Genomic DNA, 115343 nt, shown 5'->3' on the forward strand with positions numbered 1-115343 from the left:
GAGCAGCTGCTTTCTCAAGCATCAGATGTGGAAGGCGATGACTTGACGGCCAGCAGCCTAACGGTCGACGGTGATGCGACGGTTGTAGCTAATGATGACGGCAGCTTCACCATCACGCCAGATGAGAACTTCAATGGTGACATCGATATCAGCTTCGATATCTCTGATGGCACCAATACGGTTCAAGCTTCTGCAGACCTAACCGTTAACCCAGTAAATGATTTGCCAGTACCTCAAGACCAACAGTTCAGTATTGCAGAAGACGGTACTTTACAGTTCACAGACGCGGATCTGCTTACAGGCGCGACAGACGTTGAAGGTGATAACCTGACGGTTGAGGGCATCACTTATGAAGGCACTGATGGCGTACTGACTGACTTGGGTGAGGGATCATATAGCTTTGCTCCAAACGAAAACTTCAATGGTGATGTGAGCTTTAGCTTCGATGTGTCAGACGGTACCGATACCGTGTCTGCAAACATTGATGTTAGCGTGACTCCTGAGAACGATCCGCCTGTTGCGGGCTCAACGTCCTACACGGTGAATGAAGATAATTCGATTACCATTTCTGATGCACAACTATTGGCAACATCTTCAGATATTGAAGGTGATGTATCGATAGACAGCGTGACTTACTCTGGTAGCGACGGTGTCCTCGAAATCAATGGTAACGGCACTTACACCTTCTCGCCAAATGAGAACTTCAGCGGTGAAATTGCACTGGATGTGGTTGTTGCTGATGAAGATGGTGCGACCGACTCAACGACCGCGGGCATCAATGTTCTTGAAGTGAACGATCCGCCGGTTGCAGGCCCTACGTCTTACACCATTGATGAAGACTCAGTACTTACCTTCAGTGAGTCTCAAGTGTTGCTTAACGCCTCAGATGTAGAAGGGGATGTTGAGCTTGTTGGTATTAGCTACGATGGCCCTGAGGGTATCTTCTCAGTAAATGGTGACGGCACTTGCAGCTTCGCTCCAAATGAGAACTTTAATGGCCAAGTTCAGCTTGATGTCACCATTCGTGATGAAGATGGTGCAGAAGTGGAAACCGTCATCAATGTTGACGTATTACCAATCAATGATGCGCCAGTGTCTGGTGATTTGGCTTACAACGTTAACGAAGATGGTTCAATCACACTGAGCCAAGATCAGCTGTTGTCTCAAGCGTCCGATGTAGAAGGCGAAGATCTAACCGCAAGTGACTTAACAGTTGGTGGTGATGCGACGGTTGTAGCTAACGATGACGGCAGTTTCACCATCACACCAGATGCGAACTTCAATGGTGACATTGATATTCAATTCAACATCACTGACGGTACTGACACGGTTCAAGCAACCGCCGATCTTACTGTTAACCCAGTTAATGACTTGCCGGTTCCTCAAGACCAACAATTCAGTATCGCAGAAGACGGTACGCTTCAATTTACAGACGCCGACTTACTTACCGGTGCCACCGATATTGATGGCGACGACTTAACCGTTGAAGGTATTAGCTATACAGGTGGTGATGGCGTACTGACCGACCACGGTGATGGTACTTATACCTTTGCGCCAAACGAGAACTTCAATGGCGATGTGAACTTCAGTTTCGATGTGTCTGATGGCACAGAAACAGTCAGCGCTAACATTGATGTGAGTGTGACTCCTGAGAACGATCCGCCAGTTGCGGGTTCAACCTCATACATGGTCAATGAAGACAATGCCATCACAATTTCTGATGAACAGTTGCTAGCTAACTCTTCGGATATTGAAGGTGCGGTGTCGGTTGATACTGTGACTTACAGTGGCACTGATGGTGTGTTCCAAGATAACGGCGATGGCAGCTATACCTTCCTTCCTAATGAAAACTTCAGCGGTGATATCAGCCTTGATGTGATTGTTGCAGATGAAGAAGGTGCAATTGATGAAACCACAGCAGGTATTACCGTTCTTGAAGTGAACGATCCACCAGTTGCGGGTCCAACGTCATACACCATTGACGAAGATTCGGTTCTGACGTTCAGTGAATCTCAGATTCTTGTGAATGCTTCGGATATCGAAGGCGATGTAGAACTTGTTGGCATTAACTACGATGGCTCTGACGGTATCTTCACTGTAAATGGTGATGGTACATGCAGCTTTGCACCCAACGAAAACTTCAATGGTCAGGTTCAACTGGGTGTGACCATTCAAGATGAAGATGGCGCAACGGTTGAAACACACATTAACGTTGATGTATTGCCAATCAATGATGCGCCAGTATCGGGCGATTTGGCTTACACCATCAATGAAGATAGCTCCATCACGCTAAGCCAAGAGCAATTGCTAGCAAGAGCAGGTGATATCGATAGCGATAACTTAGAAGCTATCAATCTATCTACTGATGAAAATGCGACCATCCAACACAATGATGATGGCAGCTACACCATCACACCGAACGCAGATTACAACGGTGACCTAGATCTGAACTTCGATATCATCGATAACGATGGTGGTTCAGTTCAAGTTGGCCTAGACATTACCGTGAATCCGGTTAATGACTTGCCACAAGCGCAAGATCAACAGTTCACGATTGAAGAAGACGGTACGTTACTCTTCACCGATGCTGACCTGCTTGCAGGTGCGTCGGATATTGATGGTGATGAACTGTCGATTGAAAACGTGCTCTACACTGGTGCAGATGGTGTTCTTAGCGATAATGGCGACGGCACATATAGCTTTGCTCCAAACGAGAACTTCAATGGTGATGTTCAATTCTCATTCGATGTCTCTGACGGTACTGATTCAACATCAGCTGTTATTGATGTCAGCGTAACGCCTGAGAATGACCCACCAGTAGCGGGCTCAACATCGTACACAGTTCAAGAAGATGGCCAAATCACGATCAGTGATGAGCAATTATTGGCAAACTCTTCCGATGTAGAAGGTGATGTTTCACTGTCTGGAGTATCGTACTCCGGTGATGACGGCTCTTTTGTTGATAATGGCAATGGTACTTACACCTTTACGCCAAATGAAAACTTCGATGGTGATATTTCACTAGACGTTGTTGTCGTTGACGAAGACGGTGCAACCGCAACCACAACCGCTGGCATCGATGTTATCGCTGTGAATGACGGACCTGAAACTTCGGGCATTCAGGCTGAAGTCGATGAAGATAATTCAATCACCATTACTCAAGAGCAGTTACTCGCTAATGCGACCGATGTTGAAGGTGATGAGTTAACGGCATCTAACCTACAAACCAACGATCCAGATGCGACAATTGTTACTAATGACGATGGTTCATTCACTATTACGCACACAGAAAACTTCAATGGCGAGTTGGACTTCACATACAGCATCAGTGATGGTGAGAATGAAGTTCTGACGACACTCGACTTGACGGTTAACCCTGTCAACGATGCGCCAGAAGCGGGCGATGAAATCTTCATCCAAGCGCAAGAAGACCAAACAGTTGGTGTGACACTTCGTGAAGAACCAGCACTACGTTTAGACCAAGCGCCAGAAAACGGCATCATTGAAGCAAATGTGAATGACGAATGGGTGGTACTGGAAGTAGGACAAGAAGTTCCTGCAGATACCGAAGTGCGCTTTGTTCCAAGTGAAGATGCTCTTGCTGAAGGTACACACACCACACAAATCGGTACGTTTGACGATAACGCGAGTGTGGATGATTGGGGTACAGAAGTTGACCCTTATACGCGTGAGTTCTCAGATGGTGACTTAACGGTAACTGTTCAAAGTAACGATGACCCTCTTGGTGCCTGGAATGGCAACACCCACATTGGTCATGGTATCGGTGATACTGACCGCCAAGGCTTAAGTGGTGATGAGAAACTGACGGTTTCAGTTGAAGGTCAAGACATCAATGAAATCAGTTTCCACCTAGATGGTTTGGGTGGCTGGTTCATGGAAGAGTCTCGTCACTTTACAGAAGTAGAAATCAAAGCGTTCAATGAGGATGGCGACCTAATTGACTCGATGACTTACCACAAAGAAGACCGTGGTACTTTCGAGACAGATTACACGCTAACGGTTGATCAACCAGTGTCCTACTTTGAGCTTGGTACCGTGCAAGGTAATGGTACTTACGTCGTTCAAAACATGACAGTGTCACAAACTTGTCATGATGAAGCGGTGTTTACATCGATTGGTGTAGATGGCTCAGAGATTACTGAAACGGTTGAGTTGAATATCCATGCGGGTGACAACGAAATCGAGTTAACGGCTGATCTTCCGAATATTACTGTCGATACCGATGGTTCTGCCCAGTTTGCTTCGGTTGTGATTACCGAAGAGCAACTACTGGCGCAAGCATCTGATATTGATGGCGACGACCTTGATATTGAAAATCTAGAGCTAGTGGGTGAAAACTCAGAGCATGCAACACTCACCGATAATGGTGATGGCACTTGGACGGTAACACCGGATGAAAACTTCCATGGTGAAATCGAACTTGGTTACCAAGTTACCGATGGTGAGCTGACAGACAGCAATATCATCAATATCAATTTCGAATCAGTAAATGATGCGCCAATCGTTTCTGGCCCGATTGTTCTATCGACAGATGAAGATGAAGGTATCACGTTCAGTGCAGATGACTTGCTAGCGAACACCACAGATGTGGAAGGCGATACGCTGTCTATTTCTGACATCACTTACGGTGGTGATAACGGTGAGCTAGTTGATAACGGCGATGGTACGTTTACCTTCATGCCGAATGAAAACTTCAATGGTGAAATCGACATCGACTACAAGGTGTTTGATGGAACTGATGAAGTTGCAACGCATCTAGACCTAACGGTCGTACCAGTCAATGATGTGCCGGTTCCGGGTGAACCATTGCACACCCAAATGCTTGAAAACGGCTCCATGATCATCGAAGCGAAAGACCTATTGTCTGGTGCGACCGATGTTGATGGCGACATTCTTCATGTCGAAAACCTATTACTTGCAGACCAAACGCAAGGTACGTTAACGGATAACGGTGATAATACCTTTACCTTCGAACCTGCAGAAGACTTCTACGGTGAAGTGAATCTGACTTTCGATATCAGTGATGGCCAAGCAAGTGCACCAAGCACTGCAAGAATTGACGTTGAAATTGTCAATGAAGGCCCTGAGGTGAGTGGTCCAATTGAAGCCACTGTTGATGAAGATGGTTCAATCACTATTACTCAAGAGGATCTGTTAGCGAATGCAACCGATGTAGATGGCGATAACCTTGAAGCGGTTAACTTTGCGACCAACGATCCAAATGCTGTTGTTGTAGAAAACCCAGACGGTAGCTTCACGATTACACCAAGTGCAGATTTCTTTGGTGAGATTGAATTTACTTACGATGTCACTGACGCAATCGAAACTGTTGCCGCTGACCTCAACCTAACCGTAAATCCAATCAATGATGCCCCAGACGTGCCTGACATGTCTTTCGCTACGGAAGATGGTCAAGCGATTACTATTACCGAAGCTGAATTACTGGCACAAGCGACAGACGTTGAAGGTGATGAACTGTCAGTTGTGAATGTAACGAGCGCAAGCGACACGGTAGAAGTCACAGACAATGGTGACGGAACATACACATTAACACCAGAGCAAGGCTTCTTCGGTAATGTTGACTTAGCGTTTGATGTGAGCGATGGCACTGATGTGGTTGCCGCAAACATCGACCTAAAAGTTGAGTTCGTCAACGATGCGCCAGAAGCGACACCGATGGTGGCAGATGTCGACGAAGATGGTTCAATCCTCGTTACACAAGAAATGCTGTTGGAGAACGCGAGCGACCAAGATGGCGATGAGCTATTTGCTTCTTCGCTTGAAACCAATGATCCGAACGCCAGCATTGTAGACAATGGTGATGGCACGTACACAGTGACACCTTCTGAAAACTTCAACGGTGATATTGCATTCACTTATGAGGTGAGCGATGGTGAGCTGAGCACGTCTAATGATATGACATTGACCGTGAATCCGGTGAATGACATTCCAATTGTTGCCCCAGGCATGTACCACATCGAAGAGGATGGCAGCATCCTGTTCACTCAAGAAGATCTGTTGAGTGGTGCGATTGATATTGATGGCGACGACCTAAGCGTTACTAGCATCAATTACTCTGGCGATGAAGGCACAGTCACCGACAATGGTGACGGCACGTTCAGCTTCGTTCCTGAAGAGCACTTCAGTGGTGATCTGCAGTTCAGCTTTACGGTAACAGACGGTACGGATGAGGTTGAACAAGACCTTAACGTTCATATTGAAGCAGTCGCGGATGCGCCGGATCTTGTGATAACCGATGGCGACGGCGTTAACGTTGATGACCAAGCTATTTTGGTTGAGCCAGGCGGCATTGTTGAACTGAACATTGCGGCGGCACTTGTCGACCAAGACTTGTCTGAAACACTCACTGTTACAGTAGATGGTGTGCCAGAAGGTTCGGTTATTCAATACGATAACGAAGGCGTTCTGAATGACCAAGAGAACGGTATCACCAGTTACAACGACACTGAAATCACAGTAACGTTTGAAGGTGAGACGGCTGGCTACCAAAACGCTGCGGGTTACTACAAAGTAGACGAAGACGGCAACATCACAGGTGTTGAAGTTGTTTACGAAAACGCATCACAAGTTGGTGGTGGCGGCGACCTTGTTCCAGGGCAAGATCAATTCAGCTTCCAAGTCGAGGAAGGCGAAAGCTTTAACCTGTTCTTAATTCCAAACGGACATCAGCACAACGACTTTGATGCGATGCAAGACGGTCAGTACGAGTTCCGTGCTGAGGATGGTTCGCCTGCGAACATGGATACGGTTGATCCTCAACTTGTCTTTGTGGCTGCTGATGGAACCGAGACAGTGATTCAAGGCCAGAATGGTGACGCGATCTTCCATGGTGGTTCAAGCTCTCAGCTAAACCAAGATGGTATCGAACATACTCGCACGACGGTTAATGAAGACGGCGAGCTGGTTTACGGCTTTGAAGATTTGTATGGCGGCGGTGATGCTGACTACACAGATTTCAACTTCACAATCGATGTGGGTGAAGTGAACAGCCAAATCTACAGCGGTGAAGTAACGGTTGGCCCTGATGGTACGGTGAACTTACCGACAACGGCTATCGAAAATTCACTACAAATCCAGTTACCAGAAGACTTCAACGAACAGTTTGAAGTTCATGTAACGGCAACCGCAACAGAGCTATCGAATGATGATTCTGAAACGGTCTCTCAAACCATCTACATTAACGCGACAGGCGCGCACATTGAGCACGCACCTGAAGCGCTGCCTGTTGCAGCAACAGTAGAAGAAGATGGTTCTATCACCATTACGCAAGAAGACTTGTTAGCTAATGCTCGTGATCTCGATGGCGATCAGCTGACGGCTCTGAATTTAGCAACCGATGATGAGAGCGTTACGATTACCGATAACGGTGATGGAACGTACACATTAACGCCAGAAGCTGATTTCAATGGCGATGTTAACTTTACGTTTGATGTGTCTGATGGTGATGATGTTGTCTCTACCAACCTAGAGCTAACGGTTTCACCAGTGAACGATGGTCCAGAAGCACAAGACCAGGCATTCACAGTCGGCGAAGATGGCGTGTTAACCTTCAATGACCAAGACCTATTAACAGGTGCAACGGACATTGAAGGGGACGACCTAAGTGTTGAAGGTGTAACTTACACTGGCGCAGATGGTGTCCTAACCGACAATGGCGATGGCACATACAGCTTCGCGCCAAACGAAAACTTCAATGGCGATGTGAACTTCTCGTTCAATGTATCAGATGGTACCGATACGGTAACCGCTAACATTGATGTGAACGTTACGCCAGAGAATGACCCTCCGGTTGCGGGTAGTACGTCTTACACGGTTCATGAAGACAACTCTATTACAATCAGTAACGAACAACTGCTAGCGAACTCTTCGGATATCGAAGGTGAAGTGGCGATTGATAGCGTGACTTACAGTGGTAGTGACGGTGTTCTAGAAATCAACGGTGACGGCACATATACCTTCTCTCCAAACGAGAACTTCAATGGCGAAGTTAGCCTTGATGTGGTTGTTGTGGATGAAGACGATGCAGCCGTATCGACTACAGCGGGCATTACGGTTCTAGAAGTGAACGATCCGCCAGTTGCTGGCCCAACGTCATACACCATCGATGAAGATTCAGTACTGACTTTCAATGAGTCTCAAGTTCTGCTGAACGCTTCTGATATTGAAGGTGATGTTGAGCTTGTTGAGATCAACTACGATGGCCCAGACGGTATCTTCTCAATCAATGGTGACGGTACATGTAGCTTCGCTCCGAATGAAAACTTCAACGGCCAAGTGCAGTTGGATGTGACCATTCAAGATGAAGACGGCGCTCAAGTTGATACTCATATTACGGTTGATGTCCTGCCAATCAATGATGTTCCAGTATCAGGAGACTTGGCATACAGCGTAGAGGAAGACGGTTCGATTACCTTGAGCCAAGAGCAGCTTCTTTCTCAAGCAAGCGATGTAGATGGCGACGACCTGACTGCTTCTAACTTGATTGTTGATGGAGACGCGACGGTTGTTGCTAACGATGACGGCAGCTTTACCATTACGCCAGATGCGAACTTCAATGGTGACATTGACCTAACGTTCGACATTAGCGACGGTACAGATACGCTGGTTGCGACGGCTGACCTAACCGTTAATCCAGTTAATGACCTTCCACAACCACAAGATCAAACGTTCAGCATTGGCGAAGATGGCATCTTGAACTTCACAGATGAAGACTTGCTAACAGGTGCGACCGACATTGATGGGGATGACCTATCGGTTGAAGGCGTGACTTACACAGGTGCGGACGGTGTTCTTACTGATAATGGCGACGGAAGCTACAGCTTTGCGCCAAATGAGAACTTCAATGGTGATGTGAACTTTAGCTTTGATGTGTCAGATGGCACGGATACGGTTCAAGCCAACATTGATGTCAGCGTGACACCAGAGAACGATCCACCTGTTGCAGGTAGCACGTCTTACACCGTTCATGAAGACAACTCAATTACCATCAGCGACGAACAGTTACTTGCTAACTCTTCGGACATTGAAGGTGATGTGGCAGTCGATAGCGTGACTTACACTGGCGCTGATGGTGTTTTTGAAGACAATGGTGACGGTACTTACACCTTCTCGCCAAACGAAAACTTCAACGGCGAAGTTAGCCTTGATGTTGTCATTACTGATGAAGAGGGCGCAACTGAAGCGACCACCGCGGGTATTACTGTACTTGAGGTGAACGATCCACCAATCGCAGGCTCAACCAGCTATTCAGTCAGCGAAGATGAAGTTATAACCATCAGTTCAGAGCAACTGTTGGCGAATGCTTCTGATATCGAAGGTGAAGTGGCGATTGATAGCGTTAACTACACAGGTTCAGACGGTATCTTTACCGACAATGGTGACGGAACATTCAGCTTCGCACCTAACGCTAACTTCGATGGCGATGTAAGCCTTGATGTTGTCGTTACTGATGAAGACGGCGCAACCGTAGCGACCAACGCAAGCATTGATGTTCTGCCTGTTAACGATGCTCCGGTATCGGGCGACTTGGCGTACAGCGTGGACGAAGATGGTTCAATTACCTTGAGCCAAGAGCAATTACTTGCTCAAGCGAGTGATGTTGATGGCGATGACTTAACAGCGGCTAACCTGACCGTTGGTGGTGATGCGACAGTTACTGCAAACGATGATGGTAGTTTCACTATCACGCCAGATGCGAACTTCAATGGCGACATTGATTTGAACTTCGACATTACCGATGGTGATGCGACGCTTCAAGCAACAGCTGACCTAACGGTTAACCCAGTTAATGACTTGCCAACAGTAGGTGAGCCACAATTTGTGACTCAAGAAGACACCAGCTTTACCTTCACAGAAGAGCAACTGCTGCAAAATGCGGGCGACATTGATGGCGATAACCTATCGGTTGAAAATGTGGCTTCAGATAGCGGTACTTTGGTTGATAACGGCGACGGTACTTACACATTCGCACCGAATGAAAACTTCGACGGCAATGTAAATGTGACGTTCGACGTGAATGACGGTACAGCGACAGTACCAGCAGAAGCGACAATTGATGTTCAATCTGTGGTTGATATGCCAGAGCTGTCGATTGCGTCTGACCTAGTGATTGCGTCAGACAACTTCGAGTCTGGATCAAACGGTTGGAATACCGGTACTGAAAGCTCACAAGGCTTCGAATCAGGTGACATGCTAGGTCGTATTGGTGGCACTGGTGGCGATGAAGCAGTCAGCAAAACTTACGACATTCCAAGTGATGTGAGCGAAGTTAATATCTCGTTCAGTTTCTACGAAATTGATTCTTGGGATGGTGAGTCATTCCAAATCTTTGTCGGCGGCGAAGAGCTAACTTCGTTAGACAACTCGGCGTTCCAAACTCAAGATGGCACTACAACATTGTACGATTCAGCGGGCAATGAAGTGGGTGAAGTTGTTCACGGCGTGTCGCAAGGTGAAGGCTTCAGCGGTTGGAACGACCAAGCGCACCAAATCAACCTAACGGTACCCGTTGAAGACGGCCAACTTGAGTTAGGCTTCGGTTCAACCTTGAACCAAGGTGTGAGTGATGAGTCGTTTGGTATCGACAACATCGAAATCACAGTGTCTGACGCGGATTACCAAATCATTGGTACCGAAGATACACCTGTACCACTCGATATTGATGCCGCTCTAACCGATACCGATGGTTCAGAAAACCTTGCTATTTTGATTGAAGATGTGCCGGAAGGCAGCTCGCTTTCTGCAGGTACTGATAACGGTGATGGTACATGGTCATTGCAACCAGGTGAGCTAGAAGGGCTAGAGTTTATCCCTTCAGGTGACTTCAATGGGGATGTGGTTCTAACCGTGAATGCGACGTCGACTGATGTTGATACGGGCACCACCGCAACGGCAACACAAGATGTGACGATTCACATTTCGCCAGCGAACGATGCTCCAGAAGTTGATGGTGATATCAGTGCCGTGACAGCCGAAGATAACAGCATCACGCTAACTCAAGAGCAGTTGCTAGAGCACGCTGTTGACATTGATGGTGATGACCTATCAGCAATCAACCTAACTACCAATGATGAAAATGCGACCGTTCAAATGAACGACGATGGCAGCTTCACCATTACACCGAGTGAAAACTTCAACGGTAATATCGAATTTAGTTACGATGTAACCGATGGGGAAGACATGGTTGCTGCAGGCCTAGACTTGACGGTAACACCTGTCAATGATGCGCCAGAGCTACAAGACCAAGCATTCACTATTGGTGAAGATGGGGTTCTTAACTTCTCTGACGCTGACCTGCTAACAGGTGCAACGGATGTTGAAGGTGATGACCTAACAGTCGAAGGTGTGACATACACGGGTGCTGATGGTGTGCTTACCGACAATGGTGACGGAAGCTACAGCTTTGCGCCAAACGAGAACTTCAATGGTGATGTGAACTTCAGCTTTGATGTGTCAGATGGCACGGATACGGTTCAAGCCAACATTGATGTGAGCGTGACGCCTGAGAACGATCCACCAGTGGCGGGTAGCACGTCTTACACTGTGCATGAAGACAACTCAATCACGATCAGTAACGAACAGCTATTAGCCAACTCTTCAGATATTGAAGGTGAGGTTGCGATTGATAGCGTGACTTACACTGGCAGTGACGGTGTGTTCGAAGACAACGGTGACGGCACTTACACCTTCTCGCCAAACGAGAACTTCAATGGTGATGTGAGCTTAGCGGTTGTTGTTACCGATGAAGAAGGGGCAACAGAAGCGACCACCGCGGGAATCACCGTACTTGAGGTGAACGATCCGCCAATCGCAGGCTCAACCAGCTACTCAGTCAACGAAGATGAAGTTATCACCATCAGTGCAGAGCAACTGTTGGCGAACTCTTCTGATATTGAAGGTGAAGTGGCGATTGATAGTGTTACTTACACAGGCGCTGACGGTATCTTTACTGACAACGGCAACGGCACATTCAGCTTTGCACCGAACGCAAACTTCGATGGCGATGTTAGCCTCGATGTAGTGGTGACAGATGAAGACGGTGCGACAGTAGCCACCAGCGCAAGTATTGATGTTCTTCCAATTAATGATCCACCAGTATCGGGTGACTTGGCATACAGCATTGATGAAGATGGTTCGATTACTCTGACTCAAGAGCAGTTGCTGTCTCAAGCATCTGATGTGGATGGCGATGATCTGACCGCAAGCAACTTAAGCGCAGGCGATAATGCAACCGTTGTTGATAATGGCGATGGCACCTTTACGGTAACGCCAGATGCGAACTTCAATGGCGATATCGACCTAAGCTTTGATATTTCGGACGGCACCGAGTCGATTGTGGCGAACGCCGATCTGACGGTAAACCCAGTCAACGACTTGCCAACGACATCTGATGTTTATGCGAACGTTGATGAAGATAATGTCATCACTATCACGCAGGAGCAGTTACTTGCGAATGCCGCTGATATTGAGGGCGATGACCTTGTCGCTTCCGACTTAACCTTAGTGGGCGACGATGCAACGATTGTCGACAATGGCGATGGCACGTTCTCAATCACTCCAAGCGAAAACTTCAATGGCTACATCGATGTTGCCTACAGCATCAGCGATGGCGACACACCAATTGCCGCTAACTTAGGCTTAACCGTTGACCCAGTTAACGACGCGCCAATTGTTTCTGCTGATGTGGCGATAACCATTGAAGAAGACGGTTCATACACCATTACTCAAGAAGAGCTCCTACAATTCGCGACTGACATCGAAGACGATGACATGACCGCAATTATCGGAGAGCAGGGCGATGAAACAACCGTAACCGGTACAGTGTTGGATGCTGAAACTGGCAATCCAATCGCAGGTGCGGATGTTACGCTAACCGACAACGCAGGTCATTCTTACACAGCGGTGACCGATCAATCTGGTAACTACTCTGTGAGCGGTCCAGTTGTTGACCAAGGTACCGTTACGATTGAACAAGAAGGCTCAATTACTAGCAGCTTCCTAGTTCCAGCAGGCGAAGATACCAATGGTGGCGTGACTGCAATATCTGAAGTCCTTGAAGAAACAGATATGCGTATCGTGGTCACATGGGGTGACAGTCCACGTGATATGGACAACCACCTATGGCTCTACGATACAGAGAATGGCAGTGAGCTAGACCATATTTACTATCGCGACATGAGCCATGATTTGGGTGAAGGTAATGTCGTTCAGCAAGATGTAGATGACACGAATGGCGGTGGTCCTGAAACCATCACTATTCCAAATTATCAAGATGCTGACATGCACTATTCAGTACACAACTACACCAGCAGAAGTTGGGATGTAGATGGTGTTGAAGATGTACAGGTTCAGGTATTTGTTGGCGATACATTGGTTGAAACCTTTAGCCCTGATTTATCTGAAAGCCCATCGGGTGACCACTGGCATGTATTTGATATCGTGAACGGCGTTATTGTTCCAAGCCAAGATGTAGGCAGCGAGAATGCGTTTGATTTACCAACGGCAGAAGAAGCGCTCGCGAATGAAAACGGCATTGATATCTCTGAATTGCTAACCGGCGAGGAAGGTGATGATTCTGGTGAAACGGGTGGTAACGAACCAAGTGTTGGAGATGTTTCCATTGAGAACGCTCTTATCACTGACAATGGTGATGGTACTTACACCATTACACCGGAAGAGAACTTCAATGGTGAATTCTCGATTAGCTACAACGTAGACGATGGCAACGGTGGGGTTACTCCAGCGGAACTAGACGTGACCGTAACAGCAGTTAACGACCTTTCTGTAATTTACGACCACGACTACACCATTAATGAAGATGGTTCGCTGACCTTTACCGATGAACAGCTATTGGCTGGTGCAACGGATATTGATGGCGATGACCTTTCTGTCGAGTCGGTTAACTACGAAGGTACAGACGGTGTGTTCACGGATAACGGCGACGGTACTTATACCTTTGCTCCAAACGAGAACTTCAATGGTAATGTCGACCTAACTTACGATGTGAGTGATGGTACAGATGTTGTATCGGCGAATATTGATGTTCAAGTGGTTCCAATCAACGACGTACCGGTAGCGGGTTCTACGACTTACAGTGTTGAAGAAGACGGCAGTATCACCCTAAGCGATGCACAACTTCTAGCGAATAGCTCGGATGTTGAAGGGGAAGTGTTTGTCAGCGATGTAAGCTACAGCGGCACTGATGGTGTATTCACTGATAATGGTGATGGTACTTACACCTTTGCTCCAAACGAAAACTTTAACGGTGACATCAGTCTTGATGTCTCTGTTATGGATGAAGATGGCGCAACCGCTGAAACAACCGCAGGTATCGACGTCATTGCCGTTAATGACTTGCCAGTTGCAGGTTCAACGACCTACAGCGTTGACGAAGATAACGTGATTACCATCTCTGAAGCACAGCTTCTTGCGAACAGCTCAGACATTGAAGGTGATGTATCCGTTAGCGACGTTTCCTACTCAGGCGCAGACGGTATCTTTACTGACAATGGTGATGGTACTTACAGCTTCGCACCAAATGAAAACTTCAACGGCAATGTCAGCCTAGATGTCACCGTTGCTGATGAAGACGGTGCAACGGCTGAAACCACTGCGGGTATTGAAGTTATCGCGGTTAACGACGCGCCAGTGTCAGGTGACTTGGCTTACTCAGTGGATGAAGATGGTTCAATCACACTAAGCCAAGAGCAGCTGCTTGCTCAAGCATTGGATGTGGACGGCGATGATCTTACCGCTGCCAACCTAACCGCCGGTGATAACGCGACCGTTACGGCAAACGATGATGGTTCATTTACCATTACCCCGGATGCTGACTTTAATGGCGATATTGACCTAAGCTTCGACCTTTCTGATGGTACTGAAACGGTTGTTGCAACGGCTGACCTTACTGTGAATCCAGTGAATGACATCGCAGTTGTAGAAGATGTCGCTTACACCATTGAAGAAGACGGTTCGCTTACCTTTACGGACGAGCAACTGCTAGCAGGTGCTTCTGATATTGATGGTGATGAGCTTTCAGTTGCCGACGTGTCTTACACTGGCGCAGAGGGTGTGTTTACCGACAATGGCGATGGAACCTACACCTTTGCACCGAACGAGAACTTCAACGGTGACGTAAGCCTAGACTTCTCAGTATCTGACGGTACAGAGACGGTCGATGCTAACATCGACGTAACGGTAACAGACGTTAACGATGCACCAGTGGCAGGCGCAACGTCTTACCAAATGAACGAAGATGGCACCATCACATTGAGCCCTGAGCAGTTGATTGCTAATAGCTCCGATGTGGACGGTGAAGTGTCGCTTGATAGCGTGAGCTACTCAGGTGCAGACGGTATCTTGGTTCAAAATGAAGATGGGTCGGTAACGTTCGCACCAAACGAAAACTTTAACGGCGACATCAACCTTGATGTGACGGTTATTGATGACGACGGTGCAACGGCTCAGACTACCGCTGGTATTGAAGTTATTGCAGTTAACGACGCACCAGTGGCCGGAAACGTGGCTTACTCGGTTGATGAAGACGGTTCAATTACGCTATCTCAAGAGCAGTTGCTGGCTAACGCATCCGATGTTGATGGTGATGCACTAACCGCAAGCAACCTATCTGCAGGTGACAATGCGACCGTAACAGCGAACGAAGATGGTTCATTTACTATCACTCCGGATGCTGATTTCAACGGTGACATTGATTTGAGCTTCGATGTGTCAGATGGCCTTGAAACTGTTCAAGCTGGAGTCGACCTAACGGTTAACCCAGTCAATGACCTACCAACAGCAGAAGACCAAAACTTTACTGTTGAGGAAGATGGAACGCTAATCTTCACGGATGCAGACCTACTAGCAGGTGCTGCAGACATTGACGGCGATGACTTGTCTATCGTTGACGTGTCTTACACGGGCGCAGAAGGTGTGTTCACTGATAACGGTGACGGCACTTATAGCTTTGCTCCGAACGAGAACTTCAATGGCGATGTCAACCTAGGCTTCACAGTGACTGATGGCACTGAGACAGTCGATGCCAATATTGGTGTGACGGTAACGGATGTTAACGATGCGCCGGTAGCGGGTTCTACGTCTTACCAAATGAACGAAGATGGCACCATCACAATCAGCCCTGAGCAGTTAATTGCTAATAGCTCTGACGTTGATGGTGAAGTGTCACTTGAAAGCGTGACTTACTCAGGCTCTGACGGCACCTTGGTTCAAAACGATAATGGGGCTGTGACCTTCACGCCAAACGAGAACTTTAATGGTGATATCAGCCTAGATGTGGTCGTGACCGATGATGACGGTGCAACGGCAACAACAACGGCAGGTATCGAAGTTCTGGCTGTGAACGATGGACCTGAATCTGAGGATGTGAAACTAACCACAGCCGAAGACAGCACCATTCTTATCACACAAGACATGTTGTTAGCTCAAGCTACCGACATCGATAACACCGCAGACGAGCTGTCGGCTTCTGGTCTACAAATCGACCCTAGCTTGGGTGAGTTGCTAGATAACGAAGATGGTACTTGGTCATTTACACCAAACGAAAACTTCAATGGCGATGTGCCAATGACGTTTAACGTTAGCGATGGCCAAGAGACAATTTCAGTCGACGGCAACATCGATGTTACGCCAGTGAATGATGCACCTGAAGCGCCAACCATTGAGATGCAAGGCGAAGAAGATGTGGTCATGGTGATTGACCCTGCTTACATCGCGGGTCAAGTGACAGACCTTGATGGCGACGAGATCAGCATTGAGAGCATCACAGTACGAGCACCAGCGAATGCGACCTTAACTCAGCAACCAGACGGCATGTATCACTTAGTGACTACTCAAGACTTTAATGGCTTAGTAGAACTCGGTTATCAAGCTACTGACGGTGAAGAAGTGGTTGATGGCTCGCTGAATGTGGATGTCATTCCGGTTAACGACGCACCATTCAATGTCGGCAACGCAATGATGACCACAGACGAAGATGGCGCGTTCACCTTCGATGCTGGCGACTTGATGAACTTGTTCGGTGACATTGATACCGCAGACCTTGTTGTTTCTCGCATTATCACCGCAGACGGTGAAGATGGCGGAGAAGTTACAGACAACGGTGATGGTACTTGGACATTCACACCAACAGGCGACTTTGCGGGTGTTTCTGACCTACAAGTTGTCGTGAGTGACGGTGAGTTCGAAACGGTTCTCGATGTTCCTGTGTACGTACGTCCTGTCGCAGATGGCGCGGTTATTTCAACTGACCATGACGGTCCATTAGTCTTCGGCGAAGATGAAACGGGTCACTTGGGACTGAACGTTGGCCTAGTCGATGATTCAGAAACACTAAGTAACTTGGTGATGACAGGTTTCCCTGTTGGATTCGAGGTAACAGATGGTGTGAATACCGTGATGATCACCGAGCCGGGTCAATACATCGACCTGTTCGACTGGGATATCTCAAACATTCAAATGACGCCGCCTGAAGACTTCCATGGTGAGTTCTTCGTAACCGTAAGCGCAACAACGGTTGATTACGGAGATGAGCCGGAAGCGTTTGATGATGGTATCGATTCAGGTGATTTCGAAACTGTGGCGGGTGATTCCATCATCCTAACGGCGGACGACCTAATTGGTTTGGCTGAGAATGTGGATGCAGACAGCGATGATGAAGTGAAACTGGTTCATCTTGCCGACCGCAGCCAAGGTGAGATTGTCGATAATGGCGATGGCACTTGGACGTTCACACCAGCACCAGGCTTCACGGGCGAAGCAGACATTGCGTACGTAGTTGATAAAGATGGCGTGCTTCATGATGAGCAAACTGGCGTAGTCGTGAAAGAAGGCGACTCGCAAGAGAATGCAGCACCAGAAGTTAACAGCATCACAACGACGGAAATCGCAGCGGATGCCACCTTGTCGTTCACTGATGAAGACATGTTAGCGAATCTGAGCGATGCAGAAGGCGACAGCTTGAGCATTGAGTCAGTAAGCTTGATGGAAGGTCAGGGCGTAATTGAGAGCGATAACCAAGGTAACTATCAATTCACTCCTGCTGAAGACTACACCGGCGATGTTCAAGTTGGGTTTATAGCGACCGATGGCGAAAATCGCATCGAAAGCTTCTTCAATGTGGATATCCAAAGTGGCGATGAAGCAGCGGCGAGCGAAGGTTATACCTTAGCTGATGATGGTTCACTAACTATCACGGATGCACAGCTGGTGGATGAGTTAGGCGTCAGTGATTCTGCACAAGTTGTTGATGTTGCAGACGCGAACGATGCTGGCTTCTTTGCCGAATCAGGTGAAGGTGAGTGGACTTACTGGCCGAACGAAGACTTCGATGGCAATTTAGCGATGAATGTTGAAGTTAACGACGGCGGTGAAGTATCAAGTCACAGCTTAAGCATCCAAGTTGAAGATGATTCAGTACAAAGTGATGAACCACAAGTCCAAGCTGCTCAAGCAACAGAAGAGCAACAAGTGGAAGTGGCTCAACAAGCTGATGACCAAGCTCAAGATGCTGAAACTGAAGGCAGCACAGCAGATGTAACCGCGGCACCGGGCGATACCATCTCTATCTCGATTCCAGATGAGGTGAGTGGTAACGAATCGGTTGATTACGCTGATATGTCTGGCTTACCTGAGGGCGCTACTGTGAACAACGCACTGGATAACGGTGATGGTAGCTTCACAATCAGTGGCAACCTAGAGCAGCCTGTATCCGTTGAACTTCCAGAAGGTTATGAAGGTACTAGCGAGATCCAATTCCAAGGTTACGACGAATTGGGTAGTTCAATAGACGGTGCTAGCGGTTCTGTTGAGGTTGAGGTCGATGATCAATACACCATGCAAGGTTCTACTCAAGAGCAGCAACCAGACATGGCGGGTATGGAATCTGGAGGCAGCGACTGGACAAGTTCAGGTGGTCAAGATCAAGGTGTTGACTTCACGGATGACTCTGGAAGCTTTGATTCAGATTCTCAAACTGGAACCGATCAAGGCAACGACTTCGACCAAAGCTCGATTTAATCGAGAGAGCTTAGTTTTAGTCTAAACCGACATTTAGTCTAAGCCAACAAGGAGATAGGGCAGCGTAAAGTTGCCCTCATTAAAGCCATGTAGAGTTATTGATACATGGCTTTTTTTAATTTTTTTGTTGTTTGTTTCGATAAATAAACTTGAGAACAGGTAAATATGTCCTTAATTATGAGAAGGGTCAGTTAGACAGGAGTGAGGGCATGTATCGTTATGTCAGTTCACCGCAAGCGTCGAAGTACATAGTGCCACCACCTCAACATCGAGAGTTGTCGAGTGTGGATGTGCCTGAGTCCGAATTAGAGATGCGAGAAATATTGAATAATTGGTTTGCTGATGGTTTAGCGCCCATTATTGAAAGTGAAGATGACTACATCTCTGCGAGCGATCACGTTCGATTTGAAAAGCTTAGCCGCACCGTTGGGATGTTGTTGAGAAACAAAGATTATTATTTTGCGGCTAAACGGATTTTATCAGTGTGGGAACAAGATTGTCTTGAAACCACTTATATCAATTATCTCATTTTGCGCAGTGAGCGAGTCACTTCTTTAAGGTAAGTTAATGGTGTGGCATTTGTCATTTTTCATTAGGCATTAGGGATTAGCGACTTAGGGTTCGTGTGCTTACGATCTTTTTATTTTTCTAACGAATCAGCAAACAAAAAGGGCAAGCTTGGAGGCTCACCCTAAAGGTCTTTGTTTTGGCTTAACGTTATTTTCAACTAATTCTCAACTGGGTTACGACTTACACCCAACCATCAAATTTGAGTCGTTTTTGAATTCTTTCGACCGCTTCTTTCTGCATTTGTCTAACACGTTCATTAGAAACATTCACATCCAACATTTGTCCGACCTCAGACAGCGTTTTCACCTTGTTATCAAAGAAACCAAAACGGTGGATGAGCACCTTTTGTAATTTTGGAGGAAGTGTATAGATGATTTGTTCTAGAGCTTGGGTAAAGGATTGATCCTCACAATCTTGTTGAGGGTCTGGGATATATTCACTTTCGCATTGATCAAGCACCATAGGCGCATGGCTAGTTCCAACCGTTGTCGTCACGTCAATAAACCCGCTTAACGCCACCAGTTGATCGACGCGTTCGGCCTTTACACCTGAACTGTCTGATAGCTCAGAAATTGAAACCTCTTTACTCATTTTTTTGCTTGCATCGAGCTTTTTTGAGGCGAGGCTGTTTATTTCTTTACACACGTGGGCTGGCAATCGAACGGTTCGACCCGTGTTCATGAGTGCGGCTTCAATGTTTTCGCGGATCCACCAAACAGCATAGGTTGAAAAACGATAGCCTGGTTCTGGATCGTATTTGTCGATGGCCTTAATCAAGCCAATGTTGCCTTCCTCGATCAGGTCGAGCAGGGTGAAATTATTGCCTTTACGTTTTAGGTAACTCTTTGCGATTTTCACAACAAGGCGCAGGTTTGATTCGATCATGACATCACGCGCTTTTTTATCACCCGCGCGATTCAATTTTGCGTAATACACCTCATCTTCACGCGACAGCAGATCAATGCCAACAATATCTTTCAGATAATGAGCATAAGGGTCTGCACTGGTAGAAAATGATTCGGTAATGGGTGTTTCATCCGTGAGCCCCTGAAACGCAGCAAAACTATCGTTGTTCATTTCCTTGTCCTTATCTAGCCGACTGAACGTTTTAGTTTTTTTATTATGCCACCAAGTGATTAACGCTTGGTTTCATTAGAGTGTAGATAACAATTTCTTCTTTACCAATAAATAAAATGCAATTTCGTATGTTTATGTCACAAAAAGATCTACAAATATTTAACTATTTTGCATCTCATCAAGTGTGTTGGTTTTTCGTTTAAAACATTAATACGGATAGTTTATAAAGCATGTGTTATACATCGGTTTATCTAGATAAATGACGTGAATTTATAGGTGTGGGTTAGAACTATAATTGAGAGGAGAAATGATGAGAAAAATGTTAAGAGTCGAGGTTCAATGTTTCCAAGCACCTCAACTCTTTTAGCTGTGTCGGCTGTTAAGTATCGCCATGCACGTTTTAATTCTATCGACTAATAAGTGCTAAGAACCTCATCGATTTGCTGATTAATGATCTTCATTTCGCTGTAGATAACCGAAAGATCATCATCTTGCGGCGCAAGCTTATTGAGTGTGTTTTGTTCTACTCTTTCCAATGCAACTGTGGCCGTTTCTTCACCAAAGCTGGCTAAAATGCCTTTTAAGGTGTGCACGGTAAAATGAAGCTTGCCCCAATCTTGTTGTTGAACCAACTCTTCGATCTCTTGTAGCGAATTGCCATGGTCTTCTTGATATGTAGACAAAACGGCGTAAATGACGTCTCTGTCATTGTCTAAATAGGCGTTTAAAGCATCAAAGTCTAGCATGTGGACTCCTGTCGGCTGAATGTTGAAAATGGGCTAGGCGGCTTAGTGGAAAAACCATACCTTGATGAATCACTAATCCATTGATTCCATTTTGGAGGAAGTTCTAACTGTAAGATTTCTTCTAGATAGTCGTCGCTAAGTTTCTCATCTATATGAGCTTTATTGACGGCGTATATATAGTCAAGTTTGGCGGCAACTGAATATGGGTAACTGTGAATGTAGTCCTTTATTTCTTGGATCGAACCCAAATTTTCAATGTTTATACACGTTGAAGGGTCGACATTTTTGGACTCAAGTTGGTGATTTATGGCTTCTCCACGAGATTTGAGACATTCCACTGTTAAATGATAAAGAGAGTACTCACCAAAGTGGGCGAGCATGGGTAATAACTGAGTGAGCAAATAAGTCGGTTGGCTGTGGAAATTGTTCGCTAACAGTGTCGAAGCTCTAATCACTTTTTTGTGGGCAATCTGAGGGCTATTTTCGATGAGCAATATGCTGCTCTGAAATAGGGCAAGGCTGGCCAAAACTTGCTGCTGTTGTTTTACCGGAAGTTTCAGGTTTACCAACTCGGTGAATTGGTTGGCGTGCTCAAGCAAAATACGTTTGTACTTTAGTTGCGTCTCGCGCTGATACGTTGCTTTTAAGGAATTAAAGTGCGCACCAATGGAATGGATGACATCAATGTCAGCAGCTGAAATGTGGGTTGCATACATCTCACCTAACTTTATGATCATATGTGTGTTATCTGCGTTCTCAGCTAAGTCGATGGCCCTGATTGCACGATGGCTGATGCTGGGAGTCATCTCAAATGCACGAATCGCTAATTTAAGAGCAGGCAGCAGCATTTTATGTTTTTCATAGATACAGCTTAAGCAGTCAATCACGCTCAATGAGAGTGGCTGTGCTATTAGAAAATTGTGGAGCTTATCTATGGCTAAATTTGGCTTGCCTAAGCTGTCGAGAATCAGCGCCTCAGCCACCAATTTGGTTGGGTGCATGTTGGTTTTGGAGTTGTTAATGACGCTAGAGAGTAACTGCCATTTCTTACCTGCAATTAAATGTTCAATCAATGTCGCTTCGAACTGAACGCTAGTACCATTAGGGGAGATAGCCAAAGCTTGAGCTAATCTCTCTTGACTGGCAATGGGATACAAATCATTCAGTTGGGTGAGTTTCTTTGAAACGGACACGGCACTTTGGATCTTTTTACCCAACGTTTGAGTATTAATCGGTTTAGAAACGAAGTGGTGTGCTTCACCTGAAAGGGCGGTTAATACTGTTTCCTGACGCATATCCCCAGAGAGCAAGATTGTCGCCACAGTATGATCGATGAGGCGGTTTCGATACAGAATGCCCAACAGCTCAAAGCCAGTAAAAGACTGTTCTAAGTGGTAGTCAATGAGGAGTACATGAAAAGAGTGTGTCTCGACCGCTTTAATGGCTTTTCGATAGTCGGTCGCAATAAAAATACAGTCGCGCGAAACTCCCAAACTAGCCAGTTGCTGCTTAATAAGTATTGTTGCGCTTTTAGAGTCGTCGACGATCAAAATTCGAAGGTCTGTTGGTAAGGTCAAATCCATTTTCCTTAATACCAAATGTTATTTTTTAATTTAGGTGTCAAGTTGCACATTGTCAAGGTGCCTATATCACATACAAACACTCAATAAACTATTGGTAATTAAAGAGTATTAGATAACATTTATGAAAGCCTTCAAACGCAGGTGACTTTTACCTGATTTTAGTGGGGTTATACGTGTTTTAGAAATAAAAAAGAGGCAAGCCGATAAGCTCACCTCTCTGTTTTATTGTTCGAGTTTTTATTCGAAATGTTGTTCTTTGCTTGAAGTTTTATTTACCGAAACTCTAGCGTTAATCACGCATGTTTAGAATCAATACTGCCGCTAGAGCCAAGAACGCCGTCATCATTAAGAACACATCGTTGTAAGCCATGATGGCTGCGTCACGTTGCATTGTGCCGAGCAAACTTGCTTGTGCTTGTTGCATCGCAGTTGCGGCATCACTTCCTGACTGAATGAAAAACGCTTGTTGTTGCTGAAGCGTCTGCCAACCAAGTTGACTCACTGAAGGTAGCGACTCCTTGATGTGTGCTAAGTGCTCACGGGTTTTGTTATCCAATAGCGTAGCGATAATCGCGATGCTGAAAGCGCCCCCTAAGTTCCGCATTACGTTGGTTAACGTTGATGCGTCTGGCGTGTCCATTTTGCTGATGTTCTTCATGGCAACCAAAGACAGCGGAACCATGATGAACGGACTACCAATAGCACGCAGAACCATAGATAAAATCAGCTGTTGCCCGCCAAAATCGATTGTCATGTGTGTATTTACGTAACAACTAAAACCGAACATCGCGAAGCCAAAGGTAACCAAGTACTTAGGCTTAATGATCTGTGTTAGCTTTGGCACAATTGGGAATATCAGAAGCTGTGGGAAACCCATCCACATTAGCACTTCACCAATTTCCATCGCGTTATATTGCTGAATTTGAGTGAGATACATCGGTAGAACATAGATAGAGCCGAGCAATGCCATTCCTAGAATCAAATAGGCGATACAAGACATCGCAAATTGCCCATCCCGCAATAGCCGCAGGTTAACCAATGGCTTCTTGTGTTGGAGTTCGTTTATCACGAAGTAAACCAAACTCACCGCCGACACGATACTCAAGCCAATAATAAAGCTCGAACTGAACCACTCTTCACGGTTACCTTCTTCTAACACCACTTCCAAACAACCTAGCCCTAATGCCATGGTGGCGATACCAAACCAATCGGCTTTTTTCAGCGTGCCAAGGTCGAGCTTTTCATCGTCCAAGCCATATCGGATCATGGTGATCACAAGCAAAGCTGGCGGAATATTGATGTAGAAAATATAGTGCCACGAGAAGTTCTCCGTCAGCCAGCCACCAAAGGTAGGGCCAATCGATGGAGCAAAGGTCGCGGTTACACCAAACAGTGCCATACCCACAGCACGCTTGTTGACCGGCAATAACTGAATCACCAGCGAGAAAGCAAGCGGGATTAGAGCACCACCACTGAAGCCTTGCATCGCGCGGAAAACGATCATCGAGGTCATGTTCCAAGAGAACGAACACAACAAAGATGAAATGGTGAAAATGGCTGTCGTCCACGTGATATAACGGCGTTTACCGAGCGCTTTAGAAAGCCAACCACTGAGTGGGATAGCGATCATCTCTGCGACTAGGTAAGACGTAGAGATCCACGAGCTTTCATCCAAGGTGGCTGATAGCGCACCTTGAATATCTTTGAGAGACGAGTTGGTGATCTGAATATCCAAGATCGCCATAAACGCGCCAATCAAGCCGCCAAATAGGGCGATCCAATGGCGTCTCGAAACCTCGTCATCATCATTTGTTTGGGTGACAACACCAGCGTTACTCATGGTCTAGCCTCGTTTATCGATGGTCGCTACCACAGACAAACCAGGAAGCAGTCGACCTTTCAACTCTTGCTGATCTGGAATAGTAATTTTAACCGGTACACGTTGAACGATTTTAGTGAAGTTACCGGTCGCGTTTTCTGGTGGTAGGAGCGCAAATTTAGCGCCAGTCGCAGGGGAGAAACTGTCTACCACACCTTCAAGAGGCTGCCCCGGGAACGCATCCAGCTCTACTTCAACCGTCTGACCTTTGTGAATACCACTTAGCTGTGTCTCTTTGAAGTTGGCTTCAATCCACACTTGGTTGTTTGGTACCAAGCTCATCAGTGGTGCGCCTGCTTGAATCAGCAAGCCTTCACGTACGCTGCGTTTACCAATCACGCCATCTGCTGGCGCGTAAATTTTGGTGTAATCAAGGTTAAGCTGTGCTTGATCTCTCTGGGCTTGAGCTTCGGTCACGGATGCATTTGCTTGCTCAATCTCACTAGCGATAACGGTTAATTGGTCATTGGTTGCAACGAGGTTTGCTTTTGCTTCTTCTAAATCTGCCTGAGTTACTTTTTGTTGTGCAACCATGCTGTCGACTTCATCTTGAGACGTGTAGTTACGCTTTAGTAAGCTACGAGAACGTACCACTTGTTGAATCGCGCGTTCGTATTCAGCTTGTGCAGAATCAACGCGGCTTTGTGCTTGATTGATCTTGCTACGTTGTAACGTTTGTTGTGCCACTAGATTTTTGACGTCTGATTGCACGACGCTTAAATGGGCGTTTGCTTGAGCGAGTGCTGACTGGTAATCACGGTCATCGATTTGAACCAGCAAATCACCTTCTTTAACCGATTGGTTATCACTCACATAAGACTTAACAATATAGCCAGAGACCTTAGGGCTAATATTCGTGATGTCGCCTTGTAGGTAGGCATTGTCGGTAGATTCAAAGTACTGGCCATAGCCGTACCAGTATCCAGCACCGGCTAAACCCAATGACAGCATGATCGCAGTAGCAATAAGCGGAGCTTTTTTACGTTTTTTTGTGCTTACTGTTTGCGAAGCGTTGTTGTTCTCTGTCATTTTTTCTTTCTCATTTTGTTTTTATTTAGATGTAACGAATTGTAAATGAATTCGATTGATTGATAAGATAGGAAAAAAGGGAAACACTGTTGCAAAAATCTAACTAATGGCGCTTTGGGAGAAGTACGATGGACTTAAATGCTGTGACTGTTTTTACACAAGTTGTTGATTGTGGGAGTTTCACGCACGCAGCTGAAGCATTGAACATGACCAAGTCGACCGTCAGCCGAAAGCTAGACGAGCTGGAACAGCATCTAGGTGTGAGGTTGATCACTCGTTCGACACGAAGTTTAGTCTTAACGCCAGAGGGTGAGCGCTTTTATCAGTCGAGCATGCAGATGCAAGAGATCATGAACCAAGCTGAGCTAGAGGTTTCAGCCAATCAGGATTTGATCCGAGGGCAGTTGAATGTTGTGTTGCCTGTCGAATTGGGGCATCAAGTATTAGCCAAATACATCCACAGCTTCCTAAAAGAGCACCCAAACGTGACTTTGAACTTAGAACTGTCGAATCGAGAAGTCGACATCATTGCGGAGGGTATCGATCTTTACGCACAAATTGGTGAGCTAGTGGACTCGAGCTTGGTTTCTCGCTACCTCACAACATCAAAGCGTGTATTGGCAGCCAGCCCTGAGTATTTAGAGCAGTTCGATGACGTCTCTTCACCCGATGATCTTGAACCGCCATTCAGAATGATTGAGGTGGTGAACAAGGCCGCGCGTCTACCCAAGTGGCATTTACAATTAGAAGGCGGTGAGTCGATTTTGATCGATCTGCCGTGTCAGTTACGGGTGAATACCATCACGGCATGCCTAACAGCTTGTGTAGATGGGCTCGGCTTGGCGGTGCTTCCTGAATTCATTTGTCGTGAGCACTTCAAGACAGGCAAGTTGATTCGTTTGCTACCTGAATATGAGATGCCGGAAGTTTCAGTAAGCCTAGTGTATGCAGACAGGCAGTTGATGCCGAAACGTAAGAAGGTCTTTATCGACTATCTACTGACTGCTTTTCAAAATAGAGCCAATCAAATAACGAAATAAAGGCATATTGTATTGGGAGCAACAGAAGGAATCGGCTGCCTAACTGTTGATTAGTTGTAATTCATTGACAATGACCAATAACATTGAAAAGAAAAAAACGAACTTGTTAACAAGTTCGTTTTTTTCTGATTGCTAATGTAGTTGTAGGCTAAGTACCGAACTAGCTCTTTTTCTCTGTGTACTCTAGCTTGTAGAAGTGAGCTTCACTTTGTCCATTCGTAAATTGGTTGTATACGCCAGCTTTGAAGTAGCTTAATAGGTGACGCCAGTAGTCAATATCCTGCTCAACTTTACGTTCACCGTTTACGTCAACAATAAGTTTCTTATCACCCACGATTAAATCAAATGCTGTTGGTTTGCCTTGTGGTGCTTTGCCTAAATCATACTGAGAATATGCTACGTCTGATTTGCACATTTCCTTGTCTTGGTTTTTCTTGCCGAACGATCCTTTACAAATTACAGCGTTGTTTTTAATGATTGCCCAGAAATGCCCTTCAATACCATTATTGTCACGTTTCCATACAACACGAAGCAAAGGGTGAGGGACATTGTGAGTACCAAGATCATCTAAGCCTTTGTTATGTACTTGTAGGAATGTAATCTCGTCTTGCTTAGAGTCTGAGTTCTTCATCGACTCTTCAGGTTTTATGATCTCCACCTCCGAACTTAATGTGTATGTTTCATTTGTTAAGTCTGTGCGGAAGTTTTCCTGAACGCGTAGCTCGTTGCGCAGGTGGTCATTCTTCATGGTAAAGACTAGCGCTTCACTTTCTTTGTCGACATAGAAGTTGTTGTTCACAATGCCGTCGTAGTTATTATCGAGCGCAAAATAGTCTTTGTTGCCTTTCTTTCCGTTTGGATCTGAAATTTGAAGTTCAGAAACTGACAAAACATTTTGGTATTGAGAGTAATTAGAAGGTTCGCCTAAAGCTCCTTCTGGATTCGAAAACTGAACATTAGCGATTGCCGAAGAAGAAAAGGCAAGAAGGGCACAGCAAGTGAGTAGGGTCTTTTTCATCAAAAATATCTCTTTTGTATTATTATCATTCAATATAAGCATTGATATCACTTTTGAGATTTATGTGAAAACATCTGTGTTTGAAATTGTGGTCGGCACCCAATTTTCTTGTACAAAAATAGAGAGAATTAGGTGTCGATTGGGATTGGTACCTGAGTGTCAAAGGTGTGGATTTTTGCTCGTTAACAACACTACCTGCTAACCCGTAATAGTGAATAAGGTGAGGCTTAAAAACGGCACGTTCAAACTAGTTAGGCTCTGATTTCCACTCTAACGTTTGTCCGTTGCTCAATACGGCTTTTATAGCGCTCGGCGAGACTTTAAGGCCTCTCTGATGAAAGGTTTGATCTGAAAAATTGGCAATGATCTTACTTCCGTCACTGAACTCAGTTTGTTGAACATCGCCGCTCTTATCTAACCATTCGGAATCGACTAACTGTTTATCCCATAACTGTTCGTGCATTGGTTCAAAGCCATCTTGATAGTGTTTGAGTGCTTTGATTCTCTGGCTTGAACTTGATAAAGCTTCATCTCTGGTCAAGTGAACCATCGGTGGTGTGTTGTACAGCATGGCGGTTAAGTCACGTTCTGCTTGTACATTAGTGAACTTAAGGCTGTCTGAATGCCAATGGTGCGTATTGATTACTTCATCATGGAAAACGGCTTGGTAAAGTGGAATTCGATATTGAGGCGAAAACAGTAGCGACTTATAGGGCTCTTTAACCTCGGCCGGCTTAAAGAAGAAGTCGGGCTTGTGGTCTGGGTACCAACGACCTAAGTAATAGGGAGATTGGCGGTTCTCTTTCATGTCTTTGTCTGTCCAACCAAAACCAACCGTTTCTAAGCCGTGTGCAAACGCGATGCCTTTTGTTGTTAGGCTGTTGCCGTCTTCAGAGCCTAATACTAACGAAGGTTGCTCGCTAAGCCACTTCATTCGGTTGTTGAACGCAGAAAGCATGTCTGATTCGTCGTTTGTATTGCCATTACTGTCTATAGAGACGCGGTAATCTTCACGTGCCATGGCGGTTGCATCAACATCTAAGAACAAGCTGTTGAATTTGCCGAATCTCATAATGTCTTGAGCACGCTGTTTTACGTATTCTAAATGGCAGTTCGGGTTTAAGTAAAAGCCGTTTCCACGAAATCCTTTTTTCAAACTCCCATCCGCTAGTTCAATCGCACAACTTTGACGCATCGGCTCTGGTAATTGAGCGGTTAGCCAGTTGTCATTGAGCTTCGCAGGAATTGCGGTGTTGTAGGAATCGTAAGTACCGACCAGATATCCGGACTGTTTTGCCAGACCCACAGCGTTAGGTTGATAGAATGCTGGCATCCAATTGTCGAATCCTAGCCACAGTTTTTTTAAACCTGCCTTATTTAGATTAGCGACCATGTCTGAAGACAACGCTTGTCCCCAAGTATCTGACGAGTTTAGGTACGGGGAAGCGTGCTTTAGCAACCAGTTCTTCTTATCCTGTGCTGCTTTGTATTGCGCTTTAATCGTGTTGTCTTCGAGTGTCGGATTACCAACAGGATATAACACCTGCAATGACTGGATAATAGAGTCCAACAATAGTTGTTTGTGATACTGACTGAACCAACCTTTACCCTTAGATAGTGACGACAGTTCTCTTTTCGCTTCCGCAGAAACATTGAGTTTAGAGCCCTCTAGATACCATGTTTTCAATCCCCACCAGTCACTCACATCTTGGATGCTTAATGGGTCTTTGCCAAATAGGTAAACGTGGCTCGCGCCGATCAACTTAGTTACATCTGGATTGCGCTTTTGCTTTGCTACAAGCGTATCAGACTGGTCATTATTGATGCGCCAATCTCGGTATTGTTTGGCACCATCTAACCACGAGTCTCCGAGGGTGATACGAACAAGAAAAGGTTGTGACTGATTGAGCATCGTAAATTGGTGTGCTGCCTTCATATCAATTTTGGTTTTTGTATTTGAGGAAGCATTAGAGGATGCATCTGAAAAGAGCAGTTGATTGTTGGTTGCATTAACCATTTGATAGCTAATGAAATGATTGTTTTGCTGTACTGTCCAAAAAGGCATCTTCAAGTCTTGAGTAGTGTTACTTCCAGAATGGTTACCGACGAGATAACTTGCCCAAAGCTTGTTGTCAGTAGGCACGCGCATACCTTCACTAAACGGAAGAAATAGTGTCTGAGTTTGTTGTTCGGCAAGATCAAACCACGCCAATTCGATGGGTTTGTTTCGTTTCACCTGTATATTTGAAGGTAAGCTGAACTGAAAAGTGAGCTGGTCTTGATTAAGCTCTGCCTTAACGTTTATTCCACTGGGTACTAAGGTCCAAGTGGCGATTTTTGCTGAGTCAGCTTTATCGGAAAAGCCAATGACCAGATTGGTCGCTTTCTGTGGTTGGCTATCAACAGTGAGAGCAGCACTGTTAACGCTTAAGCCGTTCCAATCGACCTCTAAAGTATTCGATGAGGTAGCGACGGTATTGTTGTTACTGGTGAGCGTTATTTGGCTCGCTTGTGCGTTGGATGAAAACAGACAAGCTGTTGTTAAAGCCACAATGGCAAAATTAGAAAGATTGAGTGGGTGACGTACGCTGAGCATATTTAGATTCCGTAAAGGGTAACTACGGTTATTACACCTAAGTAGCGCTAGTGCTTTGTCACCTATATGTCTCTATTTTCTGTTTGGCTTTAGTGGTTTTCCATTAGAAAGGCACGGCGACGCGCTGCACATATTGGACTTCAATAGCGCCTTGGTATTCAAACATTTCAACCGAAGCACTCAAGTGCTTGGCTTTGGTTCCAAGTGGACTTTCTGTGGGAACGGGTGCTTGCGCTGTTTTGATTGGCACTTTGTAACCCAGCAGGTTGTAGTTTTCATCAAACCATTGCCAACTCACGTTAGCGTCGGGGCAGTTGTCGATCACCTTTGGAGGCGAGAGCACGATATGTGGTTCGCTGAGTTTACTTTCGAGCGTCAGCCATCGATTACTGTTATTTAAAGCGACAATAATAGGGTAGTGATTTGAACCTATCTTTAGTTGATAAACACCAGATTCGGGTTTGATGAACATTTCATTGGTTTCAATCTCTTGATACTCATTATTGGAAGCGAGTTGTCCATCGAGAAGGACTTTACCTTTAGGCGATACCAAAGAAAGAGTTTGAGTTTCTGAGCCTTTGCTGAGTTGCTCGGCAGAGACTTTGATTTGATAACCGTGCGACGACAGGCCATAGCGTCGAATGAAGCTGACTTGGATGTGGTGTTTTGGCTCAGCACTTTGTTTGAGTAAGGTTCCACATTGAGTCTGGCTCAGGATCTCTTGTTTGACTGGCAGCCAAAGCTCACTATCGAGTGATTTGTGATCGAGTGCGATTTGCAGCTCTTGCCACGCAACTTGAGGTTGGTCATCAAGTAGAGATTGATAGGTGTGCTGCAATGGCGTGTCGGTAAACCATGCCGCATGACTTGCGAGCGGCAATGTGTAGATCAGTGCGGTTAACGAAGTAACTTTCATTATGATTCCCCGGCCAAGCGGTAATCAACGCCACGATGTGTTTCTATATTCAATGTTGGCAGCTTCTGGCGTAAGCGCAGTATGTGATTATCAATAGTTCGGGTACTAGGAAAAGCCTGATATCCCCAAATCTTATTGAGTAATTCATCTCGGTGAAACACACGACTTTGGTTCTGAACAAACAGTACCAATAGCTGAAACTCTTTAGGTTTTAGTGTTACAGGGCTTTCATCCAGATAAGCGATCCGTTCCGACAAGTTGATTTGGATATTTGCGTAAGTTAAGAGGCTCACACCTAACGGACGTAGCTGGGTAATGACTCGAGCGAGTAATTCGTCGTTCGAAAATGGTTTAGTCACATAGTCATTGGCACCCGCCATTAAACCTTCAACACGTTGTTGAACTTCTACTTTAGCGGTCAACACAATCACAGGCAGCGCTTTGAGGAGCAACCAGTTTGGAAGGTGTTGCAAGCTGTCCCCATCTTCAAGCTGTCGATCCAGTATCACAAGATCGGCTCGAAACCATTTCTTACTGGCATTCTCTGAATCCTTCGCCCAAAGGCATTGGTAACCATTGGATTCAAAGAAGCTGACGAGGCCTTGTCCAAGCAGTTGGTCGTCTTCAATCAGCAGTAGGGTGTTCATAAGCAATTTCCAAAATACATCGGGTTGGGTTACGAAGAATAATGAGGCGGCCATTCGCTTGCTTCATCAAGTGCTCGACAATAGTCAGGCCAATGCCCATGTTATCCAGTTCGTGCGTTTCACTTGGCGTGACACCAGACATGAGCCGTTGTATCGGTGAAGGGAAGTGCCCCTCGTCTTGTACCTCAATCGTCAGCTTGTCACCGAGTTCGACCTTTACCAAAACCTCACCTTTACCATGTTGTTTGGCATTCTTGATTAGATTATCCAAGCAGATGGTTAGCCAGTAATAGGGAAGGTTCAGTTCAACTTCACGCGCTTCACATTGATAAGAAATATTGTGCTTTTCACAGACATGATCGAGCCACTCTTCTAATGAAGCGTTTTGCTTCAACAAAGGCTCTGACTGATCCGAACTTAGGTACACTTTGCTGTTTTCGGTGAGCTGAGAAAGCCTTTGATAGTCAGATATTAAACGCCAAACTGCACTTTGAGTTTCATCAGAAAAGTCATCGTAGCGATTTCTAAACATTTCGACGGTTAAGCCTAGGCTAGTAATAGGCGTGCGCAGTTCATGAGTAAGAAGCTGTAAAACGAACTGCCTCTCTTTTCGTTGTTTTGTTCTTAGGTATAAGACTCTAGCGAGCCCGGAAAGCAACGTTAGCAGCAATGTAAAGATCAACGTTTTCATGATCAGATTGTCATTGCTAGGCTCGTTTAAGCACACGTTACTGTAACGAAAAGTACAGGTTTCACCTGCCAAAGATACCTCTTGTTGCTCTGCGATAGGTTGCCAAACATCTAAGGGAATAGCTTTCCAGCCTTGTTCGCCACTTAACCAAAGCACATCATCTTGTTGCCAAGCGCGGTATCCATTGAGCAGTGCTTCTCTGCCTTGTGCACTTAGGCTTTCTAGTTTGTTATATAAAGGGTGCTGAGGGTTGGTAAGACTCAAAAATGGGCGTATCTGCTCGGTCACATCTGGGTAAGCGGCTAAATAACGACCAGCAAAGCTGCCACCGGCAGGGTGACGTTTGGAGTGTGCTGCAAACCAAATCGAATCCAATGTTTGTTGCTGACACAGAGCGAGCTCGAACTCGATGGCTTCATGTAATGAAGGGTTACTGCTTTCAATCGCTTGGCAGTGATCTTGTATTGACGCTAACGCTGCGATGTCGTCCCAACTGAATTGGTTGAAATCAGGATAGCGGCTATTTTCATGGAGCAGAACTTTCGGATACTGAGCCAACTCTTGTTGAGATACTAAGAGTGGGGATGATTGCCAGCTCAGTTGATACAGAGTTTGCCACTTATCTTGCAAACTTTGGGCATTGACTAGGGTTGGGAGCCAAAAGATCAAGCAAAGAGCTAATGTAAACCTGCGCATCCAATCATTCTCGTTAAAAGTCGTGGGGCGAGTCTAAAGAGTTTTGGGCGCGATTTGTAACCTGAATGTCAACAAGTGTTCTTTTAACAACAAATTGTCGAGTGGGTCATGCTTTTAAATAATAAAGTACAAATACAGTAAGTATCATTTATTTGAAATAAAATAGATAATTGTGTACTTACTGTCATTATTAGGCGAAGTGAGGGGACTATACTGGGCTCATACCTAATAAGAGGAACCATCATGAAACTCATCATCAAATCAGTATTGGCAATCAGTATTTTGGCTACAGGCTCTGCTCATGCGTTCGAATTAACCAGCAACGATATTCAAGAAGGTCACCCAATGGCAAAGACTTTTGAATACTCTAGTTGGGGTTGTGACGGCGATAATCAATCACCACAATTGATGTGGAAAGATGCACCAGCAGGTACCAAAAGCTTTGCTATCACAGCTTATGATCCAGATGCACCGACTGAAAGTGGCTTCTGGCATTGGGTTGCGTTTGATATCCCTGCAACTGTGAACGAGCTACCTCGCGGTGTCGACATCTCTAAAGTCGGTGGCAAAGAAGGTCGCATTGATTACGGTACAGTTGGCTACGGTGGCGCTTGTCCTCCAGAAAAAGATGGTATGCACCGTTACCAGTTCACGGTTTGGGCATTACCAACGGACAAACTTAACCTCGACGAAAATACGCCGTCGGCTGTGGTTGGATTCACGTTGAACAGCATGGCTTTAGACAAAGCTAAACTGACCGCAACTTATACACGTTAATAGCTTATGTACGTTAAAGCTTATACACGTACATAATAAGTAAACAAGGGGATGAGATGAATCATCAATATCAAGTGACGATCTTTCGTGCAGAGCAGTTACAAAAACTGCGTAATGTGAGGATTCTATCCCCTAGTATCATTCAGATTATTACAGGCAGTAAGCGCCTGTTTTGGAAAGATTCAGCGGCAGAGCTCTCACATTCTGAGCTGTTGTTGTGTGAGGCATCAGCTTCACTAAGTTTTGAGAACATGCCCCACAAAGGGCGCTTCTTGTCGCGAGTGTTCAGCTTTCAATTCCAACCTTCTCAGGCGATGCTTGATTTAAGTGAGGAACGGTCGAATGATCTGGGACTGCCTACAGTAAAAGCGGATCGAAACTTACAAGACTCACTCAATGCTCTGTTCTCTTTTGATACACAGAGCATGAGCAAAGAGACTCAACAGTTTTGGTTGCAGGGCTTGTACCAGCAATTAGCTGAAAAAGGGGTGTTGCATCTATTGTTTGTCAGTGCCAACGTCTCGTTTAGCCAAAAGCTCAGCCATTACCTTTCACATTCACCAGATGAGAAACATCCATTAGAGTCGGTGGCGGAGCGATTTGCGATGAGCCGAGGGACATTGATTCGGAAGCTCAAACTGGAAGGCATGCAATATCGAGAGGTACTGGCTGAAGTTCGCTTGAGTCACGCGCTTTATCTGATGCAAAACGGACAGCAGAATGTGGCGATGTTGGCTCAGTCTTGCGGTTACCAATCGGAAGGGCGTTTTAGTCAGCGCTTTAAAGGCAAATTTGGTTTGTCGCCAAGTGAATACATCAAAACCGTCGTCAGCCATAGAGTCGCGAGCAAATAAAGTCGCGATACCATAATCATTCTGTTTGCCTAAACGCTCACTTTCTTATCTCGTGCTGCCAATGCCGCGAAAATCGTGCACGCAAAGGCAACAGATGCGACCAACAGAATCGGCACACTCCAAGAATCTGTCTGAGCATGAAGCTTACCCACCAGCGTTGGACCAGTGGCTGCAAACGCATAACCGATTCCCTGAGCCATACCCGACAATGATGCGGCTTGGCTGCTATTCGATGTACGCAAGCCAACAAAAGAGAGCGCGATAATAAATGTCGAGCAGTTGGCTAATCCAAACAGTCCCACCCAAAAGATCGCAAACTCAGGCAAATACAGAAGACCAATCAATCCAACAAATACACTCGATGCACATAGAGTGATGAGCCATTGTTGATTGTCACTTTTGGCTAAGAACGGCAGTAACAGCAGCCCCGGAACCATAGTCGAAAATTGCAGAAATCCATAAATGTAGCCCGCGTCGATTTCGCTGTAGCCAAGATCGTTCAATATCTGTGGCAACCAGCCAGCCAAAGAGTAGAAGGTAAATGAGTTAAGCCCAAGCGCTAACGTTACTTGCCACGCTACGCCGCTTTTAATCATCTGTTTCATCGGCAGAGGTTTGTCTTGTTGCTTGTTATTGTTGGCTGAAGGTGAGCGTTTTCTGATTTTAGGCAACCAGATCATCAAAGCTAATATTGGGAATATTAGGTTCATTAACAGTGCTAATTGCCAACCCGTGATCGTAAATAAGGTTAGATTTGAAAACGGCACCATCAAACTTGAGCCTAACGTCGACCCGATGCCCATCGTAAAGATGTACAGAGAAGTCACAGTAGCGATGCGTGTCGGGAAGCTAACTTTCACTACTACAGGCAACAACACATTACCAATCGCGATACCAAGCCCGATCATCACCGTGCCGATATACAAGGTTGGGGTTAACCCAGCAGAGCGCAGTGTAATACCCGTAGTGATCAGAACTAAGCCTAATAACAGGCTAGGCTCTAGACCAATTCGTTGGGATATCTTGGTGACTAATGGTGAGAATAAGGCAAAAGTTAACAGTGGCAAAGCTGTTAAGAAGCCTGCAGCCGATGACGTAAGGTTGAGGCCTTCCATAACCTGAGAAAGCACAGGAGCCAAGCTCGTAAAAGGCCCACGAAGGTTAAGTGCTAGGAATAGAATCCCTAACATCACGAAAATGCTATTACGAAGAGAGGCGCTCATAGGTTGTTCTACTGTTTGCTTATGAGAAGACAGGCTAGCCTACAGATCATTGAATGATTACACAAATACCGTTTAAATAGGTTTACTAATGATTGAACCTGCGCAGTACGCGCTTAGCCAGAAAAGTCACCCATGACTGTATTAAATATCGACAAGCTCATCTCGGACTTCCCACTGCTTCAACAATTGATTGCATTGGAAGAAGTGGTTTGGTTTAACCCAAATGTGACGACTCTGGAGCGCGGTTTGCTTTATGTGGGTTTAGGCGAACAAGATATTCACGATGCGAGCATGAGGCTGCAAAGGTTTGCTCCTTATCTAGCCAAGGCGTTTCCTGAAACTCAAGCGACCAATGGCATCATCGAGTCTGAGCTTGTTGACATTCCATCTATGAAATCAGCATTGGGAGCACATTATCAGCAGCCAATAAAAGGGCGTTTGATGATGAAGAAAGACAGCCATTTGCCGATTTCAGGTTCAATCAAAGCGCGTGGTGGTATTTATGAAGTACTAACACATGCCGACAAGCTTGCGATTGAAGCGGGGTTACTGTGTGAGAGCGATGACTACAGCAAGCTGCTCGAACCTGAGTTTCGTAACTTCTTCCAACAATACAGCATTGCGGTAGGTTCAACGGGTAATCTAGGTATGTCGATCGGTATCATGAGTGCAAAATTGGGTTTTACGGTCTCTGTTCACATGTCGGCAGACGCGAGAGCTTGGAAGAAAAGCAAACTTCGTGAGCATGGCGTCAACGTTGATGCAAATATGAGCTGCTAAAAAGATAAGTCATGATAGAAGAGTGTTGTTTATAGCTTGTACACACTCTTTCTCACCTCTAAATCCCACCTTAATTCAAACAATAACTTGCGCAGATCGTTATCCAAAACACACATTTTATAAATTAAGCTTCTTAGATGTTCTAACTATCAGTTAGGTTGAGTGGCATTCAACTTGATAGGGGTTGAGCAATGCAGACGGACAAAGTGATACAGACAAGACACATAAACACACCAGAAAAATTACTCCAGCGTTTAGATGCGATTGGGGAGTCTTTGGAAGCATCGGGTAAGGCTCATGCTTTGCTGGGATTGGGCTCAGTAGGTATTGAAACAGAACGACTTGATCAGTATTCAGATGTCGATTTTTTCGCAATAGTGCAAACAGGGCACAAGCAGTATTTCTTAGACAGTTTGCATTGGCTATCTGATATTCACTCAATCGACTACGCAGTGAGAAATACCGTCGATGGCTATAAAGTTCTGTACGCTGACGGAATCTTTTGTGAGTTTGCAGTGTTTGAACCCCACGAGTTAGCGCACATTCCGTTTGCTGAAGGGCGTATTGTTTGGCAGCAACATGAATTTGATACACAGTGTTGTGTTTCACCAATAAAAGGGGAGACAGACACTAATTCCCAAGATTGGATCATTGGTGAGGCTCTAACCAATCTTTATGTGGGTATGTCTCGTTATAACCGAGGCGAAAAGCTGTCGGGCAGTCGGTTCGTTCAATCTTACGCACTCGATCGTTTGATCGATCTTGTGGATCAAACTGAACAGTCTGAGCCTGAATTCGTTGATGAATTTATGTCGGATAGAAGGCTAGAAGCACGCTTCCCTAAGTTTGCCCAATTGCTACCAACCTTTACCCAAGGCTACGAGCGCACCGCTGAATCGGCACTTGCCCAACTAGCATTCCTCAACACCCACTTCGCAGTCAACCAAGCCATGTGTGACCGAATCTCTGAACTGTGTTCCAGTAAAGATTAAGCTTATAGCGTGTGAATCCCCAAGCCTAACTGACACCACCTTTCAGATGATAAGCGGCGGGCAACCTAATTGAGCTCTCGAATTATTATTCTTAAGCACTAAACCCGTACGCTTTTGTTTACTCTTCAAGACCGTGACTGTTCGTGTTTACTCCGCTTATCACTGGATGTCGTCAGCCAAATAAAATACAATCGAACAATGTTTTATTAATTCGTGCTTTATCATTATGATGAGAAACTTACTCATATTCATCGTTAGCCTGTTCTTCTTAACAGCCTGTTCTTCAACGAGTAATCGTCAGCTAGACGACGAGACATTGAGCAACGAAGACGCTATGTCGAAAAGTATAGAGGGAGAGAGTAATCTCGAGACTTCAAAGGATACAAACGCTGAGACCAGCGTTGATTCTTCCCATGATTCAATCGTTAATCATCAACCACTCACTAACCTTGATTCAAATAAAGACACGATAGCTCACGCCAATGCAGAGCCAGAATCAGTGGAGCCTTCTCAAATAGAAGCGACAGAAACAACTGAAAGCGATGCTAAGAGTGGCGGTGAAAAAGGCATCGGAAGCTATTTTATTCGTCATAATAAACCGACTAAGACGGTGATTAAATCACTAGAGGGCGTGACAGATGCATTGAACGTCATGACGTTTGGGATATTTGCCACCGGTAACGGTTAATTCGTTAACCTAGAACGACAACCTAATAGATAGAATGAAACGTGAAGGCGAGCCAGATGGTTCGCCTTTTTTGGTCTTCTAAATCTGGCCACCATTCTTCCTAAGAATCGTGTTCACTTATCTGAGCGCTGAGTCAGGCGACGGTTAACGAAAATAGGAATTATTAGTTCTGGAAGGGAGTCGCCGAATTTACCCTGTTTGACTTGTTATATGCATCAAGGGTTCTAATACTCATCCCAAAGTAAGCAATGAAATCTAATCTTACAAAGACAACTCTTATATTCACTTACGAGCATAGTAAGATGTTTGCTGTTAAGTAGGTTTAGTTATCAATATTCTAGGGAAGAAAAATGAAGAATAAGAGTGTGTTTTTAAGTGTCGCGATGGTGATATTGTCAGCTCATACAAATGCATCAGATGCGAACCATGAGTCTGTATCAGATGGAGTTATCGCAGAACAAAGAGCGAAGCTTTCTGAAAATACCCAAGGGCAAGGTTTTGGACCGCAAGCTCCACGAGATTTGGGTTCATTAGAAGGTAAAAATACTAGGCTGTTCTCGGATGCCCCTGATTCAACAGCGATGAACTTATGTAATATTCACTTCCATAAAAATGCTGAGCATAAAGGTGGAGAGTTTACTCAATACGCTGGTAACGGTGATGGTAAGGGATTCCAGAGTGGCTTTAAATACACAGGCAAGCTGAGTTCTGCTGAGCTGAAACCATTTGAGGGCAAGGTTTGTCCGAGCGAGCATGGTTCTTTGCATTCGGGTGACACCATTGAAGTTCACTATGTTTATTCAACGGCGCAAGTTGAACCGGGTGAAACACTGGGTGCTTGTTTTAACGATGCGATTACCAACCCGCAACTGCGTGTAGAAACCCAAGTTTACGTATTAGTGAATGACGACAAAGCACCCGACTTTGAAGCGCTCGCTAAACATTCAAAAGTGAACGGCTTACACCAAGCACCAAACATCCCACAAGATACGGGCTCAGCGATCCAATACGCAGGCTCTACAACGGGTCCTGGTTATAATGAGCAAGGTTCACCTTTCCAAGTAACATGGAGCGTTAGACCACAAGTCGCGAAAGTAAATATCGCGACAGTAGGTAGCTGGTGTGAAGGCAATGACTTTAACGAAGATCACGCCCACGGTGTGAGAAACTTGGTGGTTAACCCCGAGTTGTTATCACCCATTCGTAACGACTAAACGATTCTGGCGAACAAAATGATTAAGGCGAGCCAATAGGTTCGCCTTTTTTATGCCCTAACGAAAAGTACTTAGGTTTAGGTTTAATTAAGTCTGGTGGGTAAATTACGTGCGACACTTATTCAATACATGAGTTGTGTAAATCGTATTTAGTAAAAAACGTTCTTTACCAGAATCGAAGCTCCATGATACGTTCATGATCAATTATGTTGGGTTATAGAAAAGGACAGTCCAATGTCATTAGAAAGTGCGATTACATTCTTTATTGCCATGTTTGTATTTGGTATTACTCCGGGGCCTGGCGTCTTTGCCATTTTAGCTCGTGCTATGGTTCAAGGATGGCGAAAGTGCGTCACGCTTTCGTTAGGTATGATATGCAGTGATCTTATTTACCTTGCGCTTGCCTGTTTCGGTCTAGCAACGATTGCCGAGAATTGGTCGATTGCGTTTGAGGTGATTCGCTATGTTGGTGCAGCTTATTTGATTTACTTGGGCTACAAGATGTTTAAGAGCCTGCCTGAAGTGCAAGGCTCTGCGGAACTTGCGGCCAAACAGAGTCAGAAATCTGAACTCGCGAGTTTCGCGCAAGGCTTTTTGATTTCAGCATCGAACCCTAAAGTGATTCTGTTTTATATTTCGTTCTTGCCGACTTTTATTGATCTGACTGTTCTGCGCTCACAAGATATCGTATTAGTTTCTGCTTTAGCATCTGTTGCTCTGATGTCAGGCTTAATGCTTATCGCTGTGGGCGCGGGCAGAATGGCAGGTTTGTTAAAAACGCCACGCGCACATAAAAGGTTAAACCAAAGTGCTGGTGGAATAATGATTGCTGCTGGCTCATATTTGGCGATCAATCGATAAATACGAATCTTTAAACAAAAAGGCGAACCGATGGGTTCGCCTTTTTAGTTGGATATAAATGCCATCGTTTAAACAGAGACTTGTTTGTTAGTCACAATGGTGCAATTATTTAACGAGTGATATTACTCAGATGCATGTCTTATGATGACTATCGAACAACAGCTTTCTCGGCTGGATCTAAACTTATTGGTGTCGTTAAGTGTTTTAATCAAAGAGAGGAACGTAACGCGAGCTGCCAATACCTTGTATCTGTCTCAGCCTGCGATGAGTCGTACCTTAAGTCGCTTGCGAGAGTTGTTTGATGACCCACTGTTCTATCGAGAGTCTAATGGCTTAGTGCCCACGCAAAAAGCGCTAGAGCTACAAGCACCTTTAGAAGAGTTGCTATTGGCTATGCGAAGCCTAGTAACGAAATCTGCGTTTGATCCTGCTGAATGTGTTCAAACCTTTGTTGTCTCTGTACCGCCATTAATGAGTCGGATGCTTTCTGTTCCCCTTGCTGAACGCTTCATGCACGATGCTCCAAACGCCAGTCTTATCGAATATCCCATTGCGAAAACGCCCACCAGTCAACTGCTGTCACGAGATGTAGATTTTACTATTCACATCGAAGCCCCTAGCAATCCAATCGAATTTCCATACGTGAGTCTTGGGCAGATCTATCCGGTATTTTATGTTTCTGAACATCACCCTTTAGCGAAAGCGAAAAATGTAACGCTTGAGCAGTGCCTCGAATCTCGTTTTGTTGACCTCACGCTCGATATTCGCTCGAATTATGGGCTGCAACACCCTGTAGACACTTACTTAGTTAAGAATGGAATGCAGAGAGATATTGCCTTTAAAAGCGGGCAGCTTCTTACTTTGGTGGAAGTGATGCAGAGTTCGAATACAATTTTGGTTGCGACTCACAAATTGACTGAACTAGAGGGAATAGGCGACAAAATAGTGCCGATATTCTCTCTAGATAATGTTCCCGAATTAATGTTCGAACTGTTTTTGATTGAGCATAAGAGAACCGTTACCAGCCCAGCACACCAATGGTTTAAGAACTTAGTCGTGTCTGTGATTGAAGACGTTGTTTGTGAAAGCTGACCTCAACGTCTTTGCTAACACCGCAGCCTAAGTTAAGTTCACCGCTTAGTTCAGATTCCAATTAAACCTAAACGGTGTTCTTTGGGTTTTGGGCGAGTCATTGATGGCTTTTAACAGTGTTTTGGCTTCTGTTAGTGAAACTGAGAGGGAGGAAGAAACTGAGCCTTCAGTATTTTTTGCGTAGCCAAGCTTCAATAGCTTCTTCCAAATGTTGTTTGATTCAGAATCTAGAGGCAGTTGAAGCGTGCCTTTCGACAAGGTTTTTCGCCCCGTAATCTCATAGATAGTTTGCACCGCTTTGCTGTATTGCTTTTCTTCAACGTGTCGAAAAAATTGAATACTCAACTTTTTGGTATTCAATTGCTGGCGTGCGACAAAATAACGCTTTAAATCAATAAAATGCTTTCCGATTAGGCGATCAATTGTAGCAAGGAATATTCCCGTAATGACCAAGTAATACCAATATTGGCTTAGCCAATTCGATAAGGTTTGAGCCCCGTCGCTCGATCCTAAAGTGTTGCTTAGTGAGTCTAATAACTTTGCGTCACCGACTTGAAGCGTTTGCTGCTCAACAGTCAATGATTCCAGCTGATTGGTCTTTGTGTTCCACCATGTCATGGTCTGTTTTGGTAAGACGACTTTCCCTTGTTCTTGAAGAATTAACGTTACCTGTTGTTTGAGTGTCGCGGTATTGCTTTTATTCAGGCGATTAAATACGTTTTCTTTGACTGCTGGTTTGCGATACAACTCAACGCCGGAAATGTCTGGGATGTTGATCTCCGGTAGCAGCATCATGTGTGAGTTTGCCACGCTCAATGTATACGTTGCAGTGACAGCGTGGCCAACTTCGAACTCGTCGGTTAACGGACGATCAGTTGATATTGAAAGCTCAGCATTTGGGCTAACAACCAACGCGTCAGTATCAATGTTGCTTACGGGCATTTTGGATGTAAAGTTAATGGGTTGCGATTGAATTGCCCCTTCAACAACGTTGTCGCTGGTAAGCTCTACACTAACGGGAATGTTCAATTCAGGGACGGTAAACTCGCCAGCTTGCATAGGGTACAAGTAGTAGCGTGCTTTTTGTGTAAACCACTTAATGCCTTCAATTGTGCGTGCTGAACGAGCGACTTTCTGCTCATCTTTCTTTACGACCGTGTTGGGCATATCTAAGTAAGGTAATGCCAACTCTTCTTGAAAGGGGCGGGTACTCAATACTTCAACGTCGAGTGCGACTTGTTGTTTCACAGCGACATCTTGAGTTTTAAGTTCAACGTTTAGCTTCAATTCACCGTCACTGACAAGCTGGTCTAGGTTAATAGCATTGGCAGGCATTGAAATTAAAAGTATCATCGCGGATAAGACAGCAAACCAATGTTTCAGAGGGTCGAATGCTCGGATTGTCGATTTAGTTTTGTTCATTGCTGTATTCCTGCTGAAATTTTTGTCTTAGAAACTTAGATGGATTTTGTCTGACCTGTTTTAGCCAGACTTGGTCAGAGATCACCAGCTCCTTCTGACTCCCTTCTTTTGGTTCGTCGTCGACCAATTTCCTATCATCAATGACTTTTTCTGAATCTTGTTTTGTCGGTGGTGTGTTCTTGATCTTCTCTATCGCCGCTTCCACAACGGCTAGGTTGTTGGTCGCTTGTTCTAAATACTTTTCGTTGTTCAATAGTTTGTTGTAAAGCGCCGTGGCTTTATCAAATTGGGCTGTATGAGCGTAGCTGTTCGCGACGATAAATTTAGCGAAATCAGTCAGCGCTGCCGATTTGCCACCTTGTTTACTTACTTGTGTGCTTAATTGGTCAATCGCGCCAAGGAAATCACCAGATAAATAACGACTGTAGGCTTTCCATGTTGGATCATCGAACAGAGCGGCACTTTGCGCGTAGTTGCCTTGTTTGAACTCGACATAAGCGTGTTGATCGTTGGATAGCCAAAAATCAAAAAATGAGTGCTTATCGGCTATTCCCCAAATCAGATTTCCTGCAATAAGCACAAGCAACAAGTGCATTGGCTTAAGTTTGGATAACCAAGCTAAACGACTGGATTGGTTCGGAGTCGAAGAGGTTGGCTTCGTTAGATTACCGAACTTATGATTCACTACCTGTTTATTATTTACCACTGTAGCGTCCACCCTTTTCTAAACCACATCAATTGAATTGGCAGCAACAAGAACAGCAACCAATAGCCCGCGTCTAACCAAGGTAGGGCGTTATCGCTGACCGCAAACAGGTTGTTTTGAATGCCTTGATAAACCGCTTCTACATCGCTAGCGTCGTGAGTGAATGAAACCATGTTTCCATGACCTGCTTGCGCCAGTTGTGACAGTGAAGCGAGTTGAGTTTCTGTTAAACCTGCCGTGCCATTTCCGCCACTTTGTGGGGTTTCGCCCATCGCCCAAACGATCACTTGGTGTTGCTGTTGTTCAAACGCTTTAGTGAATTCTTCTATCGCTTGGTCATTGGTCTTGTCCGTCAGTATCAAAACCGTTGATGGTGCTTTTGCTTGTGAGATTAGCTCGAGCGTTGGCTTTAACACCGAAGCCGGTTTGCTCTCGTTATCTGGCAACAAGCTTCCATCCAATACATCGAGAAAGTATCGCGTTAACTCTTTATCTTTGGTGACAGGCATAGCGACATGCGCACTGCCGCCGTATATCACTAACCCGGTTTTTGCATCACCGCGCAGTTCAACAAGCTGATTGATCTTCTGTTTAGCACGCTCTAATCGTGACGGCTGAATGTCGGTTTTATTCATTGAATCAGAGACATCCAAGGCGATCACCAGCTCGGAATTGTCTTCAAAAAATGGTGAAGGTTGTTGTTGCCACGTTGGACCCGCCATAATGAGCGTGGCTAGAACCGCAAACACCAAAAACAATCGATTAGGAGAAACCATACGCACTCGATTTTGGTTGAGAGACAGGTGTTCCACCATGTTTTTAGACATCACAGGTTGCCACTGCGCGACCAAATCGTCTTGTTGAACGAGTGCACGATAAAACAACACGAACGGGACCAGTGCAAACAACCATAATGGGCGCATGAAATGAAACTGGGTGATATCGCCACCAAACAATGTATTGAAATCAGTCATTTGTTAGCTCCTCTCTACGGCGAATAACGCGCTTTATTTCTTTTTTACGACGCAGATTTGCACCAAACACGATTAAGGCAGCAAGTAGGTTGCTCACCAGACACACGCCAAATGCATAGTGGTGCAAGCTGTGTTTAGGACGGTGAGATAAAAGCTCGAACTCTTGCTGTTCTAGTTCATCTATCGTTGCGTAAGCTTGATCGAGTTGCTTTCGGTCCATGGCATGAAACATCTGCCCGCCAGTTGCTGCTGATACCTTCTCCAATGTTGGAAGATCCATCTTGTAGCGACCTTTGGTACTCGGGTCACCAATTGCAATGGTGTAAATCTTCACGCCATATTTGGCGGCGATTTCCGCGGCTTTGACAGGAGGCAGTTTCGAGCTTGTGTCATCACCATCGGTTAGCAGAATCATCACTCGCTGACGGCTCTGTTCTTGTTCGAATACGGCAATTGATAAGCCAATCGCATCGCCAAAAGCGGTTTGAAATCCGGCGTAGCCAAGTTCAACGTCTTCGAGCAGCGATTGCCATACGTTAATATCCTCAGTAAATGGCGCTTGAACATAAGCGGAGTCGGCAAACAAGATTAACCCTAAGCGGTCATGTTCTCGCTGGGCCGCGAACTCACGTAATACCTGCTTTGCAATCGTTAAACGGTCGTGTTTGTTACCTTGTTTATCGGCAAAATCCTCTTCTGACATCGAACCTGACAGATCAAGTGCGACCATAATTTCACGAGCGGATTTCTTTTGTTCTATTGGTTCGCCCACCCACATCGGTTTAGCAATCGCGGCGACTAAAGCGAGATAGCTGATAATGACTAATAGCCATTGCACTTTGCGACGGCTCATCTTGACCGCGGTTTTAGAGGGCTCTTGTGGAGACACGGCAATCAGGCGATCAAAAAAGGGCACTTGAATCGCGCTTTTTGACTCTTTGTAAACAGGCAATAACCAATACACGGTAAAGGGTAAGCAGAGCAGTGCAAACGCTATCGGGTATTCAAATTCAATCATGTGACACCTCGTGATGTTTTATCCAAAGTGCAACGTTCTCCATGATGGCGTTTCGTTTTTCTCCCGTTAATGTCGCTGCTGAAGAGTAGGCGAGCTGAGCAAGTACGCCTGAGAGTTCTGATGTAGAGAACTCGGTTGAAAATTGACGCTTGGTGCAATGGTCATCTAACCATTTTTCCCAATCTGTGCCGGTTAAAGGGGCGACCTCTATACGAGGGAAGGCATACAATGCGGTTCTTCGTAGCAGTTGTGGTAGCTTTTGAAATGATGAAATGTCACCAGACTGAGCCTCCAAAGAGAGTTGCTCGAGTTCTACCAAGGCAGCGCGTCGGTATGTGTTTGCTAGGTACTTTTGAATAACTAAATAGACACGATATAAAGCGAAGCAAAACAGCAACAAGAGTAGCCAGTACCAGCCTGGAGCATTCGGTAGCCAAGAGATACTTTCTGGCAAAGAAGGCTCAGACAAAGAGGCCATTAATGGATTCACATTTTCTGGCTGTAAAGGCTCAAGCCCAGTGTTAGTCGTCATAGTCTGCATTCTCAGTTATTTAACTCGCGCCGAGTGCTTTTCTAAGCTGAACATCGGTTGGATCGACGGTGTTGAATGGCAATACAGGGATTCGATATTTCTTCGCCACTGCCGTGAAATTATCTATGGCTTGAACCACGTCTTTGGCAAATGCATCGCGTAACTGTGCTTCTTGGCCTGATACGGATAATTGCAATTGCCCGTCGCTGAGTACCATCTTATTAAGCGTGGCTAAATCATGCTCTAGTGGGTCGGTAACATGACACAACACTACATCGTTGTGCTGACACAAAGCCTTGATTTGTTCTTCGCTACGCTCGTTATAGCCGTAACCATCGGTAATCAAGATCACTAACCCATCATGCTTAACCAACCTTTGCGCCTGATGGAACAATTTAGCGAATGAATTGGATTGTGTGCCTTGAGCCTTTCCCGCTTTGAGCTGCTGATTCTTACTCGCAATCTCATTGAGTATTTTGAGTACATGATTTGCGCTGCGTTGTGGTGAAATAGGCAGAGCAGTACTGTCGTTATAGATAATGGCGCCCACACGATCGGTACTGTCTATGACTTTCCAAGCAATCAAAGCTGCGATTTCTGCAGCAACTACAGATTTCATTCGACCTGTGCTGCCAAAGAACATGCTGGTGCGCTGATCGACCATGACATAAACGTTACGCTCGCGTTCTTCAGAGAATATTTTGACGTGTGGCTTGCCCGTTCTATTCGTCACTTTCCAATCCATGGTGCGAATATCGTCACCAATCTGATAGTGACGCATCTCTTCAAAGTTCAATCCACGTCCACGTAGTTTAGATACATGACGACCCGTTAACGCACTGTTGATTGGCTGATTAGGTAGAAAGTCAAAGCCATGCGCCTTGTATTTCAACAATCGCAATGCCTTTAGATTGGTATAGATATCGGGATCAAGTGTTGGTTTCGTCTCCATGGTGACCTCTCGCGTTACGCTACTGCAACTTGAGACAAAATCTCATCGATGACTCTGTCTGAACTGACGCCTTCAGCCAGTGCATCGTACGATAGAATAAGGCGGTGGCGCAGAACCCCATGAACCACGTTACGAACATCATCAGGGTCGACAAAGTCCTTACCGTTTAGCCATGCCATCGCTCGTGAACACTTGTCTAACGCGATGGTTGCACGCGGGCTTGAACCAACACCAATCCATTGTGAAAGGGGTGACTCTGGGTACAACTCTGGTTGTCTTGTTGCCACCACAATCGCGACAATGTATTTAAGAACCGCGTCGCTACAATGAATGTCGCGTAGCTGATCACGAGCATCAAAAATACACTGCGGATCAATGGGGGCGGGCTTCTCAGTGCTTGGTTTTTCCTCACTGCGAACCATCTTAATGATCTGCTCTTCGGCATCCGCATCTGGATAATCGAGATTTATTTTCATGATAAATCTGTCCATTTGCGCTTCTGGCAGCGGATAAGTACCTTCTTGTTCAACCGGGTTTTGTGTCGCTAAAACCATGAATAGATCAGGCAGTTTGTAAGTCTTGCCAGCTACAGTGATTTGACGCTCTTCCATTGCTTCCAACAATGCAGCTTGTACCTTTGCTGGGGAACGGTTGATCTCATCCGCCAGCAATAGATTGTTGAAAACTGGGCCCGGTTGGAAGGTAAGCATCGGTTTGCCGTCTACATCTTGATACACCTCTGTGCCTGTTACGTCCGAAGGCAACAGATCTGGAGTGAATTGAACACGACCAAGGTCAACTTGTAGGGCAGAAGCCAATGATTTGATAGAACGAGTCTTTGCTGTTCCGGGTAATCCTTCTAGCAGAACATTACCATTTGTAAGTAGTGCAACCAGTAATGTGTCAACCATATGTTGTTGGCCAATTACCGAGGATTCCATCTGCTGCTTTAGTTGGTTTATAGAGTCTAAAGTTGGGTTCATTTGCTTACCTATTGACTAATTAATCAAGTGAGATTCAGGTCACCAGATGGCGAAAAGATAAATATTGTTAGTTAAAGCAATTATTTAAATCACCTTTGCTAAGGGTAGTCGAAAATAATTTCGACATACGCGATCAACATATCTTTGTTAACGACTCACCTTGGAAAGACTGAATTGCATGGTCTATAAATAGGCTACTGTATTGTTTGCATTTTAATCAAGAATAAAGGTTGATAAGTAACATTACTTCGCTGCATATCTCTTATACGGCGATGTCATTTGTGAATTTATGCTGCCTTGATAACATTGTTCACAAGTTGAGCGGTTAACGAACTAACTGTTCGAACAAAAACAAATGGACTATGTATTGATTTAGCGTTATCGATTTTATTAGAGGTCAACAATGAAAAAATTAGCATTAGTAGTTTTAGGTTTAAGCGCAGTTTCTCTTTCTTCTTACGCAGCTGAAGAAGTTTCAACTCTTACAGAGTTCTTCAATGCAGATGGTGAAGTGACTACCGTCGACAATTACGCGGTGTACGAAACATCACGCCAATATTTGAAAAACCAAGAGCTTGTTGGCGTTAATAAATTCCTACACAAGCGCGAACTAACGCCAACCGATAAACAGCCTGTGGTTCGAATGAACCGAGACACTTACTACTCAATGGCTGTGATTAACGTTTCGCAAGGCGCGACGATTACGTTGCCTGAGATTCCTGAAGGCAAATACATGTCGATGGAAGTGATTACAGAAGACCACCGCATTCAGCCAATGCAATACGGTTCTGGTACGTTTGATCTTTCTACACATAGTGGTGACCACGTGTATGTCATCGTTCGTACCGATGCGACGTTCACCAAAGATGAAGTTCATAAAATCCAAGATCAGATGAGCATTGATGCAAAAGCAGACGGCAAATTTATGGCAATGCAAGTGGATGAGAAATCATTCGATGAGGTAGAGAAAAACCTTAAAATGGAAATGCCGAAACTACTGAAACGCGATGGTGCTCAGGCGACGTTTGGTATGTTTACCAGCCCTGAAGATGCTTCAAAAGAGATGTTTACCAAAGAGAAGTACGCAGTGGGTGCGGCTATCGGTTGGGGTGGCGCGCAGTTAGATGACAATATTTACGAAGTCTCTGGTAACTTCCCAGCAGACACTTGTCATCAGGCAACCTTTGATGATCCTAAGAACCAAGCGTTTTGGTCGGTAACGGTCTACAACAAGCAAGGTTTCATGTTTGGTGAAGTGGCGAACGTAAGCTCAAACACGGCTGAGAAAAATGCAGACGGCACTTACACCGTAAGCTTTGGTTGTGGTGATGATGCAGTAAACAACATCAAAACAGAAAACGATTCTGGTGTGTTTAACTTAGCTTTCCGTCATTACATTCCAAGCCAAAAAGTACGTGATGGATTCCGAGTGCTTCCTTACGTGAAAGCAGTGAACTAATGTTGTGATAGTCGTACAACGATTATAGATGCGCGTTATTACCAAATGGCAATAACGCGCTTTTTTGTATTAGCTTATAGGTCTATCTTAGTTTAACAATGGAGTACTTGCTGGTGGCAAGTCACGCTTCTTAATTACGTATCGCAAGCGAAGCAACATCAACGCAGCTGATACGCTTAATCCCGTCAGAATACCAATCCAGAAGCCTTCTTCACCCATTGCTGGAACAATGTGGTCTGTTAAGCCCAACACCATACCCAGTGGTAACGCTAAGCCCCAGTATGAAGCGATAGCTAAGATCATCGGGATCTTGGTATCTTTATAACCACGCAGTGCACCGTTAGCAGACGTTTGTAATGCATCGCTGAACTGGTACATCGCAGTAAAGGTCAACAATACTGCTGCTGTTGCGCTAATTGCAGGGTCGGTGGTGTAAAGCCTAATGATCCACTCAGGGAACAGCAAGAACATCGCAACCGAAAGCAATGAAATTAACGCTGCAACCAAGATACCGACTTTGCTGCGCTCAATCGCTCCGAGTTCGTCTTTTTCACCCAAAGCGTGTCCAACACGAATCGTAATGCCAAACGAGATACTCATTGGAATAACGTAAGTCAGACTCGAGATGTTAAGTGCAATTTGTGCTGCTGCTACGTTCTCTGCACCAATACGGCCGATCATAAGAGCGATTACCGCAAAGATACTGCCACACACCGCGATGTTCATCCCGATAGGTAAACCTAACCTTAAAAGATGAAGCATCTCTTTTGCTTTTGGCTTAGCGTCTGCAAAGCTGATGATGGTTTTGTAATGATGATGGCCTTTAATGTAGGAATACAGCATTCCCGACATTAGCCAATACACTAAGCTCGTTGCCCAGCCACAGCCAACAGCACCCATTTCAGGGAAACCAAACTTACCGTAGATAAGCACGTAGTTGACCGGAATGTTAATCAGCAAACCAATTACCGAAATGATCATCGGCACTTTGGTGTTGTTCATACCTTCACAGAAGCCGTTCAAGGTGTAGAACAGGGCAATACCCGGAACACCAAAGGCTAGGGCAAACGCATAGTCACTGCCGATAGGGATGATTTCAGCGGCAACACCAATCCATTCTAGGATCGGTTTCGCACTCACCAAGTAAGCGATAAGCAGCACACTCGCGATTAATGCCAACCAAACCATCTGGAAGAATTCAACAGAGATACTTTGAAAGTCACGTGCGCCACGGTGGTAAGCGACAACAGGCGTTAACGCCATAATCACGCCACGCAGTAGCAGCAACACAGGAATCCAAAGGCTAGTGCCGAGAGCAATAGCGGCAAGATCGGCAGGGCTTACTTGGCCAGCCATTGTCGTATCGACAAATCCCATCGCTTGGGTAGCTATTTGAGTCAAAATGATTGGAATCGAAAGATGCATAAGCGCACCCGATTCACGAGTAAAAGGACGAAGTTTCGTTAGCATGGAAGTTCACAACACCAATATAAATACACGAATGATGGCAGGATGGCCGGTGTGCATTTTAGGATGTGCCCCGTTGGGCGGGCGACAATATAAACACCTTACCGTATAGGGTCAAGCATTGGATTTATAGAGTTTAACTAACTCTGAGATAGGAATAGGTTCTAATGGTTAAGATACTAGTCTAATGTCCATAAGCATATGATTTTAATGGAAATGAAACTAGATGATGAATTTCGACATTTACCTATTAAATTTTCAAATGGGCATCACAAATTACTGTTATATCTATTACCTAGAATTTATTCTTTAACTGTCTGATAATAGGTCAATATATTTCTATTAAAGGTATAGATATGGAATCGAAAGTTGAGTTGTTGGCATTACTTGCTCAAGAGTATTGTGATTATTGCGAAATACCAGTGAGTGAAGTCCAGAAAAAGCGTGAAAAGAAGTCGTTTATTAATGGTCTTATGACGGCATCGAGAGTCATCGGGGTTAGCTTTGATGAGCTAAACGAGATTGTTGGCGCTAATACTGAGTCAAAATTTGACAGTCTAGACGACAAGCTCGCTATCCCAACTTACATACGAAATAAAATTGAGCTTGAGAGATAGCCAGCAGATCGGCGACGCGCATAGTTAATTTGAACACTATGTACCATATTCTGTTTGATTGGGTATAGAGAGATTTCTACTGCCACAGAGCCAGTAGAAACACTAAAAGACCAATCCCAAGCGTGACTTTTAGAAGTAAGCCAAGAGGGGCTCCACCTTTTGGTGCTCTGTTACAACATCCCATAATTAATTCCTAATTCAGTGTTGGTTTAGATCAACCTTAAACCTTTCCCTTACGGTAAGGTCAATGCTTAATTAGCCATATAATCTGGAATCAAAAAACAAAAAAGGCGAACCAAACGGTTCGCCTTTGTCTATTCAGATTCTACAAAAAATTAGTCTTCGTAGTTGTCGATGCTTGGGCAAGAACAGATTAGGTTACGGTCGCCGTATACGTTGTCTACACGGTTAACTGTAGGCCAGTACTTCGAGTTCTTCGTTGCTTTCGATGGGAAACAACCAAGTTCACGAGAGTAAGGGCGATCCCATTCTGCGCCAGAAAGGTCAACTTGTGTGTGCGGTGCGTTCACTAGAGGGTTGTTGTCTAGTGGCCATTCCCCCGCTTTCACTGCTGCCATTTCGTGACGGATTGCGATCATCGCTTCACAGAAACGGTCTAGCTCTTCTAAGTCTTCTGACTCAGTTGGCTCTACCATTAGTGTGCCAGCTACTGGGAAAGACATCGTAGGCGCGTGGAAACCGAAGTCCATTAGACGCTTAGCAATATCTTCTTCGCTGATGCCTGTGTCTTCTTTTAGCGGGCGAATATCGATAATACATTCGTGCGCTACGCGGCCGTTAGTACCACGGTAAAGAACAGGGTAGTGAGGACGTAGTTTTTCCATCACGTAGTTCGCGTTCAGAATCGCTACTTTCGTTGCGTCTGTTAGGCCTGGTTCGCCCATCATCGCGATGTAAGCCCAAGAGATAGGTAGAATTGAAGCACTACCTAGATCTGCAGCTGATACTGCGTAGTCAGAACCTTGTACACCATTTTCGATGTGACCTGGTAGGAAAGGTGCTAGGTGCGATTTAACGCCGATAGGGCCCATACCTGGACCGCCACCACCGTGTGGGATACAGAATGTTTTGTGTAGGTTCAAGTGAGATACGTCTGAACCGATGAAGCCAGGTGAAGTTAGGCCTACTTGAGCGTTCATGTTCGCGCCGTCTAGGTAAACCTGACCGCCCGCTGCGTGTACTTGTTCACACACTTCTTTCACTTGCTCTTCGTATACGCCGTGCGTAGAAGGGTAAGTGATCATGATGCTTGATAGGTTTTCTTTGTGCTTCTCGATTTTCGCTGCTAGGTCTGTCATGTCGATGTTGCCATCTTCATCACACTTAACAACCACTACCTTCATAGAAACCATAGACGCTGTTGCAGGGTTAGTACCGTGCGCAGAGCTTGGAATCAGACAAACGTTACGGTGAGCTTCACCGCGGCTTGCGTGGTAGCGTTGAATCGCGATTAGACCTGCGTATTCGCCAGATGCACCAGAGTTAGGCTGTAGTGAGAAATCGTCGTAACCAGTGATTTCACATAGCTTCTCTTTAAGATCTTTCGCTAGCGCTGTGTAACCCGCCGCTTGCTCTAGAGGTGCGAATGGGTGAATTGAACCAAACTCAGGCCATGTTACTGGAATCATCTCAGCAGCAGCGTTCAGCTTCATCGTACAGCTGCCCAGTGGGATCATGCCGTGCGTTAGTGAGAAGTCTTTGTTCTCAAGCTGTTTTAGGTAACGCATCATTTGCGTTTCGCTGTGGTGCGTGTTGAATACTGGGTGAGTTAGGAACTCTGATTCACGACGGCAGTTTTCTGGAATTGCTGCAAACTCGTTTGATGCAATGTCGGAAGATAGCGCTTGAACGTCTTCTTTTACGTCGAAGATAGCGAATAGGGCATTCACGTCGTCGACTGTAGTTGTTTCATCTAAGCTGATACCGATTTTACCAACAAGTCGACGAAGGTTGATGTCTGCTGCTTGCGCTTTTGCGTACAGTGCATCTGTCTTGTCTTCTGTGTTCAGCGTGATGGTATCAAAGAAGCTGTTGTTCGTTAGCTCGTAACCCGCTTTAGTCAGGCCAGCCGCTAGGATAGCTGTCATGTGGTGTGTACGACGAGCAATAGTACGAAGGCCTTCTGCACCGTGGTAAACCGCGTAGAAAGACGCCATATTTGCTAGAAGTGCTTGAGCTGTACAGATGTTCGATGTCGCTTTCTCGCGGCGGATGTGTTGCTCACGAGTTTGCATTGCCATACGTAGTGCTTGGTTACCGTGAGTATCGATTGAAACACCGATTACACGACCTGGCATTGTACGCTTATGCTTTTCACGAGTACCCATGAATGCAGCGTGTGGACCGCCGTAACCCATAGGAACACCGAAACGCTGAGCCGAACCGATTACTACGTCTGCGCCCATTTCGCCAGCTGGCTTAAGTAGAGCAGAAGCAAGTAGGTCAGTTGCAACCGTTACAAGAGTCTTGTTTGCTTGAGCTTTCGCAATGATGTCTGTTAGGTCGCGAACTTCACCTGTTGTACCAGGGTATTGAACCAACGCACCAAATACGTCTTGCTCTGGAAGTGTTTCAAGAGCACCAACCATTACTTCAAAACCGATGTACTCAGCACGAGTTTTAACAACTTCTAGTGTTTGAGGGTGAACATCGTCAGCAACGAAGAATACTTTGCTCTTGCTTTTACCAGCACGCTTACACAGTGTCATCGCTTCGCCAGCCGCTGTCGCTTCATCAAGAAGAGACGCGTTCGCGATTTCCATACCAGTTAAGTCCATTACCATTTGTTGGTAATTCAGTAGAGCTTCAAGACGACCTTGAGAAATCTCTGGTTGGTATGGTGTGTAAGCTGTGTACCAGCCTGGATTCTCTAAAACGTTACGTAGAATAACGTTTGGAGTGAATGTGTTGTAGTAGCCTTGGCCAATGAAAGTACGTTTCACTTGGTTTAGGTTAGCGATCTCTTTAAGAGAGGTCAGCATGTCCATTTCGCTCAGTGGCGCAGCAAGTGTCATTGGTTTTTCAAGACGGATTTGTGCAGGAACCGTTTCGTCGATCAGTGCTTCTAAGCTAGTCGCGTTGATCGCTTCAAGCATTTTTTGCTGGTCTGCTTTATTAGGGCCGTTATGACGAGCAACAAACTCGTTTTGCGTACCCAAGTCTTTCAGTAATTGGCTTTGAAGTAATTCAGTCATGATATGTTCTACTTTCTCTCTGGAGCCGTGAGCTAGCCCCTAAAATTAAGCTGCTCCAAAAGAGCAGCTTTATCGTAATGAGGTTACCTATTAGTCTTCTTCGATAGAGCTTAGGTATTCTTCCGCATCTTTAAGGTTGTTTAGTTCAGACGCATCAGACATCTTCACTTTAACAATCCAACCACCTTCATAAGGTTCTTCGTTGATTAGCTCTGGGCTATCTTCTAATTCTTCGTTGATTTCTACGATTTCGCCAGAGATTGGTGCGTAGATATCAGAAGCAGCTTTCACTGATTCAACTAGAGAGAAGCTTTCGCCAGCTTCAATTTCGTCATCAGTGTCAGGCAGGTCAACAAACACAACGTCACCTAGCATCTCTTGAGCGTGCTCAGAAATACCAATAGTCACAGTACCGTCACCGTTGTCTTTTACCCACTCGTGGCTGTCTGCAAACTTTAGTGTATTGTCCATTGCTTATTCTCCAAAAATTTATGAGGTTTTAATTTAAATCTTAAAAACGGTTTAACGGTAAAGAGGGAAGCGTTTGCAAAGCTCTTTAACTTGCTTGCGAACACGTTGCTCAACTTCAGCGTTGCCTTCAGGGCTTTCAACTAAGCCGTCAAGAACATCGCCGATCCATTCACCGATAAGTTTGAATTCTTCAGTGCCAAAACCACGACTGGTTCCAGCTGGCGTACCTAAACGAATGCCAGAAGTAATCATAGGCTTCTCTGAGTCGAATGGTATGCCATTTTTGTTACATGTGATCCCTGCACGCTCTAATGCTTCTTCAGTTACGTTACCTTTCAAGCCCTTAGGACGAAGGTCAACCAGCATTAGGTGCGTGTCTGTTCCGCCAGTCACAATGTCACAACCGCGAGTTTGCAACACTTCAGCAAGAACTTTTGCGTTGTCGATCACTGAATCAATATAAGTATTAAATTCTGGGCCAAGTGCCTCGCCAAACGCCACTGCTTTAGCCGCGATAACGTGCATTAATGGGCCACCTTGAAGGCCAGGGAACACTGCAGAGTTGATCTTTTTGTTGATGTCTTCGTGGTTAGTCAGAATCATGCCGCCGCGTGGGCCACGAAGTGTTTTGTGCGTTGTTGTAGTCACAACGTGTGCGTGTGGTAGTGGGCTAGGGTGAGCACCTGTCGCGATAAGACCCGCGATGTGTGCCATATCGACCATTAGGATAGCGCCAACTTCGTCAGCGATTTCGCGGAATTTAGCGAAGTCGATAACGCGTGGGATAGCACTACCACCTGCAATAATCATTTTAGGTTGGCATTCGATAGCGAGAGCGCGTACCGCTTCGTAATCGATTTCAAGAGTGTCGCGGTCTACGCCGTATTGAACTGCGTTGAACCATTTGCCTGAAAGCGCAGGGCGCGCACCGTGTGTAAGGTGACCACCAGCGTCTAGAGACATACCTAGGATAGTGTCGCCAGGTTGAAGTAGGGCAAGTTTAACTGCGCCGTTCGCTTGAGCGCCAGAGTGAGGCTGTACGTTTACGTATTCACATTTGAACAGCTGCTTAGCGCGTTCGATTGCGATAGCTTCTACTGTATCTACGTGCTCACAACCACCGTAGTAACGACGGCCTGGGTAGCCTTCTGCGTATTTGTTGGTTAGGCAAGTGCCTTGAGCTTGCATTACTGCTTTAGAAACGATGTTCTCAGAAGCAATAAGTTCGATTTGTTCGTTTTGACGAGTGTTCTCTGCTTGGATTCCAGCAAATACTGCGTCGTCAGTCGCAGATAGGTTCGTAGAGAAAAAACTGTCTAAGCTATGGTTTTGGTAAGCGTTCATTGTCGAGACCTTTCATTAAGCTAATGGTGATTGTTTTTATAGTCCATTAGGTCTTACGTTGATTTCTGCATCGGTATCGTTTGCGCTATATAGGTATAGTTAAACGTGAATTGCGTTATAAATATACTCTTACAGCGTCTAAGCGATCGTTGTAGGGGCAATGCAGCACGAATTGGTTCCCAAAAATTTCGGGTAAAAAACAGCTCTTACAAATGTTAAATCTATCACTTGCTGCAAGCTGAAGTAGCATCTCTTCATCTAACAAGTCGATAACATAGCTCCGATAAAATCAATTTTCAACAAAAATTTCCAATAGGAAACAGATTTTCTCGTTTTGCTACAGGGAGCACGCTTTATTTCCCTGTGTGCTCTTTAATCAACAAAGCGCTTCATGCAACAATGAAATCAATAGACAGGAAGTAAGAAATGAATGAGGGACCTATGTCAGAAGACATTTATGATGAGTACCCATCTTTAACGTTGGCGAAAGAGACGTTAGATCAGAATATCGAACCACTTAGGCTCGGCCAGCGTATTAAAGATATCCGCAGCAAGCTGGGCATTACGTTAGAAGAGGCGAGCCAACGTACTGGTTTGGCGCGCTCTACGCTGAGTAAAATCGAGAACGAACAAATCTCACCGACGTTCCAAGCGATGCAGAAATTGGCTATGGGTTTGCAAATTGATATGCCACAACTCTTTGAGCCACCAAGAAAAAAGGTTGCCACAGGACGTCGTGACTTAACTAAAGCAGGTCAGGGCAAACCTCACCCAACTCCGACTTACGAGCATGAACTGCTCGCGACAGAACTTTCGAATAAGAAGATGATGCCGTTCAAGAGCCGAGTGAGAGCACGCACCTTTGAAGAGTATAACGATTGGGTTCGCCACGATGGTGAGGAGTTCTTGATAGTGATCTCTGGTGATGTGATGTTCTACTCAGAATTCTATGAGCCGGTACCCATGAGCGAAGGTGACAGCATGTATTACGACGCCAACATGGGGCATATGTTGATTTCTACTAGTACAGAAGATGCACTGATTTTGTGGGTGACTGCAAAATAAGTTAACAAAGTTAGAATTTCTTATAGTGAATGCAAACGTTTGCTTTTGTTTCTAACGTTTGCCAAAAGACGCGATGTTGGTGTGAAAAGCATCAATATCGCGTTTTTGTATGCGACTGAAAGTTGTTTTTAAATTGTTAAATATCACATTTTGAGCTGTTTTAATCTTGTTAAGGGTGTAAAACTGACTCAGGCTTGTTTACTATAGTGAACACAGTTTACTCATGTTGATTGAAGTTTACTGAAGTGAATTCTTAGAAAGTGAGTCGTATAGCTTTTATACAGAAGCCTCTTTTTATATCGCTAGTAATAAAAGCCTATATAGAAGACATCACTTTTTACTATCTACTGTTTCTAACGTTAACCCATATCGTTAGAGGCGACTCTAAATAGAGATATAAGCGGCAGATTCGATTTGGAAAGCCTGCAACGCTTCATGGAGAATAAAATGACTCAAGAACACGCTAATCAAGACCTACTAAAAACACCTCTGCATGCACTTCACGTTGAAGTCGGCGCAAAAATGGTTCCTTTTGCTGGCTACGACATGCCAGTTCAGTATCCACTAGGTGTAAAGAAAGAGCACTTACACACTCGTGACGCTGCTGGTCTTTTTGATGTTTCTCACATGGGGCAACTGCGTCTACACGGTGAAAATGCAGCCGCTGTTTTAGAATCTCTGGTTCCAGTAGATATTATCGACCTGCCTTCTGGTAAGCAGCGCTACGCCTTCTTTACTAATGAACAGGGCGGCATCATGGATGATCTTATGGTTGCTAACCTTGGCGATCACCTATTTGTTGTTGTGAACGCGGCGTGTAAAACACAAGATATCGACCACCTAACGGCTCACCTTCCTGCAGACGTAAAAATCGAAGTGATTGATGACCGCGCTCTATTAGCACTTCAAGGTCCGAAAGCGTCTGAAGTTCTGGCTCGTTTCCAACCAAGCGTTGCAGACATGCTGTTCATGGATGTTCAAAAAGTCGATATCGACGGCGTAGAGTGCATCGTAAGCCGCAGTGGTTATACCGGTGAAGATGGCTACGAAATCTCAGTACCGAACGATCACGCTGAAGCACTTGCTCGTAAACTAACATCAGAACCAGAAGTAGAGTGGATTGGCCTTGGTGCTCGTGACTCACTTCGTCTTGAGTGTGGTCTATGTCTGTACGGTCACGATCTAGATACAACAACAACGCCGGTAGAAGCTAGCCTTTTATGGGGTATCCAAAAAGTGCGTCGTACTGACGGTGAACGTGCAGGCGGTTTCCCTGGCGCTGATATCATCCTTGAGCAAATCGCGACTAAAGACGTTCAACGCAAGCGTGTTGGTCTTGTTGGTCAGACTAAAGCACCAGTACGTGAAGGCGCTGAGCTGTTCGATGCTGAAGACAACAAGATTGGCGTTGTAACAAGTGGTACTGCGGGTCCTAACGCGGGCAAGCCTGTTTCTATGGCTTACGTTCGTACTGACCTAGCGGTTATTGGCACTGAAGTATTCGCTGAAGTTCGTGGCAAGAAGCTACCAATGACAGTAGAAAAAATGCCATTCGTACCTCAGCGTTACTATCGTGGCTAATCTCTTTTAAGAGAAACCACTAAGCTAAATGAAAGCCTATTGTTTGCTTCTCTTTATTGGGAAGCCTAACGGTAGGCTTTTTTGATTTTGGTAGCGTATGTCTTTGGTAACGTATTGCTTTTAACGTTACCCACTAACAACGGTTACTTAAAATTCGTTTATAAAATGAGATATGTGGCGATATCGTTACAAATACTTACTATAATCACGATTGTGACGTGTTATGGTGACGATTCATCATTTTTGTAAATAAGTAGTAGGGGTTACAAGGAGTTAACTATGAACGTAAACCATACAATGAGGCCGGTTCGCAAAGCCGTTTTAGGGCTTTTAGCGCCATTAATTTACACATCAAGTGTTATGGCAACGGAAAACACGGACGAAAGTACTCCTGATTTGGGTGTAACACCCTATATTGTGAATGGTAGCGACGCTTCAGTCACGGAATTTCCTTCGATGGCAAGCTTGTTCATTGATCGTATTGATTATGACGGTGTTTACTCAACAGGCCCTTACTGTGGTGCGACAATTTTAGATAACTATCATGTACTGACTGCTGCACACTGTATTTATGGTGATGAGAATGCTCAACTTTTCACGGTAGTTGTTCCTCAATTGGAAGATACTTCTCTATTCCCTAACGGTAGCATCCAGAAAGTACGAGTATCTGAGGTGTATTATCGAACGGATTATTCAAACAGTATCAATCAACTATTAAGAAATGATATTGCGATTTTAAAGTTAGAAGCTTCTCTTAACCTTCAATCCTCAGCTGAAACTGTTATCCCTCAATTTGAGACATACCTTAATGCTGCGAATGATTTCGTTGCAGTTGGCCATGGTGACATCGAGACTGATGTTGATGGTACGACATTGCTACAACAAGTTGACCTGACATATGTTGATACTCTTAATTGTAAAGCTGTTTTCGGTCCGTTAGTCACTGATAAACAAATTTGTTTCAACGGTAACGGACCGAATAATGGCTTATACGGGGGTACATGCCAAGGCGATTCTGGTGGTCCGGTGTTTTGGAAAAATGGCTCTACATATGAACAGGTCGGTATAACGAGTTTTGGGCCGACTACTTGCGGTGATGACATCGGCGTAACATCTGTATTTACAGAGGTATATGATTATAAAGATTGGATTACGGATGTAACTAAAGGGGTAAATGATAGCACGGAAACTGTCCAGTTTACCGCGACAGAGGCAAAACGAGTTGCTGTTGCTGGGACAAGTGCGTCAACTGGCTCTGGTAGCAGTGGCGGAGGTATTTCATTTGGTTTGCTAGGGATGCTGATGTTGATTGCTGGTGTTAGAAAAGCAGTTAAACGTTAGATCTTCAATGTTTTGAACAAGTCGACGCTTTATTTAAAGATAGCGTCGACTTTTTATTTTTTACTTTTGCAGGTGTGCAGTTGGTTAGTTGCTTGTAGAACTAGTTACTCAGCTCGATAACCGCTTTACGGCTGTATCTTTCTAGAATCTCATCCATCTCTTTTATCGCAGCATTGATGCTTTTAATCCCACCTTGAGCCACACCTTTTTCATTTTCGTTCAATGCAGAAAAAGCTTGCTTTAATTCCTTACCTTCCAACATGTTCCCGTGCAGCAACACCTCTTTGTACGTGAGTAGCTTATGTTGCACTGCAATAATTTCGGAGCGGGCATTGTCCGTTTCTAATGCGTGCTTAATGCAAGGAAATGCCAATTTATAACGATTCGCAATTTCCAATATGACGTCTTTTTTATTCGCAATTTGCAATTTTTATTATTTCCCAACACTTGAATACTCAAGTTACCTAGCCTGTACGTTCACAACTGATATCAGTGTGAAGGTTTATGAAACGTAACGGTTTTATCAAGCGAATAATATGCCTTTGATGGCTTATGTAAACCATCACAAGTCAATATGGTCTGCTTCTTGCTGAATTTAGGACATAACTGTCTTTTGAGGATGAGCTTATGTCACAAGAACCCATAATATTGGCGCTGATTGAGCGTAGGAAACAAGCCAACTTGTCTCAAGAAAAGTTAGCCTCGAGTGCAGGAATGAGCTTAAAAACCTATCAAAGGATTGAACGCGGAGAGGCGGACATCAAGATGTCTCAGTATCGTTCAATCACTAGAACCTTAAAAGTAACGGATTTGGATGTGGTGCTTGATATTGTTGGCGCATCACAAGTAACAGCGGAAGATGTAGCTGCGGTCAGTCGTCTGCTGACCAGCGAAGAGCGCCTGTTGTTGATCAAGCTGATTTTGTCGGTCAAAAAGAAGCAGTAGTCTTTCTTTCAAATAAACAGCGTAATAGATCGATTCGTTAGTCAAATTGACAGATACTTCTAGGGTAATGTGTTCTCTGAGGGCATGAAGCCATCAGCTCACTCTTCCACGCAGCTGTTTGGTGGTGCTTCTTTGTTTTTTGCTTTCTAAACGTCTTTTCTGAGAGCCACGCGTCGGCTTAGTTGCTCGTCTTACTTTTTGAACCTTTGTCGCTTCCAAGATCAATTCTTTCAAGCGCACTAAAGCATCATCTCGGTTTTGTTCCTGAGTTCTATACTGTTGCGCTTTAATGATAATCACACCGTCTTTGGTGATGCGGCTATCTTTGTGTGCGAGGAGCTTTTCTTTATAGAAGTCAGGTAGGGTAGAGTGCTTGATATCAAAACGTAAATGTATCGCGCTCGATACTTTATTGACGTTCTGACCGCCGGCTCCTTGTGCTCTGATCGCTGTTAACTGGAGTTCCCAGTCTTGAATCGAAACAGAGTTAGATATTTGTAACATAAACATCCATTTTGAACGGTAATATGGCGCCATGATACTGAATATTGGTTATGGTATCAGTAACTTTATTTAAGAGTGGTAGTAGTGATGAAAATAGATTTAACGGCATATGAAGGATTAATCTTTGATATGGACGGTACGTTGATCGATACAATGCCTGCACATGTAAAGGCGTGGGAGCGAACGGCTGAAGAGTTTGGCTTTCATTTTGAAGCGTCTTGGCTGCATAGCTTAGGTGGCATGCCGAGTTATAAGATAGCCGGTGAGGTGAACAGCAAATACGGTTTATCGCTCGACCCACAAGCGGTTTCTACGTTTAAAATGGCGTCGTTTGCGGCTATCGAAGACAAAGGAGACGTTATCCCTTGTACTCACTCTCTGTTGTTAGAGCATCTGGGTAACAAGAAGATTGCAGTCGGAACGGGCAGTCAACGTAAAAGTGCCGAACAGTTACTGGATAAGACAGAGATCTTGAGTAAGCTCGATATTCTCGTGACAGCAACAGACGTTAAGAATCACAAACCAAATCCGGATACTTTCTTAGATGCGTGTTTTGGTATGGGTTTGCAGCCAAAGCAGTGTGTTGTGTTTGAAGATACGAACCTAGGTAAGCAGGCTGCTCATGCTGCGAACATGGATTGTATTCTAGTGGTAGAGGGGAACAAACTAGAGTTCTATCCTGCACCAAGCTGATTGCAAGGATTGGGTTGTTAAACCGCCAAACTAATAGCCTAGCGGAACAATACTGATTTTCTGTTAGGCGATTTCGCTCATTTCGCTGTCTAGGAACAGGCACACACTGTTTCGACCTGCTGCTTTGGCTTCATAAAGTGCTAAATCGGCGCACTTGTAGCTAAGAGCAGGGTCGTTGGTCAGGTTGGTAATTCCACCACTGACCGTCACCACGTTATCGAGCTCAATACTGACTGCGATTCTCAATCTGTTAAGTACATACTCAGCTTCTTCTGTTGTGGTATGAGGCAGAATAACGCCAAACTCTTCGCCACCAATACGAGCCACAAAATCAGTTTCTCGGCACTCTCGTTGTAATACTTGAGCAACGGTTTGAATGACGCGATCTCCATAATCGTGACCAAATCTGTCGTTGATGCGTTTGAAGTGGTCTATGTCCAAAATCGCTAAACAAGACTGTTCGCGAGTAGGGTAACGATTAACACGAGAGCACTCATCTCGCAGCTCAAGATCGAATTTACGGCGGTTCCAACACCCAGCTAAGGCATCTTTTTCACTCAGGTTTCTCAGTTTGTTTTCTAGCTCTTTGTGTTTACTTATATCCACAAATGAAGCGACATAAAACTGAATCACGTCTTTCGAGTCTTTAATGGTTTGGATTCGCAATATTTCCGTGATCAAAGACCCGTCTTTACGACGATTAACCACTTCGCCTTCCCACATGCCTTTCTCTTTGATGATGCTCCACATCTTGATGTAGAACTCTTCGTTGTAGCGACCAGAGGCAAACATGGACGGTTGGCGGCCTTTTACGTCTTCTAACTCGTAGCCACTCACACGGGTGAACTCTTGGTTTACTTTGATGATTCGGTTGTTTCTGTCGGTAATCACCAAGGCAGACATGCCATTCATTGCGGCCTTAGCAAGTTGGCTCTCGATACTGTTCTTCTTGTGGTTGCTGTTCCACAATACGAAGCCAGCGGAGATCATCGAAATCAAGAAAGACAAGGTGATGATCTGAACGACGATCGCTTGTTTTTCTTCTCGGTATTGACTGCTGAACTGCTGATTTTCAATGTGAAGAACCATGTAAATAGGGCCTTCAAACTGTTTGATTTTAGGGCTGATGTCGGAATGAAAATACCAGTTCTCACCATCGAAATAGCTCGAAGATGTCTTGTCTTGAATCGCAGTCCAAAGCTCAGGGTATAACTTTGCGTAAGTCTGCTCTGAACGTGATTCAATTACATGTCCGAAAGATTCCGTAGGATCCGGCCCCATGATTATGTGTCCGGTTTTGTTGAGAATAATAGGAACAGCAGAAGATGCACCAATTTGATAGTGAAGGCGCTTATAAATCTCAAGCATGTTCAGGTTTGCGATGAAGTAACCAATAATGCGGTTGTTTTCAGCGACTGGCGTCATAATGCGTAGCGCTGGAATCAAAGGGCGAACGATCTCTCCGTTTTCGACTTCAAGATCAATACCGCGAGAGCTAATCTCACCAATCTTTAATTGCTGTAGTACCTCATAGTAATCACGCGAAGACTTGTTCTGCAGTTCACTATCTGGAACCACGATTGCTTGATTGTCTTTATAATTAACGCGAAACACTTCGTTGCCAGCTAGATCGAGGTAACGAAGATGGGAATAGTATTTTTGGCCACGAGCTAACATCACCCAAAGATCTTGCAGGGTTTCTTTATGGATAATAGAAGGTTCTCGAATCGCTCGGAGTAGTGTTTGAGAGTCGGCGATTGACGGAACAGAGTTAGAGATTTGCTCAACAATAACAGCGAGTTCATGAAAGCTGTATTCGATTTGATTTTGGCTAGACTGCTTAATATTTAGAGTGTGCTGAGCATCAATTCTGTCAAGTTCAGAATTGATGTAGAGGGCAGGGACTAGTCCTAGGGCAAAGATGGTACATAGAAATTGGCTGACTAGTTTTTTTATACTTGTATTCATCACTGTCCTCAAAGAATCAGCGCAATACTATATATTTTATAGGGTTTTTAATGTGATCTTGACCGAGAAGTTAAGACAATATTCGCATATAACTACGATTTAAGTGCAACTTTTTGCAGTTAAGCTTGATTGTTGAGCAATCACTTCGTTAGTAAATGATTGCTCAATATATAACGATGTTCCGAAATATTAGCCAAATTAATCGCGATTAATTGCCGCTTATCTAACTAAGGACAGCTAGCTTAGGCCTACGATATTTCCATTACTATCAATATCTAACGACATGAACGCCGGTTTGTCAGGCAAGCCTGGCATGGTCATCACATTGCCGCACAACGCGTAAATAAAACCAGCACCAGCACACAATTTTAGTTCTCTAACGGGCACGTCAAATTGGATTGGTGCACCTTTTACGTGTGCTTCTGTCGAGATCGATAATGGTGTTTTTGCTAAACAAACCGATAGGTCGTTATAGCCATGCAGTTTGAATTCGGCCAGTTGTTTTTTAGCCAGTGGAGATAGCGTAATACTTGCTGCGCCATAGCCAACTTCAGCGACTGCCATCAGCTTTTCTTCTAGGCTTTGCTCTGAGTGATACAAAGGCTTAAATCCACTCTGTTTTTGGCAAGCTTTTACCACGGCGTGAGCCAGTTGAGTCGCCCCTTCGCCACCTTGACCAAATGCTTCGCTTACTTCAACGCTAACGCTTGGATCGAAGTCGGTGATCATCTGTTTCAAAGCATCGAGCTCTTGAGCTGAGTCTTGTGGGAATCGGTTAATCGCAACAACTGTAGGCACTTGGTATTGCTTAACGTTAGTGATGTGCCATTTTAGGTTCTCAAACCCTGCAACAAGCGCGTCTTGGTCATCATTAAAGATTGAATCAGGTAACGGAGTGCCCGGTCTCAAATCGTACAAACCAGAGTTGGCTTTTAATCCGCGTAATGTTGCGACAACTACGGCGCAATCGGGCTTCTTGTTCGACGCTTTCGCTTTTATGTTGCACGCTTTCTCAAAGCCCATGTCTGAGCCGAAACCACCTTCAGTTACCACAAAGTCACTCAGCTTTAACGCTATTTTATCGGCAATAATTGAAGAGTTACCATGTGCGATGTTCGCGAAAGGCCCGGCGTGAATTAGGGTAGGAACGCCTTCAAGGGTTTGCATCAATGTTGGTTCAATAGAATCCTTCATGGTCACGGTCATTGCGCCTGCAACGTTGAAGTCATCTGCGGTTAGCGGCAAGCCTTGTTTGTTGTAAGCAAGTACCACTCGTCCGATGCGCTTTCTCAAATCTTGAAGGTCATTGGCTAGAGCAAGAATGGCCATTAGTTCAGAAGCGGCTGAGATATCAAATCCATCTTCTCGCTCAAAGCCGTTAATTGTTTTGTCTGCTTCGTTCTTGCCAACCGTGATCATGCGTAATGCGCGATCATTATGGTCAAGTACACGTCGCCAAACGATTCTACTTGGGTCGATATTCAGTGCTTTTAAGCCTGAGCGCGTTTCAAAGGCGTCTAACCCTTCACGCTGTTCATGATACAAACGTGCATCAATGGCGGCGGAGGCGAGGTTGTGAGCGGCCGTAACAGCATGAATATCGCCCGTGAGATGCAGGTTTAATTGTTCCATAGGGGCAACTTGAGAGTAACCACCGCCCGCTGCGCCGCCTTTTACACCAAATACCGGGCCTATTGAAGGCTGACGAATGCAGGCCATTGCAGATTGGTTAATCTTTGCGAGGCCTTGTGCTAATCCGATAGTAGTGACGGTTTTGCCTTCACCAAGAGGTGTCGGTGTGATCGCCGTGATTACGACTAACTTACCATCTTGTTGGTTGGCGAGGCGTTCAAGTGATGTGAGAGACACTTTAGATTTGAATTGCCCTAATGGCTGATGTTCGTTGTGGTGCAGGCCAGCTTGCTTGGCAACCTCACTGATGTTTTTAAGGGGAGTAGAGCGACAAATATCAATATCAGACAGCATATTTGATCCTTATATCAGAACCGAAAGGTGGTACGTAAACGTTTGCGTGGCGATAGTACTGTATAAATTTGCCAAGTAAAGGCAAACCACACGAATTATGTGCTGAAAGATAACAGATCTAAAGAGTCATTGCGCGAGATCAAATCTTAAACGAGCAAAATATTCGATATGATTAACTTCAGCTGCCGTTATATTGGTGTTGAATACAAAAAGGGCTGCATATAGCAGCCCTTCAAGGAATGGGTAATCTCACTTGGCGTTAACCTTTAAGAGGTAACTGCCTAATATGGTCGATTAACGATCCCAGTATGTTTCTTCTAAGCTATCTTCGCGTTCAGGTAATGCACGAGAAAGGCGAGGAGAGTGCTGAGTCAACACTTCGTAGCTTACACGGTTTGCGTACTTACAAATTTGAGACAGTGAAGAGTAAGTTAGACAAGTGTGCTCGTGTTTCTCTGAGTTTGGTACATTCACGTGGTGGTAGCTATTTGCTGCCATGTCGTGAAGTAGTGCTGAAAGTGCACCATCGCCAGCGCCATTGGTATTCTTAATCTCAAGTGGGCCACCTAGGTAAGGGCCAATGTGAGAGTACACTTTTACTGGGCCTTTACAGTCTTGCTTACGCATCGCACGGCTGAATTCGTATTTATTGAACTCAGGGATGTTACCCGGTAACAATGGCAGTGTGGTTTCGCGTTTCGCTGGTTCGTCAGTGTAACCTGCCATGTATAGACCAATAGGGCCTGCAGTACATAGAACTAGGTCAACCCACTCAAGTGCCTTGTTAGCAGCCAATAGAGGATCTTTTTCACCCGTTAGCGCTTCACCTTCATCTTCGTTCATCGCGACGATGGTTACGTTTTCTTTCAGGTATTCTTGCCACCATTCAGCGTTGCCTTCGATCACATACTTAGTACCAAGTGTTAGTACAACAGGCACATTGTGCGCTTTCGCGTATTCAATCGCTTTTTGTACCGCTTTTGGCATCGGGTCTTCAGGTTTGCCACGCATTAGGTATGACGACACAACCAATGCAGAAGCTTTCTCGAAGACTTTTTCAGGAATGCTTTCTGGAAGAAGTTGGTTCATGTGGCCTTCGTTGATTGCAAACGTACGTTCGCCATCTTCAGAAATCAGCGTGTAACAACGACCAATTGGACCATCAACAGTTTGAAGGTGGTTTAGATTCATACGAGAAGAAGTGCGGCAAAGGTAACGATAACCAAATGAGCCAACTTCAATCTTCTTAGACATTACGCCAAGCAGGACAGATTTGCTGTCCGCAAGTACGGAATAGTTGTGCAGTGTGTTGCCGATAGTATCGCCAGGATATTGATGCGTGATCAAACCGCGCTCAACTAACTCTTCATACAGCGCATCTGCTTTACTTTCTTCCAATACCAGTGAGTGACCTTTACTCAGCTCGTATTTTTCTAGGAACTCGTTGTCAACACGGGCTTCGATATCAACAATCGTTTGGCCAACACCCACAATCGTTGCGCGGTGAAGCTTAGGCGTTTGTTGAATTTGGTTGACCAACGGATCACGTGCGTGAGTTGGAAAGTAGTGCTTAGATTTACGCTGTCCAGGAAACTTCATATGAAAAATACAGTGAAAAAATTTTGCCGCATGATATCACATTTTGTTTCTGTTTCTTTCATTTTTATTGCATTTTGAATCACCTGCACAATGTCTGTACAGGTGATTCAACTAACTATATGTTTGAAACTACTCGGTTGGCTGTACTAACGTCGCTGGATCAACGTAAGCCTCTGTACCCCATAGTGGAACAGTTGAAAGGCTGTGTTTGAAGCTACCTTCTGTTTCTTTGGTGGTGTAAGACAAGTAAAGCAGCGACTGATTCTCTGCATCGTAGATACGACGAACCTTCATTGTTTTAAAGAAGATACTTTTCGATTGCTTGAATACCACTTCGCCAGACTTACTCTTGTCTATTTGAGCAATCATTTCTGGTGTAATTTCACCTGTTTGACGACAAGATATAGAGCTATCACTTGGATCAGAAAGGCTAAGGTTTGCTTCGATTGATGCGATATGACAGGTAACACCCGCGATCTTATCGTCATCTAATGAAGACATCTTGATATCCTTCATTGTGAAGAAACCCAGTGAGACGTCGCCAACCTCGTTGTCCGAACAGCCAGCTAACATTGTCACGATACCTGCTGCTATTAAGGCTTTTTTCATAAGAAGTCCTTTTTATTTATATAGTTCTGTTTACTATAAGGATATTGAAAGCTTGGATACGAGTGTAGAGCTTTTCGTTAAGTTCTTAAAGGATGTTGTTGGATAATGAAAAATATGAAGCATTTAAAGTACTTGTTGGCCTTGGTCATGCTCTGTATGCTCTCTGCTTGTAGCTCGGCACCTCAGCCGACCGTATGTCTTCCAAATAACTGCGATATTTGGGGATACTAACCGTAGGTACTAAAAGAATGAATAACGAAATACCTGAAATTGCACACAAGAAAAACCAATGGCTATTTAGTCAGCTCGATATTGCTTACCCCGCAAAAGAGAGCCTCCTCGGCCGTGAACTTTATCAAAGCAAACTTCCATCCAAGACATACCAACTCCTAGCACAAGATCAAACTCCTTCCCAAATTGATGAACTGCATAAAGTCGATTTCCATAAATTGACCGTGCTATTTTCACTCAACCAAGCAAGCGTTTACCAAGATGAAATCGAAAGGGCACACATGCTTGAGTTCTTGAGCCAAATTATGCTTTCTGACGATCATGTATTATATATTGGTACTCAAAACGGTGAAGTTGTGGCGAGCGCTATCGTCACAGAAGCGGATGGTTCCCTATTGATCTCGGATGTCGTTGCTGAAAATGGTCAAAGTATCAACAACTTTGCTAAGCAGTTACACGATTTTTGGGCACAAGATCATGCTTCTTGCGATAAAGTATGGATCGAGAACTAAAGATTCTTTGACAAAGCGTTAATCTAAGTACAATACCCCGTCTTATTTAAAGGGTATTGTATGTACAAGCTATTGATATCAATCGCTGTATTGTGTGTTAGCGCTTATTCTTCACTCAGCGTTGCTAACGACTGGGATATAAAGCGCATCCTAGTTTTACACTCATACGAACCTTCTTACCAATGGACTGCTGACTTCCAAAAAGGGATAGACAGTGCGTTCAGCCAGTCTCAAACCGAAGTTAAACTCTCAATAGAGTATTTGGATTCAAAGCGTGTCCACAGCTCAGAGTACTATGATTCTCTCGGGAACTACTTACGTTCGAAATATGCAGGTTATAAGTTTGATGGCGTAATCGCGACGGACGATAACGCGGCCAATTTTCTTGAATCTCTGCCTAATTTGATTGATCGCTCCACACCTGTCGTTGCAGCCGGCATCAATGATTTCAGCACTGACATGTACGCGGTGTCTGACAGAGCAACCGTGCTTTATGAGAACGATCAGATAGACGTTAATATTAAGCTGATCTCCAAATTAAGACCTAATCTAAAGAATCTCTATTTTGTAAATGATTACAGTGTCACGTCTGAGCTGATTCATAAAGAAATGAACAGAATGATGGCTGAATTTCCGAATATTAACCTCATAGAAATTCGCGATTTGTCGCTTGAACATACAAGCCAATTTTTGGAAGGGATCTCTGCGGACGATGCGGTATTACTCAGTCATTACAACACCGAGTTAAAGCAAGGGGTTTATCACACTTACCAAGAGATTGCGGATACGTTGTCAAAAGCGAGTGCCGCTCCGGTGTTTGCTTTGTGGCAGTTCTATATTTCGGGTGATGTACTCGGTGGTTACGTTAATCACTCACAAAGCATGGGTGAAGAGGCTGTCGATGCATTAGATAAATACCTTCCTCTGGGTTTTACGACACCGTTAACTCCCGGAGACACTAAGCGTTTTGTATTTAATTACCCTGCAATGAAGCGATACGGGATTAGTGCAAACGCGTTACCTGACGAAGCGGTATTCATTAACGAGCCTTCATCCTTTATTCGTAAAAACTTCCAGTTGTTATTAGGGCTATCGATGGTGATTGCGGGTTTGAGCCTGATCATCTTGATGCAATTTGTCACTCTGCGCCAAAAGAAAGAGTTGGCCAATAAGAACAAACGAATCTTAAAGCTTCAGAAACAGACCTTGAATATCCAAAAGGATATGATTCATGTTCTCGGTGAAGCGATTGAAACCCGCTCTGGCGAAACAGGTAATCACGTTAAGCGTGTAGCCAAGTTGTCTGCATTGCTTGCTAAGTATCGTGGCTTGAGCCATCGCGAGGTCGAGATGATTGAGATCATCAGCCCAATGCACGATGTGGGTAAGATTTCAGTCCCTGAATCAATCTTGGATAAACCTGGGAAATTAACCGACCAAGAGTGGGAGGTGATGAAGCTTCATACTACGGCTGGCTATAACTTACTAAAGAGCGGAGCGGGTGATATTACCAACCTCGCGGCAATCATTGCTAACGAACATCACGAGCGTTGGGATGGTGCTGGATACCCGAATGGAAAAGTGGGTGATGAAATACACCTGTTTGCTCGTATCACTGCCGTAGCCGATGTGTTTGATGCGCTGCTTAGTGCACGTTGCTACAAAGAACCGTGGCCGTTAGAGATGGTGGTCGATTTGTTCGAGCGAGAGTGTGGCTACCAGTTTGATCCTCAGCTGACTATATTGCTACTGAAACACTTACCCGAGTTTGTCGCTATCCGAGATTCGTATCCCGATACTGGAACTATAGAATATGCGTCTTCACCTTCGTTTGAAGCTAAGGTCTTAGAAGAGTCGGTTGTTAGCTAACCGTTGCTTTATCTGAGTGGCCTATACGTCTTGGCTTCTTTATCTATTCACCACGATCCGGCTAGGAAGTAGTGATTTATATTTCCCCTGAAATTGAGTCACTTATGTAAACCTCGCAGTCTTTGATTTCGTAGAATCTGGGGTCATTTGATGAAAACTGTTGCTTATGTCGAGCGATAAAGTGATCAACTCCATATTTCGCGAAGAGAAATAAGCCTGTATCTGCAAACTGTTACCTCAATCATCTCGCGCATTGAAAGAACACTATAGGATAAAACTTGGATTCAATCTGAGTGAGATACCTATGCGGTTAGAACAGACTAAATGTGTGATTTTCGATTGTGACGGAACACTTATCGATAGTGAAAAGCTGTGCTGCCAGGCTTTGGTGAACGTTTTCACTGGCTTTGGGGCGGAGCTAAACGTCAACGACTGCTATGCGCACTTTCAAGGCGGGAAGCTAGCCGACATCTTAATGGATACACAAGAACGTCATGGGCTATCTATCTCGATTGATACACTTGAACCGTTATATCGCACTGAATTAGAAGCACTGTTCCAGCGTCATTTAAAGCCGATGGATGGCGCTATCGAACTTATTGAATTTCTCAAACAACAAGACATCGAGTTTTGTATCGCTTCCAATGCACCGAAATCTAGAGTTGAATCTTCATTGGCGATGACAGGCATGCTAGACGACTTCAAAGGCAAAGTGTTCTCAGCTTTTGATGCTAATAGTTGGAAGCCAGAGCCTGATCTAATCATGTACACAGCCATGAACATGGGCTTTCTACCGAATGAGTGCATCTACGTGGATGATACGTTGAAAGGGATTGAGGCTGGTGTTCGCGCGGGTATCCAATCGTTTCGATTACGCCCGAGTATTGATGAAGCAATCGTAGATCCCGAAGCCGACTCAGCAGAACTCGCGGCTCAGGATATCTACAGTTTAGAAGAAATTTCAGTTTGGATTAATGGCAAGCACTGCTCAAATGGTGGTATATCGAATTCTGCAGCTTTGGTGGGGTAGAGCTTAGTTGAAGGCTGACTACCTTACTAAATTGTTTGGTGTGGAAACCGCAAGATGCACAAGTAAACTTCTCTCCACTTTCTGAAAGCAGATACTCGTCGTGTTGGCATAAAGGGCATGTAATGTCGTCGGTGTTTGGTGTTTCTGTTTTATTCATTATGTGTCACCTGCAGCAAGAGGGTAAGCGAAAAAAGACCCGTTCAATTAGATTACTCCTAAGCTCGAATATTAGACAGTTCTGACACTTCTTAATCTCTCCTTTGCGACTTGCTTCATGGTAATTGATAATGTCATCGTTATTGACCATGGATTTTGTAATGTTATTAACGAAAGTAAAAAAAAGGACCCATTACGAGTCCTCATTAGTTTGTTTTCAATTCACGCCGCTAGTTCGCCAGTTGAGCCTTAAGTGCGGTATCGTGCCAACGTCTGAGACAGAGAAACCGACGCTTCTGTTAGCCTAGATACGCCATTTGAAGAATTCTGAGCCACGTCTTTAATCACATCGGATTGGCTGCGAATATCGTTAAGTTCTGCTGCAATCGTATTGGCAACGTTACTTTGCTCGTCTGCCGATGTTGCAATTTGAATACTCATGTCCATTAGCGCTTGAGCTGAATCTGCAATAGAGTTTACGTCGTGACCAATGTTTGAAATCAACTGGCTACTGGTTTGCGCTTGGTCAACCGTCTGTTCGGTGATCTTCGCGATATTTTGGCTCTCTTGCTGTAAGCGTTCAATCATCGCTTGGATTTCTACTGTAGCCGACTGAGTGCGGCTTGCCAGTGTTCTTACTTCATCAGCAACAACAGCGAAACCTCGGCCTTGTTCGCCCGCACGAGCGGCTTCAATCGCGGCATTCAAAGCAAGTAAGTTAGTTTGCTCTGAAATAGCATTGATCGTCGTGATGACCTCGTTAATTTGGCTCGTATTCACATTCAAGCTAGTAACAGAAGATGAGGTTTGCTCAATCAAAGAAGAAAGGGTGGTGATTTCTGAGATCGCTTGTTGAACTTTCGCGTGGCTATCGTTGATTTGCTGCGCGTCTTGCTCGGTTTGTTCCGTTGAGCGTGCAGAGATGTTAGAGACTTCATTTGCTGAAGCTGTCATCTGATCCATTGCTGTCGCTACAGAGTCTAGAGATGCATTTTGGCTCATGATTTGTGTTTCGCTGCGCTTCATCTCTGTTTCGAAAGAAGCTGACGTTTCACTTAGCGTTGCTGCACTGTGGTTTACGTTGTTGACTAACTCGCTAAGCGTGTCCATTGAACGGTCAAGCGCACAACCAATCGTGCCGAACTCGTCACGGCCAGGGTGGAAGCCAAGGCGTGATGTTAAGTCACCATCACCAATCTTTTGAGTCGTTGAATAAAGAACCCAAAGTGCGCCGCCTAGGAAAGTCGCTACCCAGTAACAGAAAAGACCAAAAGGCACACACCACAAAAAGCTCAGTAAGAAAGTGTACAGTGCTTGCTGCTTTTGATTCTGTATATCGTTAGTTGAAACGGTAAGTGAGTAGTAGTTGCCATCTTGTGCGAGTGCTGTGGCAGTCACCGAACCATTGTTCGAAATAGTGGTTTGTTGAGCGCGAGTTTGCTGGCTAACAGAGCGAACAGATGCCGGGGAATCTGATGCTGATAAAATGCCTTGCAGTTGATACTCGACCTGCTGTTTTGCAGTTACGTCAATGTGTTCCATTTTGTTGACGTAGTTCAGTCCAGCTAGGCTTGCCAGAGCGGCAAAAAAGATTAAGAAAATGACCCAAAACTTGTCGTTGATCGACATCTTAATAAACAGTTTGTCTATCGTTCGAAATTGTACTTCTTTCATAAAAACTCCACGGTAAATCCTTTACCGTGGACTCTAAATAACCGACCTCAATAAAAATGTGACTTAAATCGACTAATTGTGAAAATTAATGATAGTGATATGTCATTTATGAGATCTGAATCAAGTAAATTAGTTCTGTATAGGTTTATTAGCCTAAAGAAGGCAGTAACCCTACTGAAATAAGAACTTGAATCGCAATGATAAATACGCCAACGCTACCTGCTAAAAACAACGCTTTGCTACCGCCTAACACTTGGTAACTGGCTTCTGAAGATTGTGGTTTGACAGAGAAATCAGTGTAACGAACCTTGTAGACCATCACTGTTGGTAACAGAATCGCGAGCACTGAAAGTGCAATGGCTGCGTAGCCTAAAGCCATGATGAAGCCTTGTGGGTAAAATAAGGCAAACCCCAGTGGCGGTAAGAAGGTGATAGCAGCTGTCTTAACACGTTTTGCGTTACCTAGTTTCTTGCTCAGTGAGTCGCCCATGAATTCAAATAAGCCCAAGCTCACACCAATAAAAGATGTCAGCAGTGCAAGGTCTGCAAACACACCGACGATCACGCTTAGGTTGGATTGATGAACCGTTTGCGATAGCGAGACTAATAGCGCGCCCAAGCTTGTGTCAGACAACAACTGCTCTTGGCTAATCACGCCCAAAGTAACACTTTGCCAGAAAACGTAGATAACCAGAGGCAGTGCCGAGCCAATAATCATTACCTTACGTAAAGAACGAACGTCACCATCTAGGTATCGAACAATTGATGGGATGCTGCCGTGGAAACCAAAAGAGGTAAACACAACCGGAATAGCCGCAACAATAAGGCCTTGCTGTAAAGGCATGCTCATTAAGTATTGAGAGGTAATGTTTGGCGCTAGGAAGCTGAGTACCAAAACCATCGCGATAAGCTTTAAGCCAAACAAAACGCGGTTAACTTTATCAACACTGTGTGTACCAATCGTAACAACGCCGGCAACTAATAGGGTAAATAGAAGCGTGGTGATTTGAGCATTAAGTTCGATACCCGCGATATCCGAAATTCGTTGGTTAAATTGCGCACCGCCGCCAGCTATGTATGCCGCACACAGAGCGTAGAAAAGAAACATCACCGCGAAGCTCGCAATCCACTTTCCTTTTGTCCCCAAAATGGTATGAGCTAACGTGTGTAGGGTAGCGTCAGATTCTGCGAATTGGTGAAGCTCTACCATTAATAGCGCAGTAAAAGCCATTAACGCCCATAAACCCAGCATCAAGAAAAGTGAAGTTGAAAAGCCAATACTTGCAGAAGCAAGTGGAAGAGCGAGCATGCCAGCACCAATGGTTGTGCCTGCAATGATCAAAGTACTACCAAAAACCTTTGATTTATTCATTGTATATAATTCTTTACGTTAGGGTGTGTTTTCATTGTAATTCTTCTAGCTTAAGCGCATAAACCCAAAGAATATCTCGATTTTGAAGTATTCTGATTGAGTTTAATTCCAAATGCAATTCTTATTGTAATTAAAAACATCCACTGTAAATTAATATTTACACAAAGGGGCGTGTCAGCATTCAAATGAGCAAAGCAAACGTTTGACCATGATCGGTTTCAAAATTTATAGAGTAATTTGTTGTACTTGGTGTAAGGTGGCAGTACATATGTCGTTCGCGTATACCCTTTAACGCAAAAAAGCGTTAATGATCGCGAGTAGCTTTAAGCTATGAATATGGAATGGGTAGAGTAGAGTGCGTTCATCAAAGTGACATAATATAAGTCCAAGATGGTGCACTAGTTAATCGGACATCATGTCCACATCAAGGAATAGAGGGGGCACAATGAGTGACCAATCTTATAATGACGAAAGTCTAGAGTTGTTAGATGCTATGGAAATTGGCATTGATTTGTCTGACTATGAGCAGACAGTGAAACAGTTAGCAGAAGAGCTTTTCAAGTCTTCGAACTAAGCTTTTAAGATCTTTAATTCAGTTTCAACTGAAACGTTTTAAAGCTAAAAGTTTTCTTAGCTAAAGCTTCTCAAAGCAAACAATTCTAAACTGAGCAAATCGTATTCGCTCACACGTCATACCAAAACTATCCTCATTAAAGTTCGCGAAGATAAACGAGTACGTTTACCATGTTACTTAGTTCTCGATACTTTAATGAGGTTCAATGAACTTTCTCGCACACCTTCACATCGCCAAGCACTGTAACAGCAACTTAGCAGGTAACCTGTTAGGTGATTTTGTTAAAGGCGACCCTAATAAACACTATTCTGATTCCCTTTCTGACGGTATTAGGCTTCATCGATTTGTTGATAGCTATACTGATCGTCATGATGTATCTCGTTCTGCAAAATCACTTTTCTCAGACCAAACACGACGCTTTGCGCCTATCGCACTCGATGTATTTTGGGATCACTGCTTAGCCAATCATTGGGATCAGTTTTCACAGCAGACATTAGAGCGTTTTTGTTTAGATAGCCATGAGCAGATCTTTGAACATCAAGAGCCACACTGGCCTGAAAATTTCGTTATGGTTCATCAGAAAATGGCTGAGCATAGATGGTTAGAGAGCTATCAAGACATGTCATCTATAGAGGTGGTGTTGCAGCGAATGGCGTTGAGAAGGCCTAAGCTCGGTATGCTCGAGGCATGTTACGATGACCTCGAACGTCACTATGATACGTTGCAGTGTCACTTTAATGAGCTTTATCCCAACGTTTTAGAGGAAGCTAAGCAGTTTAATGCGCTTCAAATGAAGAAAAATCAAAAGGAAAGGTAAACAGCGTAATGCAGGTTTGCTACAATCCGCGCCTATTTAATCTTTGAGCATCATACTATGTCTGAATCTACAAAATCTTTTAACCAACTAGGATTATCTGAGCATCTTCTTGCCACGTTGTCTGAGCTTAATTTTACGGCTCCTACCAGTGTTCAAGAACAAGCAATTCCATTGGTATTAGAAGGCAAAGATGTACTGGCTGGTGCTCAAACGGGTACAGGTAAAACGGCTGCGTTTGGTTTACCGATTATTCAAAGATTAATCGAGACAAAAGACAACGTTATTCCTAACCCTAAGCTCGTTCGTGCGCTTGTATTAGTGCCAACTCGTGAATTGGCACAACAGGTTTTCGATAACTTAACTAGCTACGCAAAGGGCACCGACATTAAAGTCGTGGTGGCTTACGGCGGCGTTAGCATGAAGGTGCAAACTGATAACTTACGCGGTGGCGCAGATATTCTTGTCGCGACGCCTGGTCGTCTTATTGATCACATGTTCACTAGAAACATCATGTTGAGCCAAACGGAAGTACTGGTACTGGATGAAGCTGACCGTATGTTAGATATGGGCTTCATGCCTGACATCAAGCGTATTCTTTCTCGCATGAACGAAGTGCGTCAAACTCTGTTCTTCTCTGCAACGTTTGATAACAAAATCAAAGCGATTGCACACCGTATGATGCAGAAGCCAAGTGAAATCCAAGTTACGCCAAAAAACAGCACCGCTGAAACCGTAACACAGATGGTTTACCCGGTAGATAAGTCGCGTAAAAGTGAGCTATTAGCGTATTTGATTGGTTCAAAAAACTGGCAACAAGTGTTGGTGTTCACAAAGACTAAGCAGGGCACTGATGCTCTCGTTAAAGAGCTTAAGTTAGACGGCATTAAAGCGGCATCAATCAATGGCGATAAGAGCCAAGGTGCGCGTCAAAAAGCCCTAGACGATTTCAAGTCAGGCAAAGTTCGTGCGTTGATCGCAACCGACGTGGCAGCTCGTGGTATTGATATTCAGCAGCTAGAACAAGTTGTGAACTATGACATGCCATTTAAAGCAGAAGATTATGTTCACCGCATCGGACGTACTGGCCGTGCGGGTAACAGCGGCTTAGCGATCTCTTTGATGAGTCAGGATGAAGCTTACCTATTGGGTGACATTGAGCGATTACTTGATACGCGCTTGCCTCAAGAGTGGCTAGAGGGCTTTGAACCAAGCCTTGAAAAAGATCTAGCGCCCGATCGTGGTGGTCGCAGCAAGAGCCGTTCATCAGAAAAACGTAAGATGAAAGCGAAGCTTAAGATTCACCAAAACCGCGGTAAAGCACGTCGTTAACAAGCTGGACAAAGCTCCAGTTTAAAGATCTATACATATAAAAATGCGCCGTTACAGTGACTTCTGTAACGGCGCGTTTTTGTATCTTATAAGCTCATAATGGTTATGAACCCGATTAAGCTTTATGTTCCTGGTTACACTTCCATTCACATGGCACTTCATAAATCAGCTCTTCAATCGAGGTTGGGTTTAGAACCCACTCTTCATCAATATTGAACTTGCTGACCATCTGCGTGTTGAAAAGCTGCCAATGCTTAAGTAGAGCATCTTCAGGAGAGGTGACCATATCGCCTTCATTCCAAGTGCTTTCCATAAAGGGAGTGAGGCATACCGCTCCGTGCGCATACATGATCATTTGCCACTTAATCTCATAAATGTTGATCAAGTTCTCTGGATTCGCATCGTTATATTGTTCAGCTAACATGTTGATTTCTTTTTCGACATCGCCAACATTGTCGATAAAGTAATCGACCAAGTTGTCTTTTTGGCGAACAGAGTCAGTGATAAGTTGCATCGGTTTTCGTGAGTGAATCATGTTGCTAAAAAGGCGCATACTAAATAAATAGATAGTAATGTTTGGTGCGACTCCTTTTGGTAACTCTTCCACTATCTTAGCAATATAAGACTGAAAATAGGCGTGTAAACAATCGCTTATCGCATGCCAGATTTTTTCTTTGCTGCCAAAGTGGTGGCGAATAAGGCTATGCGATACACCTGCTTTCTCACTGATGTTACGAAGCGAAACGCTATCATAACCATGCTCACAGAACATATCCGCAGCAACACCCATGATCAAAAATCTCGTCTCTTCAGCGTCTTTTGCGCTTCTTCTGCCTTGTTTCTTTTCAGTCATCTTCATTTCACACATTTACCTGATTACCACATTCTACACTGTTTTTACTCAAATAAAAAATACTGCACAGGTGGAAAGTAAAGCTTGTGGATTACGGAATTTTGAATATACTGCCCACCTGTGTAATAAATCATAATAATTAAATGGAGAGACATCATGCAGTTCAATTTGTCTATCAATGCCATATCGAGCAAGCGCATGGGAGCTGTTATTGCAGCACTATTGCTCGCAGGCTCTCTAACTGGATGTGACAAAGTTCAGTCAGAGGAAAATGTGCAGGTAATCAAGCCAGTCAAGCTGTTCGAAATCCCACAACAGACTGATATTGATCTCGATAGCTTCATTGCAAAGGTTGATGCAACCGACCGTGCGGCACTTTCTTTCCAAGTGGGTGGAGATATAGAAACCTTCGATGTTCGTATGGGACAAGAAGTGAAGAAAGGTCAGGTGTTAGCCGTATTAGACGCGACGGATTACCGTATTGCCGTTGACGCAGCCCAAGCTAAATTTGATCTGGCGAACAGCCAATACAAACAAGCTTCTGAGTTGTATGCGAAAAAACTGGTCAGTACCGATTACTACGACCAAGCCGTAAACACCTTTACTGCCGCTGAAGTTGAGTTGGACCAAGCAAAAACAAACCTTGGCTACACTACCTTAGTTGCTCCATTCGATGGCGTGGTATCGATGGTGTTTGGAAAGCAATATCAATTGATCGCAGAAAAGCAGCCTGTACTGAATATTTTGAATCACAGTGAAATGGATGTGACGTTTTTAATTCCAGTATCAAAGCTTGAAGACCGTTCTATTCAAGACCTAACGAGCTCAAACATGTGGGTTGTGATGGACAGCCACCGCGGCATTCGTATCCCGACTCGCTTTAAAGAAATCTCAACGCAACCAGATGAAGATACCAACAGCTACCAAGCGGTTGTGTCTATCGAAAAGCCAGAAGGCATCAATCTACTTTCTGGTATGACAGCGCAAGTTGAAGTTCAGAAAAGTAAATCTGACTACGGCATTGGTATTGTGGATTCAGCTTGGTTAAACAAAGACGTAGGCCATGGTGAACTATGGCGTTATAACCCTGACTCTCAACTGATTTCTAAAGTACAAGTCCTTCTTGATGAGCAAGGCAAGGTTATCGACGGATTGTCGTCTGGTGACCTTATCGTTGAAGCGGGTGTGGATGTGTTATCAGACGGACAACAAGTAAAAGCTTGGCTTCGTGAGGGCGGTATTTAATGAACCTTTCAAAATTATCAGTTGTTGTCGCGTCGGTTCTGTTACTTCAAGCCTGTAACAATGAAGCTGTACACCGTGAACAACCACCTTTGTTGGTTTCTACCTTTGAAGTTGGCGCACCGCTTACTAATCAGTTCAGAAGTTTTAATGGACAGGTGATGCCAGCTGAATTGACTCCCTTGGCATTTAAGCTAGCAGGCGAGATTCAACAAGTATTAGTAGAAGCGGGCGACAATGTCGAAAAAGGGCAGTTATTAGCCACCTTAGATAACGCAACGTACGTACAAGATCTGACTGATGCTCAATCTCAATTCAAACTGGCAAGCAAACAGTTGGCCCGTGGAACGGAGATGTTTGGCAGCGAAATGTTATCGCAATCAGAACACGACCAACTGACGGCTAACTATAAGCTCGCATCGGCGAATTTGGCGGCGGCGAAACGCAAGCTGAGTTACACAGAACTTTTAGCGCCGTTCTCAGGAACAGTTTCAACTGTCGATAAGCAACGATTCGAAAATACGACGCCTGGAGAAACACTACTGAGTGTGTACCAGAACGACAAGGTGTATGTGCGAATTCAAGTATCAGATTCGATCTTGGCGTCAATTAGCCCAGACATGCGTTCAAATAGCTATCGTCCTGAGGCGACCTTTGGCGGTCACACAGGCCAATATCCACTGACGTATCTAGAACACACCAGTGAACTGCACCCACAATCCCGTACCTACGAATTTTGGATGCAGATGCAGCAGCCTGAAAGTGAAATCCTGCCAGGCACGAGCGTTACGGTCAATGTAGATATGGCGAAAGCGGGCCTGAGCGATGTTCAAGGCTACCAATTACCAATGACAACGCTAGAAGCGGGCTCTGAAGCGAATCAGTTCTATGTGTGGAAAATGGAAGACGGACAAGCATTCAAAAGCGAAGTAGAAGTCGACAAGATCAGTGGTCAAGGCGCACTCATCGCTCATGGTGTTGAGCAAGGTGAGCTACTCGTAAATTCGAATTTAAGAAAACTCCGTGACGGAATCCAATTGTCAGGAAAAGCAGAATGAACATCGCAGAATATTCAATAAAGAACAAAGTAATCAGCTGGCTGTTTCTAGTCATTTTGGCCATTGGCGGTGTGACGTCTTTTGGTAATCTATCCCGTTTAGAAGACCCAGCTTTTACCATTAAAGATGCAATGATTATTTCAACTTACCCTGGCGCTACGTCAATGGAAGTTGAAGAAGAGCTGACTTACCCACTAGAAAAAGAGATAAGACAGCTTCCGTACATCGACAAGATTACCTCGACATCATCGAACGGTATGTCCCAAATTATGGTCAGTATGAAGATGGACTACGGTCCAGACGAGCTGCCTCAGATCTGGGATGAAATGCGCCGTAAGATCAACGATCTACAACCAACACTGCCAAGTGGTGTAAATTCCGTTCAGATCATCGATGATTTTGGTGATGTGTTTGGTGTGATGATCATGCTGACCGGTGATGGTTACGATTACGTTGAGCTCAAACAGTACGCAGATTACCTAACGCGTGAAATCGAACTGGTCGACGGTGTCGGTAAAGTTAGCATTGCAGGTGACCAACAAGAACAACTGTTTGTTGAGATGTCACTGGAACGCTTAGCCGCATTGAACCTAGATATGTCGACGGTGACAGCATTGCTAGCACAACAAAACAGTGTGGTATCGGCAGGCGAGGTGATGCTGAATGGTCAAAGCCTAACGATTAAGCCAAACGGCACATTAAGCACGGTTGAAGAACTAGAAAACCTGATCATTCATGGTCGCGATACAGGTAACCTGATTCGCTTGAAAGATGTCGCTGAAGTAACTCGTGGCATTCAAGAAAAGCCGGGTAATGTATTAACGTACAACGGTAAACCAGCAATCAACTTGGGTATTGCGTTCTCTTCTGGTGTAAACGTGGTTGAGATTGGTAAAGCACTGGATGCGGAACTGGATCGCCTAGAAAGCATTAAGCCAGCGGGTGTAGAACTGAATTACTTCTACAACCAAGCGCAAGAAGTAGACAAATCTGTGGCTGACTTCTTAATCAGCCTAGTTGAAGCGGTAGCCATCGTTATCATTGTATTGTTGTTCGCAATGGGCTTACGCAGTGGTTTGATCATCGGTTTGGTTCTTCTATTGACGGTATTCGGTACCTTCATCCTGATGGATTACAACGATGTTGAACTGCACCGCATCTCTCTGGGGGCACTGATCATCGCGCTGGGTATGCTGGTGGATAATGCGATTGTTGTCGTTGAAGGTATTTTGGTGGGCTTGAAGAAAGGCAAAACCAAGCTTCAAGCAGCGAAAGACATCGTCAAGCAAACACAATGGCCACTGTTAGGTGCGACCATTATCGCTATCACAGCGTTTGCACCGATTGGTTTGTCGAAGGATGCGACAGGCGAATTCATGGGTTCACTGTTTTGGGTACTGTGTTTCTCACTGTTTTTGAGTTGGGTAACTGCACTAACACTAACGCCATTCCTTGCCGAGATGTTGCTTAAAGAAGAAGACAAGGTTGATGAGAACGAAGACCCATACAAAGGCATCCTGTTTGTGGTATTCGGTGCGTGTCTGAAAGTAGCACTTCGATTTAGATGGCTTACTGTAGTTAGTATGGTCGCTCTATTAGCAGTTTCTGTCGTCGGTTTTGGTATGGTGAAGCAGCAGTTCTTCCCGCCGTCAAATACCCCAATGTTTTACGTAGACATGTGGATGCCAGAAGGCACCGATGTTCGTGAAACGATCAAGCAGACTGAGAAGGTTGAAAGCTACATTCGTCAACAAGACGACGTAGAGTTTGTAACCACAACGGTTGGGCAGGGCATGCAACGTTTCGCTCTGACATACCAACCAGAGAAAAGCTACGAAGCTTACGCCCAGTTGCAAGTAAGAACGACTGACCGTGACACTATGTTTAAGGCTCTAGCGGCGCTAGACAAAGACTTAGCAAACGAATTTGAACAACCGACGTTCCAATTCAAGTTGATTGAGTTTGGCCCGTCACCAGCTTCAAAAATTGAAGCGCGTATTATCGGCGCCGATCCACAAGTACTGCGTAATATTGCGGTTGAAGTCGAAGATATCTTACTTGCCGATCCTGGCTCTCGAAATGTGCGCCATGACTGGCGTGAACGCACTAAAGAACTTGTACCACTGTTCAACGAATCTAAGGCTCGTCGCCTTGGCATTTCAAAGGCGGATCTGTCTGAGACACTACAGATGGCGTTTGGTGGTTATAACATCGGCTTACTGCGTGATGGTACGCATATGTTACCTATCGTGGCACGCCTGCCTGAAGAAGAGCGTTTTGACTTTGAATCACTGAACAATGTGAAGATTTGGAGTCCATCACTACAAACTTACATCCCAGTTGAGCAAGTGATTGATGGCGTAGAGCTTCAATGGTCTGAGCCACTGATTCAGCGTCGTGACAGAAAACGTACGCTAACGGTATTGGCTGATCACGATGTTCTTGGTGATGAAACGCCAGCGAGTCTGTTTGCTCGTGTGAAACCAAAGGTAGAAGCATTAGATTTACCAGAAGGCTACAGCATTAGCTGGGGCGGTGAGTACGAAAGCTCAAAAGATGCGCAGGAATCTCTGTTTGGCTCACTGCCAATGGGTTACTTGCTGATGTTTATCATCACGATGCTTCTGTTTAACTCGGTTCGTAAGCCGCTTGTGATTTGGTTTACGGTTCCACTCTCTATCATTGGTGTTTCAATTGGTCTGTTAGGTACCAATATGCCATTCAGCTTCACAGCGTTCCTTGGCTTATTGAGTCTAAGCGGCATGATTTTGAAGAACGGCATTGTACTGCTTGACCAGATCAACAGTGAGCTATCAACAGGTAAAGACCCATATTTAGCGGTTGTCGACAGTGCGATTAGTCGTGTACGACCGGTATCTATGGCAGCATTAACGACTATCTTGGGTATGATTCCTTTGGTATTCGATGCATTTTTCGGCTCGATGGCGATTACCATCATGGCAGGCTTAGGTTTTGCTACCGTACTAACGCTAATAGTAGTACCGGTGATGTTCGCTATTTTATATAGAATCAAACCGTCCACTGCGGGTTATTAGGGAATGATATAAAACAGATTCTTTTAAGCCAGCCCAGTCAAATTTGACTGGGTTTTTTATGCGTGTTGTCCCGTCCTGAAATGTGTTGACACGTGAGAGCGGTAAGAGGGTACGAATAGGCAAGCATTAAAAAATCCGCTACTCAATGGGCAAGCGGCTTTAAGAACAATAGGGCGATTCTAAATTGCTAGCCGTATGTCTAACTCAATCGGCTTTGGCATGGCTAAGTGGTAGCCTTGATACATATTGAAGCCTAAGCCCTGCATCGCTTCGAGTTGTTGTTGGGTTTCAATACCTTCAATCACTGTCTTTGCGCCAATTTGGTTTGCAAGATCAAGTACTAACTCCATTTCTCGAGTGTCGCCTTGTTCAAAGTCCAACATAACCGAGCGGTCTATCTTGATGATATGAGGGTTAATGTGACGAACGCGTTGTTCGGTTGATGCTTGTGTTCCAAAATCATCGACCGCTATTTGAAAGCCATTATCCGCAAGAGAAAGAGCGGCATCTTTCAAACGCTCTTCACTTTCTGCGTTCAACTCTACCAACTCCATCACTATCTGTTCGCATGAAAGATTAAGCTCGTGAAGGCGTTTAGCTAACAAGCTATCGCTGACCTTTTCTGCAGCAAACAACTCACCAACGTTTGGAAGAACGTTCAAAAATAGATGTAAATGACGGATTGTCGATTGTGCGAAGTTACGGATATGAATCGCTCGACTCAACCTCTCTACATTGATTTTGTCTGTGCTTGAGGTTTCGTCGGAATGGAAGAAGTGATCAGGACGAACAATATCACCTTTGTTATTTGAAATGCGCACCAAAGCCTCAACACCTATTTGAGTCATAGAAGAGTCGAATATAGGTTGATAGACGCTTCTAAGCGTCAGGTCTTGGTATTTCGCAATAAACTGCATATCAGCATCTACGGATATACAGCTAATAAATTCACTTCTGTCTGATAAAATCATAGTCGCTAGTAAAGAGGGCTTATTCAATGGCGGACGTACATGTCGCGGCTGTCACAATATTGACAGGTGTAAGTAAATTGTCAATTAATAAAAACTCTTTTGTAGAGTCAATATTTAAATAAATATAATTAACGAAAAAACAGCATGATAATTGATATTAGTCATTAAAATTACTTATCATTCACCATTAATAATGACTATTGTGAATTTAATCTCTGAGTAATCTATCTCATATCAACACCAATCAATATAAGCTTTCAACGCCAATACACCAGGTGAAAGTAAGGATAAAGCCTCAGGTTATGGGGGAATGTCAAAGTTACATTATTAACAAACAACTCTGTTTGCATATAAATGATATCTACTTCTCAAAATATGAACGATGAGCTGATAAGTTATTATTTTATCGAAGATAAACTTTGATTGATTATTGGGTAGGGCTTGAGTTAGGTTTTATAAAATGTTGGGATGGAGGTCTAACTATTTACTTTCAAGACTGATTAAAAAAGTTGACCCGTATTCTTACTGCCATTGAAGTACTGCGTAAAGTTGCAGATATTTACGAACCAGTTGTTGATTTCCTGACCGCTTTAAAGGGTGTCCAAATTTAATGAAGCAAGGGCTGATTTTAAAATTATTATTTAAGTCAGTAGCAAATTGAGAATCACTCTCTCTTAGCGTGATACCTTGTTGACTATATTCCGTGATCTCATCTGGGAGTTCACCCATCCACCAATGCAATAATTCGCCACTGTTTTTACTTCGGCTAATCCAATGGTCGGAGACAATGATCAAAACGTCATTGGGTTGAATGGAAAATCCATACTCTTGTTGCCAATTATGGATGTCCAACATTAACTTTCTACGACAGGTTTTCCCGGCGCTCACCATATGATGACTGATCATCCAAACGGTACCAATTTCGGAAGATATTCGGAAGTGTCGAGGCGTTTCGCCAGAAGAAAGCATTTCAAGTGGGCTGATGTTGCTTGCATGATTAAAGCTAACGAAGGTGTGCTCCATTCGGCGAGCAAATGCCTTTCCTATATGGTGCTCACTGATCCCTTGATTGTGCACCGTAGGGTAGTGGCGTTCACAGAGCTTTAGGCAATCGTCTTGAAATTGATTAACGCTTTTAATCACTAGATCTAATAACAATGAAGTCCCTTATACACAGCTACTATCTTATTGATGGGCAATAGTACGGTAATTGCGGTTCCGTTACCTATCGTCAAAGTGCGAGTTCTTGATCTCTCTATCAAAATTAACCATTGCTGAGTGATTTTATGGATAGCACTGGCGCTCTACAGGTCTGTATTCTAAATTATGAGGAATTCTAGCTAGTTACCTCGACTATAGTCTAGTCAGCAAATCACAATTGATCTACTTACTCTTTATTTGGAAACATTCATGACCATTCAATTAGATTCGAAACAAAAGTCTGAGCTTACTCATACGCTCCAAAAGTACCTGCAAGATGAACTTGATGTGGAGCTTGGTCAGTTCGACACGGAATTCTTGGTCGATTTCATAAGTAAAAAGTTTGGGGCGGTTTACTACAACAAAGGGATAGAAGACGCTCAAAAAGTCATGGAACGTAAAATGTTAGATATCTCAGATGAGCTTTACGAGATCGAACAAATCGTTGAAATCTAACGTTTAGCCCAAACTTGTTCAAATAATTTGAATAACTCGTTTAATTTGAAATGATGTTACCAATGTAAAGCTTGGTAAATAATATGTTACACAAACTTGGTGTAGGGTACGCTTTTCGAAACTACACTACTCGTTAACATTCGGAAGAGATGCATGGACAACAACGTTAGAAATTACAACCCTTTAGCAAGAGCGATGCATTGGATTTCAGCTCTCGCGGTATTTGGCTTATTTGGTGTAGGCCTGTGGATGGTTGATCTTTCATACTACAGCGAGTGGTACAAAACAGCGCCAGACTATCACCGCTCGGTAGGCATTCTTTTGGCTGCCGTTACCGTTATCCGCTTGGTCTGGAAACTAGTTACCGCGTCACCTAAAGTGGAAGGTAAAAGCTATGAAGTTGCAGCAGCGAAGATCGCTCACGGCTTCATGTACATCAACTTAGCGGTTTTGTTTATTTCAGGTTATTTGATTTCGACATCAGATGGCCGCGGGATAGAGGTATTCAATTGGTTCACTGTACCAAGTATGGGCGAACTGTTTGCAAACCAATCTGATCTCGCAGGTACGGTTCACTACTATGCTGCATGGGTACTGATCATTATGGCATCAGTGCACGCCTTAGCGGCGATAAAACACCACGTTATCGACAAAGACGATACGCTACGAAAAATGATAGGAGCTTCAAAATGAAAAAGTCAATTATCGCTACAGGATTAGCATTTGCTATGGCAATGCCTTTCGCTGCGAACGCCGCTGATTACGTGATTGATACAAAAGGTGCGCATGCTTCAGTTAACTTTAAAGTTAGCCACCTAGGTTATAGCTTTATCCAAGGCCGTTTTAACACATTCTCAGGTGACTTCTCATTTGATGAAAGCAACGTTGAAGCGTCTACAGTAAACGTAACGGTTGATACTACAAGCCTTGATTCAAACCACGCAGAACGTGATAAGCATATCCGTAGCGGCGATTTCATCGATGCTGGTAAGTTCTCTGATGCGACATTCAACAGCACGAAAGTTGTTGATAAAGGCGACGGCAAACTTGAAGTAATGGGTGACCTTAAACTTCACGGTGTAACTAAGCCTATCGTTATCGAAGCTGAATTCATCGGTGCTGGTCAAGACCCATGGGGCGGTGAGCGTGCAGGTTTCGTTGGTACAACTCGTCTAGAACTTGCTGACTTCAACATTCCAGTAATGGGCGCTTCAAGCTATGTAGATATGGATCTACACGTTGAAGGTGTAAAGAAGTAATCTAGCTATTGTTGATCGCTAACTAGTATCAATCTCTTATGTAACACCAAAAGTTAAATAGATACTTAGAAAGCAACAGTTAGAAATAGAGAAAGGCGCAAAGTTTTCACTTTGCGCCTTTTTTATTGAGATAAATGGCAACGCGTTTAGGTCTGTTTTGTGTCAAACCGTTTAGTACGTTAAAAGCCACCGTTTACCTCTAGCCAGTCAACGTTGCCATGACTGAGTTATCTAATTGAACTACTAATCCCTAATAGTTCAACTTAAGATTAGTTAAGCCGTTTCTAGTTCAGCTTGTGGAACCACGTTTAGTCGGTCACCGTAGATTGGACGTAGTGCTTGCATCACTTCAATGCGAGTCAACACACCTACCATTACGCCGTTTTCTAACACTGGAAGCATATGTGGTTGGCTTACTTTCATCGCTTTTGCACGCTCTTCTAGAGAAAGAGATGTCAGGCGAGTAGCGAAGCCCATGCTTGTCGTCGGGTACAGTTGCTCTTTGTCGATGCATAGGAACTCAGCAACGTCCACTAGCTTGTCGTTTGCGTCGATTGCCACAACGTCACGGCTCATTAGGTCTACAACTTTTTGGCCTTTAGTTGGGATGTAATCTTGGCACCAAAGGTCAACCATTACGTCATGAACAGAGAAGATACCCACTAGACGACCTTCAACATCGCAAACAGGAGCGCTAACAAGTTGCGCGTCTAAAAGTGTATCAATCGCGACTGATGTTGGCATTTCTACGCTCAGTGTAATTGGTTGAGTGTTCATGATTTGCTTGATAGTAGTTGCTGTGTTCATAGTAATTTCCTTAACTGACGTAATTTCTGTTGTTTGTGTAATAGCGGTAATTTTTGCTGCTTTAAGTTGTGGGCGACGGTAGATGCTCCAGTTGGCTAAGCCGACCAATACTGAACCACCTACGATGTTGCCGATTGTCACTGGTATTAAGTTTGCGGTGACAAATTGCATGACGTTTAGGTCTGCATACTGGGCTGGTGTTGCGCCGATTTGCATCCAGAAGCTTTCTGGTGCGAATGCTTGAATCGTGATGCCTAGCGGAACCATGAACATATTCGCCACACAGTGTTCAAAGCCTGAGCTTACGAACATTGCAACGGGTAACACGGTCATCATTGCTTTGGTCATTGCGTTAGCAGAGCTGAACGTTAACCAAATCGCTAAACACACCAACAAGTTACAAAGCACACCCAAAGCAAACGCTTGAACTGGGGTGTGGTGTAGCTTGTGTTGAGCAATGTTTAAAGCGTTTAAGCCCCATTGCCCGCCATCCAGTTGATACAAGCCTGCTGCGCTTACCAAAGCCAATAGGAACATGGCACCGATAAAGTTGCCGACATACACCTTGCCCCAGATAGACAGCATCTTCGTGAAGGTGATTTGCTTGTTAGCCCATGAGATGCTTGATAACACTGAGCTGGTAAATAGCTCACCACCGCAAATCACAATCAAGATCAAACCCATACTGAAGGCAAGACCGCCGGCTAAGCGACTCAATCCCCATCCAGCATCAGCGCTGCCCGTGGTTACCGTGATGTAGAACAAAAAAGCAAGCCCGATGAATGCGCCAGCCATGATTGCCAAACTCAATGTCATGCTGCTGGTTTTATTTGCTTTACTTAATGCAAACTTCTCTGCTTCCGCCATCATTTCTGTTGGTGAGAACAGTTGATGATTTTCAGAAGTGCTGGTTGCCATATCCCCCCCTTGAACAATCCGTCATGTGTAATTCCTAGTGTTAATGACCTGGTTAATCCGTAATGGTTAATCAGTAATGTTTTGCAGGGCTCGTTGTGTCCTGCCATTCCAGATTAGGGCGTTGAGGGGTAGAGGTAAAATTGATAATTTTTAGAAACCACATCAAATTTATTGATATAGATTTGGTTACGCGTAGAATGAAATTGATTGCTCATTGGCTTTATAAAAAACGAGCATCAGGACACAAATAATTAAAAGCATTAAGGATGAATTTTGCGTTATTCATTAAAGCAACTCGCGGTATTTGATGCAGTAGCAGACTCCGGGAGCGTTAGTCAGGCAGCAGACAAATTGGCGTTGACTCAGTCAGCAACAAGTATGTCTCTTGCACAGTTGGAAAAAATGCTCGGCAGGCCTTTGTTTGAAAGGCAGGGCAAGCAAATGGCCCTGACTCATTGGGGCATGTGGTTAAGACCAAAAGCGAAGCGTTTACTGCAAGATGCGCAGCAAATTGAGATGGGTTTTTACGAGCAGCATTTGTTGAGTGGCGAACTCAAATTAGGTGCTAGCCAAACTCCAGCGGAACACCTCGTTCCGGATCTCATCAGTATTATTGATAACGACTTTCCTGAGATGCGAATCTCGCTTGGCGTGCAAAGTACCGACGCAGTCATTGATGGTGTATTAGATTATCAATATGACTTGGGTGTTATCGAAGGTCGTTGTGATGACAACCGAGTTCACCAAGAAGTGTGGTGTACGGACCATTTAACGGTGGTTGCATCGGCTCATCACCCGTTTGCGAAGCGTGAACGAGTAAGCTTGGCGCAATTAGAACAAGCAAAATGGGTATTACGTGAACATGGTTCGGGTACTCGCAAAGTTTTTGATAGCTCTATTCACCATTTAATTGGTGATCTTGATGTTTGGCGAGAGTATGAACACGTTCCTGTTTTAAGAAGTTTGGTTGCAAACGGCCCATATTTAACGTGTTTACCTTATCTCGATGTCGAACAGTTTGTTGAGTCTGGTCAACTGGTCACATTAAATGTCCCTGAGCTTGAAATGGAAAGAACCTTGTCCTTTATTTGGCGTGCAGATATGTCTGAGAACCCACTTGCTGAGTGTATTAAGCGAGAAGGTAAGCGCATGATGAAAGGCAAGCCATCGTTTCTGTAACGATAAATTGATAAAATACTGATAACCAAATATGTTGAATAAGCGATTTCGGTCTCTATCTAGTGATAAATACACATCTGCATACATTATTAACGTGATCGTGATCGGCTAAATAAGGGCTATCTTCCCATAGTATGCTTACTTGATTTTAAGTGAGGCTAAATCCGGTTGCGTTCAATTACGTAATTAGGCTTTAGAAATAGTATGAGTACATTAGTCGCGATTTCATTAACAACAGGTATTTTGTCAGGTCTATGGGGATGGATTGCTATCTCTTTCGGCTTATTGTCATGGGCAGGTTTCTTAGGTTGCACCAGTTACTTTGCTTCGCCAACAGGCGGCGTTAAAGGACTAGCAGGTAGCTTATTGACCAACATGACTGGCGTATTCTGGGCAATGGTGATTATCGAAAGCTCAACCTTCGCAGGGTTAGAGATTTTAGGCTACATGATTACTGCTATTGTGGCATTCTTTATGTGTATTCAAGCGAAACAAGCGTGGCTAGGTTATATCCCAGGCACCTTCATTGGTTGCTGTGCGACGTTTGCTGCAGGTGGTGATTGGCAACTTGTAGTGCCATCTTTACTGCTTGGTGGTGTATTTGGATACTTGATGAAAGCAACGGGGCTATGGCTTCACGAGAAATCGACTCAATCTTCGGAAGTTGTTGAACAACACGCTAAACAGGCAAAGGCTTAATTCGTTAACCTAACCTTAGTTAGTCACTGTGAACTCTTGCAAGATAACCCCCAATTAATTTGTATATCGATTTATACAGGCACACCGTTTGGTGTGCCTTTTTTGGTTGAGGCGACTAGCTAAATATTTCATCAGTAGAGCAACTGATAGCATCTATAAAACAAATTATGTTTAGGTATTTCCATTCGCCATGGTGATCACGCGTTTTAATGTCCACCTTAATAAAAGCGGAATGCATTCTTGTCCTTGATTCTCGCAATGAGAAACAATGGCGAGTGCAAGGTCGGGTTTTGCATGTTTCTTCAATACCTTGGCAACCACTTTCTTTGGAGGGATAGGGTGATCGTATGGAATCTTAACCATGTCACGGAAAAAGCTCTCAAACCCATTCATATATAGATAATGCTCTATATCTTTATCAGGCAGTTCGGTGAGTCGATGTCTTTCCTGATCATTACCGAGTTTCGATAACACTGTCGCGGCATATTTTTTACCCGCCGCATCGCCGTCAGTCACTACATGCCAATCAATGCCAAACTCTTGTGCAACCTTAATCAGCGCCTTAAGTCCTGATTGGGCGAACTCAATAATCTGCACACCTTCCGCTGCTAGGTTATAGCCACATTGGTTGGCAAGTTCATTGAACAACCAAACCTCGGTTTCACCTTCTACTAATAGCCAACAGCGAGCAAACAGCGCCCCTGAACGATGGAAACGGATATGAAAACCAATTCGTCGAAGTTCGTCTTTACTGAAGTGGTTCATGTTGAGTTGATTGGCGATGGTTTTATCTGACTGACGAACCAAGCGACGAATCGATTGAAGTGGGACCGCCGCAAGTAGGTCGCCACTGTTGGTGGTCAGGATTTTCTGCATGGGCAATTTCTGCATCAAGCTCCAAGCCCTTGCCAAGTGTGTTGGGTGTAATCGACCTTCTGGATCTTCAAGGATCAAAAGAGGGCGCGCACATCGCCTTAAGTCGTTTGGCCCTTTAGCTTGTAGATAAGCGTTAAGTAACCCCATGAATAATAACCGAGTTTGTTTGTTCTTGGTCTCTTCGACAAGTTGATGAATACTTTGATCATTGGCACCCGCAGAATAAAGCAATCCGTCTCGCTGTTTTCTAGGGTTACGACGAGAAGTACTTTTGAAAGAAAAATAGTGCTCAATCAGACTTTGCATCGACTCTAGGCTACTGCGCATTTCACCCTTATTAACATGTCCGGGTATCGCCATAAGGCGGCGGCAGGTGTTGTCTATTCGTTTTTCTATTCTTGCTTGTCGACCATTACCGTTATTGGCGCCGTTTCCATTTGTTGTGCCATTGCTCGTGTGATGGTTCCCGTTCCCGTTTGAATTTGCATTAGTTGCGTGAACATTAGTCGGCAGGTGAGCATTGTGGTTGAGTGAATTTCCGTTGAAAGGGCGATCAAAGTGCCTTGCGTCTCGTAAACGGATCACAGGATGTAAGGTCATTAATTCTTGAGCGAGCTTTTCTGAGTGATGGAGTTTGAGCGGATTACCGTCCAAACCAAGAAATGCATAGTGTGTTGTTGTCTCATACTGTTCTAACGTCGCGCTGATGCGATAGTAGATGCGAAATACGCCAAATTCATCTTGAACCCAAATAGGTTTGAGTTTGCGATAACGACCTGCGTTAAGTTCGCTCTTATCGTTAGCTTTTAAAGCGAGAACAATTTGAAGATGTTGAGACTGCGGGTGTGAAACAGAGTAATCGACATGAAAATCGGTCATTTCAAAGTGATATGGCACACCGTCTGAGGGCAGAATGACGGAAAGGGCATCCAATAATGAAGACTTACCCCAAGTATTTTCACCAATAAGCGTGGTTAGCTCGTCAAACGCGAGTGACATGCGCTTGATACCTCGAAAGCCAGAAATCTCGATTCTTTCTAGTTGCATAGGCTTACTCCTAACGGAAGGCTCTGCTAATTATTTGAAAGCTAACAGATATCTTTAATCATAATCGAAAAATCCAAATCCGGTATGCTCACCTGTCACAAAACCCGTTGTTTATTAATACGGTGCAAAATGAGATTTTTGATCTATCTCGAGTATTTTTTTGCAGTGCAGTTTCATAAAATTCACGATTCTGTCATGATTCTCGACCTAGTATGAAGGGACAAAGAGAGAAGAAAATATGACTAAAAAGAATAAGCCGACAAAAATAGTGTTGGCACACATCAACGACACCCACTCATACTTTGAACCAACCTCGTTACAGCTATCACTTAAAATGAACAACCACATCATTGAACCTTATGTCAGTGCTGGTGGCTTTGCTCGAATTTCAACACGCTTCAAACAAATAGAACAAGATGCCCAGCGTCAGAAGGTTGGAACCTTGTTCTTGCACGCTGGTGACTGCTTCCAAGGCACGTTGTACTTTTCCTTATTCAAGGGAAAAGCCAATGCCGATTTGTTGAATGCCCTTAATATAGATGCCATGACGCTCGGTAATCACGAGTTAGACATGGGTAATGAGCCCGTTGCGATTTTCGCGAAAAGAATCAAATTCCCGCTGTTGGCCGGTAACTGGAATCTATCGAATGAGGATATCAATAAAACTCATACGCTAGCGGACAACGACATTGTTAAGCCTTATCGGCCTGAAACACGAAGTGCTTCTTTTATAACGAAAGAGTTTGATGGCGAGAAGGTCGCAATATTCGGCTTAAGCATCGACAAGATGGCAGGCATCGCTAACCCAGATATCGATACACCGTTTGAAAATGCTTTGGAAACAGCAAAAGCGACCATTGAGCAAATCCATCAAGCAGGTATCAACAAGATTGTGTTACTTAGCCATCTTGGTTACGAAGCTGATTTAGAGTTAGCAGCCAACGTAACAGGTATTGGTGTCATCGTTGGTGGTCATAGTCATCGCTTACAAGGTGATTTCTCTGATATCGGCTTAGTTAAAGATGATGAATACGGTGTGAAAATTGGCGATACCTATGTTGTGCAAGCGGGTTTCCACGCCATGAGCTTAGGACACTGCGAAATCGAGTTCGATTCTCAAGGCAAAGTGACGCACTTCAATGGTAAAAACGAACTGTTATTAGGCCGTCGACTCTTTATAGACGCGAAACTGAGTGAAGTAGGGCAAGACGATGCCCACGATATGGCGTGTGAGTTTTTAAACAATCACCCTAATATTGCAGTGTGTAAGAAAGATCCTGAGCTGCAGAGCATTCTGACGGATAAATACCAGCCGCGAGTTCGAAGGCTTCAGCAACAAGTGATTGCTCATGCAGACACTAAACTTCGCCATGTACGTATTCCAGATGCTAAAGGCCCGAGTCAACTAGCCCCCTTGGTTGCTCAATCATTTCACCATCTAATGAACAAGAAAGGGCATCAGGTTGACTTTGCCATTCACAACGCCGGTGGTGTAAGACATTCACTGAACAGCGGCGATGTCTCTGTTGCCGATATTGCCGGAAAACTACTACCGTTTGCCGTACCTATTGGTGTGTATGAAGTAAAAGGTGAAACGATCGCTGGCATGCTTGAAGGTGCAATCAATAACGCGATTGATAATGGTGTCGTGGGCACAGGTTCAGGTAGCTTTCCTTATACACATAATTTGAGGTTTTGTTACCACAAAGAAGCGCCTATAGGACACAGGATTCACCATCTAGAAATTCACTCTGATGATTCAGGTTGGCAAGCTGTTTCTCGCAACCGTATTTACCGGGGCGCGTCGTCAGCCTATACAATGAAAGGCAAAGAGGGCTATAACGCTGTGTTGGATATGATCGGTGATGGCACGGTCACCACTGACTCTATGGCAGACTGCTTCATCGAGTTTCTGCAAGACCACCCAGAGTCGCTTCAACTCAATGAACCGTTGAATTGTATGGAGTGTTTTAGATAACTAAAGCTGATACTGATATTTAACACTATTACTTTGGGTTATTTATAAAATTGGCATTGTTTATGCTTTATCTCTGCAGGTCGCCTTCTTGTGGAGATATGCATGGATAAGAAAGATTGGTTAGATGCGGTAGCGGTTGTCGGTTGGGTATCAGTTTGGTCAGCGTTAGTGTATTTAATACCTGCCGCAGGGCTGTAAATTGCTCTTTTTGCAACTTCATTACGCAGTGCAATAGTGTGTTTGACTTGCGAATTTATTCTTAGAATCAATTCGCGTGTCTATTTGACAAAGTGGCATCAATCAGAAAGGAGCGTTTGCTCCTTTTTTGCTTTTTCCGTGCAAATTTATATAGACGAAACACAACCAGAGGATTATTATCCACGCGTTTGGGGAGTAGTTAGCGCAAGTTTACATATCGTCATCTCGTTAGGCCAAGAGTCTATCCGGTATGTAAAAGTGAAATCCCATATTTCACTTCAACGAGACCAACGCAATCACAGTCAAGATCCGTAATGGAGCTTGATATGCTTTGTTTGCGGAAGGTCTTTGTACAGTTCTTCCGCCCGGAGGAATAATGAACTCAACTCAATCTCTATTATCTACAAATAGTGAATCCTTTTTTTCATCGCCAATCATGACGACTTATGCGGGCTTTTTCCTGCTAACGGTTATTCTCGTCTCTATTGATATCTATCAGACTCGTGGCGGTAACGTTACTATCAAGAAAGCGGCAATCTGGAGTGTTTTCTGGTTTGTACTTGCGTTTTTGTTTGCTGGCTCGATTTACCTATTTTGGGACATTTATGCGCCGAACAGTGACTACACAGCGCAAAAAGCAACCGTGTCATTCATTACGGGTTACTTGTTAGAAAAATCCCTTAGCGTAGACAACTTGTTTGTTTTTGCGATGATCTTTGCTCAATACCAAGTTCCTGAGCATCTAAGACCTCGTGCGCTTCTTTGGGGCGTAATTGGTGCATTGGTGCTTCGTGCAATTATGATCGCACTAGGCGCACAGCTATTGGCGGAATATCACTGGGTGCTTTACGTGTTCGCTGCGTTCTTGATTGGTACAGGTATTAAGCTGGCATTAGACAAGGGCGAAGAGGAGAGTGTGAATACTCTGCCTGAAAAGCTACTTCGTAAAGTGATGCCGGTAACAGAGGACTTCCATGGCCCTGCATTAATGGTTAAACAGGGTGCTAAATGGGCATTCACTCCAATGATGTTGGTCATCGGTGCGATCGCAGTCATGGACGTGATGTTTGCATTAGACTCTATCCCTGCGATCTTTGCGGTAACACAAGAACCGTTCTTGGTACTTGCGGCTAACGTGTTTGCGTTACTTGGTCTTCGCTCGTTGTATTTTGTACTGCAAGGTATGATGGACAAGTTCATCTATTTGAAACCCGCGCTTTCATTCATCATGGTGTTCATTGGTGTGAAAATGCTTCTGGTTGATAGCGAGTGGGCTATCCCAACTTACTGGTCATTGGCGGTATTGGTTTCTACGATGACGATTGCGGTTATAGCGTCGGTTTATGCGAAGAAGCCAGGCATTGAACAAGTAAATTAAAAACAAATATAACTTATCGAAAAGTCGATAATGAACACGTGGCTGATGAAGTGGAAAATTTATTTATGTAAATTTTCTGTGACATTGGCCACTGTTGTTTGCGGGGTATTTGTACTAAATGCATGATTTAAACACTATATTGAATTTGTACTCACATAATCTGCATATCTATTTTGTGGCATTGTTAATGGTTTGTTTTATTAGAAAAACTAATCCCAAAATCTAATTTTAGTCATTTTTTAACCTGCAAAAGATCACCTATTATTCTTGTCATCAGAACGAAACACATTAATAAATTTATAGAGAGGCAATCATGGCTCAAGCAGTACAAATGAATACTATCGCTGTTCCTAACTCTATGGATAAGAAAACCTACTCGGTTAACTTCAAAGGATTGATTGCACACATTTTCGATATTCTTTTCGTAGACAACTCTCCACGTAGTTACTACGCAAGCGACCTATCTGGTCACATGCAACGCGATATCGGTATTAACCGTTAATCTCAGCGTTAACATGTAAATATAGAATTTTAAGAAAACGCCAGCCTCTAAAGCTGGCGTTTTTGTATCTGAAATAAACTCAATCTCTTCGTAAACTAAGCACCTGAAAGAAAAACCTAGGCATAACGGTCTGTATTTGAGCGCCATTCAATTCGCTTTGTACAAGGATCTCGGTATGTCACACGCCAAACGCAATTCATCATTGATTAAACTTTGTTTATTTGCCTTACCGATCGGCTTCTATTCCTCAGTGTCGCTTGCACAAACCTGGAGTAATGAAGGCCAGCCCGCACAGGTTATCGAGCTCTTCACCTCTGAAGGTTGTTCAAGTTGTCCACCTGCTGATCAGTACCTCAGTACTTTTGAAGACCATCCAAAACTTTGGACACAAGTTATTCCGCTTGCCTATCACGTCGATTATTGGGATTACTTAGGTTGGGGCGACAAGTTCGCGAGTAAGGCGTTTAGTCAGAAGCAACGCTTGTACAAAGCTTATGGAGTAACAAGTGGGGTTTACACACCCGGCTTTGTTGTCGATGGAAAAGAGTGGCGCGGTTACTTTAACTGGTTAGACAGAACGTTGCCTTCGCTCAAACAACAAAATAACCCCAAGCTAACGGTCAACTATAAAGGCGATACGTTCAGCGTAAGTTACGAAGGCAAAGGGGATTATGTTGCTCATATAGCTTTGCTGGCGATGAACGAAGTCACCAGCGTTAAGGCGGGCGAGAACAGGGGTAAGAAACTCGAACATGATTTTGTTGTGGTTTACGATGGTTATCAGCGTGGTGAGTCTGAATGGCAATTTAATATCAATTTTGAGCCACTTGTCGCTACACCAGACGCAGTCGCTGTTTGGTTAACCGAGCCGAATTCGTATGCACCGGAACAAACGGTAGCAGGTTGGCTGAACTAACTGCAACCCACGACAATTGTGTAGCTGGAATACTCTTAGACGAAGTTGGTACGGCGAGTATCGAGGTTCTCACATCGATAACTTCGCTTCTGACGGATATTAATCAGTGAAATAGAAGCGAAAGGGCGATTTAGTTACGTAATACTGCTGAAATACGTTAATATAGCGCGCTATTATTTTAGCTTTGAGTTCCTGCAATTAATGACTAACACCACTACACCAACCAACTTCTCTGATCTTGGCTTAATCTCTCCTTTGATGGCTCGTTTATCTGAGCTTGAATACCAACAGCCAACGCCTATCCAAGCGCAAGTTATTCCAAGTGTGTTAGCAGGACGCGATTTAATTGCAGGCGCAAATACCGGTTCAGGTAAAACCGCAGCATTTGCACTTCCACTGTTACAAAAGATTCATGAAGATGCCCCTCTGGACCGTCGTTCAGGCAAAGGTAACTTTGTTTCTGGCCTTATCTTGGTTCCTACTCGTGAACTTGCTAAGCAAGTGGCTGACAGCGTTAAATCTTACGCTGTGCATTTCAATGGCGCGATTAAAACGGTTTGTGTGTTTGGTGGTGTATCGGTAAACACTCAAATGCAGGCGCTACGTGGCGGCACTGATATCTTGGTGGCAACACCGGGTCGTCTGCTTGACCTTGTTTCAAGCAACGCTATCAAGTTAGACAAAGTGAAAACGTTAGTGCTTGATGAAGCTGACCGAATGCTAAGCCTAGGTTTTACCGAAGAACTTGATGCAATCTTGAAGCTCTTGCCGAGCAAAAAACAAACCTTGTTGTTCTCTGCAACTTTCCCAGAGCAAGTTAAAACGCTGACTCACGAACTTCTAAGCGATCCAATTGAAGTTCAACTTCAAAGTGCCAATGCGAGCACACTGGTTCAACGTGTATTCGAAGTAGAAAAAGGTCGCAAGACAGCGTTACTCGCACACCTAATTCAACAACATGAATGGCGCCAAGCTCTGATTTTCGTTAATGCGAAGAACAGCTGTGAGCACCTAGCAGACAAGCTTTACAAGCGCGGTATCATCGCAGAAGTATTCCACGGCGATAAAGGTCAAGGTTCACGTACTCGTATCCTAGAAGATTTCAAATCTGGCGAGATTGACGTTCTGATCGCGACAGACATCGCGGCACGTGGTCTGGATATTGAGAAGCTTCCAGTGGTAATCAACTTTGACTTACCGCGTAGCCCGTCAGACTACATGCACCGTATCGGCCGAAGTGGTCGTGCAGGTGAAGTTGGTCTTGCGTTATCTCTGATCGATCACGAAGATTACCACCACTTCAAAATCATCGAGAAGAAGAACAAGATTCGTCTTGAGCGTGAGCAAATTGAAGGCTTTGAAGTGGATGAAGAAGCGACAGCTGAACTGATCGCAGCACTAAAACCTGTTGCGCCACCGGCCGGTACTGGCAAGAAGAAAAAGAAGAAGAAAGCTCCAAAAAACCAAGATGTGTGGCTGAACAACAACTGATCTTGAGTCAGCAAGCCATATAAATCAATAAGTAATAGACATTCAAAGGTGCTTAATTGCGCCTTTTTTGTGTCTGTAGGGCTGGGATTTGAGTCGTTAATAAACGACTGTTGCGGTGTTAAACAACCCGATAATCCGTTCGAAGGATAGCGTCCTCCATAAGAGATTCAGCGATTTAACGCTTTGATCATAACCTGTTCGGGTTTTGAGCAATTGGGTAACCGCGTGAAGACCTCGATTAAACAATTAGTGCTGGCCACTTCATTTTTCCTGTTTACCCAACACTCTTCTAGTGCTGCTGAATTTGAGGTTAAAGGGGTTAATAAAACTCTCACCGAAAATGTAGAATTATATTTAGAACCTTTAGCCGATGTTCCTGCATCACAGCTATCGAAAACGAAGCTATCTAAACGTATTCAAGATGCACTCAACCCTTATGGTTATTATCACCCACAGCTCGATATCGACCTCAATGATTCTGATAACGTGATCATTAACATCGATTCTGGTCCTGTCATGCGCATCGCAGAATCGATAGTAAAAATAACAGGTGAAGCTAGCCTAGATGCGGAGTTCATCAATATACTCAATCAAAGCAAGTTAGGCTCAGGTTTAACTTTGTCTCACCAAGAATACGACCAAACTAAGCGTGCGATTTTCTCTTTAGCAAAGCGGAAAGGTTATTTTGACGGCAGGTTTATCGAGTCAAAGATTGAAGTTATTCCTAGCGAGAACATCGCGAATATACACTTGTATTTTGCAAGTGGTCCACGCTACAAGTTCGGTTCTATAAGTATTCCTGATGATGGGGTTGACCCTACTCGTATCGAGAAAATACCCACCTTTAAAAAAGGTGATGACTTTGACACCATCAAGTTAGGTGAACTGCAATCTGATTTGTCAGACACTCAATGGTTTCGAAGTGTCATCGTACATGGTGACTTTGACAAACTTGATGACAACCTAGAAGTTCCAATTGAAATCATTGCCGAGCCAAGTTCTCGAAATATCGTGCAGGTCGGTGGCGGCTATTCTACAGATCTCGGTTTACGCGCCTCTCTCAGTTGGTCAAAGCCTTGGTATAACCGGAGAGGCCACAGCTTTGAAACACAGACATATTTGTCTGAACAGGAGCAATCACTTCAGTTGGGGTACAAAATCCCCACAGAGAAAGTCACAACGGATTACTTTGGTATTCAGTTTGAATCGAAACGAATTGATCATCGAGACACCAATAGCTTTACAAACGATCTTAAGTTCGAACGTTACTGGCAATTAGACAGTGATTGGCAAAGCACCATTTATGTCAAATACTTGCACGAACAGTACCGTCAGGCGTCTGAGGAAGAGCAATCGCAATTACTGTTACCTGGCATCAGTTTTTCTCAGGTTGATCGTAAAAATGATCAGTTGGAGCTCAATCATCGACACATCTATTCTGTCGAGTATTCTGACCCTAGTCTGTTCTCTGACTCAAGGCTGTTGCGGTTGGAAGGAAACAGTGTCCTTTCATGGGATATTAGTGACAGGCAGAAGCTCCATTTCCGCTCCAACGTAGGCATCAACATTGCCAAATCATTATCTGATGTGCCGTCGTCACTGCGGTATTTTGCTGGTGGCGATGGAAACCTGCGAGGTTATGGTTACGAATCTATCTCCCCTAGAGACGAGAATGGTGAACTAACGGGGGCACGTTATATGTTAACTGCTGGGCTCGAATATCAGCATCAAGTCTATCGTTCAATTTGGTTGGGCGCATTTCTTGATGTGGGTGATGCATTTGATCAACAAGCGGATTGGAAGCGTGGGACGGGCGTGAGTTTGATTTGGAACTCACAGTTAATGCCAGTTAAGCTCGATTTTGCTTACGGCTTAGATGCGCCTGAAGGCGACGAATTTCGTATTCATTTTTCCTTTGGTACTCAATTCTGATTTTTGTACGCTGTTTATGCACTCGCGAGGATGCGAACCATCTAATAGGATTCAAGTAAATCGAAAGAGCGTAATAACCTTTGTGCTTTAGCAAACACAAAGGTAAAAACTATGAAAAAGCTACGATTCGGTGTATTTGGTAATATGGGCCCTGAAGCAGATGCTCTGTTCCAAGATATCGTCGCCAAGAAAGAAATTGAACACGGCGCACTTAAAGACTAAGACCACATGGCCATGATAGTGGTGAAAAACTCAGATATCCCCGATCGATCTGAAGTGATTAACGAAGGCGGTACCGATCCTGTGCCTGAACTGATTGAGTCAGCGTGCATTTTAGAACATGCCAATGTTCAGTTTGGCGTAATGACCTGTAACACCGCTCATTACTTTAGACCTGAGGTTCAAAAGCACACCAACGTTTATATCGTCGACATGCTTCAAACCACGGTTGATCAGATCAAAGAAGACAATCCGGAAGCAATTGTTGGTATTCTGTGTACCAATGGTACTTACAACTCGGGAATCTATGACCGTTACTTAACTGACGCCAATCTGGTGTTTGTTAAGCCAGATGCCTTTGAGCAAGAGCATAACGTGCATAGTGCTATCTATGGTGAAGTAACCGGTGAGATGACAGAGTGTGGACAAGCAATCCGAGAAACCAACGGGATCAAAGCGGGCGAGTTTGAGCGTAATGCCGCACTGCTTGCTGTAGCGATTCAATCCATCGTAGAGAAGGGCGTTGATACGGTTATTTGGGGATGCACGGAACTTCCTTTGGTTAGAAAGCAACTTGAAACGGCATTTCCAACAGTCACTTTTATTGATCCTATGGAAGCGGTAGCTGAGCGTGTCGTTGATATTTACCGTCTCGCTGAGCAATATGTGGAGCGTGGACATGTGGATTACAACATTAATGATGTTAATTCGATCTTCACAACGCTTGATATGGTGAACTACGTAGCCCAAAGAGCGATGACCTACCGTCTATAAGCTCAGATACGTGTATTTGAAACATGAGAAAGCCGCGAATTACGCGGCTTTTTTACATTTGGACTGGAGAAAATTAAAAATTAAGATTCGAAGCTGAACACTTAAAGCTCGAACTCGCCATTCATTTTTCGAAATAACCAATCAGGTACCTTGTTCCATGAACTGTAGTTCGGGTTCTTAGTATGGATTTGTTCCTCTGAAGCCCAGATGGTGTCACCTGATTGTTCTCGCGACACAGCCCAGAACAACTCCTCTTTCTGACGTGTTAAGTAGTGTGTCACTTGCTTCGCAAACTCTTCACTGTCAACCAACACCCCAAACTCAACGTTGAGAAAGTCTGATCTTGGATCGAAGTTAGAAGAGCCAATATAGGTGACACGCTCATCTAAAATTACTGTCTTGTTGTGGTAGTAGGTATCAACATGAAAGTAGTGATCATCATTGATCGCTTGGCTTTTGTACTCATAGATACTTACGCCCTTGTCGAGTAGAGTCTCACGGTGTTTTTCGTAATACGCAGGCACAAAGCCCGAATCATTAGAAGCCGATGAATTCGTCAGTAAGGTGACTTCGGCTTCGCTCTCTCTAAGTGCATCGACGAATACAAACTTGTTATCGCTTGGCACCATATAAGGCGTAGAAATAATAACCTTAGAAGGTGTCGGTACTTTTTGCTTCATCAAGTGTTCAATACGTTGGCGAAAGTAGGGCTTGTTGTCATTGAGTTTCTCCAGTGAGTCAAATACCGGCGTGACAGAGGCTGAAATGAACTTCGGTTGGTTTAAGCTCTTTATCTGCCTTTCGACTTCAGACGTGATCAATGCTTGATTCTTTTCACCTTTGTTCAACGCTTTGGTGAACGCTTGGTATTGCTCTTTCTCTTTGATTTTAATGCGTTCTTGAATTGGCACTACATGCTCACTGTTCCACAACGCTTGGTAGTTTCGGTCGAAAGCAGCAATCACGTCGCCTTTAAACAGCACATCCATATCAAAGAAGTTGGCACTTTCGCTGTAGCCAAAGTAGTCATCACCGATGTTGCGCCCACCGAGGATCATCGATTGGTGATCAACGTTAAAGTATTTCTCATGCAGTCGATTATCTAACTGTTTTTGATGAGTAGAGAAGTTGAGCGCACGACCAATCCAGCCAGCTTTACGTGACTCAAAAGGGTTGAACAGTCGAATCTCAATATTGGCGTGTGAGTCCAACTCCGCAAGCCATTTGTCATTGAATACCAACAAGTCATCCAGTGTGAGGCGCACGGCCACATCGCGGTCAGCGGCGTGTTTCAGCTCGTTTAACAGCATCAGACCCAGAGTGTCGTTTTCCCAAGAGAAGTAGGTCATATCTACGGAATGTTGGGCTTGGCGAACCAGATCAATGCGGCGAGCAAAGGCTTCAGGCGCACTAGGGATCAAATAGACTTGAGCTTGATGTTCTGTGCTTTGCCAGTTAGCTTCGAAGTCGGGTTCAACATCGGGGTAAGGTTGGGCGCAGCCAGTAACTAAGATCGACAAAAATAGCACCATCAGCGCGTGAACACGTGTGAAGTACATTGTGATGTTCCGTAAAAATAGGGTAGAGGTGACAATGGCCAGATAACTGGCCATTGTGTGAGTGATTGATGATTAAGCGTTAGTTCTGATTAGGAATTTCGTAATCAGGCATGTATTTTAAGGTAAGTTCAAGATCATTTAAGCCTTGAAGTCTGCCGTTAAGCATATTGCCATCTGCAGCTCCGTTGAATCGAGCGTCCCAATTGTCTTCAATGATGATTTGACCATCACCATCGACGAACATTACGTTATCTTGTTGCTGGCTGTACTCATAGTCTGTAAACAGATTGTCGCTGAACCATAGGCGAGACATGTCGTTCATCAGAGCTTGGTCTTTTGAACTTAGGCTCACTTCTGAACCGTCTAGTTTATACGGTTTGTTGAAAATAAACGGCAGTTCTGAACCACCACAAGCACCGGAGATACAAGCAAACGTTTTTAGCAGGTCACCGATATCTAAATCGCCATCTTCACCTTGAGTATTGTATGTCCAAACGTTGAAGCTAGGCTTGAACGCAAAATGGTACATTGAAACTGGCGCGTATACGTCTGCATTTTCAGTTGAACGAATCGCTTGGTTACGTGCTGGCGCTTGGAATAGCATGTCATTCATCAGCATTTTGAACTCAGTCATGTTCTGTGTTGCACCACCCAGTTCATTTTCCAACTCAGGCTTGTAGTCTGCAAGTTCCAGTAATTCGTTGTTCATGTCAGAGTTACCTAGGCCAAAAAATAGCTTGGTCACGGCTTCATATGCGGTGGATGGTAGTAAATTCAGCACATCACCGAGTTCAATCTGCGCTTGAACTTCTTCAGCAGACATTGCTGACACCATATCGATAATGCGTTGCTTATTGCCATCAAGTTGCAGCCATACCGCGATTTCTAAACCTCGATTGTTTTCACTTAGCGATTCAAAAGTACCGCTGTCTACATCTTCCTTTAATAGCTCCAAAATGGCCGGAATTAAGAATGTAAGACTAGGCAGCATAGCCATCGTGTCCGCATCTTTTTCATTGTTACCAATGACGGTTGGTACTGAAAGGTTATCCAGCGCAGGTTGTGAGACCAGATGATGACCTTTAGAAAATATTGATTTATATTCGACATAGGGTGCGAAAGGTAACAAGTTTGTCATTGGCGTATTATTGTCATGGCTTAGTAGTGGAATGTCGTTTTGTAACGTCAATACACTTTCGATAACCCAATCTAGTGTTTTGTTGATTGGATCGAGTAATACTTTATCTTGAGCTTCTAAAATCGAACTGAGAGGTAGTTGCTTTTGTAGTTCTATGTAGTTGTCTACACAAACGGTAGTATCCACCTGATCAGGCATCCCATCGACAATCGGCTCTAATACTTCTTTGAAGTCGTCAGAAAATTCCATCAAGATTTTGAGTGCTGATTTGAGTGTATTGCTGTCGCTTTCTATTTGTGAAACACCAGTCGCTTCACAAATAGAAGTACTATTTGTTTCTGCTGAATCATAACTTTGATATTCAAAACCATACGCATTACTTTGCATTATTGAACGTTTGAAGTAACCATTGTCACCGGCGATTGGCTCTTTACCATCGGTTTGTTGAAGTATGCCAACCGACATTGCTCCCGAACCTTGGCCCATCAAAGTGACGTTTTCAGCGTTACCACCAAACTGAGCGATATTCTCGTTAACCCACTGCATAGCACGCTTTTGGTCACCAATGCCAAAGTTGCCACCTTCTTTGAAGTCTCCACCGTCGACCCACTGTTTGCCCAACAAGCCTAAACGGTAGTTAAATGTCACGTAAATGAACGGGTTACCTTCATCCGCGCCTTGCGCTACAACCGTATCACCTTGGATGAGCGGCTCTGCACCAGAACCGTATTCGAAATCACCACCGTGAATGAATACATAAACCGGTAGGTCTGCATCAGCATCTACGCCTACTGGGCGCCAAATGTTCAGGTTCAAACAGTCTTCAGATTGTGTCTGTGAAACGGTCTTCAATTGAGGACATGCATCACCAAACGACGTTGCTTCAACAATGCCTTCTGAATTCATCAGCTCAGTTAAGTCGACAGGATTACTATGCTCAAAACGATCTGCGTCGGCAAATTTAATGCCTTTAAAAGACTCAACTGAAGCCAGTTTGTCGTCTTCGGTATTAGACGTAATCACCAGCTCTTCTTTAGACGCTGTGATCATCGCGTCGCCGATTTGAGTAGTAAACGTTTCAGCAGGGGCAGGTACGAGAGGTTCAGGTTTATCTGGCTTTGGAACCGTTGGTTCAACGTCTGTGTCACAGCCAGCAAGAGCGGCCGCAATAGCGAGTGCGATGAGAGAACGATATGCAATAGTCATAAAAAATGTGTCCACAATAGAATTCGGTAAAATAACGAACCGCGCATCGATACCGTCAAACCTGTAGATCCATAAGGTGATGGCTCCGTCTTTGGAGCATTTGACGTTGTGTTTCTTCGTGTGTTATCTACTGGATAACCAACGTTGGCGCGTTTTCATTTGTATGATGTCGACCTAATACAACGTAGGTTCACATCAGAAATTTGGTTAGATTTAGTCTAAAAGCGATAGCCAAGGTTCAATGTCACAGCCGAACGAGTTTCACCTTTGTTGTACAACACGGTCATGTTGTAATGCTTGCCAATCTGTTTGTTGACTCCGGTTAAAAATGCCCACTGGTTAATGTCGACACCAACGTCGTAATCAAACTCAATATCGTCTGTCTTTACAGTACCTTGCATACGTGAATCTAAACCTTGGTATTCAGCACCAACGAAGAATTGAGCGCGATAATCAACTAATTGGTAGCCCAACATTGGCTGAATCGTGACAATGCCGTCACCCCAATCATCCATCCCTTTCAGACGGGTTTGTGAATAGGTGCCGGTCACTGAGGCAAAGAACTCTTTGTAACCAACAGATAATGTTGTACCCGCACCGCGTAAGTCATATTCGAGATGGAGTGGTACATTTAAACGCCCACTGTTACACAGTGCTGATACGCCCTCGCACAGTTTGTCGCCTAGACCAGGTAATTTGTTATTGAGTTTATCTTGTAGATATTCTCCCGCAGCGCCGGTATAAGAGGCGTCAATATTCGCATCAACGTTTACCTTTCCTACGTACCCGAATACATTCCAGAATGGCAAGATATTTACGTCGCCGCGTATCGAAACACTTTCCGCTTTGACCGTCGCAACACTGTCTTCCGGGTCGAATAGGTCATTCAAGCGCACACCGCTAATGACGTAATCGGTCATAGGAAGGTTCATGTCTTGATTGCGATAAGCAACTGAAACACCGAATGGTAATGGCAAATCGATACCTTGACGACGCACCATGTCACCCATTAAAGGGAATACTCGATCTAACTTAACACTCGCTTCTTGCATACGAGGATCTGAAACTTCTTTTAGACGCTCTTCATGCAGGACATTAACGCCGTTGTCGTCTTCATAAATTGCGACGGGTTCAGTTACAGCGCTCATGGTCATCGGTTTCGTTTTAGACGTACCCTCGATGTTAGTTGTCTTACGTTCAATAACGACTTTACCAGAGTCTAACGTTTGGAAATCAATCACTTGGTAATAGGTATCGACTTTTGACTTACCAAGATTAAATGGCTTGTCGTTGGTGATTACCATGCGTTTTGGTGTGCCGCCTACAAGTTCAATATCAACATTCAAGAAACGGAAATAGGCGATGTCTTGTGGTAAGCCGTATTTCGAATAGTTGAAGCTAATGGTCACGTCGCCGTTGTCTTTTTCATTGACTTTCACTGACGATGGATCGAAGCTTTCTGCATAATTTCTTAGTCGATACTCAGTGCGCGTAAACTCTTCAATTTCATCGATCAGTTTTTCGTTTTCATCCAGCTCTTGCGGGTTGTATTTGACGCGCAGGTCGATGTTGCCTTTGCTGTCTGTGTTTTTTATCAGATAGACGCTTGAGTCACGAACCTCATCGCCAATTTGTATGGTTCGATGTGCGTGTTCAACTAGGTGTTCGCCCTGTACGAGCGAACTGATTGCTAGCTTTGGTAAATCATGACTGATGCCATATTTGTCAAATAGTGCTCGACCTTTTTCCATAACTTCGCTGTAAGTCTTGGTTTCTGCCGCAGACGCAAAATTGGGGGTGGTAAGTAATAGGGCGCTCGCTAACACAGAAAGAGTATGGGTCTTACAAGCGCTGGTGCGTATTTCAAAAAAACTCATGACGGTTTCCACGCTGAGTGGCCTCAAACCTTCGAGACTCAAACAGTCGATGTAATACTGAACGTCGTGTTCAGTTGTTATGTATTTATCCGTTAGGATTGCTAGTGTGAATGTCGCGACTAAAAATGCATTGCGTCAATCAATGAGAGGATTTTAAGAGGAGGTGGCAGATCGCGTTAATCGCTTTTGATGGACGCTATCCTCACTTAGTAATAATTAGCGTTAATCAATTGATTTATAATGATTTTCAATAGATAAAAAAACGGCCTGTGAAGTAAAAATACTTGGCAGACCGTTTTGTTGTGAGTTGTTAAGCGCATTTAGTTCTAAGCAGTTACCCTCACTCTAAATAGATCAGTAAACAACTTCGCTATCATCAGAATAATCAAAATGTTTACGAGCATCAAAAGTGGCGTTTCAATTCCATAAACAGGTGTGAGGTTGAGCGCACCAGATGTGAGAACAACTAATAAGTTAATACCCAATATTCGGTGTACCATGAGCTTAGGTGTCGCGAACACTTTCCATATCACCATAATGTTAAGGAAGTAGAATAGTCCCAGCTCCCATAGTTCTGTCATTAATGGCATCACAAAGATGTATTGCAACAGAACCACCGACCCTGTACCCAACACACCATAAAAAGCGTCCTTAATAACGCTTGGTGGCATGGTCGGCACCATAGAAGAGAATACACCGGCTAACATAGGAAATATGAAACCACCTGGAACTGGAAGATAAATCCAAACCAACAGCGATGTGATAAACATCGACACGCCTTGCAGTACTTTGCGCCCATCTTCATTCAAATGTTCAACAAACGTGCGATGTGCATGATGCCAAGACACGTCTTTATGATCACCTATGACATTGAGTTCACCCTCAACAAGAGATTGTTCTGGTGTTAATACATCGAACGTCTTCAAGTTGTGAGTAAGAACTGCCCATTGGATATCTAAGTCTGATTCGCTGTTACTTTGTTTGAGTAATGTATCTTGGATATGTGCCATTTCATCGATACGCAAGCGCCATGTTTGGATGTTCTCTTTAAGGTGGTAGCTTCCGGTCAGTGGCAGATCTAAAAGTTGATACAGCTTATCAATATTCGCGGTGTTGCTTTCAAGTGCGGCAATGTCGATGTTGTCTGTTTTTTCCATCGCATCTAACAACGCTTGTTTACTGGTTTCGAAACGTTGTACAAAGTTGAGTTCAGTATTCACAGGCCACACGATGCGATACACAATAGAGAACACAACAACACCTAATAGTGTTTCTTGAAGTCTAAGTACAGCAAAGTGAAAGGTGGTTTGGTTATCAAACCCGCCCAGACAAGCAACAATCGAACACACGGTAAATCCTATTGAAAAGATGTAGCCGTATTTCTCGTCACTAGACATGAAAATACAAGTGCCTAAGAACACGGTAAGAAATGTTAGAAACAAAAATCGATCTTGTGAAAACATCGCAATGAGGAAAAAGGCATAACCGGTCCCTAACAAGGTTCCCATTAACCGGTTATGGCCTTTGTTTATTGAATGGGCGAAGCTCTCGTTCAATGCCATCACTGCGACGGCTATCGCAGCCCAATACGGTTTTTCCCAACCAAACCACAACGCTAGGCAGATTGCGATAACGATAGAGAGTGCGACTTTAATCGCGTCTTTAGTCGATGCAGTGAACATAAGAATCACCTAGCTATTTTTGATTATTTTGATCGAGGCAGTCATACCAACACGCAGTTGTACGTCTTCTGGTATTTTGTCTAACTTCACTTTGATAGGGATGCGTTGAGCTAGGCGTATCCATTGGAAGTTTGGGTTCACGTTTGGCAATAAATCATTACCTGTGCTGCCGTCTTGCTTCGCGATACCAAAACCAATACTTTTGATATGTCCTTCTAGCTGAACATTGTTGTGCATCATTAAGGTCACATAAGCAGTGTCCTGAGCATCGACACCGACTAAATCAGTCTCTTTGAAATAACCTTCAATCCAGAAGCTATCTTCATCAATTAGCGCAACCACAGGTGAATTCGCGACAACTTGAGAGCCAACACGTAGGTTCAGATTGGTGATATAGCCGTTAGTAGGCGCATATACCTTGGTGTACTCAAGGTTGAGATGTGCTTCTTCTACGTTCGCTTTTGCCAGTTCGACATTTGCGGCGCTGGTTTCTACCGCGTTGTTCAAGTTGTTTAGTGTCAGCACGGGCACGGCACCGGGCGTTCTTTTCTCTAAATTCAACGCGCGTTGCTCTTCGTTTTTGGCTTTGGCGAGTAGGGCAAATGCTTGTTTTTGAGTCGCAAGTGCTTTTCTGTAGGTCGCCTTGTAAATACTCGGATCGATCTCAAAAAGAAGATCGCCTTTTTTTACCTTCGAGTTGTCTTCGACATGCACTTCAATGACTTGACCCGTGACTCGAGGTGTAATCGAGACGATATAAGCGCTGACTTGTCCGTCTCTGGTCCATGGGTTACTTGAGTACGACTGGTAATAGCTATAAACCACAGTTCCCGCAGCAGCCAATAATAAAAGTGTGATGAGATAACGTTTGATCACAGTAAGTGCCTCAAAAAATGGTAATAAAATGGCCGATAGCGCCAGTAAAAATCACGATCAAGCTCAGTTCTGCTATTGCAGGAAAGGCGACGTACTTATGAAGGCCAAACCGTGTCGCGATTGACCCTGTTAGCATTGTCAGTATGTAAGCCAGTGCGATAACCAATAACAGCGGTGGGAAGTAGACTTCATCCCACACAAGCTCATGCGGCATGGTATTCATGGTTCTGTTCTCTATTTGTTTGATGAATGCAACGATAACGGAGTTCGATTTATTGTGATAATCGCTTATAGAGGATCGTACCCATCAAAATCCAACTTTATTCGGTGATTATGCCAACTGCCTCTTTGTTGAGAGCCGTAAGCCAGTAAAACAAGGGTAGGTAGGTTGTCGTTCTTGAAGTGGAAACACTTAATTGAAATTGATTTCGAAAATCATCTACTTTTGCCGGTTTAAGATAAATCTATTTAAACCAATCACTTAAGGTGTAAATTGCACTTCAAAAACTATGCGAACAGTTAAAGTGATGATTTGATCCATCAAATGGGATTACATAATAAAACCTTTTGTTCTTAATATTCGGTTCGAAGCAACGAGATGCTTTATTTATTTTGAATAATCCAACAAATATCATTATTAAGTTATTCGTTAGATTATTTACTCCTTATGTTTAGTAACAAGAGTAAATTTGTCATGGACATTATTTCTAATCTGTTTGACATGGCACCATTTGTCGCACTATTTATTACACTCTCATTGGGTTATATGGTTGGTAAAATTACTATCGGCCGATTTGTTTTAGGCGGTGTGGCCGGAACATTATTAATGGGCGTAATTATTGGGCAATTTGGTGTTCAGATTGATCCCGGCGTAAAAAGTATTTTCTTTGCGCTCTTTATTTATGCTGTGGGTTATCAAGGCGGCGCACAATTCTTTAAAGCGCTTAACTTTAGAACCATCAACATTCTGTTGTCTGCGGTTGTTATGACGGTTTCAGGCTTATTGTGTGTACTTGCCGCTGCGTGGTTGTTTGACTTAGATAGAGGTACTGCTGCGGGCCTAGCTGCCGGTGGTTTAACTCAGTCTGCGATCATTGGTACTGCAGGCGATGCGATCGCCCGTTTGGGTGGTGTGTCTGAAGAAGCCAAACATCTGATGCAAACTAACGTTGCTGTTGGTTACGCTGTAACTTACATCTTCGGTTCTCTAGGTCCAATCCTAATGGTGACATGGGTATTCCCAACACTAATGAAATGGGATATCCGCGCTGAAGCAATCAAAATGGCAGAAGCGAACTCAGATGGTAATGCAGAGCTTGGTGCTGGTGAATTCAATGCGATGACAAAACTTGAGACTCGCGCTTTTGAAATCAAAGCAGAGAGCAAAGTGAATGGTTTGACACTAGCCCAAATCAATCAAGATTCAATAGACGCATGCATCGAAGTTATCGAGCGTGATGGCAAAGCGATTGAAGCAGACAAATTTACTAAGCTTCAACAAGGCGATGTTCTGGTTATCACAGGTACTCGTAAAGCCATTAGTCAGTTGAAAGGTGACTCTGTTGGCTCTGAAGTTGTGCTTCCAGAAGAGTACGAAGTCATTGAAGAGAACCGTCAGCTTATCGCAGACAACAAACAACTGATTGGCCGTACACTAGGTCAAATCAAATCAGAAGCGAACAAAGGCACTTACCGTGGTGTTTATGTGACTGACTACCTTCGCGAAGGTGTATCAATCCCAGTTCACGCTGACCTTGTTGTTAAGAAAAATGATGTTATTCAATTAACTGGCTCACCAAGCGATATTAATCGTGTTCAAGGTACAATCGGTAAGCCAATGAACTCAGCAACAATGACTGACTTCATTGTACTAGGCATGGGTATGGTATTGGGTCTTTTGATTGGCCTAATCAACTTCAAAATTGCAGGTATTCCGGTCACTATCGGCTCTGGTGCAGGCTGTCTAGTGTCAGGTCTGATTGTTGGTTGGTTACGCAGCCGTAACCCACATGTGGCGCAATTCCCAGAATCAGCAGCAAGCTTTATTCGCGACTTCGGTCTAGCAGCATTCGTGGGTATCGTTGGTCTTGAGGCTGGCCCTCAAGCGGTAGACACCATCAAAGAACACGGTATGAGCCTACTATTCTTGGGTGTTGCGGTAACCATCATTCCACAGATTATTTCGTTCTTCTTCTCTTACTTTGTTTTGAAGATAAAGAATCCGGTAGAAGCTTTAGGTTGTGTAACCGGTGGTCGAAGTGCAAACCCAGCGTTCGCTGCATTGATGGAAAAAACAGGCAACGCAACGCCAGTATTCTCTTTTACTGTGACTTACGCCGTAGCCAACGTGTTACTGACTCTATGGGGCCCAATTATCGTCGGCATTATTACCGTTAATGCGGGTATGTAATTAAAACCTACAACTCATTATAGATTTAAAAAATCATCAACTTATTAACAGACCTACCCAATCAAAAATAGGGTAGGCCTGAATAATCACGCTTAAGTAAAACACTTTATTTAATTACAAGTGTTTAATATTAAATTATTAGGTAAATATTATGACTACTCAAACTCCAACTATCGATTTTTCAAAATTCGCTGACCTAAGCCCATTCGAGCTAAAAGACAAACTGATTGAAGTGGCGCAAGCTGTGCCAGATCGTGCACTTCTTGATGCAGGTCGTGGTAACCCTAACTTCCTAGCAACGCTACCTCGTAAAGCCTTCATCCGTCTTGGTGAGTTTGCGGTAGCAGAAGCAGAGCGTAACTACGCTTACCTCGGTGGTGATTTCGGTGGTATCCCTGATGGCGTCGGCATCGTTGAGCGTTTCGACACGTTCGCAAGCCAATATGCAACAGACAAAGGCGTTGATTTCCTACGTCGTGCACTAAGCTACGCAAAAGACCGTCTAGGCATCGAAAAACAAGCGTTCCT

Annotated in this window: 80 protein-coding genes and 2 pseudogenes (1 of these 82 running past the window's edge); 41 read left to right on the forward strand and 41 right to left on the reverse strand. The window is 44.3% G+C overall.

The window, feature by feature from the left end:
- Together AB4558_RS20870 and AB4558_RS20875 are read left to right on the forward strand one after the other, a co-directional pair.
- Window positions 1–19074 (forward strand): tandem-95 repeat protein (locus AB4558_RS20870; RefSeq protein WP_372159069.1); only part of this gene is annotated, 19074 nt, incomplete at its 5' end.
- 209 nt (window positions 19075–19283) lie between these two features.
- Complete coding sequence (locus tag AB4558_RS20875; RefSeq protein ID WP_017072193.1) at window positions 19284–19637, forward strand: hypothetical protein; 354 nt, start codon at window positions 19284–19286, stop codon at window positions 19635–19637.
- A gap of 187 nt (window positions 19638–19824) precedes the next feature.
- Here the strand turns inward: AB4558_RS20875 and AB4558_RS20880 are convergent, their stop codons facing one another.
- The 5 genes from AB4558_RS20880 to AB4558_RS20900 all read right to left on the reverse strand — a co-directional run bounded on the left by AB4558_RS20880 (window position 19825) and on the right by AB4558_RS20900 (window position 25958).
- Window positions 19825–20721 (reverse strand): RNA polymerase sigma factor RpoD/SigA, encoded by an 897-nt coding sequence (locus tag AB4558_RS20880; RefSeq protein WP_017060509.1) that lies wholly within the window; start codon window positions 20719–20721, stop codon window positions 19825–19827.
- 413 nt (window positions 20722–21134) lie between these two features.
- On the reverse strand, window positions 21135–21467 hold the full coding sequence (locus AB4558_RS20885) for an Hpt domain-containing protein (protein ID WP_017060508.1): 333 nt from the start codon (window positions 21465–21467) through the stop codon (window positions 21135–21137).
- On the reverse strand, window positions 21461–23050 hold the full coding sequence (locus AB4558_RS20890; RefSeq protein ID WP_017064673.1) for a response regulator: 1590 nt from the start codon (window positions 23048–23050) through the stop codon (window positions 21461–21463). The genes AB4558_RS20885 and AB4558_RS20890 overlap by 7 nt, the downstream gene beginning before the upstream one ends.
- Window positions 23051–23339: 289 nt before the next feature.
- A complete protein-coding gene (locus AB4558_RS20895; protein WP_017060506.1) occupies window positions 23340–24890 on the reverse strand; it encodes a DHA2 family efflux MFS transporter permease subunit in 1551 nt (516 codons plus the stop codon).
- A gap of 3 nt (window positions 24891–24893) precedes the next feature.
- A complete protein-coding gene (locus AB4558_RS20900; RefSeq protein WP_372073669.1) occupies window positions 24894–25958 on the reverse strand; it encodes an HlyD family secretion protein in 1065 nt (354 codons plus the stop codon).
- A 128-nt stretch (window positions 25959–26086) separates the two neighbouring features.
- Between AB4558_RS20900 and AB4558_RS20905 the strand changes: the two genes are divergently transcribed.
- A complete protein-coding gene (locus AB4558_RS20905) occupies window positions 26087–26998 on the forward strand; it encodes a LysR family transcriptional regulator (protein ID WP_017060504.1) in 912 nt (303 codons plus the stop codon).
- Between the two features lie 160 nt (window positions 26999–27158).
- Here the strand turns inward: AB4558_RS20905 and AB4558_RS20910 are convergent, their stop codons facing one another.
- From AB4558_RS20910 to AB4558_RS20930, 5 genes are all read right to left on the reverse strand, one after another.
- The gene (locus tag AB4558_RS20910) at window positions 27159–28016 is read right to left on the reverse strand and encodes a polysaccharide lyase family 7 protein (protein WP_017060503.1); all 858 of its coding nucleotides are present in this window, start codon (window positions 28014–28016) and stop codon (window positions 27159–27161) included.
- A 247-nt stretch (window positions 28017–28263) separates the two neighbouring features.
- A complete protein-coding gene (locus tag AB4558_RS20915) occupies window positions 28264–30612 on the reverse strand; it encodes a glycoside hydrolase (RefSeq protein WP_372073671.1) in 2349 nt (782 codons plus the stop codon).
- Between the two features lie 103 nt (window positions 30613–30715).
- Window positions 30716–31528, reverse strand: coding sequence for a DUF2861 family protein (locus tag AB4558_RS20920; protein WP_017060501.1), 813 nt, complete (start codon window positions 31526–31528; stop codon window positions 30716–30718).
- Complete coding sequence (locus AB4558_RS20925; RefSeq protein WP_017066451.1) at window positions 31528–32175, reverse strand: response regulator transcription factor; 648 nt, start codon at window positions 32173–32175, stop codon at window positions 31528–31530. The genes AB4558_RS20920 and AB4558_RS20925 overlap by 1 nt, the downstream gene beginning before the upstream one ends.
- The gene (locus tag AB4558_RS20930) at window positions 32153–33562 is read right to left on the reverse strand and encodes a DUF3404 domain-containing protein (protein ID WP_017066450.1); all 1410 of its coding nucleotides are present in this window, start codon (window positions 33560–33562) and stop codon (window positions 32153–32155) included. The genes AB4558_RS20925 and AB4558_RS20930 overlap by 23 nt, the downstream gene beginning before the upstream one ends.
- A 243-nt stretch (window positions 33563–33805) precedes the next feature.
- Here AB4558_RS20930 and AB4558_RS20935 point away from each other — a divergent pair, with 243 nt between their 5' ends.
- Both AB4558_RS20935 and AB4558_RS20940 read left to right on the forward strand, forming a co-directional pair.
- Window positions 33806–34339 carry a YbhB/YbcL family Raf kinase inhibitor-like protein gene (locus AB4558_RS20935; RefSeq protein WP_372159070.1) on the forward strand — a complete coding sequence of 178 codons (534 nt, stop codon included), beginning with the start codon at window positions 33806–33808 and terminating at the stop codon, window positions 34337–34339.
- A gap of 56 nt (window positions 34340–34395) precedes the next feature.
- Window positions 34396–35193 carry a helix-turn-helix transcriptional regulator gene (locus AB4558_RS20940; protein ID WP_017060497.1) on the forward strand — a complete coding sequence of 266 codons (798 nt, stop codon included), beginning with the start codon at window positions 34396–34398 and terminating at the stop codon, window positions 35191–35193.
- 29 nt (window positions 35194–35222) lie between these two features.
- Here the strand turns inward: AB4558_RS20940 and AB4558_RS20945 are convergent, their stop codons facing one another.
- Window positions 35223–36416 carry a CynX/NimT family MFS transporter gene (locus AB4558_RS20945; RefSeq protein ID WP_017060496.1) on the reverse strand — a complete coding sequence of 398 codons (1194 nt, stop codon included), beginning with the start codon at window positions 36414–36416 and terminating at the stop codon, window positions 35223–35225.
- Window positions 36417–36548: 132 nt separating this feature from the next.
- On the opposite strand from AB4558_RS20945, the pseudogene AB4558_RS20950 reads away from it, so the two are divergent.
- From AB4558_RS20950 to AB4558_RS20975, 6 genes and pseudogenes are all read left to right on the forward strand, one after another.
- Window positions 36549–37175 (forward strand): annotated as a pseudogene (locus AB4558_RS20950) (D-serine ammonia-lyase); the annotation flags it as partial.
- Window positions 37176–37387: 212 nt separating this feature from the next.
- On the forward strand, window positions 37388–38188 hold the full coding sequence (locus AB4558_RS20955; RefSeq protein ID WP_065583740.1) for a hypothetical protein: 801 nt from the start codon (window positions 37388–37390) through the stop codon (window positions 38186–38188).
- A gap of 226 nt (window positions 38189–38414) precedes the next feature.
- Window positions 38415–38876 carry a hypothetical protein gene (locus AB4558_RS20960; RefSeq protein WP_372133300.1) on the forward strand — a complete coding sequence of 154 codons (462 nt, stop codon included), beginning with the start codon at window positions 38415–38417 and terminating at the stop codon, window positions 38874–38876.
- Window positions 38877–39226: 350 nt separating this feature from the next.
- A complete protein-coding gene (locus tag AB4558_RS20965; protein WP_372159071.1) occupies window positions 39227–40090 on the forward strand; it encodes a delta-class carbonic anhydrase in 864 nt (287 codons plus the stop codon).
- A gap of 234 nt (window positions 40091–40324) precedes the next feature.
- The gene (locus AB4558_RS20970; RefSeq protein ID WP_017066602.1) at window positions 40325–40951 is read left to right on the forward strand and encodes a LysE family translocator; all 627 of its coding nucleotides are present in this window, start codon (window positions 40325–40327) and stop codon (window positions 40949–40951) included.
- Window positions 40952–41092: 141 nt separating this feature from the next.
- Window positions 41093–42043 carry a LysR family transcriptional regulator gene (locus tag AB4558_RS20975; protein ID WP_017092124.1) on the forward strand — a complete coding sequence of 317 codons (951 nt, stop codon included), beginning with the start codon at window positions 41093–41095 and terminating at the stop codon, window positions 42041–42043.
- A 45-nt stretch (window positions 42044–42088) separates the two neighbouring features.
- Here the strand turns inward: AB4558_RS20975 and AB4558_RS20980 are convergent, their stop codons facing one another.
- From AB4558_RS20980 to AB4558_RS21010, 7 genes are read right to left on the reverse strand one after another with little or no spacing between them, the layout of a single operon-like run.
- Entirely contained in the window at window positions 42089–43465 is a 1377-nt protein-coding gene (locus AB4558_RS20980) for a BatD family protein (protein ID WP_372159072.1), read from the reverse strand.
- Window positions 43452–44171 carry a hypothetical protein gene (locus AB4558_RS20985; RefSeq protein WP_102453650.1) on the reverse strand — a complete coding sequence of 240 codons (720 nt, stop codon included), beginning with the start codon at window positions 44169–44171 and terminating at the stop codon, window positions 43452–43454. The genes AB4558_RS20980 and AB4558_RS20985 overlap by 14 nt, the downstream gene beginning before the upstream one ends.
- Complete coding sequence (locus tag AB4558_RS20990; RefSeq protein ID WP_372159074.1) at window positions 44165–45145, reverse strand: VWA domain-containing protein; 981 nt, start codon at window positions 45143–45145, stop codon at window positions 44165–44167. Before AB4558_RS20990 ends, AB4558_RS20985 begins: the two co-directional genes overlap by 7 nt.
- A complete protein-coding gene (locus tag AB4558_RS20995) occupies window positions 45138–46163 on the reverse strand; it encodes a VWA domain-containing protein (RefSeq protein WP_372159075.1) in 1026 nt (341 codons plus the stop codon). The genes AB4558_RS20990 and AB4558_RS20995 overlap by 8 nt, the downstream gene beginning before the upstream one ends.
- Entirely contained in the window at window positions 46156–46695 is a 540-nt protein-coding gene (locus AB4558_RS21000) for a DUF4381 domain-containing protein (RefSeq protein WP_372159076.1), read from the reverse strand. Before AB4558_RS21000 ends, AB4558_RS20995 begins: the two co-directional genes overlap by 8 nt.
- A gap of 19 nt (window positions 46696–46714) precedes the next feature.
- Window positions 46715–47647, reverse strand: coding sequence for a DUF58 domain-containing protein (locus tag AB4558_RS21005; protein WP_372159077.1), 933 nt, complete (start codon window positions 47645–47647; stop codon window positions 46715–46717).
- Window positions 47648–47661: 14 nt separating this feature from the next.
- Complete coding sequence (locus AB4558_RS21010) at window positions 47662–48630, reverse strand: AAA family ATPase (RefSeq protein ID WP_372159078.1); 969 nt, start codon at window positions 48628–48630, stop codon at window positions 47662–47664.
- A gap of 403 nt (window positions 48631–49033) precedes the next feature.
- Between AB4558_RS21010 and AB4558_RS21015 the strand changes: the two genes are divergently transcribed.
- Window positions 49034–50089: a DUF1254 domain-containing protein gene (locus tag AB4558_RS21015; RefSeq protein ID WP_136973497.1), complete on the forward strand. Its 1056-nt coding sequence runs from the start codon at window positions 49034–49036 to the stop codon at window positions 50087–50089.
- Between the two features lie 87 nt (window positions 50090–50176).
- Here AB4558_RS21015 and AB4558_RS21020 read toward each other — a convergent pair whose 3' ends face one another.
- On the reverse strand, window positions 50177–51559 hold the full coding sequence (locus AB4558_RS21020; RefSeq protein ID WP_372159079.1) for an MATE family efflux transporter: 1383 nt from the start codon (window positions 51557–51559) through the stop codon (window positions 50177–50179).
- Window positions 51560–51912: 353 nt separating this feature from the next.
- On the opposite strand from AB4558_RS21020, the gene AB4558_RS21025 reads away from it, so the two are divergent.
- Window positions 51913–52173, forward strand: a complete 261-nt coding sequence (locus AB4558_RS21025; RefSeq protein WP_372159080.1) for a hypothetical protein — start codon at window positions 51913–51915, stop codon at window positions 52171–52173.
- Between the two features lie 335 nt (window positions 52174–52508).
- Here AB4558_RS21025 and gcvP read toward each other — a convergent pair whose 3' ends face one another.
- The 3 genes from gcvP to AB4558_RS21040 form a co-directional block, all read right to left on the reverse strand.
- Window positions 52509–55388, reverse strand: coding sequence for an aminomethyl-transferring glycine dehydrogenase (gene gcvP, locus AB4558_RS21030; RefSeq protein ID WP_372159081.1), 2880 nt, complete (start codon window positions 55386–55388; stop codon window positions 52509–52511).
- Window positions 55389–55478: 90 nt separating this feature from the next.
- Entirely contained in the window at window positions 55479–55859 is a 381-nt protein-coding gene (gene gcvH, locus AB4558_RS21035; RefSeq protein WP_017064654.1) for a glycine cleavage system protein GcvH, read from the reverse strand.
- Between the two features lie 51 nt (window positions 55860–55910).
- Window positions 55911–57203, reverse strand: a complete 1293-nt coding sequence (locus tag AB4558_RS21040) for a serine hydroxymethyltransferase (RefSeq protein ID WP_372159082.1) — start codon at window positions 57201–57203, stop codon at window positions 55911–55913.
- A gap of 441 nt (window positions 57204–57644) precedes the next feature.
- Here AB4558_RS21040 and AB4558_RS21045 point away from each other — a divergent pair, with 441 nt between their 5' ends.
- The 3 genes from AB4558_RS21045 (at window position 57645) to AB4558_RS21055 (ending at window position 61190) form a co-directional block, all read left to right on the forward strand.
- On the forward strand, window positions 57645–58268 hold the full coding sequence (locus AB4558_RS21045; protein ID WP_372159087.1) for a helix-turn-helix domain-containing protein: 624 nt from the start codon (window positions 57645–57647) through the stop codon (window positions 58266–58268).
- 447 nt (window positions 58269–58715) lie between these two features.
- The gene (gene gcvT, locus AB4558_RS21050) at window positions 58716–59849 is read left to right on the forward strand and encodes a glycine cleavage system aminomethyltransferase GcvT (RefSeq protein ID WP_372072890.1); all 1134 of its coding nucleotides are present in this window, start codon (window positions 58716–58718) and stop codon (window positions 59847–59849) included.
- A gap of 279 nt (window positions 59850–60128) precedes the next feature.
- Window positions 60129–61190, forward strand: coding sequence for a trypsin-like serine protease (locus AB4558_RS21055; protein WP_372072892.1), 1062 nt, complete (start codon window positions 60129–60131; stop codon window positions 61188–61190).
- A 100-nt stretch (window positions 61191–61290) separates the two neighbouring features.
- On the opposite strand, the gene AB4558_RS21060 is transcribed toward AB4558_RS21055, so the two are convergent.
- The gene (locus AB4558_RS21060; protein ID WP_372072894.1) at window positions 61291–61617 is read right to left on the reverse strand and encodes a hypothetical protein; all 327 of its coding nucleotides are present in this window, start codon (window positions 61615–61617) and stop codon (window positions 61291–61293) included.
- Between the two features lie 200 nt (window positions 61618–61817).
- Here AB4558_RS21060 and AB4558_RS21065 point away from each other — a divergent pair, with 200 nt between their 5' ends.
- Window positions 61818–62135 carry a helix-turn-helix transcriptional regulator gene (locus tag AB4558_RS21065; RefSeq protein ID WP_017059843.1) on the forward strand — a complete coding sequence of 106 codons (318 nt, stop codon included), beginning with the start codon at window positions 61818–61820 and terminating at the stop codon, window positions 62133–62135.
- A 93-nt stretch (window positions 62136–62228) separates the two neighbouring features.
- Here AB4558_RS21065 and arfB read toward each other — a convergent pair whose 3' ends face one another.
- The gene (gene arfB, locus AB4558_RS21070; RefSeq protein WP_017059842.1) at window positions 62229–62639 is read right to left on the reverse strand and encodes an alternative ribosome rescue aminoacyl-tRNA hydrolase ArfB; all 411 of its coding nucleotides are present in this window, start codon (window positions 62637–62639) and stop codon (window positions 62229–62231) included.
- Window positions 62640–62726: 87 nt separating this feature from the next.
- On the opposite strand from arfB, the gene AB4558_RS21075 reads away from it, so the two are divergent.
- Complete coding sequence (locus AB4558_RS21075) at window positions 62727–63332, forward strand: beta-phosphoglucomutase family hydrolase (RefSeq protein WP_017069882.1); 606 nt, start codon at window positions 62727–62729, stop codon at window positions 63330–63332.
- Window positions 63333–63395: 63 nt separating this feature from the next.
- Here the strand turns inward: AB4558_RS21075 and AB4558_RS21080 are convergent, their stop codons facing one another.
- The 4 genes from AB4558_RS21080 to AB4558_RS21095 all read right to left on the reverse strand — a co-directional run bounded on the left by AB4558_RS21080 (window position 63396) and on the right by AB4558_RS21095 (window position 69494).
- Window positions 63396–65300 (reverse strand): diguanylate cyclase, encoded by a 1905-nt coding sequence (locus tag AB4558_RS21080; RefSeq protein ID WP_136978563.1) that lies wholly within the window; start codon window positions 65298–65300, stop codon window positions 63396–63398.
- A 237-nt stretch (window positions 65301–65537) separates the two neighbouring features.
- Window positions 65538–67286: a formate--tetrahydrofolate ligase gene (locus tag AB4558_RS21085; RefSeq protein WP_372072896.1), complete on the reverse strand. Its 1749-nt coding sequence runs from the start codon at window positions 67284–67286 to the stop codon at window positions 65538–65540.
- 294 nt (window positions 67287–67580) lie between these two features.
- Window positions 67581–68885, reverse strand: coding sequence for an inosine/guanosine kinase (locus tag AB4558_RS21090; RefSeq protein WP_372072898.1), 1305 nt, complete (start codon window positions 68883–68885; stop codon window positions 67581–67583).
- Window positions 68886–69014: 129 nt separating this feature from the next.
- Window positions 69015–69494, reverse strand: coding sequence for a CreA family protein (locus AB4558_RS21095; RefSeq protein ID WP_017064645.1), 480 nt, complete (start codon window positions 69492–69494; stop codon window positions 69015–69017).
- Window positions 69495–69742: 248 nt separating this feature from the next.
- Here AB4558_RS21095 and AB4558_RS21100 point away from each other — a divergent pair, with 248 nt between their 5' ends.
- The 3 genes from AB4558_RS21100 (at window position 69743) to AB4558_RS21110 (ending at window position 73136) form a co-directional block, all read left to right on the forward strand.
- Entirely contained in the window at window positions 69743–70237 is a 495-nt protein-coding gene (locus AB4558_RS21100) for a hypothetical protein (protein ID WP_017064644.1), read from the forward strand.
- A 60-nt stretch (window positions 70238–70297) separates the two neighbouring features.
- Window positions 70298–72106 carry an HD domain-containing phosphohydrolase gene (locus AB4558_RS21105; protein ID WP_372159083.1) on the forward strand — a complete coding sequence of 603 codons (1809 nt, stop codon included), beginning with the start codon at window positions 70298–70300 and terminating at the stop codon, window positions 72104–72106.
- A 304-nt stretch (window positions 72107–72410) separates the two neighbouring features.
- A complete protein-coding gene (locus tag AB4558_RS21110; RefSeq protein WP_017064642.1) occupies window positions 72411–73136 on the forward strand; it encodes an HAD-IA family hydrolase in 726 nt (241 codons plus the stop codon).
- A 405-nt stretch (window positions 73137–73541) separates the two neighbouring features.
- Here AB4558_RS21110 and AB4558_RS21115 read toward each other — a convergent pair whose 3' ends face one another.
- Together AB4558_RS21115 and AB4558_RS21120 are read right to left on the reverse strand one after the other, a co-directional pair.
- Window positions 73542–74966: a methyl-accepting chemotaxis protein gene (locus AB4558_RS21115; RefSeq protein ID WP_017072169.1), complete on the reverse strand. Its 1425-nt coding sequence runs from the start codon at window positions 74964–74966 to the stop codon at window positions 73542–73544.
- 148 nt (window positions 74967–75114) lie between these two features.
- Window positions 75115–76338 (reverse strand): aromatic amino acid transport family protein, encoded by a 1224-nt coding sequence (locus tag AB4558_RS21120; protein WP_372072902.1) that lies wholly within the window; start codon window positions 76336–76338, stop codon window positions 75115–75117.
- 445 nt (window positions 76339–76783) lie between these two features.
- Here AB4558_RS21120 and AB4558_RS21125 point away from each other — a divergent pair, with 445 nt between their 5' ends.
- From AB4558_RS21125 to AB4558_RS21135, 3 genes are all read left to right on the forward strand, one after another.
- Window positions 76784–76912, forward strand: a complete 129-nt coding sequence (locus AB4558_RS21125; RefSeq protein ID WP_017059831.1) for a hypothetical protein — start codon at window positions 76784–76786, stop codon at window positions 76910–76912.
- A 205-nt stretch (window positions 76913–77117) separates the two neighbouring features.
- Window positions 77118–77729: an ACP phosphodiesterase gene (locus tag AB4558_RS21130; RefSeq protein ID WP_017059830.1), complete on the forward strand. Its 612-nt coding sequence runs from the start codon at window positions 77118–77120 to the stop codon at window positions 77727–77729.
- 57 nt (window positions 77730–77786) lie between these two features.
- Window positions 77787–79058, forward strand: a complete 1272-nt coding sequence (locus tag AB4558_RS21135; protein WP_017059829.1) for a DEAD/DEAH box helicase — start codon at window positions 77787–77789, stop codon at window positions 79056–79058.
- 115 nt (window positions 79059–79173) lie between these two features.
- Here AB4558_RS21135 and AB4558_RS21140 read toward each other — a convergent pair whose 3' ends face one another.
- Window positions 79174–79917, reverse strand: coding sequence for a TetR/AcrR family transcriptional regulator (locus AB4558_RS21140; RefSeq protein WP_136974618.1), 744 nt, complete (start codon window positions 79915–79917; stop codon window positions 79174–79176).
- Between the two features lie 150 nt (window positions 79918–80067).
- Between AB4558_RS21140 and AB4558_RS21145 the strand changes: the two genes are divergently transcribed.
- From AB4558_RS21145 to AB4558_RS21155, 3 genes are read left to right on the forward strand one after another with little or no spacing between them, the layout of a single operon-like run.
- Window positions 80068–81156: an efflux RND transporter periplasmic adaptor subunit gene (locus AB4558_RS21145; protein ID WP_372072904.1), complete on the forward strand. Its 1089-nt coding sequence runs from the start codon at window positions 80068–80070 to the stop codon at window positions 81154–81156.
- On the forward strand, window positions 81156–82211 hold the full coding sequence (locus tag AB4558_RS21150) for an efflux RND transporter periplasmic adaptor subunit (RefSeq protein WP_017065790.1): 1056 nt from the start codon (window positions 81156–81158) through the stop codon (window positions 82209–82211). Before AB4558_RS21145 ends, AB4558_RS21150 begins: the two co-directional genes overlap by 1 nt.
- Window positions 82208–85267, forward strand: coding sequence for an efflux RND transporter permease subunit (locus tag AB4558_RS21155; protein ID WP_372072907.1), 3060 nt, complete (start codon window positions 82208–82210; stop codon window positions 85265–85267). Before AB4558_RS21150 ends, AB4558_RS21155 begins: the two co-directional genes overlap by 4 nt.
- Before the next feature lie 179 nt (window positions 85268–85446).
- Here the strand turns inward: AB4558_RS21155 and AB4558_RS21160 are convergent, their stop codons facing one another.
- Window positions 85447–86184 (reverse strand): EAL domain-containing protein, encoded by a 738-nt coding sequence (locus AB4558_RS21160; protein WP_029235240.1) that lies wholly within the window; start codon window positions 86182–86184, stop codon window positions 85447–85449.
- A 576-nt stretch (window positions 86185–86760) separates the two neighbouring features.
- The gene (locus AB4558_RS21165) at window positions 86761–87396 is read right to left on the reverse strand and encodes a hypothetical protein (RefSeq protein WP_017069925.1); all 636 of its coding nucleotides are present in this window, start codon (window positions 87394–87396) and stop codon (window positions 86761–86763) included.
- 252 nt (window positions 87397–87648) lie between these two features.
- Between AB4558_RS21165 and AB4558_RS21170 the strand changes: the two genes are divergently transcribed.
- From AB4558_RS21170 to AB4558_RS21180, 3 genes are all read left to right on the forward strand, one after another.
- Complete coding sequence (locus tag AB4558_RS21170) at window positions 87649–87894, forward strand: DUF2164 domain-containing protein (RefSeq protein WP_017059821.1); 246 nt, start codon at window positions 87649–87651, stop codon at window positions 87892–87894.
- Window positions 87895–88047: 153 nt separating this feature from the next.
- On the forward strand, window positions 88048–88587 hold the full coding sequence (locus tag AB4558_RS21175) for a cytochrome b (RefSeq protein ID WP_017067366.1): 540 nt from the start codon (window positions 88048–88050) through the stop codon (window positions 88585–88587).
- Window positions 88584–89153 (forward strand): YceI family protein, encoded by a 570-nt coding sequence (locus AB4558_RS21180; protein WP_017059819.1) that lies wholly within the window; start codon window positions 88584–88586, stop codon window positions 89151–89153. The genes AB4558_RS21175 and AB4558_RS21180 overlap by 4 nt, the downstream gene beginning before the upstream one ends.
- A gap of 273 nt (window positions 89154–89426) precedes the next feature.
- Here AB4558_RS21180 and focA read toward each other — a convergent pair whose 3' ends face one another.
- Window positions 89427–90878, reverse strand: coding sequence for a formate transporter FocA (gene focA, locus AB4558_RS21185; protein WP_050650436.1), 1452 nt, complete (start codon window positions 90876–90878; stop codon window positions 89427–89429).
- A 273-nt stretch (window positions 90879–91151) separates the two neighbouring features.
- Between focA and AB4558_RS21190 the strand changes: the two genes are divergently transcribed.
- Window positions 91152–92057 (forward strand): LysR substrate-binding domain-containing protein, encoded by a 906-nt coding sequence (locus AB4558_RS21190; RefSeq protein ID WP_136978571.1) that lies wholly within the window; start codon window positions 91152–91154, stop codon window positions 92055–92057.
- 204 nt (window positions 92058–92261) lie between these two features.
- Window positions 92262–92756, forward strand: a complete 495-nt coding sequence (locus tag AB4558_RS21195) for a DUF1097 domain-containing protein (protein ID WP_017059817.1) — start codon at window positions 92262–92264, stop codon at window positions 92754–92756.
- A 171-nt stretch (window positions 92757–92927) separates the two neighbouring features.
- Here the strand turns inward: AB4558_RS21195 and AB4558_RS21200 are convergent, their stop codons facing one another.
- Window positions 92928–94679, reverse strand: a complete 1752-nt coding sequence (locus tag AB4558_RS21200; protein ID WP_372072911.1) for an ATP-dependent endonuclease — start codon at window positions 94677–94679, stop codon at window positions 92928–92930.
- Window positions 94680–94917: 238 nt separating this feature from the next.
- On the opposite strand from AB4558_RS21200, the gene AB4558_RS21205 reads away from it, so the two are divergent.
- The 7 genes from AB4558_RS21205 to AB4558_RS21235 all read left to right on the forward strand — a co-directional run bounded on the left by AB4558_RS21205 (window position 94918) and on the right by AB4558_RS21235 (window position 104067).
- Window positions 94918–96657 (forward strand): bifunctional UDP-sugar hydrolase/5'-nucleotidase, encoded by a 1740-nt coding sequence (locus tag AB4558_RS21205; protein ID WP_372072913.1) that lies wholly within the window; start codon window positions 94918–94920, stop codon window positions 96655–96657.
- A gap of 574 nt (window positions 96658–97231) precedes the next feature.
- Entirely contained in the window at window positions 97232–98233 is a 1002-nt protein-coding gene (locus AB4558_RS21210) for a TerC/Alx family metal homeostasis membrane protein (RefSeq protein ID WP_017059813.1), read from the forward strand.
- Window positions 98234–98546: 313 nt separating this feature from the next.
- On the forward strand, window positions 98547–98735 hold the full coding sequence (locus tag AB4558_RS21215) for a hypothetical protein (protein ID WP_017059812.1): 189 nt from the start codon (window positions 98547–98549) through the stop codon (window positions 98733–98735).
- A 175-nt stretch (window positions 98736–98910) separates the two neighbouring features.
- Entirely contained in the window at window positions 98911–99651 is a 741-nt protein-coding gene (locus AB4558_RS21220; RefSeq protein WP_017059811.1) for a DUF1223 domain-containing protein, read from the forward strand.
- A 201-nt stretch (window positions 99652–99852) separates the two neighbouring features.
- Window positions 99853–101142: a DEAD/DEAH box helicase gene (locus AB4558_RS21225; protein WP_372072915.1), complete on the forward strand. Its 1290-nt coding sequence runs from the start codon at window positions 99853–99855 to the stop codon at window positions 101140–101142.
- Between the two features lie 213 nt (window positions 101143–101355).
- Window positions 101356–103074 carry an autotransporter assembly complex family protein gene (locus AB4558_RS21230; protein WP_029235239.1) on the forward strand — a complete coding sequence of 573 codons (1719 nt, stop codon included), beginning with the start codon at window positions 101356–101358 and terminating at the stop codon, window positions 103072–103074.
- A gap of 228 nt (window positions 103075–103302) precedes the next feature.
- Window positions 103303–104067: an aspartate/glutamate racemase family protein gene (locus tag AB4558_RS21235; protein WP_372159085.1), complete on the forward strand. Its 765-nt coding sequence runs from the start codon at window positions 103303–103305 to the stop codon at window positions 104065–104067.
- A 101-nt stretch (window positions 104068–104168) separates the two neighbouring features.
- Here AB4558_RS21235 and AB4558_RS21240 read toward each other — a convergent pair whose 3' ends face one another.
- The 6 genes from AB4558_RS21240 to AB4558_RS21265 all read right to left on the reverse strand — a co-directional run bounded on the left by AB4558_RS21240 (window position 104169) and on the right by AB4558_RS21265 (window position 112628).
- Window positions 104169–105626, reverse strand: coding sequence for a phospholipase D family protein (locus tag AB4558_RS21240; RefSeq protein WP_372072919.1), 1458 nt, complete (start codon window positions 105624–105626; stop codon window positions 104169–104171).
- Window positions 105627–105705: 79 nt separating this feature from the next.
- On the reverse strand, window positions 105706–107970 hold the full coding sequence (locus tag AB4558_RS21245) for a carboxylesterase family protein (protein WP_372072921.1): 2265 nt from the start codon (window positions 107968–107970) through the stop codon (window positions 105706–105708).
- Between the two features lie 218 nt (window positions 107971–108188).
- The gene (locus AB4558_RS21250; RefSeq protein ID WP_372072923.1) at window positions 108189–109847 is read right to left on the reverse strand and encodes a hypothetical protein; all 1659 of its coding nucleotides are present in this window, start codon (window positions 109845–109847) and stop codon (window positions 108189–108191) included.
- A gap of 326 nt (window positions 109848–110173) precedes the next feature.
- Window positions 110174–111529, reverse strand: a complete 1356-nt coding sequence (locus tag AB4558_RS21255; RefSeq protein ID WP_102397843.1) for an FUSC family protein — start codon at window positions 111527–111529, stop codon at window positions 110174–110176.
- Between the two features lie 9 nt (window positions 111530–111538).
- The gene (locus tag AB4558_RS21260) at window positions 111539–112405 is read right to left on the reverse strand and encodes an HlyD family secretion protein (RefSeq protein WP_017059803.1); all 867 of its coding nucleotides are present in this window, start codon (window positions 112403–112405) and stop codon (window positions 111539–111541) included.
- Between the two features lie 10 nt (window positions 112406–112415).
- The gene (locus AB4558_RS21265; protein WP_017059802.1) at window positions 112416–112628 is read right to left on the reverse strand and encodes a DUF1656 domain-containing protein; all 213 of its coding nucleotides are present in this window, start codon (window positions 112626–112628) and stop codon (window positions 112416–112418) included.
- Window positions 112629–113099: 471 nt separating this feature from the next.
- On the opposite strand from AB4558_RS21265, the gene aspT reads away from it, so the two are divergent.
- Together aspT and AB4558_RS21275 are read left to right on the forward strand one after the other, a co-directional pair.
- A complete protein-coding gene (aspT, locus tag AB4558_RS21270) occupies window positions 113100–114815 on the forward strand; it encodes an aspartate-alanine antiporter (RefSeq protein ID WP_372159086.1) in 1716 nt (571 codons plus the stop codon).
- Between the two features lie 151 nt (window positions 114816–114966).
- Window positions 114967–115343 (forward strand): annotated as a pseudogene (locus AB4558_RS21275) (bifunctional aspartate transaminase/aspartate 4-decarboxylase); its annotated part runs 328 nt beyond the window's last position; the annotation flags it as partial.

This window comes from Vibrio sp. 10N.222.51.C5, from assembly GCF_041474575.1.
In the GTDB taxonomy this organism is placed as follows: Bacteria; Pseudomonadota; Gammaproteobacteria; order Enterobacterales; family Vibrionaceae; genus Vibrio; species Vibrio crassostreae_C.

Bases quoted from the DNA above. Each gene is read 5' to 3' on its own strand.
- AB4558_RS21155 (WP_372072907.1), top strand. From the start codon at position 82,208: ATGAACATCGCAGAATATTCAATAAAGAACAAAGTAATCAGCTGGCTG.
- AB4558_RS20895 (WP_017060506.1), bottom strand. From the start codon at position 24,890: ATGAGTAACGCTGGTGTTGTCACCCAAACAAATGATGATGACGAGGTT.
- AB4558_RS20960 (WP_372133300.1), top strand. From the start codon at position 38,415: ATGATGAGAAACTTACTCATATTCATCGTTAGCCTGTTCTTCTTAACA.
- AB4558_RS21135 (WP_017059829.1), top strand. From the start codon at position 77,787: ATGTCTGAATCTACAAAATCTTTTAACCAACTAGGATTATCTGAGCAT.
- AB4558_RS21255 (WP_102397843.1), bottom strand. From the start codon at position 111,529: ATGTTCACTGCATCGACTAAAGACGCGATTAAAGTCGCACTCTCTATC.
- AB4558_RS21220 (WP_017059811.1), top strand. From the start codon at position 98,911: ATGTCACACGCCAAACGCAATTCATCATTGATTAAACTTTGTTTATTT.
- AB4558_RS21245 (WP_372072921.1), bottom strand. From the start codon at position 107,970: ATGACTATTGCATATCGTTCTCTCATCGCACTCGCTATTGCGGCCGCT.
- AB4558_RS20935 (WP_372159070.1), top strand. From the start codon at position 33,806: ATGAAACTCATCATCAAATCAGTATTGGCAATCAGTATTTTGGCTACA.
- AB4558_RS20955 (WP_065583740.1), top strand. From the start codon at position 37,388: ATGCAGACGGACAAAGTGATACAGACAAGACACATAAACACACCAGAA.
- gcvT (WP_372072890.1), top strand. From the start codon at position 58,716: ATGACTCAAGAACACGCTAATCAAGACCTACTAAAAACACCTCTGCAT.
- AB4558_RS21145 (WP_372072904.1), top strand. From the start codon at position 80,068: ATGCAGTTCAATTTGTCTATCAATGCCATATCGAGCAAGCGCATGGGA.
- AB4558_RS21210 (WP_017059813.1), top strand. From the start codon at position 97,232: ATGAACTCAACTCAATCTCTATTATCTACAAATAGTGAATCCTTTTTT.
- AB4558_RS21040 (WP_372159082.1), bottom strand. From the start codon at position 57,203: ATGAACGCTTACCAAAACCATAGCTTAGACAGTTTTTTCTCTACGAAC.
- AB4558_RS20995 (WP_372159075.1), bottom strand. From the start codon at position 46,163: ATGATTGAATTTGAATACCCGATAGCGTTTGCACTGCTCTGCTTACCC.
- AB4558_RS20910 (WP_017060503.1), bottom strand. From the start codon at position 28,016: ATGAAAAAGACCCTACTCACTTGCTGTGCCCTTCTTGCCTTTTCTTCT.
- AB4558_RS21080 (WP_136978563.1), bottom strand. From the start codon at position 65,300: ATGAATACAAGTATAAAAAAACTAGTCAGCCAATTTCTATGTACCATC.
- AB4558_RS20970 (WP_017066602.1), top strand. From the start codon at position 40,325: ATGTCATTAGAAAGTGCGATTACATTCTTTATTGCCATGTTTGTATTT.
- AB4558_RS21235 (WP_372159085.1), top strand. From the start codon at position 103,303: ATGGCCATGATAGTGGTGAAAAACTCAGATATCCCCGATCGATCTGAA.
- AB4558_RS21095 (WP_017064645.1), bottom strand. From the start codon at position 69,494: ATGAAAAAAGCCTTAATAGCAGCAGGTATCGTGACAATGTTAGCTGGC.
- AB4558_RS21225 (WP_372072915.1), top strand. From the start codon at position 99,853: ATGACTAACACCACTACACCAACCAACTTCTCTGATCTTGGCTTAATC.
- AB4558_RS20890 (WP_017064673.1), bottom strand. From the start codon at position 23,050: ATGGATTTGACCTTACCAACAGACCTTCGAATTTTGATCGTCGACGAC.
- AB4558_RS21020 (WP_372159079.1), bottom strand. From the start codon at position 51,559: ATGCTAACGAAACTTCGTCCTTTTACTCGTGAATCGGGTGCGCTTATG.
- AB4558_RS20965 (WP_372159071.1), top strand. From the start codon at position 39,227: ATGAAGAATAAGAGTGTGTTTTTAAGTGTCGCGATGGTGATATTGTCA.
- AB4558_RS21115 (WP_017072169.1), bottom strand. From the start codon at position 74,966: ATGAAAGAAGTACAATTTCGAACGATAGACAAACTGTTTATTAAGATG.
- AB4558_RS21110 (WP_017064642.1), top strand. From the start codon at position 72,411: ATGCGGTTAGAACAGACTAAATGTGTGATTTTCGATTGTGACGGAACA.
- AB4558_RS20980 (WP_372159072.1), bottom strand. From the start codon at position 43,465: ATGAACAAAACTAAATCGACAATCCGAGCATTCGACCCTCTGAAACAT.
- AB4558_RS21055 (WP_372072892.1), top strand. From the start codon at position 60,129: ATGAACGTAAACCATACAATGAGGCCGGTTCGCAAAGCCGTTTTAGGG.
- aspT (WP_372159086.1), top strand. From the start codon at position 113,100: ATGGACATTATTTCTAATCTGTTTGACATGGCACCATTTGTCGCACTA.
- AB4558_RS20920 (WP_017060501.1), bottom strand. From the start codon at position 31,528: ATGAAAGTTACTTCGTTAACCGCACTGATCTACACATTGCCGCTCGCA.
- AB4558_RS21090 (WP_372072898.1), bottom strand. From the start codon at position 68,885: ATGAAGTTTCCTGGACAGCGTAAATCTAAGCACTACTTTCCAACTCAC.
- focA (WP_050650436.1), bottom strand. From the start codon at position 90,878: ATGGCAACCAGCACTTCTGAAAATCATCAACTGTTCTCACCAACAGAA.
- AB4558_RS21015 (WP_136973497.1), top strand. From the start codon at position 49,034: ATGAAAAAATTAGCATTAGTAGTTTTAGGTTTAAGCGCAGTTTCTCTT.
- AB4558_RS21150 (WP_017065790.1), top strand. From the start codon at position 81,156: ATGAACCTTTCAAAATTATCAGTTGTTGTCGCGTCGGTTCTGTTACTT.
- AB4558_RS20940 (WP_017060497.1), top strand. From the start codon at position 34,396: ATGAATCATCAATATCAAGTGACGATCTTTCGTGCAGAGCAGTTACAA.
- AB4558_RS21195 (WP_017059817.1), top strand. From the start codon at position 92,262: ATGAGTACATTAGTCGCGATTTCATTAACAACAGGTATTTTGTCAGGT.
- AB4558_RS21045 (WP_372159087.1), top strand. From the start codon at position 57,645: ATGTCAGAAGACATTTATGATGAGTACCCATCTTTAACGTTGGCGAAA.
- AB4558_RS21065 (WP_017059843.1), top strand. From the start codon at position 61,818: ATGTCACAAGAACCCATAATATTGGCGCTGATTGAGCGTAGGAAACAA.
- AB4558_RS21000 (WP_372159076.1), bottom strand. From the start codon at position 46,695: ATGACGACTAACACTGGGCTTGAGCCTTTACAGCCAGAAAATGTGAAT.
- AB4558_RS20875 (WP_017072193.1), top strand. From the start codon at position 19,284: ATGTATCGTTATGTCAGTTCACCGCAAGCGTCGAAGTACATAGTGCCA.
- AB4558_RS21075 (WP_017069882.1), top strand. From the start codon at position 62,727: ATGAAAATAGATTTAACGGCATATGAAGGATTAATCTTTGATATGGAC.
- AB4558_RS21005 (WP_372159077.1), bottom strand. From the start codon at position 47,647: ATGGAGACGAAACCAACACTTGATCCCGATATCTATACCAATCTAAAG.
- AB4558_RS21200 (WP_372072911.1), bottom strand. From the start codon at position 94,679: ATGCAACTAGAAAGAATCGAGATTTCTGGCTTTCGAGGTATCAAGCGC.
- AB4558_RS21120 (WP_372072902.1), bottom strand. From the start codon at position 76,338: ATGAATAAATCAAAGGTTTTTGGTAGTACTTTGATCATTGCAGGCACA.
- AB4558_RS20900 (WP_372073669.1), bottom strand. From the start codon at position 25,958: ATGACAGAGAACAACAACGCTTCGCAAACAGTAAGCACAAAAAAACGT.
- AB4558_RS21205 (WP_372072913.1), top strand. From the start codon at position 94,918: ATGACTAAAAAGAATAAGCCGACAAAAATAGTGTTGGCACACATCAAC.
- AB4558_RS21240 (WP_372072919.1), bottom strand. From the start codon at position 105,626: ATGTACTTCACACGTGTTCACGCGCTGATGGTGCTATTTTTGTCGATC.
- AB4558_RS20880 (WP_017060509.1), bottom strand. From the start codon at position 20,721: ATGAACAACGATAGTTTTGCTGCGTTTCAGGGGCTCACGGATGAAACA.
- AB4558_RS21100 (WP_017064644.1), top strand. From the start codon at position 69,743: ATGAATAACGAAATACCTGAAATTGCACACAAGAAAAACCAATGGCTA.
- AB4558_RS21265 (WP_017059802.1), bottom strand. From the start codon at position 112,628: ATGAATACCATGCCGCATGAGCTTGTGTGGGATGAAGTCTACTTCCCA.
- AB4558_RS21170 (WP_017059821.1), top strand. From the start codon at position 87,649: ATGACCATTCAATTAGATTCGAAACAAAAGTCTGAGCTTACTCATACG.
- AB4558_RS21010 (WP_372159078.1), bottom strand. From the start codon at position 48,630: ATGAACCCAACTTTAGACTCTATAAACCAACTAAAGCAGCAGATGGAA.
- AB4558_RS20905 (WP_017060504.1), top strand. From the start codon at position 26,087: ATGGACTTAAATGCTGTGACTGTTTTTACACAAGTTGTTGATTGTGGG.
- AB4558_RS21140 (WP_136974618.1), bottom strand. From the start codon at position 79,917: ATGAAGATGACTGAAAAGAAACAAGGCAGAAGAAGCGCAAAAGACGCT.
- arfB (WP_017059842.1), bottom strand. From the start codon at position 62,639: ATGTTACAAATATCTAACTCTGTTTCGATTCAAGACTGGGAACTCCAG.
- AB4558_RS20990 (WP_372159074.1), bottom strand. From the start codon at position 45,145: ATGACTGATTTCAATACATTGTTTGGTGGCGATATCACCCAGTTTCAT.
- AB4558_RS20885 (WP_017060508.1), bottom strand. From the start codon at position 21,467: ATGCTAGACTTTGATGCTTTAAACGCCTATTTAGACAATGACAGAGAC.
- AB4558_RS21105 (WP_372159083.1), top strand. From the start codon at position 70,298: ATGTACAAGCTATTGATATCAATCGCTGTATTGTGTGTTAGCGCTTAT.
- AB4558_RS20925 (WP_017066451.1), bottom strand. From the start codon at position 32,175: ATGAACACCCTACTGCTGATTGAAGACGACCAACTGCTTGGACAAGGC.
- AB4558_RS20945 (WP_017060496.1), bottom strand. From the start codon at position 36,416: ATGAGCGCCTCTCTTCGTAATAGCATTTTCGTGATGTTAGGGATTCTA.
- AB4558_RS21180 (WP_017059819.1), top strand. From the start codon at position 88,584: ATGAAAAAGTCAATTATCGCTACAGGATTAGCATTTGCTATGGCAATG.
- AB4558_RS21160 (WP_029235240.1), bottom strand. From the start codon at position 86,184: ATGCAGTTTATTGCGAAATACCAAGACCTGACGCTTAGAAGCGTCTAT.
- AB4558_RS21125 (WP_017059831.1), top strand. From the start codon at position 76,784: ATGAGTGACCAATCTTATAATGACGAAAGTCTAGAGTTGTTAGATGCT.
- AB4558_RS21130 (WP_017059830.1), top strand. From the start codon at position 77,118: ATGAACTTTCTCGCACACCTTCACATCGCCAAGCACTGTAACAGCAAC.
- AB4558_RS20930 (WP_017066450.1), bottom strand. From the start codon at position 33,562: ATGCGCAGGTTTACATTAGCTCTTTGCTTGATCTTTTGGCTCCCAACC.
- gcvP (WP_372159081.1), bottom strand. From the start codon at position 55,388: ATGACTGAATTACTTCAAAGCCAATTACTGAAAGACTTGGGTACGCAA.
- gcvH (WP_017064654.1), bottom strand. From the start codon at position 55,859: ATGGACAATACACTAAAGTTTGCAGACAGCCACGAGTGGGTAAAAGAC.
- AB4558_RS21250 (WP_372072923.1), bottom strand. From the start codon at position 109,847: ATGAGTTTTTTTGAAATACGCACCAGCGCTTGTAAGACCCATACTCTT.
- AB4558_RS21215 (WP_017059812.1), top strand. From the start codon at position 98,547: ATGGCTCAAGCAGTACAAATGAATACTATCGCTGTTCCTAACTCTATG.
- AB4558_RS21025 (WP_372159080.1), top strand. From the start codon at position 51,913: ATGGAATCGAAAGTTGAGTTGTTGGCATTACTTGCTCAAGAGTATTGT.
- AB4558_RS21175 (WP_017067366.1), top strand. From the start codon at position 88,048: ATGGACAACAACGTTAGAAATTACAACCCTTTAGCAAGAGCGATGCAT.
- AB4558_RS21085 (WP_372072896.1), bottom strand. From the start codon at position 67,286: ATGCTGTCTGATATTGATATTTGTCGCTCTACTCCCCTTAAAAACATC.
- AB4558_RS20915 (WP_372073671.1), bottom strand. From the start codon at position 30,612: ATGCTCAGCGTACGTCACCCACTCAATCTTTCTAATTTTGCCATTGTG.
- AB4558_RS20975 (WP_017092124.1), top strand. From the start codon at position 41,093: ATGATGACTATCGAACAACAGCTTTCTCGGCTGGATCTAAACTTATTG.